Below are 115343 nucleotides of genomic sequence, written 5' to 3'. Positions count from 1 at the left end.
TCCAGCCTCAGCTCACGAGGCTCTCTCGGAACGTCCCCGAAATCAAACGCTGATCGGGGTCCAGGTGAACGCCTGACCCGTTCATGGGTCCGTTCATGCCGTCAATTTCGGAAATCGCGCCAACGACGGGTGATTCGACGCCGTAGCATCTTGCAGAACGTCTGGCTTGTTTGATAATAATTGTACCCGCTACAAGGCATGATCGCTCTCATCCCGGTCCTATCGAGGGCCAGCGGGAGGAGTGGCGAGACTGCTCGCGTTTCGACCTCGTCGCCCGCCCGCCATCGTACGCCGACCGCCTGGCGTCTCGGCAAGCCGCCGTTCGCCCCAGCCGTCGCTCCAACCTATTCTTCCCACCCACGTTCCGTTGAAGGAGACTCGCGTATGACGACTGGATGTCGAGGGCCGATGAGTCGTCGAGGCTTCCTCACGGTCGGCGCTCTCGGGATTGGGAGCCTGACGCTCGCCGACCTCCTGCGGAGCCAGGCCAGGGCCGATCTCAAGACGTATGAGGCGATCAAGCCGACGGCCGACTCGGTGATCCACATCTTCCTGCCCGGCGGCATCGCCCATCAGGAGACTTTCGATCCCAAGCCCTTCGCCCCCGTCGAGTACCGGGGCGACATGGGCTCGATCCCGACCAAGCTCGACGGCGAGCGGTTCAGCGAGACCCTCGTCCAGACCGCCCAGCTCGCCGACAAGCTGACGGTCATCCGCTCGATGACGCACGGCGAGGCCGCCCACGAGCGCGGCACGCACAATATGTTCACGGGCTATCGCCCCAGCCCGGCTCTCCAGTACCCCAGCTTCGGCAGCGTGATTTCGCACGAGTACGGCCCCAAGAACAACCTCCCGCCGTACGTCTGCATCCCCCGGATGCCCAACGTGTACGCCGGGACGGGTTACCTCAGCTCGGCCTTCTCGCCGTTCAGCCTGGGGAGCGAACCCTCGTCCAAGAAATTCCGGGTCCAGGACCTGAACCTGCCCAACGGCATCGACGACACCCGATTCACAGCGCGCCGCACCGTGCTCGACGCCGTGAACTCGTACTTCCACGAGCGTGAGAAGAGCGACAACATCACCGCGATGGACACCTTCTACGACCGGGCCTACAGCCTGATCAGCTCGCAGAAGGCCCGCGAGGCGTTCGACATCAACGCCGAGCCCGACGCGATCCGCGACGAATACGGCCGAAACCCCGCCGGCCAGCGGATGCTCTTGGCCCGGCGGCTGGTAGCCGCGGGCGTCCGGATGGTGAACCTCGAATATGGAAGCTGGGACCTCCACGCCCAGATCGTCCCGGGCATGAAGGGCCAGATGCCGGCCTTCGACCAGGCGTTCGCCGCCCTGATCCGCGACCTCGATCGTCAGGGCCTGCTCGCCCGGACCCTCGTCATGGTCTCCAGCGAGTTCGGCCGCACCCCCAAGATCAACAAGGACGGCGGTCGCGACCACTGGCCGAAGGTGTTCAGCGTGGTCCTCGCGGGCGGCGGCTCCAAGGCGGGCCAGATCTATGGCTCCTCGAACGCCACGGGCACGGAGCCCGAGAAGGACCCGATCGGCCCGGAAGACCTGGCGACGACGGTCTACCACATGATGGGGATCGTGGCCGACAAGGAACTCATGGCCCCCGGCGACCGCCCGATCGAGATCGTCGACGGCGGCAAGGTCGTCAAGGAACTCCTCGCCTGAAATCCTCCCGCGGGCGGGGAGTTCGACGTTGAATTCCCCGCCTCCGTGGAACGACCCTCCTGAAACGCTCCGCGTTCCACAGCTCGACCCCACCCCGAGAGCCCTGATCATGCGCCGAGCCCGCCTGAGCCCCTCCCTCCCGGCCGTCGTCCTGACGCTGATCGTCGCCTTCGCGACCACCGCGACGGCCTCATCGCCCAGCCTCACAGCCGTCCGGCCGATGGGCGGTCGGCGCGGAACCGAGGTGGAGGTCGTCTTCTCGGGGGCGCGATTGGGCGACGCCCAGGAAGTGCTCTTCTACCAGCCCGGCGTCGTCGCGACCGCGATCACCAAGGTCGACGACAACAGCTTCAAGGCCAAGGTCCAGATCGCCCCCGACTCGCCGCTCGGCTTCCACGACCTGCGCGTCCGCACGGCGACCGGCGTGAGCGAGCTGCGAGGATTCAGCGTCGGGGCCATGCCGGAGGTCGTCGAGGTCGAGCCCAACAACGCCTTCGAAGCCCCCCAGGCCATCCCGATGAACGTCGTGGTCAACGGCGTCGCCGAGAACGAGGACGTCGACTACTTCGTCGTGGAGGCGAAGAAGGGCGAGCGGGTCTCGGTCGAGGTCGAGGGGATGCGGCTGGGGATCATCCTCTTCGATCCATACGTCGCGATCCTCAACGCGAAGCGGTTCGAGCTGGCGTCGAGCGACGACGCCGCCCTGCTCTGGCAGGACGGCTTCGCCTCGATCCTCGCCCCCGAGGACGGGAAGTACATCGTCCAGGTCCGAGAGAGCGCCTACGCCGGCAACGGCTCCTGCCTCTACCGGCTGCACGTCGGCAATTTCCCCCGCTCGACCGGCGTCATGCCTCCCGGCGGCAAACCGGGGCAGACGGTCGCCGTCCGCTGGATCGGCGACCCGGCCGGAGAAGCGAAGTCGGACGTCGCCCTGCCGACCGAGGCTCGGCTGGGCTGGGGCGTCCAGCGACAGGACGAGAAGGGGCTCTCGCCCTACCCCAATGCGTTCCGGCTCGTGAACCTGGACAATGCGATGGAAGTCGAGCCCAACGACGACCAGGCCACGGCCACCCCCTTCACCGCCCCCGCCGCCCTCAACGGCGTGCTGGAGAAGGCGGGCGACGCCGATCATTACGTCTTCGCCGGCAAGAAAGGCCAGGTCTTCGACTTCAAGGTCTTCGGCCGGCAAATCCGTTCGCCGATCGACGCGGTCCTCTATCTCGCCAAGAAGGGGGGAGGCGCATTTGCCGGCAGCGACGACGCCGTGGGTCCCGACAGCTACTTCCGCCAGACGCTCCCCGAGGATGGCGAATACGTCGTCTCGATCGTCGACCAGCTCAAGAAGGGCGGACCCGACTACGTCTACCGGATCGAGATCTCCCCGCCCGAGCCCAAACTGACCGTGTCGACCCCCGCCGAGCAGATCATGCTCGGCACGGGCGTCATGGCCGTCAGCGTGCCCAAGGGAGGTCGCCAGGCGATCCTCATCCAGGGGAGCCGGGCCGACTTCGGCGGCGACGTGGTCTTCAACGCCGCCGGTCTGCCCCCGGGCGTGGAGATGGAAGCCCCGGCGCTGGCCGCCAGCCAGGCCCTCGTGCCGGTCCTCTTCAAGGCGAAGCCGGACGCCGCCCCCGCGGGCGCGCTCGTCGACGTTTCGGGCAAGGCGGCCGACCCCAAGGTGCCGGTCCGATCCGAGTTCAACACCCTTTCGGCCTTCGTTCTCGCCCCGAACAACAACGGCATCATCATGTGGTCGCGGAGCATCGACCGCCTGGCGGTGGCCGTGACCGAAGAAGCCCCCTACGCGATCGAGATCGTCCAGCCCAAGGTGCCCCTCGTGCGAAGCGGCCAGATGGGCCTGAAGGTCAAGGCGATCCGCAAGCCCGACTTCAAGGCGGCGATCGCCGTCTCCCTGCCCTGGAATCCCCCGGGCGTGGGCTCGGGCGGCGGCGTGGCGATTCCTGAAGGCCAGGACGAAGCCGTCATCCCAATGAACGCCGACGGCAACGCCGAGCTGCGAACTTGGAAGATCGTCGTCAACGGCTCGTCTTCCGGCCCCACGGGGCCGATCATGGTCTCCTCGCAGCTCGCCGACTTGACCGTCGCCGCGCCTTACCTGGGGCTGACCTTCCAGGCGGCGGGCGTCGAGCAGGGCAAGGAAGTCGACATGGCCGTGGCGGTCGCCAAGAACGTCGACTTCGCGGGCGAAGCGACCGTGATGCTCGTCGGCCTGCCCAACAAGGCGACGACCGACGTCAAGAAGATCACCAAGGACAGCACCGACCTGACGTACCACATCAAGACCGACCCCGCCTCGCCGGTCGGCAAGCACGCGAATCTGTTCTGCCAGGTCGTGGTCGTCCAGGACGGCGAACCGATCGTCCACAACATCGGGACCGGCACGCTCCAGATCGACGCCCCCCTGCCCCCCAAGCCGGCCCCGGCCGCCGCACCGGCCCCCGCGGCCGCCCCGGCCCCGGCCGCAGCGCCGCCGCCGGCCGAAGCCCCCGCCAAGCCGCTGAGCCGGCTGGAGAAGCTGCGGCTCGACGCCAAGCAGAAGCAGGCAGGCACCCCATGAGGTCCGCCCGAACCGACGCCCGGAACACCCGACGATCCAACCCGGACCTAGATAAGGACGCCTTCGTGATGATCCAGTCGACCGTCGCCCCGTCTCGGGCGTTGCGGAAGCATCTGGCGACTCTCGTCCTCTGCGGCTTGACGCTGAGCTTCGCGAGCGCCGGCGAGACGACGGCCCCGAAGCCCTCGGCGCTGGCCGCCTTGCCGGACGAGCCGTTCGCCCCCGAGCCGACGCCGACCGCCGGACTGGTCGAGATCCAGGTCTATCCGGCCGCGATCCAGCTCAACACGGCGCGCGACCAGCAGTCGCTCGTCGTCCAGGGCATGTACTCCGACGGCCTGACCCGCGACCTCACGCGCGACGCGACCTTCACCCCGGCCGACCCGACCCTGGTCGTCCGCGACGGTGCGACCTTCCGCCCCAAGGCCGACGGCGAGACGAGCCTGGCGGTCGCCTTCGGCGGCAAGTCGGCGACGATCCCGGTCAAGGTCGCCAAGGCGGCGGTCTCCGAGCCGCTCAGCTTCCGACTCGACGTCATGCCCGTCTTCATGCGCGCCGGGTGCAACACCGGCAGCTGCCACGGCGCGGCGAGGGGCAAGGACGGCTTCCGCATCTCCCTCTTCGGCTTCGATCCCGAGGGGGACTACTTCCGCCTCACCCGCGAGATGGTCGGCCGCCGCATCAACACGGCCCTACCCGCCGACAGCACCCTCCTCGAAAAGTCGGTCGGCTCCGTCCAGCACTCGGGCGGCAAGCGCTTCGAGGTCGACAGTGACCTGTATCGCACGGTCCACGAATGGATCACCGTCGGGGCCCCGAACGACGACGTCTCCAAGCTCCCCAAGGTCGTCGGCGTGGAGATCTATCCCAAGACCGGCGTGCTCGACGGCAAGGGGTCGATCCAGCAGTTGACCGTCCTGGCCAGGTATTCCGACGGCACCGACCGCGACGTGACGGGCCGGGCCGTCTTCCTGACGAACAACGACACCTCCGTCGCGGTCGGCCAGGACGGGCTCATCAAGGCAGGCGAACGCGGCGAAGCGTTCGTGATGGCGCGGTTCGAGACCTACACGGTCGGCTCCCAGTTCATCGTCCTGCCCAAGGGCCTGCAGTTCGCCTATCCGGACGAGTCGACCGGCAACTACATCGACGAGCTCGTGGCCGACAAGCTCCGCAAGCTCCGCATCGCCCCGTCCGAGATCTGCGACGACGGCACTTACGTCCGGCGGGTCTACCTCGACGTCGTCGGCGTCCCCCCCACGGTGCCGGAATTCGAGCGCTTCATGGCCTCGACCGACCCCGACAAGCGGGCCAAGGTGGTCGACGAGCTGCTCCAGCGCAAGGAGTTCTCGGAGATCTGGGTCAGCAAGTGGGCCGAGCTGCTCCAGATCCGGACCACGCTCACGGTCAGCTACAAATCGATGTTCCTGTATTACAACTGGCTCGTGGAGCAGCTCTCGAAGGACATGCCGATGGACCAGATGGTCCAGGAGCTGCTCGGGGCCAACGGCGGCACGTTCAAGAATCCCGCCACGAACTTCTACCAGACCACGACCGAGACCCTGCCGCTCACCGAGAACGTGGCCCAGGTCTTCATGGGCATGCGGATCCAGTGCGCCCAGTGCCACAACCACCCGTTCGATCGCTGGACGCAGGACGACTACTACAGCTTCGCGGCCTTCTTCTCGCAGATCGGTCGCAAGCAGGGCGAGGATTACCGCGAGCTGATCGTCTTCAACTCCGGCGGCGGCGAGATGAACCACCCCGTCGGCGGCCGCGTCATGCCGCCCAAGTTCCTGGGCGGCGAAGTCCCCGACGTGGCCGGCAAGGACCGCCGCGTGATCCTCGCGAAGTGGCTCGCCTCACCACAAAACCCCTGGTTCGCATCCTCGTTCGCGAACCGGGTCTGGGCCCATTTCATGGGCACCGGCGTGGTCGAGCCGGTCGACGACTTCCGCGTCAGCAACCCTGCGTCGAACCCCGAGCTTCTCGAAGCCCTCGGCAAGCGGTTCACCGAGAGCAAGTACAACCTGAAGACACTCGTCAAGGACATCTGCACCTCGCGGGCCTATCAGCGGTCGACCCATCGCAACGACAGCAACGCCGGCGACGAGCGCAATTTCGCCCACGCCCAAGTCCGCCGGATCAAGGCAGAGAACCTTCTCGACGCGATCAGCGCCGTGACCAACACGAAGGACAAGTTCCAGGGCCTTCCGGTCGGCGCCCGGGCCGTGCAGATCGCCGACGGCAACAGCTCGACCTATTTCCTGACCACCTTCGGCCGGGCGACTCGCGAGACCGCCTGCTCCTGCGAGGTCAAGATGGAGCCGACTCTCTCGCAGGCCCTGCACCTGCTCAACGGCGACACGGTCAACGCCAAGATCCAGCAGGGCGGCGTCATCGCCGAGCTGATGAAGGCGAAGCCCACCGCCGAGGAGCGGCTCGCCGACCTGTACCTCCGCTGCCTCTCGCGGAAGCCGTCCGCGGAGGAACTGGCCAAGTTGACCCCCGTCGTCGCCCAGGCCCCCGACCAGGCCCAGGCCCTCGGCGACGTGTTCTGGGCCCTGCTCAACAGTCGTGAATTCCTGTTCAACCATTGATCCGACAAGCCCCCGCGCTCGACGTCAAACGTCCGTCCCCCCGAGAGGCTCGACGCCATGCGACCCCGATCCACTATGATCCTGCTCCTCGCGACATCCGCCCTGGTCGTCACGGCCTCGCCGGCGCGGGCCGAGGACGGCGGGGCGAAGGTCACGTTCGCCGACAACGTCGCGGCGATCTTCCGGAACCGATGCGGCTCCTGCCACAACCCGGACAAGGCCAAGGGGGGCCTGAACCTGGAGACGTTCGGCGGGACCATGCAGGGGGGCGGCTCGGGCGCGGTCATCGAGCCCGGCGATCCCGATTCGAGCTCGCTGCTCGCGTCGATCCTCCAGACCGAAGAGCCCAAGATGCCCCCCAACGCGGGCAAGATCCCCGACGCCGAGATCGAGATCGTGCGCAAGTGGATCGAAGGGGGAGCGCTCGAGACGTCGGGGAGCAAGGTGGCGACCAAGGCCAAGCCGAAGATGGAGTTAAAGCTCGACCCCTCCGCCCTCGGAAAGCCGGCCGGCGAGCCGGCCATGCCCGTCGAACTGGCGACCGAGCCGTTCACCCCCGACGCCCGGCCGGGCGCGGTCGTCGCCCTGGCGGCCAGCCCCTGGGCTCCCCTGCTGGCGGTCGGCGGGCATAAGCAAGTCTTGCTTTACCGGACGACCGATCACCACCTGATGGGCGTCCTGCCGTTCCCGGAGGGGACGATCCACGTCCTGAAGTTCAGCCGCGGCGGAGACGTCCTGCTCGTCGGCGGCGGCCGGGGCGGACAGTCGGGGATCGCGGTCGGCTTCAACGTCAAGACGGGCGAGCGGGTCTTCGAGGTCGGCAAGGAGTACGACGCCGTGCTCGCGGCCGACGTCAGCCCGGACCAGAGCCAGGTCGCGCTGGGAGGGCCGGGCCGGATCGTCCGCGTCTACAGCACCGCCGACGGATCGCAGCAGTTCGAGATCAAGAAGCACACCGACTGGATCACCGCCCTGGAATTCAGCCCGGACGGCGTGCTGCTCGCGACCGGGGACCGCAACAGCGGCCTGTTCGTCTGGGAAGCCGCGACGGGTCGCGAATATCTCGAGCTTCGAGGCCACACGACGGCGATCACCGACGTCTCGTGGCGTCTCGACTCGAACGTCCTGGCGTCTTCCAGCGAGGACGGGACGGTCAAGCTCTGGGAGATGAACGAGGGCAAGGCGATCAAGAACATCGCCGCCCACCCGCCGGGCGTCGCCGCGGTCCAGTTCGCGAAGGACGGCCGCCTCGCCACCGCCGGGCGCGACCGCGTCGTCCGGATCTGGGACGCGAACGGCGGCAAGACGCTGGACCTGGAACCGTTCGGCGACCTGGCCCTGGCCGTCGCCCTGAGCCATGACGCGGGCGTGGTCGCCGGCTCCGACTGGTCTGGGGCGATTCGGCTGTGGGACGTCAAGGACGGTCATCGCCTGGCGACGTTGACCCCCAACCCCGCGCCGATCGCCGTCCGAATCGATCAGGCCCGTCAGCAGATGGCCGCATCCACGGCCGAGGCGGAAGCACTCGCGAAGGAACTCCCCTCCCTCCAAGCCGCCGTCGGCGGTGCCGCCGACATCCAGGCCAAGGCCCAGGCGGCGTTCACGGCCGCCGAGCAGGCCTCGGCCAAGCAGGCCGCCCTGGTCGCCGAGCGGGAGGCCGCCACGAACGCCAAGTCAGCCGCCGTTCAGGACGCCGCCCTCACGGCCCAGGGGGCCGAGCAGATCGCCGCCCAGGCCCGCGAGGGCCAGGCCGCGGCCGAGAAGGCGGTCGTCGACGCCGAGGCCGGCGAGAAAGCCGCGGCCGGGGCCATGGAGGCCTCCAAATCGGCCGTCGAAAAGGCCCTCGCGGAGAAGGCCGCGCACGACGTGGTGCTCGCCGCCGCGGCCGAGGCCCTCAAGAACGCAGCCGATCCCGATGCCGCGACCAAGGCCGCCGAGGAACTCGGTCGCCAGGCCCAGCGGGCCGGCGAGCTGATCCAGGCCCTCGCCGCCGCCGGCGCCGGACGCTCCGCCGCGGGGACGGCCGTGAAGCAGGCCGTCGCCGTCAAGGCCGCCGCGCCTCAGGGCGTCGCGCCGGCGCAGCTTCGAGCGAAGGCCGCCGCCTTCGGGCTCGCCGCAGCCGCGGACGCCGTCAAGCGGCTGGAAGCCGAGAAGGCCGAGACCGACAAGCTACTCGCCGAGGCCCGCGCCGGGGCCCAGGCGGCCACGGCGGTCGTCGCCGACCTGAAGGGCAAGCTCGATCAGGCCAATGCCGCTAAGGCCGGTGCGGACAAGGCTCTCGCCGACAAGGCGAATCCGGCCGCCGCCGCCCAGGCGAGGGCCGCGGCCCTCAAGGTCGAAATCGACCTCCTCTCCGCGGAGAAGAGTCGCAATCCTCAAGGCAAGGCCGGACTGGCCATCGCCACTCCCTGAGCGACATCGATCGGCGAACCAAGTTTCAAGGGCGTCTCGCCATGACGGCGACGACGCCCTTTTCCTTTTCTCGTCGGGCCCTTCCCGTCGCTCAATGCAGCCGCGGATCGGTCGCGGCGATGATGGCGCTGACGGCCTGTTGATTGAAGCCCTTGTAGCCTTCGCGACGCTGAAGGTTTTCCAGGTGGCTGCCGATCGTCCCGTCGCGGACGAACTTGTCGCGCTGCTCCTGCGTAATCCAGCCCGCGTCGAGGGCCCGATCGGCCCGGCGTGCCGAGACGGGCCAGCGTTCGCCGGCCGTGAACGCCTGGCGCAGGAACGGGAAGTCGGAGAAGGGCTTCATCGTCTCGATGCCCGCCTCCGCATTGAGGCCGTCGCGGAGGGCGTCGAACTCGAACTGGGCCTCCAGGTGGTGCATGCCGGCCTCGAGGATCGACTCCCCGTGGAGTGCGACCCAGAGGCCGACGGTCCCCGGCCTGGGGAGGTCGGGGAGCGACTGATGCGCGAAGTCCTGGGTCGCCTCTTCGGGGGCGAGGTCGAGGTCGGCGAAAATCACGATCCCGGTCATGGGATGCTCCAGGACCTGCGCCCCCCAGCCCGCATGTTCGCCGGCGTGGAAGCTCTCGCGGACGAAGAAGCCGAGCTTCGTAAACATGCGGATGAGGTCTGGGAAGAAACGCCGGGAGCTGCGGAACGTGTGGTGGTCGTGATTCGCCCAGCCGAGCCCGAATCGGTCCTGCCGGGCCTTCTGAACCTGCGCCGCGCGGTTGCGGGACTGCCAGTAGTCGCGTTCGACTTCGAAGATGAGATGACACGCCAGGTCGCGAGAGCCGGCCGTCTCGATCACCTGGTCGACGAGGGCCTCGGTCTCGGCGAACCCCTGAGCGTCGTCGTCGAAGCGGCGGCGGCGGGCGATCCAGAGGTCGCGGGCCGCGAGGGCCTCGCGTGCGGCGTGCGGCTTCATCCGGCCCTCTCGGGCGGCCTCGGTCGGGAAGTTCTCGAAGCCGATGTAGGCCCGACGCTCGACGACGACGAGATCGACGCGCTCGCCCGGCAATCGTGCGGTCCGGAGCGGGCCCATCGGATATCCCCGGACCGTCAGGCCGAGGTCGTTCGCCCCCGAAAAGGCGGCGACCGACTCGACCTTGATCCCGACGTCCCGTACGCCTTCCGCACCGCCCGCCGACCTGGGCGCGACCGCGATCCGGGGGAAGACGCCGCCCGGATGTGCATAGACCGGGACGCCGACGCCGTGCGTGTCGGCCGTCCGCTCGAAGCCGAGCGTCGTGAGCCGATTGGCGAACGAAGCCGGCGCGGCCACGACGAAATGGTCGAGCCAGTTCTGGAAGATGGTGCCCGTCTCGGGCATCAAGCGTTCGGCTAGCGCCCGAGCGAACGCATGGCCGTCCAGGGCCTGACGCGTCAGCTCATTGACGAGCGCCTCGGTGTCGGGCCAGCGCCGCCACTGGAACGGGGCGGCCTTCTCGGGCTCTGTCGCGAGCGACATGTCGATTCTCCTTCCGCGGATGGTTCAGAGCTGCGCCTTGTCGACGGATTGCACGTCGGCGAGGGCCGCCCCCACCAGGTCCAGGCCGATATCGACCTGCCGCCTTGAGAGGCACAAGGGGGGACAGAAACGTACCGTGCTGGGGCCGCAAGGAAGCAGCAGCAGGCCGCGGTAGAAGGCGCAGTCGATGATTTGATCGCGTAAGCCGGCGGCCGGCGAGCCCGACTCGTCCTGGATCTCCATGCCGATCATCAGGCCTTTGCCGCGGATCTCGCGGATCATGGGGTTCGCGACCGCCAGCGATTTGAGACCCGCTACGAGCTGGGCGCCCCGGACGACGGCGTTGCGGGCGTATTTCGCCTCGATGAGATCGATCGACGCCAGGGCCGCGGCGCAGGCGACGGGGTTGCCGCCGAACGTCGACGCGTGGCTGCCCGGGGGCCAGTCCATGACGTGGGCCTTGGCGACGATCGCGCCCAGAGGCAGGCCGTTGGCGATCCCCTTCGCGAGGCAGAGGATGTCGGGCTCGACGCCCCAGTGCTCGCACGCGAACATCTTGCCCGTCCGACCGAACCCGGACTGGATCTCGTCGACGACCAGTAGGATGCCGTGCTCGTCGCAGATCTTGCGGAGCCCCGGCAGGAAGCCTTCGTCGGGGACGATGTAACCGCCCTCGCCCTGGATCGGCTCGACGAAGATCGCGGCCGTCTCCTCGGCCGAGCAGACCGTCTTGAACAGTTGCTCGACGCTGGCCAGGTCGTTGTAGGTCGCGTGGTGGATGTCGGCGACCAGGGGCGCGAAGCCCTGGCGGTGGAGCGGCTTGGAGGCCGAGAGCGACATCGCCCCGTAAGTCCGGCCGTGAAATCCCCGGAGGAACGCGATCACGCGCGGGCGACGCGTATGCTTGCGCGACAGCTTCAGCGCGGCCTCGATCGATTCGGCCCCGCTGTTCGTGTAGAAGACCCGCTTGGCGGTGTTCCCGGGCGCGATGTCCGCCAGCCGCTCCGCCAGCTTGATCTGGGGGGCGTAGTAGAAGTCCGTGCCCGACATGTGGATCAGCCGCTTGCTCTGGCGGACGATCGCCTCGACGACCTTCGGATGGGAATGGCCGACGTTCGTCACCGCGATCCCGGCCGTGAAGTCGAGGAAGCGGTTGCCGTCCATGTCCTCGATCATCGCCCCCTTGGCGCGACGGACGACCAAGGGGTACGTGCGGGTGTAGGACGGGGACATGAAGCGGTCGTCGCGCTCAAGCCAGGCCTCGCTCTTGGGACCGGGCACGGGCCCGAGGATCCGGGGCTCGTCTCGATGCAGTGCGACCATCGCGTCTCCCTTTCCAGGTTCAAGACCCGACGATTCCTCGATCCTCCTGGCGGGATCGCCCGGATCGTCGGGCTCCGACGTCGACGGTGTCGAACCGGCGTCGGCGGCGTATCGAGCATGGCCCCGCAGGCGGATGGGATTCCGCGACCGACCGGGAGAGGCGTGCGGGGCGAAAGGGTATTATTCCGATTCGCGGCTCCGTGGTCAAATCAACCGCTCCCGATGTAGGAGACCGAACTGCCTGCGGAAAATGATCTCCGGCGACGCAGCAATGAATTTCCTCGGGGTTCGGCCGATCGTCGCGACCAGGGCTCGCGTCGTATCGCGGCGTCGGGAATACTAGAATCAGGGATCGCGTCGGGCGACGATCGCGCGACGGGTTTGCATCCTCCCCCGGGCCCGGCTTCATGAACACGGTGGTCGTCGGATACGGTATGGCGGGCCGTGAGCTGCACAGCCCGCTCATCCAGAGGCAGCCCGCGCTGAGGCTCTACGGCGTCGTCGCACGCAAACCCGAGGTCCGGGAGCGGGCCGAGGCCGAGCGCGGCGTGAAGACGTTCTCGGGCCTCGACGAGGCGCTGGACGATCCCGCGGTCGGGCTGCTCGTCCTGGCGACGCCACACGACGTCCACGCCGAGATGACGGTGAAGACGCTGGACGCGGGACGGCACTGCGTCGTCGACAAGGTCATGGCCTTGACGTCCGCCGACGCCGATCGGATGATCGCCGCCCGCGACCGTTCGGGTCGGATGCTCTCGGTTTTCCACAACCGGCGCTGGGACTGGGATTTCGCGACCATCCGGCGAATCCTCGACGAAGGAACCATCGGCCGGCCCTTGCTATTCGAGAGCGCGGTGTGCCGCTTCAAGGCCCCGCAAGGCTGGCGAGGCGAGCTGGGGGCGTCGGGGACGATCCTCCACGACTGGGGCGCGCACATGGTCGATCACGCGCTCCAGCTCGGGCTCGGTCCCTGTCGACGGCTGACGTCGTGGCTGTTCGAGAGCCCCTGGGACGGCGTCGACATCGGCGGACACGGCCGGATCATCCTGGAGTTCGACGGGGCGATCTTCCAGGCCGAGACGAGCCGCATCTGCCGCATCGACCGACCCCGGTGGTGGGTCGTGGGGACCGAAGGCGGATACGTCAAGTTCGGGGTCGATCCGCAGGAGGACGCGCTTCGCGGAGGCGACATCGATCGGGCGGACGAGTCCGAGAGCCAGCAAGGCCTGCTTTCCACGGCCGCCGACCCCGATCCGGCCACCCGCGATCCGAAGACGATCCGACGGCGGTTGCCCTCGGTGCGATCGCACTGGGACGGCTTCTATGCGAACATTGCGGCGCACCTGACTCGGGACGAGCCCCTGGCCGTGACCGCCGAGCAAGGGCGCGAAGTCGTGCGAGTCCTCGAGGCGGCCCTGGAATCCTCGCGGGAGCGTACTAGCGTCGAAGGCCCATGGGGATCGTGAGGCGACGCCGGAGGGCGTGCCGCGGAGGGTTCTTGCGTTGGTGATCCACTGCCCCTCGTGTCGTCATCCCATCCGCATCGTCGACGTCTCGCCCGGTCGCTTCACGCCGCGTTGCCCGAGCTGCCAGGCCGCGTTCGTCCTCGAGATTCCGGCGGGCGAGGCCGTCGCCCCCGTCGTAGCGGCGGCGTCTACAGCGAATCCCGATGCCACCTCCCCATCGCTCGAGGCGATCCCGACCACCCTCGAAGCCGACGAGCCGGAACCTGGGTACAGCCGCCTGCCGCGCGGCACGCCCCGGTTTTTCGGGCGCTGCTTCGTCTTGAAGCTCCTCGGGCATGGGCCACGAGGGAAATCGCTGCTCGCCCGCCCCCTCTCGCTCGCCGGCCGGGTCGTGCTCAAGTCCGTGGCGGCCGACCGCGGGCGCGACGCGATCTTCGTCGAACGCTTCCTGCGGGAGGCCCTGGCGACGTCCCAGGTCGCGAGCCCTCATTTGATCCCGATCGTCGACATCGACCGCGACGGGACCGCGACGTTCACGGCGATGGAATATGTGCCGGGGACCTCGCTCGCCGAGGAGCTGGCGCGGCGGGGGAAGGTGGATCCCGGCGCGGCCGCGGGGTGGATCCTCCAGGCGGCGCGCGGACTTGCGGTCGCCCACGCGCAGGGGATCTGGCACCGCGACGTGAAGCCCGAGAACCTGCGGCTCACACGCGACGGTCTCGTCGTCGTCGACGACCTGGGATTGGAGACGACCCCGTCGCTGGCCGCGGCCGAGAGCGCCCGCGACCAGGGCGGCTCGAAGGGACCGCGAGGTAAGGGACGAACCGCGGCCGAGGACGTCGCGGCGAAGGCCGCGATCGTTCAACGAGCCGCCGTCGGCACGCCGATCTACATGGCGCCCGAGCAGGCCCGCGACGCGCTCGTCATCGACGGGCGCGCCGACGTCTACGCGCTCGGCTGCACGTTCTACCAACTCGTCACGGGCCGGCCCCCGTACGCCAAGGCCACGGCTGCAGAACTGATCGCCAGCCATCAGAACGAGGCTCTCATCCCGCCCCAGGAGTTCGCCCCCGGCCTCCCCTCCTCGATCTCCGACGCCATCGTCACGATGACGCGCAAGACGCCCGAGGAACGCTATCCGAGCATGGACATCGTGATCGACGTCCTCGAGAACGCACTCGGCCTGCGGCAGGGTCGGACGGCGGCCGACGACGCGGCGTACCGCGCTGCCGTCCGGGAAGGGTCGGCGGTGATGAACGACGCTCCCGCCGCGCGCTTGCGCAGCCGGATCCTGATGGCCGCGGGGGGCGTGTGGCTGGCCTTCCTGCTGCTGCTGTTCGTCCTGGGCGCTTATCGTCCCATGTTCATCGTCGCGGGCTTCGGAATGCTGTCGGCGGCGGCCCTGGCCCTGGCGTCGAAGTCGCTCCGACCATTCGGGCTCCTCGACCTGCTGCGCGAGGTCTTCCTGGGCGACGGCATCGGCTCCTGGATCGCGACAGGTATCGGAGTCGTCGCCCTGCTCGGCCTGACGATCTACGGCGGCTACCTGTGCCCCATGCTCTTCCTCGCCGCGTGCGTCGGGGCCCTGGGCGGCGCCTTCCATTACTACGTGGAACGGCCGTATCTCGCCGAACGCGACGAGACGGTCCGGCGGGTGAAAACGCCGTTGCGACGCCTCCGCCAGGCCGGCGTCGACGAGCGGGGGCTGCGTGACGCCCTGATCAGCGCGGCGGGTCAAGGCTGGGAGTCGCTTTTCGCGTCGATCTTCGGCGAGCGTGCGCTGGGGGCCGAGCGGCTGCGGGCCTTGCACGACCCTTCGGCCCCGAGCGGCGAAGCCCGCCGTTGGTGGTCGGGCCGGCTCGAAAGGCTGCTTGCCGCGATGATCGAGATGCGCCGTGAGCGGCGCCTCCGGCGACTCTTTCAGGAGGTCGAGGAGGCCCGATTCGAGGCCGAGGGGTTGAACCTCCTGACCGCCCGGCGGCATTCCCGGCGCGTCTCCCGCGCCTTGATCGCCGCCGCCCGCGAATGGCGGGACGAACAGGCCGCCCTCACGGCCGGCCGACGCGCCCCCGGCGCGGCGGGGCCGACGATCTCGCAACATCTGCGCGACGCCATCGAGGATCCGGAGCGGATCCTCGCCGGCCGCGAGGCCGGCCCGGGGCCGCTGGCCCGCCGGGTCGACGCGCTCTCTTCTCGGACCCTCGGCCGCCTCCCTCGTCTCCTCCTGAGTGCGTTGCTCCTCGGCGTTTTCGCGTACTGGATGCACTCGCATCAAGTCGTGACCGCCGAGCAAGTCGGCCGGGCCGCCCAGGAGATCGGCCGGGCGGCGAAGGCGGCGGCCGAGAACGCGGATCCGAAGGCCCTGACTGACGTCCACGTCGACATCCCCGTCGAGCCGTCGCGATGGTTCCAGCCGCTCGGCGATCCCTGGATTCCGGGTCCCTGGCGATCCATCCTCGTCGCAAACGTCGGCACCGCGGGACTCTTGCTCGCCGTTTCCGCCCTCTTCCGTTCGCGGATCGTGGGCCTTTTCGCCTACCTCGCGGGCGGGCTCATCCTGTTCGGCCCGATCCTGGGCCTATCCCTTGGGTGGCTGGCCCCCACCTTCGACGCCCCGACTCAGGCGATGCTGTTCGGGGTCGTCGTCCTTGCGATCGGCATCGTTCTTTCGCGGCGATGGTGATCGTCGGTACGCTCCCCATCCCAATATCGCGAGGGCCAGCAAGAGGGAACCGGCGCTCAACATCGCCGTCGGGACAAGGTACGATGGTCGATAGGTGAACGTCACTCGATGGGTCCCAGCGCCGGGGACCTGGGCCGTCTGGACGAAGAAGGAGTTGCGGCTGACGGGCTCTTCGCGACCGTCGTCGATGGTGTAAGTCCAGCCGGGGTAGAACATCCGATTCAAGACGACCGCGCACGACCCGTCATGATCGACGATCGCGGTTCGGCCATCCCACGAAGTGACCTCGGAGCGAGTGGCGTCCGGGGGTGCAAAGGGATAGGCGAACTTCTGAGATCGGCCCTCAATTATTGGTGCAAAGGGGTCTCCCGCTCGCCCGACCGCGCGAGCGAAGGGTGCCGCGTCCTTGATCCGGTACAGTCGCCACGACGCATGAGCGGGCGCGCCGGCCGGCCGGTTGACGAGACGATCGAGAGTTTCGTCTCGCTGCTGCACGATCATCTCGACCGAGGGCGAATCCACCGGACCGTCCCACACGCCGTGCGTCGCTCCGTATCCTGAAAGCAAGTCGGTGTGTTGATAGAAGAAATAGCCCGGCGACGTCGCGGCCGTCAGCGGGCTGTTCATGGGTACGTTGCGCTGGGTGAAGGCGGAGAAATAGCGATGGGGAGGCGGGGCTGCAAAACCGGTATACGGGAAGAGCGGGGCCATCCCGAACCGCAAGGGGATGTCGCTGAGCAGGCCGGCGACCTTGCCGACGTCCTTCTCCGCGGCGAGCCGCTTCAGTATAGGGCTCGACCCCGGGACCGGCACGGCCCAGCCCCAATCCGTCGTCGAAGTGTAATAGAGCCCGCCCAGCTCGGCCGCGGTGGCGACGAGCAAGACCTGCGCGGGGACCCGCCCGCGTAGCCACGCCGCGGCCAGGATCGCCGCGATCAACCAGGCGCCCCCGGCCATCGCAAGCCGGATCAGGAGGCGGTCGCCCCCTAGTTCCCGCACGTGGTCCGGCCGCCACGACCAGGAGACGACCCACCAGGCACCAGTCGCGGCGAAGACCAGAGCGAGCGCCAGGCCCGTCCACGCCAGGACGCGACTCCCGCCACGATCGAGGCCATGCCCGGCGAATAGCGCCAGTCCCAGGCTCGTGAGCGCCAGGAACCGGCCCGGCGCCCGGAAGAGCCCCATCCCCGGGAGCGAGGCGACCCACTCGAAGCCCTGCAGCCAGACGCCGGGCAGGACGGCCAGGATGAAGGTCGCCAGCGTCACGCCGATCCAGAATCGCATGGCCGAGCCGCCCTTCGAGAGCAGGCCCACGAACGCGAAGATGAGCGGGATCGTGCCGATGTACAGGCAAGCTTCGTAGCCGGTCGTCCCCAGCGCGTACCAGTAATTCGCCTCGGGGCCGCCGGGTATGCCGCGCAGCCAGCTTGGGACCACGAGTTCGGCCCAGTGGGCCGGGGGAAATCCGAAGAAGGCCAGCTCCAGGAACGGCCGATCGTCGTAGCCGACGAACCGAGCCAGTTCCCAGCTCGAGCCGAGCTGGACCGCCGCGATCGCCGCCCCCCAGGCAAGTCCCGCGATGACTCCGAGCACCCGTAAGATATGTCGAGGAGACTCCAGCGTCCGCCAGATCCCCGTCGCCAGCACGAGCCCCGCCGTCCAGGACTGGACCTGGAAATGGCCGACCGTCAACTGGAGGCCGTAGGCCAGGCCCAGCCCGGCGACCGGGAGCACGCGGCCCTCGGCCATGATCCGCTCGGCCAACAGCAGGCAGAGCGGCAGGTACGGCAAGGCGTGGTACGACCACTCGTGGCTCGAATGGATCGACTGGAACCCGCAGAAGCTGAAGCTCAGCGCCGCCAGGCTCGCTCCGTAGGGAGTGAGTTTCAGGCGACGGGCGTAGGCGTAGGTTGCACCCGCCATGAAGAGGTAGTGCAGGAACATCGAAAGGCGATAGGCGAAGGGGACGGAGAGGAAACGGTAGAGCAGCAGGTTGGGCGGGTAGAACGCCGCCGCGTGGCTCTCGGCCACGAGCGGGAAGCCCAGCCCCACGCGGTCGGACCAGAACGGCAGCCTCGCCTCGGCCAGCGACCGCGCCAGCTCGGCCTTGATCGGCCGATACATGCGGTCGGGGTCGCCGCCCACCGGCTCGACGCCGACCAGAAGTCCCGAGAGCAGGGCCGCGGCGAGCGCCAAGGTCCAGAAGCAGGCGGTGTTGGGCGCATCGAGTCGGAATTTCTTCGTGTTCAACCTCGGCTCCGCCGTGCGGTGGATCGGGACGTCGCGCACGCGACGACGACGTCTTTAAGATTCAAGGAAACCTGAATATTTTGCTGGGAAGACACAACGGCCCCTGTAGCCCGTATCGTAATAAATGGGGACGCAACGCGAAATCCTCGAAGACGTTCGACGCTCGAAGGGAGAGGAGGACCGTCGTGGTTTCGATGCATTGCCCCTCGTGCGGCGCCGAAGGTCGTGTCCCCAAGGATAAGGTCGACACGCGCCTCCTGTGCAAGAAGTGCCTCAAGAGCTTCCACCTCACTTCCGCGGGGAAGATCGTAGCGGGGCCTCCCCCCGACCTCGCCAAGGGGGCGATGCACCATCCGGACCCGGTCCACGCCCTCGATCACGTCGAGGAAGAGGTGGATCATTGGGTCGCCCGATTGAAATCCATCGTGCCAAAGGTCGCCCTCGCCGCCGTCCTCGTGCTCCTGATCTGGGTCGCCCGTCCGCTCGTGCGCGGGCCTCGACCTTTGAGCCGCGACGATCAGGCGGTCAAGATCGCCCACGCGTTGGTCCGCAACGACGTGCCGACGCTTCGCAAGCTCTCTGTTTCGGGCACCGGCGACGCGGCCGCGGAACTCTCGGAGGCGATCCTGCCCGAGCTTCGGGAACACGGCGACCTGCAGTCGGCCACTCCAACTGTCGAGCTAACGGTCAAGCCCGAAGCCCCCGGCCCCGGACTTTCCGAGGTCGTGGCCTCGATCCGTCCCGATCAGCCGGTAGGCCGCCTGGGGTTCGCCGTCCCCGACGTCTCGACGAACATGAAAATCGGCGGCGCCGTGGAGGTCACGATGATCCTCTCGGGCGACGACCAGTCGGGATGGCGGCTCGACGGCGGCCGGACCTTAAAGGCCTTCCGCGACTCGCGCGTGGCCGATCTGGCGAAGGTGGCCAAACCTGGGACCGGCCCCCGATGAGCCGCGAGCCTCTCCTGGTTAGGGTTGAAGCGGGGCCCCTTCGACCGTCCTCGCCGCGCGCTTGACGGTCATACGCCTTAAGGCTACCATGCGCCCGATCATATTCGGGAGAGTTCGGTCGCCAGTTGGGGTTCGTCGCTTGCAGCATCCTTTCCAGGAATTCCGGGAGTTCGTCGCCGAGAACCAGCCGCTGGCCCCGCTGATCTGGTTCCGGCTCGGCGGACCCGCCGCTTATTTCGCCAAACCTCGCACTATCGAGGACTTGCGTGCCGTCCTGCGCCGCGCGAACGACGAAGGGATCGGCTTCCGACTCCTCGGGGGCGGGACGAACGTCCTGGTGCGCGACGAGGGAGTCGACGCACTCGTAGTCCACATGGAGAGCCCCTTCTTCTCCGACGTCGCGATCGTCGACGAACGGATCTCCGTCGGGGCCGCAGTGCCGCTCACGGCCCTGATCTCGCAGGCCGCCCGCGCCGGCCTGGCCGGCCTGGAGATTCTTACCGGCATTCCGGGGACCGTGGGCGGGGCGCTTCGCGGCAACGCCGGCAGTCGACAGGGGGCCATCGGACCGTACGTGAGTCGCGTCGCGGTTCTCGACTCCTCGTTCGAAGTCCAGGAGCGGGAGCGCGACGACCTCAGCTTCGTCGACCGGGAATCGAACCTCGACGAGCCGGTGATCCTGTCGGCGGAATTCGAGCTTTCCCGCGAGGACCCCGAGTCGGTCGTCCGGCGCATGCGGCGGATCTGGATCGTCAAGAAAGAGAACCAGCCCTACGGCCACCAGTCGGCGGGCTGCATCTTCAAGAACCCCTCCGCCGACATCTCCGCCGGGGCGCTCATCGATCAGGCGGGGATGAAGGGGACGCGTCACGGTGGGGCCGAGATCTCCGACCGGCACGCCAATTTCATCATCGCCCACCCCGGGGCGAAGTCGGACGACGTCCTCCACCTGATCGACCAGATCCAGCAGCGAGTCTGGCAGCAGTTCGGCTACGAATTGGAACTGCAACTCCAGATCTGGTAGCATGGGGACATTCGGGACGGGAGTGGGCGAGAGGGAGTTCGCCGGCCGTCCACCGCGGCCGGGTCGTCGCGCGCCGGCCGATCAGGGAGGAGCCGGGGATATGAACTACCGCGACATTCCCCGGATCGTCGCGTCGGACGGCGATGACGACGCCCCGGAGGTCCCCTCTCGCCCCCGCAGATTCGAATTCGTCCGGACCACCGGCCGGCTCGACGTCCGCAGACTCGCCACGGCCTGCGTGCTGACCGCCTGCATCCTGGCCGTCCTCGCCTATGCGGGCGGACACGCCGTGTCCTCCGCCGTGGCGTGGCTCCACAAGCAGCCTCGGTATCAGCTCCGTTTCGATCGGATCGAGCTGCCCGTCCCCCCCCCGTCGTGCTTCCGGGGCGGGGCTGCGACCTTCCTGGATCGGGTCCGCCGGAACGCCAACGAGCCCGAGGTCCTCCCCGTCCTGGACGTCGACCCGGATCGAATCGGCGACGTCTTCAAGCATTTCCCCTGGGTCGAGCGGGTCGAGTCGATCGCATTCCCACCTCGCGGACTGGTGGTGCGGTTGGCTTACCGCATCCCCGTCGCCAGGGTCCAGGTCACCGCCGCCGACCAGGTCGTTTTGGACCGCGAAGGCTGCATCCTGCCGCAGCAGGATATCGACACCGAACGGCTCGGTCGATTGATCTCCATCCAGGTCCACGGACTCACGCTCCCGGACAAGGATCGCGTCGGCAAGATCTGGAGGACAGAGACGGCGAAAACCCCCGAGCGAGCCGCCGTCGATCGCGGGATCGTCCAGGCGGCGAAGCTCGCCGGGTTCTTCCTGGAGCCTGGACGCGAGGCCGAGGCGGTCGCCGAGCCCTCGCTCCAGGTCCTGGCGATCCACGACGACCCGAAGCTGAATCGGGGATGGTTCGTCCAAACCACGCCGGGGGCCTTCATCCTGTGGGGCCGAGGGCCGGGCGACGAACAGCCGGGCGAACCGTCGGCCGCCGAGAAATGGGACATGCTGGCAAAGCGGGCGCAGGACGGCGGGCTCAAGCCGGAGCGCCCGCGCGACTACTGGACCTTCGGCCGATCCGGGCTGAGCTACATCCGGGCCGCCTCCGCCGCCAACCCGTGAGGGCGTCGCGCGTCGATCCCGGCGGATGGCGAGGATTTTCCTGGGAAGGCGTCGCCGTCGGACGTCCTATTCCTACGGCGGGATCCGTCCCGGCCCCGGGCGGGGCGTCGGACGCGGCGGACCTTCAGGTCGGAAATCCAGGCGAAGTCAGAGGAAGCACCATGGCAAGCCGACTCGGCGTGGGATGGATCAACCAGGTGTCCCGGCTCGCCGGGCCGACCACGGCCGGCCGATTCGCCTCGTACGCCGTGCAGGTCCAGCGCGTCAACGCGCTCGAGCCCGTCTTCGAACCGCTCACCGACGCCGAGCTTCGGGAGAAGGCCAACAACCTCCGCCTCCGTTCACGCCAGGGCGACTCCCTGAACGTCCTGCTCCCCGAGGCCTTCGCGCTCACCCGGGAGGCCGCGAAGCGAACGATCGGCCAGCGTCAGTTCGACGTCCAGGTCGTGGGCGGCGTGGCGATCCACAACAGTTGCATCGCCGAGCTGGAGACGGGCGAAGGCAAGACGCTCGTCGCCACCATGCCCGCGTTCCTGAACGCCCTGCCGGCCAAGGGCGTCTACGTCGTCACGGTCAACGATTACCTCGCCCGCCGCGATGCCGAGTGGATGGGCCAGGTCTACCGCCACCTGGGCATGACCGTGGGCTGCATCCAGACCGGTATGGCCGACCAGGAGCGTCGCAAGGCCTACAATTGCGACATCACCTACGGCACGAGCAAGGAGATGGGCTTCGATTTCCTCCGCGACGAGCTCAAGCGGCTCCAGCTCGGCGACACCCACCGCAAGTCGTTCGAGCAGGCCTTCCTCGGCCAGGGCAACCACCTCGAGGCCGAGACGCCGGTCCAGCGGACGCACAATTTCGCCGTCGTCGACGAGGCCGACAGCATCCTGATCGACGAGGCCCGGACGCCGCTCATCATCGGCGCCAACAACCAGCCGACCCAGGAAGAGGCCTCCGCCTACTACGGCGCGGACCAGTTGGCCGCGACGCTCGTACGTATCAAGGACTACAAGTACGACCCGATCGAGAAGAAGGCCGAGCTGAGCGCGGCCGGCCGCCGCAAGGTGCAATCGCGCGCGGCCCACCCGTCGTTCGTCATGCTGACGGTCGACACCCTTTACGAGTACGTCGAGCGGGCCCTTCGCGCCCAGATCGCCTACCTTCGCGACCGCGACTACGTGATCCATGAGGGCGAAATCGTCATCGTCGACGAGTTCACCGGCCGCATGATGCCCGGCCGCCAGTGGCAGGACGGCCTGCATCAGGCGATCCAGGCCAAGGAGAAGCTGGAGATCACGCTCGAGACGATCACCGCCGCGCGGGTCACCGTCCAGGACTTCTTCAAGCGTTTCAAGAAGCTCGCGGGCATGACCGGCACCGCGACCTCGGACGCGGCCGAGCTGCGGCGGATCTACAAGGTCGGCGTGATGAAGATCCCGACCAACCGCCATTGCGCCCGCATCTGGCTCCCCGACCGCGTCTACTCGAACGAGGTGGAGAAGTTCCAGGCGGTCGCCGATCAGATCGTGGAGTGGAACCGGATGGGTGCGCCCGTCCTGGTCGGCACCCGGTCGATCGAGAAGTCCGAGCACCTCAGCGCCCTGCTCGCCGAGGCGGGCATCGAGCACCAGGTGCTCAACGCCAAGAACCACGAGATCGAGGCCCAGATCGTCGCCCAGGCCGGCCAGAAGGGGCGGGTGACGGTGGCGACGAACATGGCCGGTCGCGGAACCGACATCAAGCTCGGCGAGGGCGTGGCGGACCTGGGCGGGCTGCACGTCATCGGCACCGAGCGCAACGAGTCGCGGCGGATCGACCGCCAGCTCGCCGGCCGCTCCGCCCGCCAGGGCGACCCGGGCCGATGCCAGTTCTTCGTCTGCCTGGAGGACGAGATCGTCGAATCCTTCGGCGAGAAGCCCGCCCGGCGCATCCGCGCCCGCCTCGCCGGCCGCGGCGAGCTGACCAACGCCCGCTGGCGCCGGTTCTTCGTCAACGCCCAGCAGCGCAAGGAGCGGCAGCACTTCCGGGACCGCAAGCTCCTCATGCACTACGAAAAGCAGCGGGCCGAGATGCGCACCAACATGGGTCTCAACCCCGTCCTGGGCTGAGTACTCGTCCGACGTCAGAGGCCGCGAACCAGATCCCGGCCTAGAGTCCGGAGCCGATCGTCGAGCGTCGCGATGGGCCCCAGATGCTTCTCAAGCATCGCGACGCGGCCGCCGCGTCCATTCGTCCGTAAGTCGGCCAGGTAGTCGACCACGTTCGGCCAGATCGAGCGGGATGAGAGCAAGTGGTACATCATCAGCCAGCTCTGTCCGTAGGCGAGCTGGGCCGTTTTGGGGTCGTCGAAGAGCGCGTCCTCGGTCATCAGGCTCTTCGTCGAGATCCACGGTTCGCCGGCCTTCAAGGCGTCGCGGATCGCGATCAGTCGGGGTTGATTGATTCGCCCGACCGGCGCCTTCGAGGCCAGCCGCCACATCTCGAAATAGGTGGCGAGGCCCTCCGTGATGCACTTCGCAGGCTCTGGGTCGGCCGCCAGCAGCCCGGTGTTGAAGGTGAGCAGGTGGGCGGTTTCGTGAACGAGCGTAAATGTATTAATCCGCTCCGCCGTGCCTCCGACGCCCTGATCGGGCCGGAAATCAAAGACGACCAGGCGGTCGGCGTCCAGGTCGAAGTGGCCGCCGACGTCCTTGCCCGGGGCCTCGCCCACGAGCGAGCCGTACGAGATCGCGTCCCGCAGGACCACGACCATCAGGCGTCGATCCGGGTAGACGACGCGGAATCCTCGGTCGCGTAGGTGCTTCAGGAAGACCCGGCCGAGGGCCTCGCAGATCTCCAGGGCCTGCTTGCGAAACGGGCCCGACGCGTTGCCGACGCCCAGGAAGTGGGTCGTCCTGGAGACCCCAATCGGTGTGACGCCCGCGTGCTTCGCCTGGGCCTCGATTTTGGCGATCCGTTCGGGCTCGCCGGCGGCCGGCGGCGGCTCCTCGGCGTTCGAGAGCCGGTCGCAAAGCGGCGGGACGCCGAGCGCCGAGAGACCTAATGTCGCCGTCGCACGATAAATCCAGTCCCGCCTTGAGCCGTTGCATTCGGCGAGATCCCGAGTCATGGAACAAGGCTCCGACGTGCGAAATCGGCCGCCGACAACTCGTCTCGGCGCGAGGGGACGACTCGATTATACTTCGCCGCGTCCAGAAAAGGGCGACCGGGTCCCGTCCGGGCCCGACAGGGATGGTTTTGGATCAAGACGCAACACCACGGCTCCCTCGCGTGACGAGCCCTCCTCCAAGGCGGCGGCTCCCCATGCCGGGACGCTTGCGAGGACGGACATGCCAGACCGCATCTTGCTGACCGGTGGAACCGGCTTCTTCGGACGACGCATCGCCGAGACGCTCCGCGAGCGCGGCCACACCGTCGTCACCCCCGGCCGCCCCGACTTCGACCTGATGGACCCCTCCTCGACGCGTCGGACCCTGGAGCAGGTCCGTCCCGACACGGTCGTCCATTCCGCCGCCCACTACGGCGGGCTGGGCATCTGCGTGGCCGAGCCGGTCCAGATCTTTCAGCGAAACGTCATCATGGGCGTCAACCTCCTCGACGCCGCGTCGAAGGTCGGCGTCAAGAAGTTTCTCACGATCGGCTCCGCCTGCGCCTACGCCGGCTCCGTCAACGGCGACATGAAGGAGAGCGACTTCTGGTCGGGCCCGCTCCATCCCTCGGTCGAGGCCTACGGCTTCACGAAGAAGGTGATGGAAGTCGGCATGCGGGCCTACAACCGCGGCACCGGCATGATCGGCCAGATGCCGATCGTCACCAACCTGTACGGCGAGCATGACGTCTTCGGCGAATACCGGTCGCACGTCGCGGCGGCTCTCATCAAGAAGTTCGCCGACGCGGTCATCGAGAAGAAGAAGCAGGTCGTCTGCTGGGGCACCGGCGCCCCGGTCCGCGAGTTCATCTATTCAGGCGATGCGGCCGAAGGTGTCGCGCTCCTGCTCGCCAGCGGCTATTCCGAGCCCCTCAACCTCGGCACCGGCATCGGCACGTCGATCAAGGAACTCTCGGAGATCGTCGCCCGCCTCACCCGCTTCGACGGCGAGATCGTCTGGGACCGCACCAAGCCCGACGGCGTCATGCGCAAGGTCCTCGACGTCTCCAAAATGAAGAGCGTCCTCGACTGGACCCCTCCCACAAGCCTCGAAGCCGGCCTCGCCAGGACCATCAAGTGGTACATGGCGCACAAGGCCGAGGCCGACGCCCGCGCCTGACGCGAGACTCGCGATACGCACGGAACGCCCCCGACGCCCGCCGGCGTCGGGGGCGTTTCCGCGCGCCGATCGACTCGCCGCCGAATTCCTGTCACCATATCACGTCGCGGTGCCACTCAGGGATGGAAGATCGATGGCCTCGGAAAATGGCCTCCGGTCGTGCCAGGCGGTACATCCCTGGAGACGGCGATGACGACGGAAATCGAAACGGCGACGGCGGACGCGGACCTCTGGCGGCAGGCCTGCGCCGGGAGCCGCGAGGCGTTCGAGCAGGTCGTGCTACGGCACCAATCGCTGGTCTCCGGCGTGGCGTTCAACGCGTGCGGAGATCTCGCGACCAGCGAGGATGTCGCCCAAGAGACGTTCTGGGCCGCCTGGCGCGGTCGTGATTCGCTTGCCGACCCTACCCGTCTGCGACCCTGGCTCTGCGGCATCGCGCGAAACCTGGGTGCGAACGCAGCCCGCCATGCGGCCGCGTCGCGGTCCTCGAAGCTTGGCAAGCTCGCCACGGACCGTGAAGCGCCGGGCCTCGATCCTGCGGAGGCGGCCCTGCGAGAGGAGGAGAAGGCCCTGATCTGGCGGACGCTGGGCGAGGTCCCGAGCCTCTACCGCGAACCGCTCATCCTCTACTACCGCCAGGACCAATCGGTCGCCGACGTCGCCGCGGCGCTGGACGTCTCCGTGGACGCCGTCAAACAGCGGCTCGCCCGAGGTCGGGCGTTGCTCCGCGACCGGCTCGCCGATCTTGTCGAGGACGGCCTGCGGCGCACGCGTCCCGGCCGTTCCTTCACGGCCGGCGTGATGGCGGGAATCGGCCTGGCCGGCACGAGCGCGAAGACCGCAGCCGCATTCGGCGGCACGATGATCCGGACGGCCGCCGTTCCCGTCGCGGCCTCGGGACTTCTCGGCGCCCTGGCCGGGCTGGCCGGAGGATGGCTCGGCGCCTGGCTGCCGGCGCAAGCCGCGCCCACCCTCCGCGAGCGCGATCTCTACCTCGGATTCGGTCGAAGGATGCTCTTCGTTTCGTTGGGCTTCCTGGCCTTCCTGCTCCTCTTCATCCAGATCGGCGGCGGCACTCGCTGGTATCTGCCGACCTGGCTCGCTGCGGTGGTCGCTTTCCAGGTCGCGGTCTTGCTGGACGTTTGGAGGCTGAGTCGCAGCATCCGATTGGTCCGTGAATCTCGAGTTCCGGTCGACGATGCCAATCGGAGCCCGATGCGGCGGGGCATGGCCTACATGGCACGGCGCGTCCAAGGCCGCGTCTACCGCAGCGACCTACAACTCCTCGGGTTGCCGCTGATCGACGTCCAGGTCGGCGACCCGCCCGCGTTCGACCGAGACGGCGTCGAGATCGAGCCGGCCGCTCCCAAACGCTCCGCAAGAGGCTGGATCGCCGTAGGCGACGAGGCCCTCGGGGTCGTGCTCGCCGTGGGGACGCGGGCCGTGGGCGGGGTGGCGATCGGTGGGACTGCGATCGGCGTCGCGAGTTTCGGCGGGGTCGCCGTTGGCATCGTCGGCTTCGGCGGACTGGCGAGCGGCCTGCTGGCCATCGGCGGCGCGGCTTTCGGCGGCATTGCAATGGGAGGCCTGGCGGTCGGCGAGTTGGCCGTGGGCGGGGCGGCCGTGGCCCGACGGGTGGCCCTCGGAGGCCTGGCCGTGGCCTGGGAGACAGCTCTCGGGGGGGCCGCGATCGCCCATCAGACCGCCGTGGCGCGCGACGTCGCCGCCGCCTGGCTCGCCGGCGGCCCGAGCGGCATGCCGGAGCTGGATCGTCCCATCGTTCAACTCCTGAGAGGGAGCCTGATTCACGCCCGGTCGGCCGGTTTGGTGCTGGGGGGGGCCGCCCTGGCGATCGAGTTGGCGAGGGCGACTCTGATGTACCGACGCAAGACCTCCGGTAAGTCGAGGCCGGTGCCCCTGCTTCTCTTCACGGGGCTCCTCGGACTCGCCGGTTGCACGAGCCATTCGCAGCCGCAGAGGACGACGCCCATCCGACTGGACAACGGCTTGAGAGTCCTGTTACGTCCCGTTTCCGGGGCTTCACAGGTCTCCGTCGTCATCCTCTATGACATCGGCGGCGACCATGATCCGGAAGGTCGATCAGGCCTGGCGCACCTCGTGGAACACGTTTACGTCACGGCCGCGGCGGGAGGGGCGCCCGTCCGGTCGGCCGAGGAATTCTTCCAGCGCTATCCCGCGGGATGCAACGCCCAGACGGGAGATCGCTACACGGCCTTCGCGACCGTCGCCCTGGCCTCCGATCTGGACGCCGAGCTTCGCGAGGCGGCGGCGCGAATGGGAGCGTTGACGATCACCGACGCGGATCTGGATCGCGAGCGCCCCCGACTCCTGCAAGAGGTCTCCGCCATGTTCGACCGCGTGCCCACTCTCGCGGCCGTGAATAATGCTCGCGAGATCGTCAGACCGAGTCCGAACGGCGGCCGCCGCGGCGGCCTTCCCGAGCATGTCGCCAGGATGACCGCCGACGAGGTCAGCGAGCGCTGGCGTCGCTACTACAAGCCCCGCAACGCGATCCTCGCGCTGGCCGGCGCCGTCGATCCGACGACGGCGAAGACCCTGATCGAACGTCATTTCGGTGCGATTCCAGCCGGTGATGAACTCCCTCGAGCGGGAGAGCCGGGCACGACGCCGACCAAACACGCGCAGATCGCGACGACGACCGGCGCAGGTCCGGCCATCTCCGCCGTGGCGGTCTCGGCCCCACAGCCCACGGACCCGCTCTACGCGGATTATGCCGTCCTGGGAGCCCGACTGATGACGGCCGGGATGGACCCGACGACCGCCGTCCAGGTCCATATGCCCCTGCTCGACGATCCCGCCGCGATGGTCGCGTCGAGCGTCGCGAGAGATGGGGAAGCGCCGGAAGACACGACGCGCCGGGTGGACGGCTGGATCTCCGGGCTGATCGGGAAAGAACTCGCGGCCGGTGAGACAACGCAGGTCGCCTCGATGTTCGGCTTCTTCCTGGGCGCGTCCGACCTGCCGGACGAGGCGCTCGGGGCCAACCTCTACGGCGTCGCCTTCGCGCTGGGGCGCCGCGAGCAGCTCGGGATCGATCCCGCCCGGATGAAGGCGGCTCTCGCAGGGGTCACGGCGTCGAGCCTTCGCCGCGCGGCCTCCGAGATTTTCGCCGATTCTCGACGCGCCGCGGTCGCGATCCTACCTGCGCCGGCGGCTCGGTGAGCGCCGGGATCTGACCTTGCCGAGGGGTGTCGTCCCGATTATCTTGTCGAGCCAACGGATTGCATCCGCGGCCGCAGGGTCGCGCACGAGTCGACATCATGGAGGGATGAACCGTGCTCCGCGCCTACACCGAGAATCTGTCCGCAGCGAAGCGCGCCCGCCTCTGGCTCAAATACGCGATGTTCCCCGGCACCAACTGGGTCAGCCGGGACAAGTCGAAGGTCTGTCGATTGTTCCTCACGGGCACGGCCGACGCGCCCGTCCGCACCCTCGACTGCGGCTGCGGCAACGCCTATTTCTCCCACCAGGCCGTGATACGGGGCGCGCAGTGCCTGGGCATCACGATCCACGACTGGGAGAAGCATCATTGCGAGGAGATGCGCAGCTTCCTCGGCCTGACCGAGGATCAGCTCTCCATCCGCCGCGCCAGCCTCGAGACGCTGACCGCCGATCCTTCGGAACACGGGCGGTTCGATCAGGTCCTCCTGCTCGACGTCATCGAACACATCCTCGATGCGCCCAAGGCGCTCCGGCAGATCCACGACCTGCTGGACGAGGACGGCCTCGTCTACATCACCACGCCCGACCGCGACTGGCAGGGCAACGCCGATCGCATCCGCGTCACTCGGTTCGAGGACGGCTGGCACGTCCGCAACGGGTTCACCTTCGAGCAGCTCGAGCGGGTCCTGGAGGAATCGGGCTTCGAGCCCGTCGACCGACTCCGATTCGGCACGTTGGGATCGACGGTCGTGACCTGGATTCAGCACCAGATCTTCCGCTCCAGGATCGACCCGCTGACGGTCGCCACCTTCCCGCTCCTCAAGCTGATCTCCTGGTGCCTCTCGCCCTGGAAGGACCCTCATACGATCTTCGTGCTGGCCCGCAAAAAACGGCCTGGTTGAGCGTTGCGGGACGGAAAACGAAGAATCTCGGTCGCTCGCCGCGGAGTTGACCGAGCGAAGGCCGCGTCGTAAGCTGAAATCCTCCGTCGAGGAGTCCGCGCGCCCCCGCCCGCCCGAAGCTTCCACTGAATAAAGGCTGAGTTTCATGAACGCGTTCGATCCCCGCCCGCCGTTCTACCTGGGCATCGACCTCGGGGGGACGAACATCAAGAGCGGGGTGGTCGAGGACACGGGGCGTCCGCTCTCGTCGGTCAGCATCGAGACCGAGGCCGACCGCGGACCCGAGGTCGGGATCGAGAATCTGGCGAAGGCCGGCCGCCTCGCCGTCGAGGCCAGCGGCCTGAGGTGGGACCAGATCTCGGGCGTCGGCCTGGGGTCGCCGGGCACGATGGACCTGTCGCGCGGCATGCTGCTGCAGCCGCCCAACCTGCCGGGATGGAACCAGCTGCCGATCCGCGACCTGCTGGCCGCGAAGCTCGACAAGCCGACGATCCTCCAGAACGACGCCAACGCCGCCGCCTACGGCGAGTATTGGGCCGGCGCGGGGCGGAACACCCGGAGCCTGGTGCTGTTCACGCTCGGCACCGGCGTCGGCTGCGGGATCATCACCGAGGGGCGGATCATCGAGGGCCGCCACAGCCACGGCGGCGAGTGCGGCCACATCATCGTCCAGATGGAAAACGGCCGGCGCTGCGGCTGTGGGGCGTACGGCCATCTGGAAGCCTACGCCTCCGCCACCGCCCTCGTGAAACGGGCCCACGACCTGCTGTCCGAAGGCTCGATGAAGAGCGTGCTCCGAGAAATCCCCCCCGACGACCTGACGAGTCGCGCGATCAGCGAGGCCGCCGACGCCGGCGACCCCGCCGCACGCCGGCTCATGAAGGAGACGGCGTTCTACCTGGCCGTCGGGACCGTGACGCTCCTGCACACGATCGACCCCGACATCGTCCTGTTCGGGGGGGGGATGATCGCCGCAGGCCAGGGCTTCCTGGAAGACATACGCCAGCACGTCCAGAAGATGGCCTTCCCAGCCGTCGCCAAGGGGACGCGGATCGACTACGCCGAGCTGGGCGGCGACGCCGGCTTCATCGGTGCGGCCGGCTGCGCCCGCGACGCCTTTGGACGTTGATCGACGATCTCGCCCGATCGAGCGGCCGGGAGGGCTCGGCACCTCCCGGCCCGCCTGAATTCGAAGGTCAGTTCGAGGCGTCGGGCTTGGCCGACTTCCGCCGGCCGCGGAGGGCCTTGAGGTCGGCCTTGTCCAGATAGCCGTTGTGATCGGCGTCGAGCCGTTCGAACGCGGCGGGCTTGCCCTGGAACTCGTCGCGGCTCAACCGGCCGTCCTTGTCGGCGTCCTGCGTCTTGAAACGCTCGGCGAGGCCCTTGAGCCGCTCGCCGCCTTTTGCAGCGCCCTTGGCCGAAGCCCCAACGGCCACGTCGCCCGCCTTGGCGTCGGCCTTCGCAGCCTTGACGCCCTTCGTCTTCGCTTCGCCTTTGCGTGCGGCGACGACCTTCTCGGCCAGCGCGTCGAACTCCTTGGAGTCGATCTTGCCGTCGTCGTTCGCGTCGCCCTTGGCGAGGATCTTCTGGAAGGCGGGCTTCGCGCTCGCGGCGACCTCGCCTTTATCGAGGACGCCGTCGTTGTCGACGTCGAGATCCGCGAAAAGCCCGGCCAGGCGCTTGCCCGCGCCGGTCTTGGGCTCATCACCGAACGTGGGGCCGACCAGCGTTAGACCGAGGGCCATGCCGAGTCCCGCCAAATTCGCGCATCGCGATCGCATCGAGAAGACTCCTTGGTTCCGACGCCGCCCGGCCCCCACGCCGCACCATGGCGATGGCGTCCGGCGTGGGCCGAGGTGGCTGATCATCTAACCCCGAAGTCGCCCCGCGGTGTCGCGGATCAGACGAGGGCCGCTGCGGCCTCGACGGGAAGCGGCGCCAGGCCCGAGACGACGAAGTCCTTGATCTCGAGCTGCACGCGACGATAGCCGTTCCACTCGTCGACGCAGGGGTGGAAGACGACGCTGCATTCGACGTCGTGGGCGAGGTCCTTGCCCTTGTCGGCCAGGTTCCAGGCGATCGCCTTGAAGACGGAAGCCCCCTGCCCGATCTTGAACTGGAGGTGCTTCTTCGTCTCTCCGACGGCCCTCGGCTCGCCGACGATCCGGGCCTGGCTGGCGAGGAACAGGGGGCGGGGGTTGCCCATCCCATGAGGCTCCAGCCGCTCCAGCTCCTGGACGACGTTCAGGTTGATCATCGAGAGCGGGACCTCAGCGTCGATGGTGAGCACGCGTTCGCGCAGCTCCGGCGTGAGGAGGGTCCGACAGCGTGAATCGAACCGCTCGGCGAAAGTGGGGAAATGCGCTTCCGCCATCCGCACGCCGGCCGCGGCGGAATGGCCGCCGAAGCCGATGAGGCCTTCGGCGCAGTCCTGGATCGCCTCGTAGATGTTGAAGCCGGGCACCGACCGCGCGGAGCCCTGGGCGAACTCCTCGCCGAAGGCCACGAGGATCGTGGGCCGGTGGTAGATCTCGACCAGCCGACTGGCGACGATCCCGATCACCCCCGGGTGCCATTCCTTGCGGCCCAGGACGATCGCCCCACGCTCCTTCAGGCCCCCCTCCGACCGTATCTGCTCCTGGGCCTGCTGGACGATCTCGCGCTCGACCTCCTGACGGCGCTGGTTGACGGCGTTCAGTTCGTCGGCGATCAGGTCGGCGAGCGCGTCGTCGTCGGTCGTCAGCATCTCGACGGCGCGCATGGCCCGTTCCAGCCGGCCGGCCGCATTGATCCGGGGCGCCAGGCTGAACCCCACCGTCCCGGCCGTGAGCTTCGAGCGGTTCAGGCAGTTCGCGACCCGCATCAAGGCGCGCATCCCCGTCGTCGGCGAACCCATGACCCCGGCGAGTCCGTGCCGCACCAGGATCCGATTCTCGTCCTTCAAGGGGACGACGTCGGCGACGGTCGCCATCGCCACCAGGCCGAGCGAGCGGACCAGGTAGTCGCGGAGGTGGGGCGAGGCCTTCTTGCCGTCGCCGAAGCTCTTGCAGATCTGCCAGGCGAGCTTGAAAGCCACCGCCGCGCCGCAGAGGTCGCCGAATGGATACGACCCCCCCGGCAGGCGGGGATGGACCAAGACGTCGGCCGAGGGAAGCTCCGCGCCGATCGTGTGGTGGTCGGTGATGATGAGTTCAAGCCCCAGCTCGCGGGCCAGATGGGCCTCGGCGACGGCCGAGATGCCGCAATCGACCGTTACGACCAGGGCACCCGGATGATCGGCGGCGATCCGCCGCAGGGCCTCGGCGTTGACGCCGTACCCTTCCTGGACCCGATGCGGGATGTAATAGTCGACCCGCTTCGAGCCCGCCAGCTTCAGGGCGGCCCAGAGGACGCTCACGCCGCAGACGCCGTCGACGTCGTAATCGCCGTAGATGACGATCGAGCGGTCCTCGCGAACGGCCTTCACCACGCGATCGGCCGCGGCCACGGCGCCCGGCAGGCTCTCGGGATCGTTCAGCCCGTTGAGGCGGGATTCGAGGAAGGCTCGGGCGCGTTCGGGATCGCGGACCCCGCGGTTGATCAGCACTTGAGCCACCAGCGGGGGGATGCCCGCGCCTCGGCTCAGCGCGGCGATCTGGTCGCGATCAAAGGGTTGGACTCGCCATCGGGTCGACATCCCTCACCCCTTCCGGACCTCGGAACGGCCCCCGAAGATCCTCCCGCGACGCCTCAACCGGCGTGGCGTCGCATGGAGCAAGTATACACCATGCCCGGCCGTCGCGAAGCGTCGACGCTCAGAACCACCGCCGGCGCCGCGCCAGGACGAGCATCACCACGGGCGAGAGCCCCATGATGGCGACCGTTCCGAAGAAGAGGGCGTATTTGGGGAGGGGGGTTTCGAAGGCGAGGGTGTCGCCGAAGAAATTCATGCCGAAGAAGCCCGTGAGGAACGACATGGGCATGAACATGACCGTGACCATCGTCAGCGTCTTCATGATCTCGTTGGTGCGGTTCGACGTCACCGAGAGATAGGTGTCGAGCGTGCCGGCGATGAGGTCGCGGAGGCTCTCCGAGATGTCGTGGATGCGGACGATGTGGTCGTAGACGTCGCGGAAGTAGACGCGGTGCTCTTCCCTCACGACGTTGTAGGGGTCGCGGGACAGCTTGTTCAGGACGTCGCGCTGGGGGCCGAAGGTCTTCTGGAGCTGGATCGCCGACCGCTTGATCCGAAAAATCTGGTGCAGGTTCGCCGGCCCGAGGTCCGCCATCACGGCGTCTTGCACCGCGTCGATCCGCTCGTCAAGGACCTCGATCGCCGCGAGCGACTGGTCGACCGAGCGATCAAGGAAACGGAAGAGCAAGTGGTCCGCACCGTGCTGCATGCGGTCGCGCGGGTCGCGCTCGATCGCGCGGCGGGCCTCCGTGAGGAACTCGAGCGGTTCCTCATGATAGGTCACCAGGTAATTCGGCCCGAGGAAGACGTCCAACTCCTGGAGGTACAGGTCGTCGGTCTTCGGGTCGATGCGGCTGGAGTGGAAGACCAGATAGAGGTAGCCGTCCCAGTCGTCGATCTTGGGGATGTGCGACTCGCGGAGGGCGTCCTCGACCGCCAGGGGGTGGAAATGGAAGACCTCCCGGAGCAGGTATTCGGCGAGCGGGTCGGGCTCGCCCGGCTGGTCTTCCATGTCGACCCAGACGGTGCCCCTTTCGTCGCCGATCGCCTCAGCCAGGCGATCGACGGGCCACTTCAGGTGCATTTCCCCCGCGCCGTCGCGATAGAGGATGCGAACCGCGCAGTTCGAGGAATCGACGTCCGGGCGGTCGGATGCGACGGGGACGGTCTTCATCGTGCGGGTTCCATCTTCTTGCGATGGCGGTAGAGCTCTTCCATGACGTCGATGGTCCTCGGCGACCCCGGCGCCGACTGCGTGTCGAGCCGGATCGGCGAACTGTTCCGGAAGAGCCAGATCGCGTACGGCAGGTCGATGGGGATGTTGAGCAAACGGACGACGAGTTTGCCGACGGGGGCGCGATCGATCCGAAACGTCCCATCAGGCCCCAGGCGGGCCGAGCCGGGATCGCCCAGGGAGCCGTCGAGGGGTTGGACCTCGATCCATCCCCGACCGAGCGGCTTGCCCGCCGCCACGACGACGCCGGAAATCGTCGTCGTCGGGATCCTCTCCGGCCCGAGTTCCTCGGAGCAGCCGGCGAAGATCAGCCCCAGGAGCGCGGCGGCCGATTCGATTCTCGGACGAAGCGATCGACGTCTCATCGCGTCAAGCCCCCGCCGCCGGACGGCTCGCGTGCCGATCGAGCAGCTCGAGGGCGTGCTTCAGGATCCGCTTGCCGGCGTGATCGATCGGATCGACTTCGTCGGCGAAACGCCAGCCTCCTCGGGAGTTCCAGCCCGAGTGCGGGCCGACTTCGGACGACGGCAGGAAGAGTCGGCCGCCCGACTGGCGTTCGCCGGCCAGGGGACCGACGCTTCCCCGGAGGACCATCGCGCCGCCGAGCATCCCCAGGCCCGCGCGGGGCCCGACCACGTCCGCGGCGATCAGCAGGCCACCGGCCTGACGGTAACCCAGGGCCGTTCCCGAAGGGCCGAGCAGGAGCAACACGCCCTGCCGAAGGCCGCCGCCGGCGCCGTCGGCCGAAGCCCCCCGACACACGATCCTCAGGCCCGGGGCGTCCAGGCCCGCCGCCAGTTCGGGCCCGGCGTCGCCGGCGATCTCGATCTCGGCTCGCCAGGGGCCCGTCAGCCCGGCCAGGAGCAAGCGATGCCCGGCGGGCCCTTCGAGACGTACGCGATCGGCCCCTCGATTGAGGCGGCGGACTACTTCGGCGTTGATCTGATGGTAGTCGCGAAGCTCGGGGACCGAGATCGGGGAGTCCGCCGCGGCCGACTCCCCGCCCCGATCCAGGCTCACGGGCGGGCCCCGGCGGGGCCGGGTTTGGGGGCGGCGGCGGCCTGCGGCGGAGCGGCCTCTCCGGCCGGGGCGGCGTAGGTGGGCCCGTTGGGGAAGAGGCTGAGTTCGGCCGGCGTGCTCTTGGCAAGGAACGCCTTGTAGGCGGCCACCTTCGCCTTCAAGTCCGTGGTGAGAGCGGCGATCTGGCCGGTCGGGGCCCCGATCAACGCCGAGGCGGCCTTGGCGACCGGCTTCAGGGCGTCGAAGTACTTCTGGATGTCGGCCTTGTTGGTGACCGCCGAGTTATTGAGCAGGCCGCTGTCCCGCACTCCCGCCTGGCCCTCGAACGCCTGGAAGACGGGACCGACCAGGACCGTCGTAAGCTGCTGGGCGCGGATCGGGTTCTCTGAGAAGCTGTTCACCATCTTATCGAGGATCGACGCCCCCAGCTGGGCCGTCGCGTACGCGACGATCTCGAAATTGTACTTGGGCACGGCCGAGGTGATCTGCATCGAGCCCAGGGCCAGGGCGGCCTGCGACCGGACCTCGGGGCGGAGCGCATCGTCGATCAGGTACTGGAACGCGACCGCCGCCATGTCGGCCGTCCGCGGCGAGGTCGGCAGGAATCCCTGTCGGAGCGCCGTGAGCGACTCAAGCGCCCGATACTGCACCCACGCGGGCCAGGCCTTGCCCTTGCCGAGTTGCTCCGCGATCGCCTTGGCCGCGTCGGCCTCCTGGGACGCGGAAAGCCGATTCGTCAGCAATTTGATGTTGGTGATCCCCCGAAACGCCCAGAGCTTCACCCAGACGGTCTGGGTCGGGCTCTTGATCTCGTCGAGGAGGACTTTCAGGGCGTCGGGGTTCGCACTCTGGGCCAGGATGATCATGGCCTGGATGCGCGGGATCAGGTGGTGCTTGAAGACCGGCGGCAGCTTCTGGAGCAGGATCTGGTTGTACCGCGTCTGGAAGGCGGCGTTCTTCGCGGACCGCGAGGTGAAGACCGGCTCCAGAAGATTCTGGGTGGCGGCCTGGACGGCCTGTACGGTCTTCAGGTTCTTCTCGGCCGTGGGGTCGAGGACCGCCTGGATGTTCCGCGTGTTGGTCATCTGGCCGATCATGCCGTTGACGACGTCGGTGATCGTGTTGGCGTCCGGGGCGACGAGCGGGCTGGCCGCCATCTGCTTGAGCTGGGCGATCTGTTCGTCCGTGGCAGCCTTCGGGGCGCGGATCTCGGGGAATTTCTTGGGATCGAGAAGCCCGTCGACGTTCGGGTCCTTGTAAATGTCGAGAGCCGCGGCCTTGTGGGAGGCGAACGGGTCGACCACCGGCTTGGCGTCGTCGTCGTCCGCCGCGTCCTTGGACGCATCTTTCGCGGGCGGCGCGTCGGCCTTCGCGGCGTCCTTGGCCGGGGGTGTTTCGCCCTTGGGGGCGTCGGCCGTCGAGCCGGCCTTCTTGGCGGTGGGCTCCTGGGCCGGGACCGGAGCCGGGACGATTGCCATCCACGCCCCCGCCAGCAGGGCGATCAGGCCGAACCGGACGCCTTCCCCGAGCGGCGCGACGCGCCCTACGGCGGTGAACACCTTGATCATTTCGGCAAACCTCGTGAAAAGCCCCTCGGACGCAGGCCCGGCCAGGGAACGCGATTGGAACCCCGCCCCGCAGGGCCCGCAAGCCCCTCGCCGCGACCGGACGCGCCGCGAAGTCGATCACGGCCGTCATGTCGGCCAGGATGGGGTTCAGGACGCGGGGAAAGGGATATCGGCGGCGCGGTGCACGCAAAGATCGGGTTCGCTCATCGCCCCATGAAGGGTTTCGCCGTCGTCAACTCATCTCGTCTCGATCACGGAAGTTCCAACGACTGAGCCTGAAATTCAACCTACCCCGCCCACAACCCGATGTCAAGTCGCCGCGCGGGCCGACGAGCCGCGACGCCTCGCCTCGCCGGGCTGAATTCCCCGACCGCCGTCCGACACCCCCAAACTCGCGCCGGGCCGGGTTGAGCCCGGGTCGCCTGGGCCTTAGAATCAAGGGCACGCCCATCGCCCGAGATCGAGGTGCCCGCCCTCGCGGGAGACCGAACCGATCCGCCCTCGCGGCCTCCCGAGACTGGATGCTTGACATGCCCGAGCGTCGCTACCTGTTCCCCAACGTCATCGAGATGAACTATCAGGCCCGTCGCAGGATGGGCGTGAACGTCTACCTCATCGACGGGGGCGACGAATACGTCCTCATCGACGTCGGCTTCCTGGAGGATACGGTCGACGTCCTCCAGCTCATCCGGGAGCTGGGTTACAGCTTCTCGGCGTGCAAGATGATCCTCGCCACCCACGCCGACGTCGACCACACCCAGGGCCTGGCCCGCGCCCGCGACGTACTCCGGTGCCCCATCGCCGCCCACCCCCGCAGCGTCGCGGCGATCGAGTCGGGCGACGAGCTGTTCACCTTCGCCCGCATCGACGCCCAGGGGATCAGCATCCCCATGCCGAAATGCAAGGTCGACGTCGAGATCGACGAAGGGTCGAAGATCCAGGTCGGCGACCGGACCCTCGAGGTCTGGAGCACCCCCGGCCACGCGGCGGGCCAGCTCGCCTTCCGCCTGGACGACCTGCTCTTCTCGGGCGACAACATCTTCCGCGACGGCTGCGTCGGAGCCATCGACGCCCACCACGGGTCGAACATCCCCGACTACATCGCCAGCCTGAAACGGATCCGCGACTCGCACGCCGAGTTCCTGCTGCCCTCGCACGGCCCCATCTTCCGCAAGGATGAAGCCCTCCTCAACGCAACCATCGCCCGCCTCGAGGGTTACTCGCACATGTCCGATTTCGGCACCTGCGCGGTCGATTGGCCGCTGATGGACGCGTGGGAGGATGAGTTGAGCCGCCCTAACATCGAGTTCTGACCTCGATCAAGTTCGGTAGGATCACGGGACCTCGGGATGAGATCCTCCCGCCGGTCGGCGCGGGAGGCTTAAAATCTTCAGACGTCGATGAGATCGCGATTGGCCGCGACCGGTGCGGCTGTTAAACTTTCGTGGAATCGACCGCCCGCACCGTCGCCCGCCGCCACGTCCAGCCAGCTCGGAGACGCCATGATTCGATCGATGGGGATCTCGCGCAGACTGGCCGCCCTCGCGATCTCGCTTGCACCCGCCTCGTCCACTGTCCTCGCCGATCCGCCCGAAGTCTCCAAGGACGCTCCCCCCGAGCCCGTCCGCAATCTCTTCGAGAAGTTCTGCCTGTCGTGCCATCAGGGCGAGAAGTCCGAGGGCGGGCTGGATCTCGTAAAGCTCATGGCCAAGGGCTCGCCCGCGGCGAGTCGCAAGCCCTGGAATCGCGTCAAGGAGAACGTCTCGGGAGGCGTCATGCCGCCCGAGGACAACCCCCAGCCGAGCGAGGGGGACGTCGCCTTGCTGGCCTCCTGGGTCGACGAGGAGATCAAGAAGATCGACTGCGGCGCGACCGTCGATCCGGGGCGGGTGACGATCCGCCGGCTTAATCGAGTCGAGTACGACAACACGATCCGCGACCTGACAGGCGTCGACTTCCAGCCGGCCGACGACTTCCCTTCGGACGACGTCGGCTACGGGTTCGACAACATCGGCGACGTCCTGAGCCTGCCGCCGATCCTGATGGAGAAATACCTGGCGGCGGCCGAGACCATCGCCAGCCGCGCGATCGTCGCCGGCGCCGCGGGACGGCCCCCGATCAAGACCTTCGAGGGCGTCGAGCTGGAGGCCGCCGGCGGGTCGACCCACAACGACGACGGCCGGATCCTGAGCACCGACGGCGAGATCGCCGTCGCCCACGCGTTCCCGCGCGACGCGACCTACACGGTCCGCGTCCAGGCCTACGGCCAGCAGGCGGGCGACGAGCCGGCCCGGATGATGATCAAGCTCGACGGAAAGCCGCTCCGGAGCTATGACGTGACCGCCATCGAAGGGACGGCCGGGACTTACGAGATCCAAGAGAAGCTGCCGGCGGGCCCGGCGCGGATCGCCGCGGCCTTCGTCAACGACTTCTGGGATCCCAACCATCCCGAACCCGCGAAACGCGACCGCAACCTCGTGGTCCAGGCGATCGAGATCGAAGGCCCGCTGAACGCCCGGGGCGACGAACCGCCGCTCAGCCAGAAGCTGATCATCTTTCAGACGCCTACGAAGCCCGTGGAGATCGGCGACTGCACCGTCGCGGTCCTGGAACGCTTCCTCCGCCGCGCCTACCGCCGCCCGGTGACCGGCGGCGAGGTCGCCAAGCTGGTCCGCCTGGCGGAACTGGCCCGGGAGAACGGCGAGAGCTACGAGCGCGGGATCCAGCTCGCCGTCCAGGCGGTGCTGGCGTCGCCGCAGTTTCTTTTTCGCGTCGAGCTCTATCGGCCCAAGCGCGACAGGAAGGGGAAAGTGATCGACGAACCCGGCGGCGTCCGGCTGAACGATTACGAGATCGCCTCGCGACTCTCCTACTTCCTGTGGAACAGCATGCCCGACGACGAGCTGTTCCAGCTCGCCTCGGAAGGCAGGCTCCACGAGGAGGCCGTCCTGGAGGCGCAGGTCCAGCGGCTGATCCGCGATCCCAAATCGGACGCCTTCGTCGAGAGCTTCGCCGGCCAGTGGCTCCAGCTTCGGAACCTCAAGACGGTCAACCCGGACCGGGGCCAGTTCCCGACGTTCGACGAGCCGCTCCGCGATGCGATGCAGCAGGAGAGCGAACGGTTCTTCGCCTCGCTCCTGCGCGACGACGGCAGCCTGCTCGACTTCATCGATTGCGATTACTCGTTCCTCAACGAGCGACTCGCGGCCCACTACGGCGTCCCCGGCGTCAAGGGGCCGGAGTTCCGCAAGGTGACGCTCGGCCCCGGCGGGCGCGGCGGGCTGATCACGCAGGCGAGCGTCTTGACGGTGACGTCGAACCCGTCGCGGACCTCGCCGGTGAAGCGTGGGAAGTGGGTGCTGGAGCAGATCCTCGGCAGCCCGCCGCCGCCGCCTCCGCCCGACGTCCCCCAGCTCGCCGACGACTCCAAGGGGCCGCTCGTGGGGACCCTCCGTCAGCGTATGGAGCAGCACCGCGCCAACCCGAGCTGCACGTCTTGCCATGCCCGGTTGGACCCGCCGGGCTTCGGCCTGGAAAACTACAACGCCATCGGCGCCTGGCGCGACATGGACGGCGACCTGCCGATCGACGCCGCGGCCAGGCTGCCGACGGGCGAATCGTTTCGAGGTCCGGCCGAGCTTAAGGCGATCCTCAAGACCCGCAAGGCCGAGTTCGTCCGCTGCCTCGGCGAGAAGATGCTCACCTACGCGCTCGGTCGCGGCCTCGAAGAGCCCGACGTGTGCGCGGTCGAGAAGATCGTCAAGAACGTGTCCGACGGCCAGTACCGTCTGTCGCGCATGGTGCTGGAAATCGTCAAGAGCGACCCTTTCCTGAAGCGAAAAGGCTGATCGGACCCTCGACCTCCGAACGCTTCGGCAACGAAGGAGCCGACCCATGAACCGATCCCGGATCTCTCGACGCGCCCTGCTGCGAGGCGCCGGCGCGGCCGTCGCGCTCCCCTGGATGGAGTCCATGGTCGCCGCGGGCGCCCCCGGCGGCTCGGCGACGACGGGGCCTCGCCGGATGGGCTTCTTCTACGTCCCCAACGGCGTGCACATGAAGGACTGGAGGCCCGAGGCGGAAGGTCGCGACTTCCAAATGCCCTGGATCCTCGAACCGCTGGCCCCGCTCAAGCAGGACTTGCTCGTCCTGACGGGGCTGGCCCAGGACAACGCCCGGGCGCACGGCGACGGGCCCGGCGACCACGCCCGTTCGCTCTCGTGCTTCCTGACCGGCGTCCATCCCGTGAAGACCGACGGCGCCAACATCCAGGTCGGCGTGTCGGTCGACCAGGTCGCCGCCCGCAAGCTCGGCGACGCCACGCGGCTCCCCTCGCTGGAGCTGGGCATCGAGCGCGGCGGGCAGTCGGGCAACTGCGATTCGGGATATAGCTGCGCCTATTCCTCCAACATCTCCTGGCGCTCGCCGACGACCCCGACGGCCAAGGAGATCAACCCGCGCCTCGTGTTCGACCGACTCTTCGGCAACCGCGGCGGGACGGGGACGGAGGCCGAGCGTCGCAAGCGCAGCCTCTACGACCGGAGCATCCTCGACTTCGTCCTCGAAGACGCCCAGTCGCTCCGCGGCCGGATCGGCCAGACCGATCGCCGCAAGCTCGACGAATATCTGACGGCCGTCCGCGAGATCGAGCAGCGCATCGCGCGGGCCGACGAGGCCGACGGCGGCAAGTCGGGCCTCGACGTCGGGGCCGCGCGGCCCGCGGGCGTCCCCAAGGAGTACGCCGAGCACGTCCGGCTGATGTTCGACCTGATCGTCCTGGCCTTCCAGACCGACACGACGCGGATCTGCACCTTCATGTTCGGCAACGAGGGGAGCACCCGCCCCTACCCGTTCCTGGAGGTTCCCGAAGGCCACCACGACCTCTCGCACCACGGCAAGGACCCCAAGAAGCTGGCCAAGATCCGCAAGATCAACCGCTTCCACATGGAAGAGTTCGCGAGGATGCTCGTTCGCCTCAAGGAGAGCCGCGAGGGCGAACGGTCGGTCCTCGACAACTCGATGATCGTTTACGGCAGCGGCATCTCCGACGGCGACCGCCACAACCACGACGACTTGCCCGTCCTGCTGGTCGGCAAGGGCGGTGGAAGCCTCGACACCGGCCGGCACGTCGTCTATTCGCCGCAGCCGCTCAACAACCTCTACCTCTCGATGCTCGACCGGATGGACGTCCCCTGCGAACGCCTCGGCGACAGCACGGGAAGGCTCGAAAAGCTGTCCTGAAGCGGGCGGGCTCGCCGCCGCGGGCGGGCGCTCAGACGTCCAGCCCGACCGCGCGCATGAGCGCCAGGGCGTTCGAGTGCTGCACGACGCCGGGGTGGATGCGGTAGTCGAACCGCATGACGCCGTCCTCGAAGTGGTCCTCGAAGTGCACGTTGAGCGTCCGCGGCCCCAGGCCGGCGACGATCTCGGCCAGGGCCAGGTCGTGGGTGGTGACGAGGCCGATCGCATGGCGGTCGAGCAGGCCGCGGATCACCGCCTCGGCCCCGACGCGGCGGTCGTGGGAGTTGGTGCCGCTGAACAGCTCGTCGAGCAGGAAGAGGAGCGGCAGCCGCCCGCACGAGACGTCGACGATCTGCCGCACGCGGGTGATCTCGGCGTAGAACCGCGAGCGGCCGGCCTGGAGCGAGTCCTGCACGCGCAGGGTCGCGCCGACGGCCAGCGGCGAGAGCCGTAGACGCGACGCCCGGACCGGGCCTCCCGCCAGGCTCATGACCGTCGCCACTCCGATCGCGCGCAGCAGCGTGCTCTTGCCCGACATGTTCGATCCGCTCACGACCAGGGCGGTCGTCTCAAGGCCGAGCGTCACGTCGTTCGTCACGCACTCGGCGCGGGCGATGAGCGGGTGCCCCAACCCTGCCGCGTCGAACAGGGCCGGGCCGGGGACGATCTCGGGGAAGACGTCGGAGGGGTTCTCGGCAGCATAGGCGGCGAGGGCCGACAGGGCCTCGAAGTCGCCCGTCGCCGCGAGCCAGCCCGCGACCTGCGGCCCGTTCGCCGCTCGCCAGGCGTCGATCTTCATCGCCAGCTGCGTCTTCCAGAGCAGGACCAGGGCGAACGGCATGAAGAACTGGTTGTCGCGACTGTCCAGCAGGTGGAGCAGATTCCCCAGCGATCGGATCCGCCGCGAGGCCGGGCTGCCCCCCGTCACCAGCGCCTCGCGGAGCGACCGCAGCAACGGGGCGTCCAGCGGCTCGCGCTCCAGGCGGTCGAGCAGCCCCGAGAGCAGCGTCAAGTCGTGGGCGCGCTCGTCGACCCCGGCCAGGACGCGGTCGACGCGTTTCGCGAGCCAGAGCGCGAAGACGCCCTCGATGAGCAGCATGAGGACGAAGAGAAGACTCGCTGGCGGATCTTGCTTGTAGATCAGATACGCGAGCGCCGAAGCGCCGAAGGTCGCCAGGAGCGCCGCGACGATCCGGATCGGTCGATTCGGGAAGACGCGGGGCGTCGTCCCCCACGAAGCGAGCGCAGCCGGGTCGATCCCGGCCCGGACGTCGGCGCCGAGCAATTCGAGATCCTCGCGGAGGTCGAGCCGGGGGCGAAGCTCGACGACCGCCGCGTGTCGGCGCGAGAGGACGTCAGGCGTCGAGGGAGCGAGCAGCCATGAAGCCAACGCCTCCTCCCCCGCCTTCGTGCGGGCCGTACACAGGCGCTCGAAGAGGGAGCCGGAGCCGAAGAGGTCGAGGTCGGCGGCATAGGGATGATCGAGGTTGAGGAAGTTCGAACCGGCCACTCCCGTCCCCGCCCAGCGATCCTCCATCCGTGCGAGGCCCCGCTTGTAGAACTCGATCGTCCGCACGGAGCGGACCGCGCGGCGATGGATCGGCTCGTGGGCGAGCAGCAGGCCGACGAAAGCCCCCGCGGGGACGGAGAGCCACCACCAGGACGGCTGACCATATGCGTAGGTGTAGCCGGCGAGCGCCGCCGCGAGCACGAACACGACCAGACGCAGGTCGGCGAGACGGGCGTCGACCTGGTCCCATCGCTTCCGAGCGTGCTCGTGGAGCGCCAGCCGGCGCGAGTACTCGGCGTGCAGATCGGGCGGGGGGGGTGCGGCGGCTCGAGGTGCGGTCATGATGGCCATCGTCGCGGCGGGTGGGGGGTCGGTCGAAGGTCCAACCGTAGCCGATCGACCCCGAAGCCTCAAGGCGTCGCCGACGCGGCGGGCCGCCGCCGTTTCGCCCGGGTGGGACATCCCCAATCGGCCGGGGATCGCTTAGAATGAGGGACGTCCCGTCGGCGAATCCGGTTCGGACTCGACCGCCTCGCGGGCAATCGGGCGATGGATCGTGCGAGTTCCGCCATGAGCAGCCAGGCCGAAGTCCATTCCGTCGAGGCCCTGCGGGATTTCCGCGTCGCCCTCGCCCTCTACGGCGAGGACGCGCTCGCGGCCCTGGGCGCGGCCGACGCCGAACTCCGCCGCACGGTCCAGTGGCTCCAGCAGGACCGGCCTTTCTACTGGCAGGAGCAGATCAAGCGGCGTCGCGAGCGGGTGGCGTCCGCCCGCGCCGACCTCTTCAAGCTGAAGCTCCAGAAGACCCCCGAGCATCACCCCTCGCTGTCGGAGCCCAAGGAACGCCTGCGGCAGGCCGAGGCGAGCCTCCAGGACGCCGAGCGACGGCTGACGCTCGTCCGGAAATGGCAGCCCGCGCTGCAGCAGGCCGCCATGGAGTACCACGGCAGCGTCCAGCGCCTCAAAGACCTGGCGGCCTCCGACGTCCCCCGCGCCATCGGCCTCCTGACGCGGATCGTCGAGGCGCTCGAAGCCTATCTGGACGTCACGGCCCCGGCAGGCGGGCTGGACGGCGCCGGGGCCGCATCGAGCATGGCTCGCGCGACCCCGGCGATGGAGGCCGTCGCCGCCGAGATCCTGGGGCGCGACGAGCCCGACGTCGCCTTTCCGGCCGTTTCTCCAGCCCCCGAGGAGGCCCCCTGACGTGGCGAACGCGAAAGTCCTCGCCGGATCGACGCGGCTGAAGCAGACGATCCGGATCCTCAACGACCACTGGCTCCTGACCGAGGCCACCTGGGGCGACTCCGTCCGTCGCAGCTTCGAAGAACGGCACCTCGCCCCGCTGACTCCGGCGGTCGACTCCGCGGTCATCGGCCTCCAGAAGCTCGCAGACGTCCTCGACCAGGTCCGCCGCGACTGCTCCGATGGGAGTGAATATTCGTGAGCCCCTCGACCTCGCCGAGCCTCCCCGGCGCCCCCGCCCTCGCCGCCGAGCCGGAGGCGAAGCCGGCCGGATCGAGCATCGAGCCCGATCCGCTCCGGGTGCAACGCGACGCGCTCAAGGCCCTCGTCGCCGCCGTCGCCGAGCGCGCCGAGGTCGAGGCGTCCATCAAGCGGGCGAGGCGATCCAAGGAGCAGGAGGCCGAACAGGACTACCGGGCCAAGAAGGCCGCCCTGGCCCAGCGCGTCGCGCAACTCGATCGCGAGGCGATCGCCGCCGACGAGAAACGGCGCCGCGATCTCGCCGAAGCGGCCTCCTCGGCCGAGGCCCAGGCCAAGAACGATTTCGCGATGGGCAGCCGCCGCATCGCCGCCGAGTTCGACGCGCTCCGCCAGTCGGCCAAGTCCAAACTGGCCCGCGACAAGTCTGATGCGATGGGCGGTCACGACTCGGGCCAGAAGGTCGCCGTCAAGGAACACGCGGTCGCCAACAAGCCGATCCAGGACGCGCTGGAGATTTTGGAATCGTACCGCAGACGCCTGGCCGCGCTCGCCGCCGATTACCGCAAATTCGGGCTCGACCCGGAGCCGCCGACCCCCTCGCGCGAATCCTACTCCAAATTCGCCGAGCCGGGCGACGAGCTGTTCGAGCGGCTCTCGCGGATGGGGCCGCCGCTCAAGCTTCTGGAACTCCTGATCATCCCTCGGTCCCTGAAGGGGATGAACGAGGCCTGGGTCTACATCTCGACGACCTTTGTGTTCGGATTCGTCGGGATCGCCCTCGGATTCGACGCCACCTCCACGGGGGTTTTAGCCGGCGTCGGCCTCGCGCTCGGGCTCGCGCTGCGCATGAAGCTGGTATCGCTCGCCAAGGAGCAGTTGGAACGGCTCTACAAGCCCTTGATGCAGTCGGCGTCCGACGACGGCGCGCTGGGCGACTACTGCAAGACCCAGATCGACGGCCGTTTCCAGGAGTCGCTCAAAGCCCTCGTCGCCCGCCGCGAGAAGGACCTGGAGCAGGCGAAAGAGACCCACACCCGGACGATCGCCCAGGGCGAGGACGACCGCGACGAGCGGCTCCGCCAAATCAACGAGGTCTATGGGCGGAAGCTACGCGAGAACCGCGAGGAGCAGGAGCGGCGCTCGAAGGAAGCCGAGGATACCCACAGGCGCAAGATCGCCGATCTCCGGACGAAGGGCGAGTCGGGGATGGTCAAACTCGAGGAAGGTTACAAGGCCCTCCAGGAGCAGGCCCGCGCCGTCTACGAGAGCGACCGTCGGGCGATGGCCTCGCGCTGGCGAGAGACCGCGGCCACCGCCTGCGGCCTGCTTGACGACGTCTCCCGCCGGGCCGAAGGCTTCGGGCTGGAATGGGCCTCCCCAGACTGGTCGGATCGGCCCTTGCCGAGGGCGATCCCCCCGGCGCTCCGTTTCGGGACGCTGGCCGTGGACCTCGCGTCGCTCCCGGGCGGGCTGCCGAGCGAGCCGGAGCTGCGAGAGGGCCTGCCCGATTCACTCCGCCTGCCCGCGCTCCGGCCCTTCCCGGCCTCGGCCAACCTGCTCGTCGAAACCCCCGCCGAGGGCCGCGCCGCGGCGTCGACGGCGATCCAGGCGGCGATGCTCCGGCTCCTCGCCGGCCTGCCGCCGGGCATGGTCCGTTTCACGATCGTCGACCCGATCGGCCTGGGACGCGGCTTCGGCGCCTTCATGCACCTGGCCGATTTCGACGAGGCCCTGGTCAACAACCAGGTCTGGACCGACGCGCGTCAGATCGAGGAGCGGCTGGCCGAGCTGGAAGCCCACATGGAACTCGTGACGCAGAAATACCTGCGGAACGAGTACCCGTCGATCGAGGCCTACAACGCCGCGGCCGGCGAGGTCGCCGAGCCCTACCGCGTGCTCGTGGTCGTCGACTACCCGACCAAGTTCGACGAGAAGGCCGCCTCGCGGCTGGCGTCGATCGTCGCCGGCGGTCCCCCCTGCGGCGTCCTGACGTTGATCGCGGTCGACGAGGGCCGCGAGTTCCCTACCGGCTGCCGGCTCGCCGACCTTCGCCCCTATTGCACACGGCTCATCTGGAAGGGCGACTCGCTGGCCTGGGACGACCCCGAGTTGGGCGGCTATCCCTTCACGGCCGACGCGCCTCCGGTCGGCGAGACGGCCACGCGGCTGATCCAGCGGATCGGCGAGGCCGCCCGCGCGGCGAAGCGGGTCGAGGTTCCGTTCGAGTTCATCGCCCCCGCCCCCGAGTCGTGGTGGACGTGCGACAGTCGCGCCGGCCTCGACGTCCCGCTGGGGAAGGCCGCCGCCTCCAAGCGCCAACACCTGGCGCTCGGCAAGGGGACGTCGCAGCACGTCCTGATCGCCGGCCGGACGGGCTCGGGCAAGTCGACCTTGATGCACGCCCTGATCGTCAACCTGTCGCTGGCGTACAGCCCCGACGAGATCGACCTGTACCTGATCGACTTCAAGAAGGGCGTCGAGTTCAAGGTCTATGCGGCGCACGGGCTGCCGCACGCGAGCGTCGTGGCCATCGAGAGCGAGCGCGAGTTCGGCGTGAGCGTGCTGAGCCGGCTCGACGCCGAGCTGAAGATCCGCGCCGACCGGTTTCGGGCCGCCGGCGTGCAGGACGTCCAGGGCTTCCGCAACGCGCCCGGGACGCCCCCCCTGCCCCGCATCCTGCTGGTCGTCGACGAGTTTCAGGAGTTCTTCGTCGAGGAGGACAAGCTGGCCCAGGAGGCCGCCGGCCTGCTCGACCGGCTGGTCCGCCAGGGTCGCGCGTTCGGCATCCACATCATCCTGGGCTCGCAGAGCCTGGGGGGCGCGTTCACCCTCGCCCGCAGCACCCTCGGCCAGATGGCCGTGCGCATCGCGCTCCAGTGCAGCGACATCGACTCGCACCTGATCCTCGCGGAGAACAACCCGGCGGCGAAGGCCCTCTCGCGCCCCGGCGAGGCGATCTACAACGACGCCAACGGCTCGCCCGAGGGCAACCACGTCTTCCAGGTCGTCTGGCTGGGCGAGGAGCGGAGGGAGGAATATCTCGATAAGATCCACGAGCTTCTCGACCGCCGGCCCCCCGCGTCGGCGCGCACGCCGATCGTCTTCGAGGGCGACGCCCAGGCCGATTTCGCCGGCAACCCCCTGTTCGTCGCGCGGCTGGAAGCCGACGCCTGGCCCGAATCCCCGCGCTCGGCGCAGGCCTGGCTCGGCGACCCGGTCGCGATCAAGGAGCCGACCTCGGCCCTCTTCCGCCGCCAGGGGGGGAACCACCTGCTCATCGTCGGCCAGAACGAGGAGGCCGCGATCGGCGTCGCCGCCTCGGCGCTGGCGAGCCTCGCGGTCCAGTATCCGCCGGCCCGCGACGACGGCACGCGCGAGGGCGCCCGGTTCTGGCTGCTCGACGGCACGCCCGAGGATTCCGAGCACGCCGAAACCCTGCGGAAAACGGCCGATGCGCTGCCTCACGGCGTCAAGGTCGGCGGCTGGCGCGAGGCCTCGGCGTTCGCGGCCGAGGTCGCCGACGAGCTGAGGCGCCGACGCGAGCCTGACGCTGGCGACGGCCCCGAGCTGTTCCTCTTCATCCACGACTTCCCCCGGTTCCGCGACCTCCGTCGCCGCGAGGACGATTTCCACTTCGGCGAGCGCGAGGAGCAGACGCCGGCCGACCTGATCGACCAGATCCTCCGCGAAGGGCCCGGCTTCGGGGTGCACCTGATCGCCTGGTGCGACACCGTGAACAACCTCAATCGCTGCGTCTCGCTCCAGCAGCTCCGCGAGTTCGGGATGAGAATCCTCTTCCAGATGAGCCCCACCGACTCCGGCCACCTCCTCGACAATCCCGCCGCCGCCAAGCTCGGGGCCAATCGCGCGCTCGCCTACAGCGAAGAGCACAATCGGATCGAGAAGTTCCGGCCTTACCGGCCCTTCGACGCCGCCCTCCTGGCCCGCATCCACGACCGCCTGCACGCGCGGAGACGATGAATCGCGGTCGCAACGCAGGTTCTGACGCCAACGTGGGTTTGGTTGTCCTCCCGAGGCGCGGCGGATACAATCCACGGTTCCTGTGGTGAAGTCATGAGCCTTACGGATACGCTCGGAGCGTCGTTGATGACCGACCCGACCCCGTTGCACACGCCCCTGTTCGACTGGCACCAGACCAACGGCGGCCGGATGGTGGACTTCGCGGGCTGGTCGATGCCCGTCCAGTACACGAGCATCGTCGAGGAGCATCAGGCGGTCCGCAGCGGCGTCGGCCTGTTCGACGTGAGCCACATGGGCCGGCTCGCCTTCGACGGCCCCAAGGCCCTGTCCTGGATCAACCTCGTCGCGACCAACGACGCGACCAAGCTGGAACCCGGCCGCATCCAGTACAGCCTGCTCGCCAACGACCTCGGCGGCCTGATCGACGACATCCTCGTCTACCGCCTCGACAAGTCGTACTACGTCGTCTGCAACGCCTCCAACCGCGACCGGGTCGTCGCCCAGTTCGGCGAGCATCAGGAGGGCTTCAAGGCCACGCTCACGGACAAGACCGTCGAGACGGCCATGATCGCCGTGCAGGGCCCGGCGGCCGCGGCGACGCTCCAGCCGCTCGTCGACAGGCCGCTCGACGGCCTGAAGTACTACCACGTCGCGACGGGAAAGCTGATGGGCGAGGTCGAGGCCCTGGTCAGCCGGACCGGCTACACGGGCGAGGACGGCTTCGAGCTGATCGTCCCGGGCCCCAGCGCGTCGCGGGTCTGGATCGCTCTGATGGAATCGGGGTCCGGTTTCGGCGTCGCTCCGATCGGCCTGGGGGCGCGGGACACCCTCCGCTTCGAAGCGGCGATGCCGCTCTACGGCCACGAGCTCTCCGACACGATCAACCCGTTCGCGGCCGGCGTCGGCTGGGCGGTCAAGATCGACAAGGGGGACTTCGTCGGCTCCGACGCGCTCAAGCAGCACAAGCAGAGCCCGGGATCGACCCGGGTCGGGCTCAAGCTCGACGGCAAGCGGATCGCCCGCCAGGGCTCGATGGTGACGGCCGACGACCGAACGCTGGGCTCCGTGACCTCGGGCACCTTCGCGCCGACGTTGCAGGCCAGCCTGGCGATGGCCCTGATCGACCCCGGATCCTCGGCCCCGGGGACCAAGGTCGTCGTCGACGTCCGCGGCAAGCCCGAGCCGGCCGAGGTCGTTCCCCTGCCCTTCTACAAACGGCCCAAGCCCTGACCGGGCGCGTCTCCCGCCGCCTCGCCGACGTTCGCTCGCGTGCGTTCCCTCGTAGGATCAAGGACCCGGACACATGGACCCCAAGAAGTTCCGCTACAGCCCGACCCACGAATGGGTGGACGTCGAGGGCGACACCGCCGTCGTGGGCCTGTCGAAATTCGCCGTCGACCAGCTCACCGACCTGCTCACGATCGAGTTGCCCAAGGTGGGCGCCCGGCTCACCGCCGGCAAGAGCTTCGGCGAGGTCGAGAGCGTCAAGTCGGTCAACGACCTGTACGCCCCGATCAGCGGCGAGGTCGTCGAGGTCAACCAGGCCCTCCTCGACGACGTCCAGGTCCTCTCGGAGGATCCCTACGTCAAGGGATGGCTCGTCAAGATCAAGGTCGACGACCCGGCCGAGGCCGGCAAGCTGCTCGACCACTCCGCCTACGAGATCAAGATCGCCGAAGACGAGCATTGATCGCGACCGGCCGGGGAAACGAGAAGGTCGCGACGCGTTATTCAATCTGGGAGCAACATGGCTTATATCGCTAATACGCCCGAGGACGTCCGCGTGATGCTGGACGCCATCGGGCTCGACTCGCTCGATGAACTCTTCGACATGGTCCCGGCCGAGTATCGGCTCAAGCGTCCTCTCTGCATCCCTCCCGCACTCACCGAGCTCGAACTGACCCGCGAGGTCGGGGCCCTGCTCGGCCGCAACCAGGGGGCCGACCGTCGCGTCTGCTTCCTCGGGGCGGGCAGCTACGACCACTTCATCCCGGCCGTCGTCGACAACCTGTCGTCGCGCGGCGAGTTCTACACGGCTTACACGCCGTATCAGCCCGAGGCCAGCCAGGGCACGCTCCAGGCGACCTTCGAGTACCAGACGCTCATCACCCAGCTGACGGGCATGGACGTCTCGAACGCGAGCCTCTACGACGGCGGATCCGCCGTCACCGAGGCCGTGATGATGGCGTTGGCGACGAACCGCCGGACCGGCCCGGTCGTCGTCGCGGGCTCCGTCCATCCCGAATACCGCCGCATCCTCCAGACCTATCTCGAACACCTCGACCCCCAGGTCGTCACCGTGCCGGCCGTCGGCGGGGGCGTCGATCCCAGGGCGTTCGCCGCGGCGATCACCCCCGAGACGGCGGCGGTGGTGATCCAGTACCCGAACTTCTTCGGCCGGCTGGAAGACGTCGAGGCGCTCGTCGAGGCCGCCCACGCGCACGGCGCGACGGCGATCGTCAGCGTCGACCCGATCTCGCTCGGCCTGCTGCGCCGCCCCGACGCCTACGGGGCCGACGTCGTGGTCGCCGAGGGCCAGGGCCTGGGGAACCCGATGACGTTCGGCGGGCCCTACCTGGGGATCCTCGCCTGCAAGCAGGAGTATCTCCGCAAGCTGCCGGGCCGGATCGTGGGCCAGACCACCGACCGCAACGGCAAGCGCTGCTGGGTGCTCACGCTCCAGACCCGCGAGCAGCACATCCGGCGCGAGAAGGCCACGTCCAACATCTGCACGAACCAGGGCCTGCTGGCGCTGCGGTCGAGCATCTACCTGGCCGCGATGGGACCCCGCGGCCTCCGCGACGCCGCCGAGCTGAGCACGCGGAAGGCCCACTACGCCGCCGAGGCCCTGGCGAAGGTCGACGGCCTCTCCCTGGCGTTCCCGGGGCCCTTCTTCAAGGAGTTCGTCGTCCGCTGCTCCAAGGATCCGGAGGCCGTGCTGAGGAAGGTCGGCGAGGCCGGCTATCACGGCGGCGTCCGGCTGGGCCGGTGGTATCCCGACCTGGCCGACCACATCCTCGTGGCCGTGACCGAGAAGCGCACCAAGGACGAGATCGACGGCCTGGCCGAGGCCTATCGCAACGCCCTCTCCTCCCTCTGAGATCGCGACCGCGGACCTGGCCCCACTTCGAACCTCATTCCCACGGCGATCATGTACAAGCTCGACCTGCAGCCCCTGCTCTTCGAATCGAGCCGTCCCGGACGGTTCACCGCGGTCCTCCCCACCTCCGACGTCCCGGCCGCCTCGCTCGACGACCTCATCCCGCCCGCCCACCTCCAGAAGTCGGCCCCCCCCCTGCCCGAGCTGAGCGAGCTCGACGTCGTGCGCCATTACACGAACCTCTCGGCGCTCAACATGTCGATCGACGGGAATTTCTACCCGCTCGGCTCGTGCACGATGAAGTACAACCCCAAGCGCAACGAGCGTCTGGCCGGCCTGCCGGGGCTCGGCGCCCAGCATCCCTACCAGGACGACTCGACGCTCCAGGGCCTGCTCGCCATCCTCTACGGGCTCCAGGACGACCTGGCCGAGGTCGCCGGGCTCGACGCCGTGAGCCTCCAACCCGCCGCCGGCGCGCAGGGCGAGCTGGCCGCGCTGTTCGTGGCCGCCGCCTATTTCCGCGACCAGGAGCCGGGCCGGAAACGGACCCAGGTCCTCATCCCCGACAGCGCCCACGGCACCAACCCGGCCTCGGCCCATCTCGCGGGCTTCGAGACCGTCACCGTCAAGAGCGACGGCCGGGGCCTCGTCGACCTGGAGGACTTCAAGTCGAAGCTCTCCGACGACGTCGCCGTGTTCATGATCACGAACCCGAACACGGTCGGGCTCTTCGACCCCCAGATCGGCGAGATCGCCAAGCTGCTGCACGAACGCGGGGCGCTGCTCTACCTCGACGGGGCCAACATGAACGCCATCCTCGGCGTCGTCCGGCCCGGCGACATGGGCGTCGACCTGATGCACTACAACCCGCACAAGACGTTCTCGGGCCCCCACGGCGGCGGCGGCCCCGGCGCTGGCCCCATCGCCGTCCGCAGTAAGCTCGCCCCGTATCTGCCCGCTCCGATCGTCGGTCGCAAGGACGACGGCACCTATTTCCTCGACGAGGACCGCCCCAAGTCGATCGGCCGGGTGCGGGCGTTCTTCGGCAACACCGGCGTGCTCTTCCGGGCCTACTGCTACATCCGCAGCCAGGGTCCCGACGGCCTCAAGCGGGTCGCACAGCACGCGGTCCTCAACGCCAACTACCTGCTCGGCCTCGTCCGCGACGTCTACCCGGTGCCCTGCGGGACGCGCTGCATGCACGAGTTCGTCGCGTCCTGCCGGTCGCTCGCCAAGGATCGCGGCATCCGCGCGATGGACGTCGGCAAGCGGCTCATCGACTACAACTTCCACGCGCCGACGGTGTACTTCCCGCTCATCGTCTCGGAAGCCCTGATGATCGAGCCGACCGAGACCGAGAGCCGCGACACGCTCGAAGCCTTCGCCGCCGCGCTCAAGGCGATCGCCCTGGAAGACCCCGAGTCGCTGCACGACGCCCCCGTCTCCACGCCGGTCAGCCGGCTTGACGAAGTCAAGGCCGCCAAGACGCCCGTCCTTCGCTGGACTCCTTGACCCGTCGGCAGTCACCCCGAGCCTCGGATCGCGGAGCCTCTCCATGAGTCACGACCCGGAAGACGTCGATCCGATCGAACCCAGGCGACCGCGACCCAAGCCCAAACCGGACGCCGACCCCGCCGGGCGGCCTCCCCGCAACCCTCCCCGGGCCGGCGCGGGCGACTCGGTCTTCCAGCCGACGCCCGGGCCTCCCAGGGCCCCGAAGGCCCGGCCGACCCGCAGGCAGGGCGATGATCCTCTGAAGATGGAGGTCGTCGAGCCGGGCCCGAAGTGGTACGAGCGGATCCTGTTCGGCCGCGTCAGCTCGGGGCAGCTCTCGCAGTTCTGCCGTCAGTTCGGCTCGTACCTCAACGCCGGCGTCGATTACGACCGGGCCCTCTCAAGCCTGGGACGCCAGTATCAGGGGACCGCACTGGGCCCCGTCGTCGAGCGGATGCGGACCCGGATCCGCGCCGGGGCGACGCTCGACGACGCGACGGCCCCCGAACGCGCCGCGTTCGGCCCCATGTTCCAGAGCATGATCCGGGTCGCCGAGGCCCGCGGCGGCGTCCCCGAGACCCTGAAGCTCCTGAGCCAGACGTTCGAGGCCCGCCAGCGCCTGATCCGCCAGGCGCGGTCGGCCATGATCTACCCCCTGATCGTCCTGGCCATGGCGACGACCATCGCCTGCCTGATGGCGGTCTACATCCTGCCGATGTTCGCGTCGCTGCTTTCGGACATCAGCAAGAAGGCCCAGCTACCCGCGGTCAGCCGAATCCTCATCGGCTTCAGCAAGTTCCTTGGAGCCGGCGGCTGGTGGCTCCTCCCCGTGCTCATCGTCGGCGTCCCGTTCGCTCTCCTGAAGTGGTACGGGACGTCTTCCGGCAAGAACATCCTGGACCGCGTCCTGCTGCGGATCCCGGTGCTGGGCTCCATCTTCCGCAAGCTCGACGTGAGCCGCTTCGCCCGGACCCTGGGCAGCCTGCTGGACGCCGGCGTCGACGTGGGCGGGTCGATGGACCTGACGGCCCAGGCCCTCTCGATGACCCCGATGCGACAGGCCGTGGAGGCCGCGAAACCGCTCGTGATGCAGGGCCGCGAGCTGAGCGTCGCCCTGGCGCCGAGCCGGCAGTTCGGGCCCGACGTCATCGCGATCCTCGAGTCGGGCGAGGAGACCGGGAAGCTCCCCGAGAGCCTGGCCCACCTGGCCGACGAGTACGAGGAGCAGGTGACCTACATGGTCAAGAACCTCGGCCAGCTGATCCAGCCTCTGCTGGTGCTGATCCTCGCCGGGTTCGTCCTGTTCATCATCCTTGCCGTCTTCCTGCCCTACATCCAGGTGATCACCTCGCTGGCGGGCGGCTGAGCCGACGCTTCGAAATGAGAAGAGGCCGGACCTTTCGGTCCGGCCTCTTTCCTGCGCTCAACGATCGGCGAGCTGGGTCGCTGGGCTTCAGCGGTTGCCGGCGAAGCGGGGCGGAGTCCGCTTGACCGTGGCCGTCCTCCCGGCGGGGGCGTGGGCGGCCGCACGGGCGGCTCGCTGTGCGGCCATCCGGGCCGCGGCGGCGGCGCGGGCCGCGGCCTGCTTGTTGACGGTGACCTTCGTGGGCGAGGTCGGGGCCGGAGCCGGAGCCGGGGCGGGTGCAGGAGCCGGGGCCGGGGCCGGTGCGGGAGCCGGCGTCGGAGCCGGGTCGGTGATCGTCGGCGTGACGGTCGTCGTGGTGGTCGTGGTCGACCCTCCGGTCACCCCGATCGACGGGTCGGTCGTGGTGTCGGACGTCGTCGCGGGGGCGACGGTGGGGGAGGTCGTGGTGGTCGTCGTGGTGGTCGTCCCGGTGGGGACGTACTCGAAGGCGCCGACGTCGCGGGGGCCGAAGCCCGGGAGCTTGAGGCCGCGGGTCGTGGGGTTGACGTTCTGGAAGTTCCCCACGAAGTCGGTCTGCGACGCGATCGAGGCCAGGGCGTTGTTGATGGCCGCCGAGTTCGCCTGGAGGCCGAAGTTGGCGCTCAGGTAGAAGGCCGCCGGTCCGTCCGAGCCGGGCCGGGGGTCGATCGGCGAGACGAACGACGGGAACCCGGTGAAGTTGCCGAGGTTGGCCTGGGCGTTCGTGGCGTTGGGCCCGAGCTTGGTCAGGTCGAAGCCGTTGCCGACGTTGTACGCGGCCCACCAGGGGAGCGTGTCGCTGAGGCCGTTGCCCGAGAACATGTTGTTGTTGAGGATCAGGTGGCTCGGGGTCGCCGAGAAGATCCCCAGCCCGGTCCGGCTGGCCGTCTGGTCGTGGTTCTGCCAGAAGATGTTGTTGGCGAGGTAGGCCTGGTTGGACCCGGTCGAGCCGGAGTTCTGAGCCCAGAACCCGTAGGTGTTGTAGGCGAACGTGTTGTTCACCCAGTACGAGGTGGCGTTCGTCGGCGTGCCGCCGGCGTCGTTGACGTAGGCGCCGATGATGTTGCCGATGAAGCCGTTGTTCACGAACGACGAGGTGCCGTACCCCGAGGACGACGTGGCGGCCGAGACGCCCACGCCCGAGTTGATGAAGTAGTTGCGGTCGACCAGCATCGTCGAGTTGACCAGCGACAGGCCGACCGAGTTGGCGTTGGTCGCCCCCAGGGCCGGGTCGCCGATGAGCGACGAGGCGATGGTGAAGCCGGCCAGCTCCGTCTGCAGGGCCGCCCCGGTGGTGGGGTCGAAGAAGGCCGTCAGCCCGGTGGCGACGACGCTCGCCGCGGTGGCGGCCGAGATCGGCCGGATGATCGTCGACAGGGCGTTCCCCGCCGACAGGGCGGTGTCGGTGCTGCCGGCGCCGGCCGAGACGACGCTGATCTGGTTCCGCATCACCACCGTCTCGGCGTAGATGCCGGGCAGGACCGCGACCTTGTCGCCGAAGCCGGCGGCGTTGACCGCGTCGGTGATGGTGGCGTACGGATTCGCCCGCGACCCGAGCGTCTGCGTGGTGTCGGTGGCGAAGTTGGCGCCGACGAAGACCAAGTGGGCGGTCGACGGGCTGAACACCGCGAAGGTGACGGTGAGGTCGGCCCCCGGCAGGTTGCCGGCGATGTCGCGGATGCCGTTGGCGCCCGTCCCCAAGACCGTCAGCTGATACAGGCCGTTCCCCAGCACGACGGACGGCTTGAAGGTGACCCGCTCGCGGCCCTTGCCGCCGCCGCCGCCCTGGGCCGTCGAGTCGAGGAAGAGCACCTGGATGCTCGCCGGGTCGATCGTGATCGTCGTGCCGCTGGCGAACGTGCCGTCGGCGCCGGCCCTCACGAGCTGGATCTGCGACGTCGTCAGGTGCGTCAGGTCGAGGTTCTTGTTGGTCGAGAGCTGGAACCCGAAGCTGGACGTCGGGTTCGAGATCACCGAGCCGGACGCCGGGCTGTCGATCGTGACCGCCAGCGGGGTGCCGGCGGTGGTCGCCGTCCCGGTGTCGACCACGAACGAGTCCTGGGCGTTGGGCAGCAGGTTGTTGGAGATGTTGCCGCTCTGGTCGACGATCCGGACGCGGGCGATGTAGTAGCCGCCCACGGTGCCCGGGATCGGGATCAGGTTGCCGCTCGACCCGACGTTGTACGGCGAGCTGAGCAGGCCGGCCGTCGTCGGCACGAATCCGGTCCCGGCCTGGTCCTGGCCGACCGTCACCGCGAAGGCGCCGGTGGCGTTGGTCAGGGCGGTCCCGGCGTTGGGCCGGACGAACGCGGCCAGGTTGGCCGGCGCCGAGGCCGTATCCCAGTAGGTCGTCACGTCGCCGTTGCCGGTCATCGAGACGACGCCGATGTCGATGATCGCCGTCTGGCCCCCGAGCGGCACGAGCGCGGTGTTGGTGTTGGCGATCTGGCCGACGAACGTCGGGTTGGTGACGTTGGTCACGCTGTCGCCCACGACGTTGCTGTCGCTGGCGGCGGCCAGGCCGAAGCTCCCCGTGACGATGGTCGAGGGGACCGTGTTGATGATGAAGCTGCTGAAGAAGTCGCCGCCCGGGAAGCCGTTGCCCGAGGGGAGCGGCTGCTGGACGCCCGTCTGCGGGTTGTTGTTGTTGCTGAGGTTCTCGCCGTCCAGGGCGATGCCCTGGGGGTTGGCGAGGACGTTGGCGCCGTCGCCGACCAGGACGAACCGGTAGGCGTCGGACTTCAGGCTGATGCCGCTCGCGCCCAGGCTGACGCGGGCGAACCGGCCTTCGACGTCGTAGGTCAGCAGGCCGGCGAGGCTGATGAACGTGCCGGGGACGTTGTTGCCGGTCACGCCCAGGGCCTGCAGCCGGATGGTGTCGGCGTTGACCGTGTTGGGGTCGATCGGGCTGCTGAAGCTGAACTGCACGTAGTCGGGCGTCTGGTTCGAGCCGGCGGTTCCGCCCACCGAGTAGAAGTTCCGCGTGGTGAACACCCCCGCGGCCCCCGCGTAGATCGCCGTGACGGCGGTGACGGCGGGCGGGTGCAGGTCGACGAACTCGTAGGCGCCGATGTCGGTGAACGGGTCGGAACCCGTGCCGGCGTCGGGCGTCGTCGGGTCGTCGGCCCGGATGAAGCCCGCGAAGTCGCGACGGCCTAGGAACTGCCCGCGAAGCGGGATGTAGTGGAACGACCCGTCGACGTACGAAGGGCCGTCGGTCGCGCCGGGAGCGGCCGTCAGCGACGGGATCCAGAGGTCGTTGAAGCTGAAGATCCCCGAACCCGGCAGCGTCAAGATCTGCCGAGGATCGCTGGCGAAGGAATTTCCGCCGAAGGTCCCCGAGGCACCGGGGAGCTGCGTCCCGGTCAGCGTGGCCGGATCGGTCCGCGGCCCGTAGAACTGGCCGCTGGCCGGCTGGGTGACCGTCGGATAGATCGCGTTGCCGGCCGGGTTGGGGCCGATTTCGCTCCGGCCCGAATCGATGGCCGCGGACCCGGCCTGCAGCGCGAAGTTCAGGTTGGCGGGGTCGACGAACTTGGGATCGCCGAACTTCGGGCTGATGTTGCCGGAGAACCCGGCGTTGTTGGTGAGGACGACGTTCTGGCCGTTTCCGAAGAACAGGTTGCTCTGGAGGTTGGTCCCCCACATGTTGCCCGTCAACGAGAGGGCGGCGTTCGAGGAATTGGCGAAGATGTTGTTCATCGCCATCACGTAGACCTGCGAGTTGCTGTTCTGCCCGTTGAACGTCTCCGCGGCCGTCGAGACGGCCGTCGCGTCGTTGTAGAACGTGTTGTTCAGCAGGATCAGCATCTGCGGCGACTGGCCGCCGTCGTTGTTGCCGGTCTGCGAGTTGGCCTGGATGCCGACCGGCGTGTTGGAGATCGTCGAGTTGTACATGTACAACGTGACGCCCTGGCCCGGGAAGCCGAATCGGGTGCCGTCCCGCTGGATCGCGTTGCCGGCCGAGTTGTGGACGAAGACGCCGGCGTCGGAGAACGAGTCGATGTGCGTGTCGGAGATCCGCACGGCCATCCGGGCGTTGAGCTGGGTCGAGGGGCCTTCGTAGCCGGTCTTGAAATCCCGGAAGGGGAAGGCCGTGATGTCGGACGGGGCGTCGACCATGCCGCCGCCCTGAATCTCGATCCGCCGCATGTACCTGATGTCGGCGTTGTCGATCAGGCTCCCCTGCCGCGGGTCGTTCAGGTCGAACGTCGTCGCGGAATTGGCCCCGATGTAGATGTAGCCGCCGTCGCCGGCCGCCGGGGTCGTCAGGCTCTGATTGGCGTACGGCGTGAACGGCCCGACCGGGTAGCTGTTCAGGATGGTGTTGTTGGCCACGCCCCGCGCCGTCGTGCCGACGGTGGTGTCGCGGAGCGAGGTGATGATCACCGGCACCCGCTTCTGCCCGGTGCTCTGGTTGCCCGGGACGCCGAGGATTCGGATCTGGCTCCAGACGCCCGCGTCGGGGTTGTTGCCGCCCGTCGGGTCGACGTTGTCGTCGACGCCGGCGATGAACCCGGCCCCGCCGTTCGTCGTGGCACCACCGCCCGTGGACCCCGCTCCCGCCAGGCTGCCCGACCCCTGGGTCGAGTTCTCGCTGAGCAGCTTGACCACGACCGAAGCGCCCGGGCTGGCGATCCGCGTGCCGTCGGCCAGCAGCGTGTTGGGCAGCGCGGCCTGGATGGTCAGCGAGATGTTGGGCGGCGGCGGCGTCGTGTAGGACGCCGCCGGGAGGGGCCGGCTGAATCCGCTGAGGATGATCGTCCCGCGGAGGACGTACGTGATGTCCGTCAGGTCCCACAACGAGTCGACGAACTGGTTGCCGGAGGTGAAGGTCCCGGCGGGGTCGTTCACCTCGATGGGCCCGATGACCGCGAAATTGGACGAGGCGTTGGTGAGATAGGCCCGGGTCGCGAGCACCGCGAGGCCGTCGATGCCGTTGCCCTGCATCACGTTGCCGCGGAGGAACGGGTGGCCTGAGAGGAGCGGACGGAGCGGGTCGCCGGCCAGCAGGCCGTCGGGCTCGACCTGCATGGCCGCGTCGAAGTTGTTGAAGAAGTTGTTGTTGGTGACGTAGACACGCGTGCCGGCGCCGAACTCGAAAGGCGTGTTTTCGAAGGTGGTCTGCCGGGTGATGAACGAGAGGACCGACTGGGTCGGGAGGGTGATGTCGGCCGTGTTCACCGCGCCGCCGCCGTAGCGGAAGGTCGCCGCGTTGATCACCGCCTGGGCGCCGCTCTGGATGCCGACGCTCCCCCACAACGCGGGTCCGAGCGAGACGGGCGAGGCGTTGCCGGTCACGTTGATCGGGGTCGGGACCAGGGTGGTCGTCGCCAGATTGTCGAAGAGCGAGGTGAACAGCACCTGCGGATCGTCGGCGCGGAGGGCCTGGAAGTTGGCGCTCTCGGGGCTGTAGTTGTTGTCGAGGTCGAACTTGCTGATGTAGTCGCGCGATCCGACGTTGAGGCCGGCCTCGGGGTTGAGGACGCTCAGCGAGGAGTTCGTGCCGAACCGGAGCATGGAGCCGGAGTCGATGTAGAGCCGGTTGGCGACCCACCGCGTGCTCCCGCCCGTGTTGACCGCGTACTGCTGGCCGACGATGAGCTGGGCGAGGATGACGATCGGCAGCGGCTGGAACAGCGAGTAATGGGCCGGCTCGACGGCGTCGTTGGAGTCGGCCAGCCGGGTGGCGTCGGTCGGCTCGATGAAGCCGTTGCTCTGGGAGAGCAGCCAGATGCCGTTGAGGCTGTTGTTCTGGACCGTCACCCTGCGGATGACCGGGCCGCGGGCGGCCACGTCGTCGGACAGGAACGAGTCCATGTCCGCGCCGATGGCGCCCTGGGTGCCGCCGGAGGTCCCGGTGTCGGTCACGCGGAAGTTGGAGACGACGGGCCGGGTGTTGTACAGCGTGATGCCGCTGTAGGTCGTGCCGGAGCTCCGGGGCACGGCGCCGCCGCCGTAGCGGACGTTGCCGAAGTTCAGCCGCGACATCAGCTCGTCGGCCCCGGCGAGGGCCGGGAGGGCGGCGGACGTCGTGGTGGTGCCCACCCCGAGCAGCGTCCCGTCGACCGGGAAGAGGACGTCGGAGGCGCGGGTGAAGGCCCTCTGGTTGTAGTTCCGGAAGACGATGCCGCCCCAGTCGCCCGCCCGGGGCGAGGTGTTGGGGTTCCCGTTCGTGGCCCCGCCGATCGACGCGTCGTTATACGACGTGAAGTTCACCTGCTGAGAGGTGATCGAGTTGCCCTGGATCTGGAGGGCCGAGCCCTGGTTCTGCACGAACAGCGAAGCATTCAGCGCCTTCAACGTCGTCCCGGGCGTGAAGACCAGGGTCGTGTTGAACGGCACCGAGGTGCTGGCGTCGTTGTACGAGTTCGGCCCGGCGGGCGCCTGGAGCACGAACGGCTGCTGCGTGACGACCCCGGTGATCGGGTTGCGCTGGGGCGTCCCCGGGATCGCGACGGCCACGACCGGGCCGGTGTAGGCGAGCTGCTGGGCCGCGTACAGCACCGAGCGGTCGAACCGGCCGTTGCCGTTGCGGTCGTAGTTGGGGTTGAAGCCCGACAGGAAGTTCGACGAGGCGTTGAGCCCGCCGTTGGGGTTCCGGAAGGGGTTCGCCGGCGAGGTGTTCGGGTCGCCTTCGGGAGCGATCGTCGCATAGGGCCGGGCCAGGCTGCCGTCGGGCGTGGTCGACGGGTCGAACGGATCTTCCTGGTAGTCGGGCCGGGTGTAGAGGATGTGGTCGGTCGTGGCGACCACGAAGCCGGCCATGAAGGCGCCGCCGCCGACGCCGTCGCCGGTCATGCGGCTGACCGGGGCGGGCGTCGGGTAGCCCGTCGTGAGCAGGTCTTCGTAGTTGTAGATCGCGCGGTCGCCGGGGAAGATCTTCGTGGGGTCGGACGTGAAGGGGTGGAACTGGTTGCTGACGGTGCTCGTCGGGTTGCCGAGGAACTCGCCGTCGAGCTGGTTGCCGTAGATGTCGAAGATCCGCGTGTCTTCGCCGGCCGCGTCGATCTGGTTGGGGATGTAGGTGCGGTAGTAGTCGGCCGTCGTGAGGCCCGCCGGGTCGACCATCACCAGGCGGGTGCCGTGGGGATGGCTGGCGTCGGCCATGACCCAGGTGCCGTTGGCCGGATTCTGCCAGTAGAGCGCGACGAGCGTGCCGCCGACCCGCGTGAAGCCGGTGCCCGAGTCGGCCAGGCCGTCCTGCCCGAGGTCCCCGAAGTTGCCGTCGGCGGGCGAGCCGACCGCGTCGGCCGACCGCACGAGGCGGATCAGGTTGGAGTAGTCGATGGCCAGCCCGTTGGCGTCGTTCAGGGGCAGGGGGTTCGAGAAGTCGAACATCCAGGACGTCGGGGGCACCTGGGCCCGCACGCCGTTCAGGTCGTAGTAGGAGCCAGGCCCGCCGAGGGCGTTGTAATTGAACTGGTTGGCCGTGTCGGTCATCACCATGTTGGTGATGTACGCCGGCGACCGCTGGAGCTGGAAGACCAGCGAGTAGCTCGGCGTGCTGTCGCCCGAATTGAGCAGCGGGTTGCCGGCCGCGTCGAGCAACCCCGAGTGGGAGACGCCGTCGACCGTCCCCTGGCTGAAGGCCCGCAGGCGGTAGAGGCCGGCGGGGAGCCCGGGCGCGAGGGTCAGGTCGACCCGGCCCTGGTAGGTGCCGATGAAGTTGCCGGAGGCGTCGAACGTCGGCGGCAGGGGGACGTAGTTCGCCCGGGTGATGAACTGCGAGACGTCGAGGACCGTCCCGTTCGCCATGACGACCTGGAGCTGGTAGTTGCTCAGGTTGACCGCCGTGCTCGGGTCGAGGGCCGGGAACACGACGTTGTTGGGCGTCGCCAGGTAGGCCGCGGCCTGCTGGGAGGGGTCGATCACGTAGAGCGAGAGGCCGGGCAGGTCGGAGACGTAGAACGGGAAGGGAGACTGATCGAGCTGGGCCGCGCCGGTGATCGTCGGCGACGTCAGGTCGACCCGGAAGGCGCGGTCGAGCTGCGAGGCGGCGCCGGGCAGCGGCGGCTGGTCGGCCTGGCCGACGACCACCACGCGGGCCCGCTGGAAGCCCTCGGGCAGGATGGTCGGGGCCGTGAATCGGAAGGCGCCGTTGGCGTCGGTCACGCCCTGGAAGTTGGGGTTGCCCGCGACGCCGCGGCCGCCGGCGCCCACGCTCAGGTCGAAGTTCCCGCCGTTCAGCGAGTTGAACTGGACGTAGTAGTTGAGGTTGGCGACCGTCCCCGGGAAGGTATTGAAGACCTGGCCGATGAACTGGGGCTGGGTCGCCCGCGTGTCGGAGTCGCCGGCGATCCCGGTGTCGTTGGTCGAGGCGGGGTCGAGCGCGAACGACGTGATGACCGGGGCCTGCACGAGCAGGAAGCCCAGGTCCTGGAGGAAGTTGCCGCCGGCGACGCCGTCGCCCGACGGGAACGACCCGTTGAAGTTGCCGTCCAGCTGGTTGCCGACCGCGTCGGTCACGCCGCCCGGCCCGCTGATCACGATGATGGCGTACTGGTCCGAAGGCAGGGCGGTCTGCGGGAGCGCCGAGAAGTCGAGCGTCGCCGTGTTGTTGGCGGCGTTGTAGTTGATCGTGACGCGGGGGTCGAGCGACAGGTTGACGACGCCGGGCGCGTTCCAGGCGCCGGCGCCGTTGCGCCGGGCGACGATGATGTTGTTCTTGGTGATCGTCGCCGGGTTCATCGGCTTCGAGAACTGGACCGACACCTGGCGTCCCAGGGTGCTGGTGGCGGCGACCGTGGGGGCCGTCACGTCCTGGAGCAGGAACGAGATCAGGCCCGACTGCTCGAGCTGCTTGCCGTCGGTCGACGTGACGGGGCCCGTGACGACGTAGGTGTAGACGCCGTTCGCCGTCGCGGTCACGCCGCTGTTGAACGTGAAGGTGTAGGGGAAGCGGACGACCGTAGGCGTGTTGGGGTCGTCGACCGGGATCGGGGCCCCGACCGAGACCGTGACGCCCGCCGGCGTCGTGATGAACTGGATGTCGCCGGCCGACAGGCTGGAGACCAGCACCGGCTTGCTGAAGACGACCTCGATGTAGCTCGGGGTCGTCGTGACGACGGTGCTGTTCGCCGGGGTGGTGGCCGCGACGGTCAGGACGTCGACCGCGGAGACGGCCGCGACGGCGTTGATCATGCCGTAGCCGCCCTGGGCGTTCCAGTTGCCCTGGCCGGCCCCGTTCAGGGACTGGGTGGACGAAATCAGTGCGGCCTTGATCTCGGCGACGGTCGAGTTGGGCGCCTTCTGGAGCATCAAGGCGGCGACGGCCGCGGCGTTGGGGGCCGCGGACGACGTCCCGAAGAAGCTCGGCAGGTTCTGCGACAGGTTCGTCGTCGTCGCCGGCTGGCCCGGGAACGGCGGGTTGTTCGTCTGGAAGATCTGCCCGAAGAACGTGGTGTTGCCGCCGTCGGGGGCCGAGATCACCGGGTTCAACACGGTCGTCGGCGACGAGAGCAGATTGCCGTTCACGTCGCGGGCGATGATCGTGGGCCCGAACGAGCTGAAGGGCTCGCTGGCCAGCGGCTGCTGGTTCAGGTACGGGGCCGTCGCCCACCAGGGCACGGCACCGACGCCGATCGTGTTGATCGTCGAGCTGTGGCCGAAGGTCGTGGGGTAGTACGTCCCCCCGGCGGAGCCGAACTGCTGCGAGACCACGATCGTCTGGTTGCCGCCGGCGACGAACTGGACGTGGCCCGGGTCGGCTCCCTTCACGACCTGGATCGCGATGGTGTACGTGCCGGGGTTGGCGATCACCACGCCCTGGATGGGGGCCTGGGTGGCCGTGTTGTCGTCGACCCCCTGCCCCGCCGGGTTCACGATCGCGCCGTTCGCGTCGAGGACGTAGAAGTTGAGCTGCGACGTCACCGTGTTCGTCGAGCCCGCGGGCTGCTGCGTGGCGTACGGCTGGTCGAACTGGAAGATGAGGGTCGAGTTGGCCGTCGTGGTCGTGATCGGCAGCTGGAAGACCGCCGCGCCCGAGCCGGGGTTGAAGTTCATGAACCGGCCGGCCCCGATGGAGCCCACGGTCCCCTGGGCGCCGCGGAAGCTCGACAGATAGCCGCTGTCCTGCGAGTTGCCGGCCGCACTGAAGTAAGGGATGTTCTGGGCGGTGACCGCGTTGACGGCCTGGGAGATGACGCCGTCCTGGAAGAACGGCTCGGTGGAGTAGCCGACGTCGTCGACGATGATGTCCGAGCCGGCGGCGGCCAGGGCCCTGATGTTGTTCGCGAAGCTGAGCTGGTCGATGAAGGCGGTGGCGAACTGGAGCGACGCGCCGGGGGCGATGTCGTAGATGTTCTGCGCCATCGCGCGGCCTTCGTCGGCCTCGCCCGCCAGGTCCTGGAGGATGTTGACGTTGCCGGGGAGGTCGCCGGTGGAGACGTCGGTCGCGTAGCCGCCGAGGGCGTTGAAACTGTCGCTGAGCACGCCGACGGTGGTGCCGGCGCCGGTGACGTTGAACCGGGTCGAGGCCGCGTCCGCGAGCAGGGCCGTCTGGGCCTGGTTGTTGGCGATGCCCTGGTAATGCACGAACGGCTTGAGTTCGGGCGAGCCCGCGACGAGGCTGGGGATCTGCGCCGTCGTGTAGAGCTGGTTGATGGGCATCCAGCCGTTGACCATGCCGTAGAGCGGGCTCGACGAGGTCACCTGCATGCCCAGGTTCGTGACCGTCGTACGGAACGTGTCGAAGTCGCCCCAGGTGGTGAGGCTGATCAGCACCGAGCCGTTCTTGATCTGCAGCAGCGGGAACGCGGCCGCGAGGGCGTTCGAGTCGCTCACGCCGCTCTGCTGCTTTTGGTACAGCGTGATCAGCTGGCCGCCCAGGGGGGCCATCGGGCCGTCCTGGATGTCGCCGATGTCGGCCGACGTGGCGTGCCAGACCGGATTGCCGCCCAAGAGGGCGTCGGTCGCCAGCAGGACGCGCCCCTCCAGAAATTCGAGCCGAGGGGAGCCCTGACGCTTTGCGTGATGCCGGCCGCGACGCCGATCGGGCCCCTTGTCACTCCCACCCGCCTTGAAGCTCCCCATCGACAGACTCCCCCGGTTTGCGTTGAAAGCCCCACCACAAGGCGAACGTCGCGTACCGTCGCGACGCGCCCGGGTCGGACCCTCTGCCGTCAAGGTGACCCCGACCGAACTCGCGATCCCGGCGTCGGCGAGGAAACCCTCGCACCCCGCCCGCCGGCCGCGCGGCACTCCGCGACCGGCCCTCGCGAGGCCGCCCGCTCCCGCCCCGGCATGTTCTTCGAAGGCCGCGAAGCGGCCCTCCCGACTGTCACGTCCACGACCCGGACCCGCCGCCCCGCCGCTCCGCCCCGCTACGGGGACGTCGCCGCGAGATCGCCGCGTCAGGCCCTCGATCCCTCGCCCGCCCGCCCCACGACCCGGCCGGACGGCACGGAGAAGTCGAGCGAGACGGCTGGCTCTCTAGTGATTGGCTCCATGCACGCAGTCAATGATGATCTTAAGGATTCCGTTCGTCAAGCCCCGGGTCGGAAAATTCGGTGGGATGTGGATCGACGGGGGCGTCATCAGGCGATTCGGGGCCGGCGCCATTTTGGGGATGGCGACTCATACGACAGTCTGGCCCATGGAATCCGGTTGTCAAAACGAGCGGGGGATCGAAGTGGCGGCGGGGGTGGAGCCTTCAGCGGTCGCCGGGAAGGGGGGGGTGGAGCGGCGATTCCGAGCCGCACGGGACGCGGCGGTCGCGACGGTTTCCTGCGCCGCGGGCCGCCGTTTTCGGGGATCCCGACTTCAGTTCCCGAGGCCTTCGGTCGAGATCGCGACGTCGAGGGCGAGTAGATCGCGCACGAGCCCGGCCGGGTCGCGATAGACGAGGCCCAGGAGCCCCGCGTCGCGCGCACCCTGCACGTTCTCCTCGACGTCGTCGATGAAGACGCAGGATCCGGCCGGCGCGCCGACCGCGGCGACGCAGGCGTCGAAGAAGGCCCGGCCGGGCTTCATGGCGAGGGCCTCGTGCGACAGCACGACGTGGTCGAAGTGGTCGATGGTCTCGCGGAATCGACGGCGGTAGAAGGCCGACTGGATCGCGTTGGTGTTGGATCCCAGCAACAGGGTGTAGCCTGCGGCCTTCAATTCGGCGACCAGCGCGGCGACCGGCTGGTTCAACTCGAAGATGTCCTCCCAGTCGGCGACGAATTCCTCGAACGGGATGTCGAGCCCGACGGCCTCCTGGACGCGGGCCGAGAATTCCTCCGGCGTCAGCCGACCGGCCTCGAACTCCGCCAGCAGCGCCTTCACGCCGCGCGCCTCGACCATCTCCTGGAACGCCCCGGCCGAGAGGCCCAGCCGCGCGCCGAACTTGCGGTAGATGATGCCGTAGTCGAAGAAGGCGAGGACGTTCCCGAAGTCGAACATCAGGGCCGGCAGGCGCATGGATCAGTTCCTGAGTGGGGACGAGGCTGGCGGTTGGGCGGGCTCGGGACCGACGGAACCGTAGGCCCGCCAGACCTCGGGGGCGACCGACGGCGTGACGACGCGGGCCGAGCCATCGAGCATCAAGAGATTCAGGCCCTGGACGTGCGCGCTCGACGCCGTGACGTCGGCCGAGCGGCCGTCCCGCGCTACCCGCGAAACGGGGAGCCAGGGCGGCGAGACGTGGTTGTACAGGGTGTAGCGGAAATCCGCGGGCTTCCATGTGGAACCGGCGTCGCCTTTCCAGGGACCGTCCGTCCAGACCTGGGCCCCATCCCCCGCGGCGGAGTTGGTGAGGTCGACGACCTGGTAGTTCGCCGGCGCCCGTTCGTCGCGGCCGTTTCCGACGAGTCGCTCGCAGAAGGCGGCGGTGAAGCTCAGGCCGTCTCGGCGTTCGACCTCGGCCAGGCGATACGACCGGCCGACGGCGAATGGGCCGTCGCTACCGCCCAGGTCCGAGCCGACGTTTGCGCGATAACTGACCGGCGATGGGAAACGGCCGGACATGACCTCGGAGTCGCTGGGGCAAAGGAAGCCGGCCACCGGAATCCCCTGGGGCGTCGGGCCGCGGAGGCCGGGGAGGTTGCTCCCCTCGCGGTCGACGCCGAGCAGGCTCGGCACCCCCAGGGCCTCGAGCATCGTCGCGAGCGGTCCCGGCGGGGCCTTGTCCATCGACTCGTCGATGCGGAGAGGGACTGCAACGGGGGGCAAGGAGCGGGAGGCTCCGTCGTAATAGGCGAGCGCCTGGCCGACCTGGGCCAGGTTGCGCTGGCACATGGACAACCGGGCCGATTCGCGGGCCCGCGTCAGCCCCATCAGGATGAAGAGGAAGACGACCCCGAGTACGAAGAGGCCGACCACGACGTCGGCCACGGAGAGTCCGGCGGGGGCGGCTGAACCGCCCCGACCGGCGCGAAACGTGGGTGACCGCGACACGTCGTCAATCCTTCACGGTCAAAAGGGCGTCGCCCGAGCCCACGTTGCCGGCGGCGTCGGTCGCGCGGATCATGAGCAGGTGGACGCCCGGCTTCAGGTCGGGGAGCGTAAGCGAGGCTTTCTCGGCAAGTCCGTCGAAGAGGCCGTCGTCGGGAAAGGTCGAGGCCCAGGAGCCGCCGTCGACGGCGTACTCGGCCTTCACCAGTCGAGTGAGGTCGTCGCTCAGGGTGACGGCCGCCTTGCGACCGTCGGGCGCGATCGCCACCTTGGGCGCGTCATGGTCGACGAGGAACGCCGCGCTCTCGCGTTCGCGCTTGAGGGCGTCCTCGGGGCTGTTCGAAGGCCGGTCGCTCGCCACCAGCCGGACCTGGTAGCGGCCCGACGGGAAGGCCGAGGTGTCCCACGAGTAGGACTTCTCGGCGATCGGGGCGTCGGTCAGGTTGATCCAGGTGGGCCAGCCCTCCTTGCGGGCCTGGACCAGGTAGTTCAGGTCGTCGTCGTTGGGGTCCGTCACCTCCCAGCGGATGTTCAGCTTGGCCTGCTTGGCCGCACCGTCGGCGACGGAGACGTCGGGCGTCTCCAGCTTGTTGATCTCGGGGTGGAGGTTCATCGAGCGGTAGGCGACGGCCACCGAACGAAGCTCCGGCGACCGCTTGGGGTCGCGGGTCGCAAGCTTGACGCGATACTGGACGAAGCGGCCGACCGGGGCCTGCGCCTGGGCGTTCTTCGAGTCGGACTGCTCCGCCGACCAGGCCGACCAGGTGGGGTCGGGCTCGCCGACGTTCCCGGTCCGAACTTGCAGCGCGATCGACGTCCCTGGGGGCGTCTCGCCCTGCCAGCTCAACGAGCCGAAGCGGCTCGGCAACTTGGCGTCGAACACATCGGAAACCAGCTCGCCGTGGTCCGTGACGTTCGCGGCCAGCCGGACGACCGCCCCGGGATCCCCCGCGCCGATCAGCAATTTCCCGCCGGGTTCGGCCAACAGGGCGAGGATCTGGCCGTTGTCCAGCTTGGCCAGGGGCGTATTCTCGGAATCGCCCTCGCGGACCTCGTACAGCACGCCGTCGGGGCCCGTGCCGACGAGCAGGCGATCGTCGATCCGGGCGAGCGCGAAGATCAACGCCTTGGCGCGGAAGACCTCGCGCACGACGCCCTCCTGGTCGATCCGGTAGACCGCGTTCTCGCCGGGAAGGGCCGGCTTGGGCGCGGCCGAGCCCCCCGCGGGGGCTGCCTTCGCCGAGGGTGCCGCGGCGGCGTCGACCGGCGGGACCTGGGCGACGGCCACGGCCTGCGACCTCGCCCCCGCCGCCTCGCCGCCCTTCTCCGGCTCCTGCATCGAGAAGAGGCCCAGGCCGGCCGTCTTCTGGCCGCCGCCGGCCTCGGCCGCCGTACCGGCGTAAAGCGCGCCGTCGGGGCCGACGAGGAGCGTGCGGACCTCGGATTGGGGGGCGTCGTACAGGACCGACGCCTTGCCGTCGGGCGCGACGCGGTAGATCAGCCCTTCGCCGTCACCGCCCGCGTAAATTGAACCGTCGGGACCCGTCGCGACGGAGAGCAGGTGGGCGGACTTGGCGTCGTAGGCCAGCGTCCAGGCCCCGTCCCCGCTGCGCTTCCAGAGCTGGCCGTTGGGCCCGGTCGCGGCGTAAAGGTTTCCCTTCGCATCGGCGGCGATGTCCCAGATGTAGAGCACGGCGGGATCGGGGCGCGACGACGGATGCTTCGGGTCGGTCAGCTCGACGACCTTGCCCGAGGGCCCCGTGCCGACGAACACCTTGCCGTCGGCGGTGGCCGCGAGGCTGAGAGCCTGGCCGTCGGGGTCGTCGAGGACCTGCTCCCAGGCCGCCGGCTCCTTGGGGGCGAGGCGGAAGACGCGGCCCGAATCGCCCGTCGCGGCGTAGACCGCGCCGTCGGCCGCGCGGGCGAGGTCCCACACGCGATCGGCGGCCAGAGGGGCCGTCGGCACGAGGGCTCGGCCCAGGCGGACGCGGCCCTGGTCCGAGACGACCACGCCCTCGCGGTGGTGCCTGGCGAAGGCCGAGGCCGATTCCTGCCGCCAGGTTTCCAGCTTGGCGTAAAGCCGGATCGCGCCGGCCGCGACGAGGGTCGTCGCGATCGACGCGATCATCAGGCACCGAGATAAAGGACGCCGACGCCGAAACTGGAGATCCGTCATGTCGATCCTCGTCGTTCGTGAAGTCGGGCGTCCGGCCCGATCACTTCAACGATAACGAGAGCCCGGCGTCCTTGGCCACCGTGAACTGCAGCGTCTGGTTGCCTTCGACGACCCAGGGGGTGGCCGCGGCCTGGATCAGGTCCGAGCGGATGGCCGACGCAGGCGCCTGCCGTTTCGAGCCGAACGCCGCCCGGGCGCTGGCGGGTAGGTTGGGCAGCGACTCGCCGTTCACGGCCAGCCCGCGGTCGGGCGTCTGGACGTGCAGGTAGACCTCGGTCCGCTTGGGCTCGGTCTGCATCTTGAGCGAGGCCAGGATCGCCTGCAGGTCGCGGGGCTCGTTCAGGACCGGATCGTTGCGGAACCGCCGCCGGGCGCTGCCGGACAGGTCGCAGACGACGGCCTCGTGATTGCCCTCGGGGAAGTCGCCGGGGATCTTCACCGCCGCCTCGACGACCTCGCGCTCGCCCTTGTAGGGCTTCAGCGTGACGAACGCCCGCAAGGTCTGGCCGGGCTCGACGGTCACCGACTGGAGCCGGACGGACTCGATCGTCGCCACCCTGCGGCCGTCCTCGATCTCGACGTCGCAGTCGATCGACTCGATCCGGACCGGGGCCATCGGGTTCTTGACGAGGATGTTCACGATCGACGAGAGCGGCCCGAACAGGGCCGAGGCCCCCATCTGGCCGGTGTAGCGGGGGCCGCTGAACGTGTCCTGCATCACGATCGTCTCGCGGTCGTGGAGGTGGACCTCGGCCTTGAGGCGGGCGGTGAGTTCCTCGGGCAGGTTGCCCTCGGTGTCGATCGCGCTGGTGAGGACCGACATCATCAGCGACGAGGTCAGCGACGGCTCGCGGACCATCTGGACCTTGTACGTGTGGGCGTCGGCGTACTTGCCGGTCTTGACCCGCACGGTCATCGGCAGCATGTCGGGCTTCGCCCCGACCCGTCCCGCGACGCCCGTGCTGACGTCGGCGTCGACCACGCCCACCACCTTGAGCGGCGAGCCCATCTTCATGCTCACGCTGGCGCGGGGGTACACGGTATGGATGTAGCCGGTCATCATCGGGAACTCGCAGTTCCCCAGGCTGAACATCGGGTGGCCGAAGCCGTAGACCCGGTCGCCCTCGACGTGCGTCACCGTGCCGATGCCCGAGAGGTCGAAGTCGCCCATCACCATGGCGATGCTGAGCGGCGAGCCGGGCGCGAGCGGCTTGTCCCCCTCTCCGCGGACGATCTCGTCGCCCGCGCGACCGCCCGACATCGGCGCCATGCCCAGGGGCCGCAGCTTGTCGTCGAGCATCGCCAACGCCCGCGGGCTGAACCCCGAGGCCGCCAGCGGCGTGGCGATCGGGATCATCCCCGCGCCGCCGCCCGAGACCCGCAGCGGCATGGCCGACCGATTCGCGGCCGGTTCGTCCCCGATCGGCCCGTCGACGTCCATCAGGTACGACACGGAGGCCTGGATCGGCGTGTTCACGTCCTTGTCGCGCGCCTCGGCGGCGACCTTGCGGTCGCTGGCGCGGACGTATTGCACCATCTGCTGGAAGGGGGTCACGCCGGCGATCGGGTCCTTCGCGAACTCCCAGGCGAAGGCCACGGCCCCGACGAGCTTGCCGTCGATGTAGATCGGGCTGCCGCTCATCCCCTGGATGATGCCGGCGTGCTCCAGGTTGCAGCCGGTCAGGCGGCAGAGGACCATGTCGCGGCCGGGGGAGACGTCCCTCATGACGCCCAGGACCTCGGCCCCGAACTCCTCGAGCTTCGTCCCCACCATCACGGTCTGGCCGACGCCCTTCATCCCCGGTCGCAGGTCCTTCACGTCCCAGTACGTCTTGGCGTCGGGCTCGCCGGCGAGCGCCGCGGTCGACGCCCCCAGCAGGGCCAGGGCCCAACCCATCCCCAGCACGACTCCACCTCGCCGGACCGTCATGGATCGCATGGCACGGGATCTCCCTGGAACAGGGGCGGCCGAAGGGTCACATGGTCACGGGATCGAGCAAGGAGAGGGGAGGACTCGAACCCCGGCGCGTCCTGGCGCGTTGCGGACGTCGTTGCGGCGAGGGCCGGATCGACCCATTGCCGCAGCCCGACGATCGACGTCGGGAGGCACGACGCTCACCGGTGTGCAAGTCCGCAGAATTGCTCCATCCTGGATGCTCTCATCTGAACTTTACAACTCCCTCATCATCGCGTCAACGAATACTTCGCGTTTCCTATCATCGGATTTTCCGATCATCCACTTCATAGCCATCTGATGTCGCAGGGCAACGTCGGTCGATCCGAAGGCGCGATCCTCATCGTCGCCGGACGACCAGGGGATTGCATAATGTTGAAACAAGGTTAAACTCCCGGAGATCGAAGGTCCGCGTTGCGACCATTGCGACAGCCAGGGAGCCACCCATGTTGAACCTCTCGGGAACGACTGGCGGACGTGACGCGGGCATGACCCGGCGAACGCTCATTCGCGCCGGCACGCTCGGCCTGTCGGGGATGACCCTCGCCGACCTGCTTCGGGCGAGGGCCGCCGGCGGGGTGGCGAAGCGAGGGGCCGACGACCCTTCCGTCATCCTCATCTGGTTGGACGGCGGGCCGCCCCAGCATGAGACCTACGATCCCAAGCCCGACGCCGCCGCCGAGGTGCGCGGCCCGATCGGCTCGATCGCGACGGCGGTCCCCGGGATCCGGATCTCGGAACTGCTCCCGCGGCACGCGGCGATGATGGACAAGGTCTCGCTGCTCCGCTCGGTGCACCACGACAACGACGACCATTTCACGGCCGCCCACTGGATGCTGACCGGCTACTCGGGCCCCAACGGCATCAACCAGACGCCCGTCAACCCGTCGTTCGGCTCGGTCCTCTCGCGCGTCAAGGGGGGCAAGAAGGCCGGCATCCCGGCCTACGTGGGCCTCCCGAACACCCACACCGTGGGGCTGCCGATCGGATACCACGGCGCGGCCTACCTGGGACGCAGTTTCGACCCGTTCAACGCCGACGGCGACCCCAACACCGACGCGTATCACGCCACCAGCCTCGATCTGCCGGCGGGGGTGGACGTCGGTCGCCTCGGGTCGCGTCGCGAGTTGCTTTCCCGCTTCGACGCCGCCCGCGAGCGGATCGACCGCTTCGCCGGGGCTTCGGACGTCGACCGCTTCCAGGACGCGGCGTTGGCGATGATCAGCGGCCCGGAGGCCCGCGCGGCGTTCGACCTTGGCCGCGAACCCGCCCACCTCCGCGACCGCTACGGCCGCCACACCTGGGGCCAGAGCGCCCTGCTCGCCCGCCGCCTGGTCGAGGCCGGGGTCCGGTTCGTGACCCTGACCTTCGGCGGCTGGGACTGGCACGCGAGCATCGAGAAGGGGATGCACAACGTGCTCCCCGTGCTCGACGCCGCGGTGGCCGGCCTGATCGAAGACCTCAACCAGCGCGGGCTGCTGGAGTCGACGATCGTCCTCGTGATGGGCGAGTTCGGCCGGTCGCCCCGGCTCAACAACGGCCTGCCGCAGGATCCGATCCCGGGCCGCGACCACAACGGCCGGGTCATGAGCGTGCTCGTCGCCGGCGGCGGCTTCGCGGGCGGCCAGACCATCGGCGCATCCGACCCGCGCGGGGGCTCGCCGGCCGATCGTCCCGTCCGGCCGCAAGACATCATCGTCACGCTCTACGACCGCCTCGGCGTCGATCCCGAGACGACGTTCCAGGACCGCACCGGCCGACCGATCACCGTCGGGTCGACCGGGATGATCATCCCCGAGCTGTCGGGGTCGACCGGCCGGGCCTGATTCAGGCCTCGGTCGAGGGGTTGTCCTTCGGCTCCGCCTCTCGCTCGCTTCGGGCCGCCTCGGCGACGACCCGGAGCTGGCGGCGAAGGTCGTCGACATGGTCGCGGACCATCGCGCGACGCTTCTCGCGAGCGTACAGCCAGGTGGCGACCCAGTCCCAAAGCGCTACCAGGAGTGTGACGACGATCAGCACCAGCACGACCAGCCAGAGGACGACGAAGGCGACGTTCCCCTTCCCTTCAACCTTCGGCTCGATCCACGACCCGGCGTAGACCACGACCGCCACGCTCGCCAGCACGAAAACGCCCAACCAGCGGCGGACGTCCTGGCGGCGGTAAAACGCGCCGTCGAGTTCCGACAGGTCCCACCGCGCCCGGTGCTCGTACCATTGCCGGAGCCCGAGGAAGAGGGAGATCAACGAGACGCCGATGGCGAGCCCCTGACTCGCCGACTGCAAGTCGGTCGCGACGGCCATGGCGCGGGCTCCTGGTGCTGAGGGGCTCGGTGCGGGATCGAGGAAGAGGGATCGAGGTCGGCCCGTCGCGTCGTCAGTAGAGGTCGAGCCGGGTCATCCGGGCCTCGATCCGGTCGGCGTTGTGGGCGATCTCCAGGATCGCGTCGCGGAGGTCGCTCACCCGCATCCGATCGCGGACGAACGTCCGCGACATCACGAGCATCGGCGAGCCCAGTACGTAGCGGATCGAGAGGCCGCCGAAGGTCAGCCGGCTGTTCAGGGCCAGGGCGTATCCATAATAGGAAGGCTCCGCCGGCCCGCATACCGAGAAGACCGAGAGGTAACGCTCGTCCTTCCCTTCCTCGCCGTCGTTGACCTCGATCATGACCTCCTGGAGCCGGTCGCCCGGCTGCGGGAGCAGGACGCGGAACGTGTCGCGCGTGCCCTGGATGAACGAGTCGACGCCTTGCAGGCTCTCGCGCAGGATGCCCTCGGTGTCGCGAAGCTGATGCATCAGCATCTGGAGCTGGTCGCTCAGCTCCTCGGCCGTGGCGAATCGGTCGCCGGGCGACTTCGCCAGGCAGCGCTCGATCAGCTCGACCAGACGCGGGTGGACGCCCGGCAGGATCTTCCTCAGGTCGGGGACGGCCTCGCTCTGGTGGAGGTTGATCAGGCTGGCGATCCGATCGGAGGTGAACGGCAGCCGACCCGTCAGCAGGTAGTAGAACATCACGCCGACGGAGTAGATGTCGGACTGGGGGCTTGCCGGGGTGCCGGTGAACAGCTCGGGCGCCATGAAGGTCGGCGTGCCGGCCAGGGGGAGGTTGGCCCCCGTGAGCTTCGCCCGCGTCTGGGCCAGCCCGAAGTCGGCGAGCTTGGCGTTGCCGTCGGCCGTGAGGAGCACGTTGGCCGGCTTCACGTCGCGATGGATGATCCCCGACTCGTGAGCCGCGCCGAGCGCGAGCAAGACCTGCCGGACCAGCCGCGCGGCCCGCTGGGCCTCGAAGGGGCCGTCCTTGACGAGCGAGTCGCGCAGGCTGACGCTGCCCGGGACATACTCCATCTCGATGAAGTTGTAGCCCGAGTCGGAGCCCAGGTTGTGGATCGTGACGACCTGCGGGTGCACCAGGTTGGCCGCCGCACGGGCCTCCGCCCAGAACTGGTCGCGGAGGATGGGGCGGCGGGCCACCAGGGTCGGGTCGATGATCTTGAGGGCGCAGGTTCGTTCGAGCCCCAGGTGCCAGGCCTTGAAGACCCGGGCCATCGACCCCCGTCCCAGGTCCTCGAGGATCCGGTACTGGGACAGCTTGCGGCCGATGAGGTCGTCGTTCCAGACCGGTTCGGCCGGGGTCTCGGCGGGGGGACCGGGGGGCTGCGTGCGAGTTCTGGGCGATTGGCGGGCGACGTGCAGGCGTGTGGCCTCCAGGTCGAGTGGGGGCCGGTTCGAGGGGGGGGCGGATGGTGCGTTCGACGACGAAGCGCCCTGGACCGCGGCGTCGGCGACGGCCGACGCGGCGTGCAGGCGGTCGTCCATGACCGGGACGGAGGTCACCGCTTGGGGACCTTGTTTCATAAAACCAATCAACCTATGTAATCGATTCGAGGGCCCTGCGTCGACGGGCGGACAGGGCGGAACGGCCTGATGTAAAGATAGTCGCGTTTTCCCATCGGGGACCGACGGGATCGTCCGACAGCGGGGGCCGTGCTTGACGCGGCCGCATCCTGATGATGCGTTCTACGTTCGCCGCATGGAGTTGTGTCGCTTATCGCGTTCCATGGGCACATCGCCATTCTATAGGCGAATCGGCGTTTATTCCAGGCCGCATGAGGAAACGCGCGGAATTCCCGCGATCGCCGGCAGGATCGATCCTCGCCGGCGACCGGGTTTCCCTTGATCTCTCATCTTTCAGAACGCCCGGACTCGACCGATCGTCGCTCGTGATCCCGCGTCTCAGGCATTATACGTCGTCGAGGCGGTGGTCCCGCCGCGGCCGGTCCAGTTGGTGTGAAAATACTGGCCGCGGGGCTTGTCGGTACGTTCGTAGGTGTGGGCGCCGAAGAAGTCGCGCTGGGCCTGGAGCAGGTTGGCCGGGAGCTGGGCCGTGCGGTAGCCGTCGAAGTAGGAGAGCGCCGAGGTCATCGCCGGGACCGGGATCCCGTGGGTGATCGCCGCGGCGCAGACACGTCGCCAGCCCTCCTCGGCGCGGCCGATCTCCTGGGCGAAGAAGGGGTCGATCAGCAGGTTGGTGAGGTTCGGGTCGCGGTCGAAGGCTTCCTTGATCCGCCCCAGGAAGGCGCTCCGGATGATGCAACCGCCCCGCCACATCATGGCGACGGCCCCGTTGTTGATCTCCCAGCCCGACTCCTTGGCCATCCCCCGCATCAGGGCGAATCCCTGGGCGTAGGAGATGATCTTGCTGGCGTAGAGCGCCCGCTCGACGTCGTCGACCATCGCCTGGCGGTTGCCGTTGAACGACGTGGGGTGGACCTTGAGGATCTTGGACGCCGCCACTCGCTCATCCTTCTGGGAGGAGAGCGTCCGCGCGAAGACGGCCTCGGAGATCAAGGTGAGCGGCACGCCCAGGTCGCACGCCGAGATGACCGTCCACTTGCCCGTCCCCTTCTGGCCGGCGGTGTCGAGGATCACGTCGATCATCGGCTTGCCGGTCTCGTCGTCCTTCTGGGCGAGGATGTCGCGGGTGATCTCGACCAGATAGCTGTCGAGCGGCCCCTGGTTCCATCGGTCGAAGACGTCGTGGAGGGCTGCGGGCTCCATGCCCAGCAGCTTCCGCATGACGAAATAGGCTTCGCAGATGAGCTGCATGTCGCCGTATTCGATGCCGTTGTGCACCATCTTGACGTAGTGCCCGGACCCCTCGGGGCCGACCCAGTCGCAGCACGGGGTGCCGTCGGGGGCGCGGGCGGCGATCGCCTGGAAGATCGGCTTGACCAGGGGCCAGGCGTCGGGGTTGCCGCCGGGCATGATCGAGGGCCCCTTGAGGGCCCCCTCCTCGCCACCGGAGACGCCGGTGCCGACGTACAGGATCCCCTTCTCCTTGAGGGCGCGGGTCCGTCGCGTCGAATCGGGGAAGTGCGAGTTGCCGCCGTCGATCAGGACGTCGCCCGGCTCCAGCAGCGGGACCAGCTCGTCGATCACCTGGTCCACCGGCGCGCCGGCCTTGACCATGATCATGATCTTGCGGGGCCGCTTGAGGTTGGCGACCAGTTCCTCGACGGAGTGCGCGCCGAGGATGGGCTTGTCCTTGGCCCGATCGGCGAGGAAGGCGTCGACCTTCGACGTGGTCCGGTTGAAGACGGCCACCGTGTACCCGTGGTTGGCCATGTTCAGCACGAGGTTCTCGCCCATCACGGCGAGGCCCACGAGCCCGATGTCGGCGGTCGGTTGGATGGCGGCCATGTGCGTCGATTCCCAAAAAGTCAGGCGTGCGGCCTTCCGGCCGGGCGTTCGGTCTCACGGGTCACGGACGTGATTCTATACCCGAGGCGCGGGCGAATCCATCCGACGGCCCGGCCGCCGGCCTCGCGACGCCTCGGCGATCACTTGCGATACGTCTGCGGCGTGTACGACGCGAGCTTCTTGGGGGCGAAGACCGGGGCGATCCGGGCGAACCGCGGCAGGCCGCCCACCGTGGGCACGCTCACCCAGTCCTCGCCGATCAGCGGACGCGCGTACTCGACGAAGTCGTCGGTCACGTCGATCCGGTTGGGGGCGATCCACTCCTTGGGGAAGAACCGCTCGGAGTTGGCGACCTGCTCCAGCGGGGCCTTGTCGTAATGGACGTTGTAGGCCGAGCCCGATCGGTCGCGGAGGATCGTGGCCATCCAGCCGTTCCCCTCCTTGAGCGCGATCTCGACGGCGTGGCAGCCGACGCCGTAGGCCTCGTCGAGATCGACCACGCTGGCGTAGGCGATCGCGTTGCGCTGGTCGGTCCCCGGGACCTGCCCGCGGGCCTTGCCGGGGACCGGGAATTTGAGCGTGTTCAGGTAATTGACCACGACCTGCGCCACGGTCTGCTGGCTGGAGCTGAACTGCACATGCCCGAAGTTGTCGCGGATCGACCCCACCTCGCCGACGTCGAAGCCCTCGCTGACCACGACGATGCACCGACCGTCCGATTCGAGCTGGCGGACGACGTTCTCGCCGAGTTGTTGGAGCGTCAGGCCCGACTCGGTCAGGTAGATCTGGATCGGCAGCTTGCGCTCGGGGTCGGCCAGCCTTGCGGCGGCGGGGATGAAGCCGATCTTCCGGCCCATCGCCTGGATCACCAGCACCGGGTCGGCCGGCGACGACCCGGCGTTCTCCTCGTTGGCCTGACTGACGTAGTGCGCGTAGTAACGCGCCACCGAGCCGTAGCCCGGCGAGTGGTCGAGAAGCTCGAAACCGGCGTCGCCCAGGTCGTTGTCGATCGTCTTGGGGACCCCCACCGCGACGAGGTCCAGGCCGGCGTCGCGGGCGAGGACGCTGATTTTATGGGCCGTGTCCTGCGAGTCGTTGCCGCCGATGTAGAAGAAGGTGCCGACGTCGTGCGCCTTGAAGACCTCGACGACGCGGGCGAAGTCCTCGTCGAGCCCCTTCTTGAGCTTGTAGCGGCAGGTGCCGATCGAGCCGGCGGCCGGCGAGGTCCGCAACAGGGCGATCTCCTCGGCCGAAGTCGCCGACAGGTCGATCAACTCCTCCTTGAGCACCCCCTCGATCCCGAATCGGCCGCCGTAGACCTTGCCGAAGGCCCCGGGGTGACGCCGGCAGGTCTCGACGATCCCTCGCAGCGAGTTGTTGATGACGCAGGTCGGCCCGCCGGACTGGGCCACGACGACGTTGCGGGGAGGCATGACGCGTTCGATCCTCTCTCCCGACGACGGCCTCCGGGCCCCTGCCCCGACCCGCCCGCCGGCCGATTTCCCCTCGATTGCAACACGCGGCCCCGCCGTCGACAAGGGCCCGGCGTGGCGGCCCGTCGCAGGATCGTGAGGGCCTCCCCTGATTTCTTACGAACGAACCCAGGATGCGCCCGCGCTGCGTCGACTCAGGACGTCTTCCAGGGCGGCGTGCTCGGCAGGAGGGCCTGGAACCGCGCGATCTGAGCCTGCATGTAGGGGCCGGCGAATTCGCCGTTGAGGAATTTGGGGAGCGATTCCTCGAAGAAGCGCTGCCACGACTCGTCCTCATGGCCGGGGTCGATGGGGTAGAAGAGCACGCCGTTGTCGAGGGCGGCTTTCATGTCGCCGGGGGCGTCGCCGATCATGAGGATCTTGTCGGCGTCATACTTGCCGACGGCCGCGAGCGCCAGGTGCTCCTTCTTGCTCCCCAGCTCCTGGCCGGCGATCAGGCCGACGTGCCGCTTGATCCCGTTCTCCTCCCACTCGCGATCGAGGGCCTCGCCGGGGGTGGCCGAGACGACCATGACGTCGGCCTTGTCGCCCAGGCATTCGAGCGACTCGCGGACGTACGGGAAGGGGGGGACGTCGTGCACCATCTCGCCGATCGTCCGATTGACCGCCTCGCTCCATTCGTACGCCAGGGCCAGGTCGGCGTCCTGCGTCGCCTCGACTTCCACCTTGAGCGTCGGGTTCGAGAGCTTGGTCTCACGCTTGACCCAGGCGCGGACGCCGTCGAGGGCGGGGAGCCGGAACCGCCGGGCGACGATCTCGGGACGGTTCATGACGAGGTCGAACGCCATGACCAGGGCCGGAAAGCGGTTGATGCCCCGCCAGTGGGAATACAGGTTCACGAATTCGGCGGCCTCGCGTACGTACTTCGAGACCGCCGCGAGGTCGTAGGAGTTGATGATGTTGGGGATGAAGCACTCCTTGTGCTTCACCTCCATCGTGTCGAAGGCGCAGCCGTCGCTGTCGATCCCGACGAAGAAGTCGTGCCGCCTGGGAAACTGGCGCAAGGCAAGCTGGGGGTCGCTCGGCGCCGCCATGTCCGCAAATCCTTCCGTCGCTGGTGTCACTGAATCGCCCAGGTCTCGCGTCGGGCCCGAAGGCCCAGGATCAAATCCCACTCATTCCGGCTTCTCGCCCAGCGCAAGAGCGAGCGAAGCTGTCCTCACCGAGCCACTTATGGCCTTCTAGGGATGGTAGCCCCTGCGGGAACGACCGTCCAGGGGAGCACGCCGGCTCGCCCGGGCTTTCGCGACGCCGCCCGCAGGCGGTCGCTCCGGGGTCGTCCGGCGATTGAGCGACTGGTGCACTTTTGATACCTTGTTAGCGGCGTCCCGCGCACGCGCCTCCTGGCTCGCGTGCGTCGGCCCATCGAGTCGGACTCCGGGCGGGATGATCCACGGGGAGCGGACGTTGGCGATGGCGAGCCCCGACAAGTCGAGATCGGACGAGCGGACGCCGGCGGACCTGCTGCCGGTGCTCCAAAGCTCGGGCATCCTCAGCGAGCGGATGTTCGACGAGATCCGCAGCCGCGTCGAGCACGGCGAGTATCCGTCCGACCCGACGACGCTGGCCGAACGGCTGATGCGCGACCAGCTCGTCACCCCGTACCAGGCCCGCCGGCTGCTCGCCAACAAGGCGTACGGCCTGCTCGTCGGCCGGTACGTCATCCTCGACCGGATCGGCTCGGGGTCGATGGGGCGGGTGTACAAGGCCCACCATCAGATGATGGACCGGGTGGTCGCCCTCAAGATCATCGCCCCCGAGATCGCCGCCAACGAGCGCGTGGTCGCCCGATTCCAGCGCGAAATGAAGCTGGTCGGCCGCCTCGACCACCCCAACGTCGTCCGCGCATTCGACGCCGATCGCGCCAACCGCGTGCTCTACATCGTCATGGAGTACGTCAACGGCGAGAGCCTCGGCGACCGCCTCCGCCGCGGGCCGATCCCCGCCCCGGAGATGATCGACTACGCCGCCCAGGCCGCCCTCGGCCTGGCCCACGCGCATTCCCAGGGCATGGTCCACCGCGACATCAAGCCGTCGAACATCCTCCTGAGCGAGGACAAGAAGGTCAAAATCCTGGACCTGGGCCTGGGCGTCCTGATGGAAGCCGACGACGGGGCGACGTTCGCCACCGCCGACGGGATCGCCGTCGGTACCGTCGACTACATGTCGCCGGAGCAGGCGCTCGGCAAGGACGTCGACGGCCGCAGCGACCTGTTCAGCCTGGGCTGCGCGATGTACCACCTCATGACCGGCAAGCTCGCCTTCCCCGGCGAGTCGCCGATCGACCGCCTGGGACGGCGGATCAACAACCGCCACGTCCCCATCTCCGAACACCTGCCGGACCTTCCCGCCAGCGCCCAGCGGGTCATCGACAAGCTCATGGCCTTCAAGCCCCAGGACCGCTACGAGAACGCCACCGAGGCCGCCGAGGCGCTCCAGGCCCTCATCCGCCCCAGGAACCGAAAGCCTGCCCCCGCCCCGATCCCCGCCCCCACCCCCAACGTCAAGGCCCCCGAAGCGGCCGCCGTCGACGTCGCCCCTCGGTCGCTCAAGGCGTCCCCGCCGCCCCAGCCCCTATACCCATCCTGGTTTTCCCCGCTCGCCAGGGCTGCCGCCTCCAGGCCTAACGTCCTCCTGACGCTCGGAATCGCGGCACTCGCACTGACGTTCGCGGCGGGTGTCTTCGTCGGCTATCTGTTGAAGTGACCGGCTGCGAGCGCCACACCCACGTTTTCGCGTTCGCAACCCGCGATTCGGTTGTACATTCTCGATGAGGCTCGTTCGGAAAAAGCGAGCTGGGAGTGGACGGTCAGTGGGTGGGCAGCGCGTTGCCATGAGGTCGAAATTTGCATCGCACGCCGGGCCTAACGAAGCCAAAAAGTTTGACATAAAATCTTGCTTTGATTCAATTTATGGAAATCTTGATTTAGCCAACGAAGCCGAAAGAAGCCAAGTCGAAGCCGACGCCCGGTCGTCATTCAGCGTGAGCCGATCGCGGTGGCATCGTGGTCGCGAACCGCCGTCGTCGCGGGCCCAAAAACGTCCGCGAGCGCCTCGGCCAGGTCGGGGTGTCGAAAGACGTATCCCAGGTTCATGGCCTTGCGAGGCAGGACTTTCTGTCCCCTGGTGATCGCATCGGCGACCTCGCCCAGGATCAGGCGGAGGACGAGATCGGGCGGGCCGAAGGGCAGGAAGACCCGCCAGGGTGCGTACGGCTTCCAGAGGATCCCTGAAAGGGTGCGGGCGAACTCGGCGTTCCGCACGGGGTGAGGCCCGACGCCGTTGATCGGGCCCGTCGCCTCGGGATTCTGGAGGGCCAGCAGCAGGATCCCGACGATGTCGTCGATGTGGATCCAGCTCATCCACTGGCGGCCTCGCGCCGGGGCGAGTCCGCCGCTTCCTCCGACGGGCACGCCCGGACCGAGCTTGAAGAGGGGCGTCATGATCTTCAAGGCCCCCTCGCCGGGAGCCAGGACGACGCCGATCCGGACCACGGCCCGGCGCACGCCGAGGGCCTCGACGCCCGCCGACGCGTCCTCCCACTCGCGGCAGACGACGGCCAGGAAGTCCGAGCCGGAGGGGGCCGATTCATCCAGTTCCTCGTCATCGCGAGGGCCGTAATAGCCGACGGCCGATCCTTGCACCAGCACCCGGGGACGAGCCTTAGCCGCCGAGATCGCGGCCACGACGTTCTCCGTCCCGTACACGCGGCTGTCGCGGATCTTCCGCTTCATCTCGGAAGTCCAGCGCTCGGCGAAGAGGTTGTGGCCGACGAGGTTGACCACGGCGTCGCAGCCGTCGACCGCGTCCTGCCAGCGTCCCGCTTCCGTGGGGTCGCCCTGCACGACCTCGTAGTCCCGCGTCTCACGCTCACGCCGCAGGACGTCGGCGCGTCGAGAGACGACGACGGGGCGTCCCCCCTCCTCCAGGATCCGCCGAACCAGCCGACGGCCGATGAGGCCCGAACCCCCCGTGACCAAGACTCGCATAGATGGATCTCGAAATGACTGGCTCGCGATCGATCGCCCCGGCGAACCGTCCATCGTCCGGGGGGGCCGACCGCCCCGTCAAGCAGCCCGAACGACGCCCGGGGATTTGGATCGATGAGGATCGTGCGAAATCGCCGCGAGCCGCGCCCTGTCCGTGTTGGCCCGGCCCGGCGTTCATGATAGGTTCGACGCAGGAAACGCCGACGGACTTCGTGGAGCCCGACCCCGCCATGCCCTCCCGCGTTCTCGACTGGATCGACCTGCCCCGCACGCTCTCCCGGCGAATGCTTCGCACGCCCCTGATCCTGGTGAACGGGCTGGCGGAGCAGTCGGAAAGCTGGTTCGCCAACGAACGCCACCTCGCGCGACGGTTCGACCTGCGGCTGCCCGAGGTCCTCGATTACGACGGCGAGGCGCTCCACCGCTGGATCGACGCCGGCCACGACGTCACCATCGACTTCCTCGCCCGCCGGCTGGAAGCCTACCTCGACGAGAGCGTCCAGCGCCCCCCCTGTCACCTGGCGGCGTCGAGCCTGGGGTGTCAGGTCGCGCTCACCTACGCGGCGGCGAATCCCGCGAAGGTCGACCGACTCGTCCTGATCTGCCCTTCGGGCCTCCACGGCGGAGAGAACCTGCCGATGATCGACGGCGTCCGCCGCAGCCGCTACGACGACCTCGTCGCGTCGGTCTTCCACGAATCGGGGTCCGCCCACGGACGGCTCGTCGGGGCGTTCGAGCGCAAGTTCCAGAATCGCCGTTGGAAGAAAGGCGTCTTGAAGACCCTGCGGGGCACGGTCGGGCATTCCGTGGGCCACCTCCTCGATCGGGTCGATCGCCCCACGCTCGTGATCTGGGGTGCGGACGACCAGATCCTCTCCGACGTCCCCGGCTCGATCCGCGCCGCGTCGCGGATCCCCGGCGTGCGCCAGGTCGTCGTCCCCCGCTGCGGGCATGCACCTCAGATCGAGAAATCGCGGCTCGTGAATCGGCTGATCGACCGCTTCCTCAAGGATCGTCTCGGGCGGACCCCGAAGTCGATGGACCCGGCCCGGTTCCTGGAGTCCGCAGCTCGCCGCGACGCGACCTCTCGACACTCGTCGTCGACTCCCCTCTTGTCCCCCTCGTCCTGACCGTGGCGGCCGTGAGCGACCTCACCCTCTTCCTCGGCAAGTTCTTGCGGCACGGGACGGCCATCGCGAGCCTCGCCCCCAGCAGCCGCTGGCTGGCCCGCGCGACCGTCTCCAACATCGACTGGAACCGCCCCAACGTCGTCGTCGAGCTGGGCGCCGGCACGGGCCCGATCACGAGGATCCTGGCGGAGCGGGCCGGACCTCACTCGCGAGTCCTGGTCGTCGAGCGCGACCCCGATTTCGCCGCGATCCTCCGCGACCGCTTTCGCGACCAACCAGCCCTGGAGCTGATCGAAGGCGACGCTCGCGACCTGTCCGCCATGCTCCGCGATCGGGGGATCGCCCGGGTGGACCACGTGATCTCCGGGTTGCCCACCCCTTCCCTGCCCCGGGACGTCCGCCGCGACATGATCCGGACCGTCGGCGAGGTCCTCAAGCCCGAGGGGACCTTCAACCAGATCACGGAGATGCCCTGGGTCTATCGCGGACTCTACCGGCGGCTCTTCGACGACGTCCGCTTCCACTTCGAACCTCGAAACCTCCCTCCCGGCGGGGTCTATTTCTGTCGAGGCGTGAAGCTCCCGGTCGCCTCCTCATGAACGCCTCCGCGGCCCTGGCCGCCCTGTCAGGATCCCGCGCGGTGCGGCGGATCGTCAACGAAGCCTTCCATGTGCATGCGAGGGCCCGGATGCGGCGACTCGCCGCCATCGACCCGTTCGCGGAACAGCGGCGCACGCTGCGCCGGCTCCTCGCCTACGCGCGGGGCACCCGCTTCGGCCGCGACCACGGCTTCGCCGAGATCCGCTCCATCGAGGCGTATCAGCGGCGGGTGCCGATCCGGACTTATGAAGATCTGTGGAAAGACTACCTCTGCGAGAACTATCCCCTCCTCGAGGACCTGACCTGGCCGGGCCGCATCCCCTACCTGGCCCTGACGAGCGGGACGACGCAGGGGGCGACGAAGTACATCCCCGTCTCGCGCCAGATGGTGCGCTCGAACCGCAAGGCCGCGCAGACGGTGACGGCCGCGCACATGACGGCGCGCCCCGATTCGCGGCTGTTCGAGGGCCGCATCTTCTTCCTGGGCGGGACGACCCGGCTGGAGGAGCCCGCCCCGGGGGTCCGGCAGGGGGACCTCAGCGGCGTGGCGGCCCTGGAAGTGGCCCCGGCGCTCCGCCCCTTCACGTTCCCGCCGATCGACCTCGCCCTGGAGTCCGACTGGGACCGGAAGCTCACCCGGCTCGCGGAGCACAGCCTGGGCGAGCGGATCACGCTCGTGAGCGGCGTGCCGAGCTGGCTCCTGATGCTCTTCCATCAGGTCCTCGCGCGGAGCGGCCGGTCGACGATCGCCGAGGTCTGGCCGAACCTCGAGATGGTCGTGCACGGCGGGGTGAAATTCGACCCTTACGAACGGGCCATCCGGACGATCGTCGGCTCCGACGCCGTTCGATTGCAGGAGACCTACCCCTGTTCCGAGGGGTTCATCGCCTTCGGGGATCCGGCGACGGGGCTGCTGCGGCTGCTCGTCGATCACGGGATCTTTTATGAGTTCATCCCCGTCGACGAGTACCGCGAGGGGCGCGTTCCGGGGACGCGGCTCTGGCTGGGGGACGTCGTAACGGGCGTGGACTACGTCCTCGTCGTCTCGACCTGCGCGGGGATGTGGGCGCACGTGATCGGCGACACGATCCGGTTCGAGTCGCTCGACCCTCCCCTGCTCCGATTCACCGGCCGGACCCGGTACACGCTCTCGGCGTTCGGGGAGCACCTGGACCACGAGGAGGTCGAGGCCGCGCTCGGCGAAACCTCGGCCGCGACGGGGACGATGGTCCACGAATGGCACGTCGGTCCGGTCTTCGCCGACGCGTCCGGATTCCATCAATATGTGATCGAGTTCGGCGAGACGCCCCGCCGAATCGATGCGTTTCGCGCAAGTCTCGACGAGGAGCTTCGCCGCCGCAACGACGACTATCGCGCCCATCGCGCGCCGGGCTCGGGCATCCCCGCCCCGGCGCTGATCGCGACCCGACCGGGGGCCTTCGAATCCTGGATGCGGAGTCGCGGCAAGCTCGGCGGCCAAAACAAGGTCCCGCGCATGGACGGGGGGGGAGCCTTGACCCGCGACCTCGTCGACCACGTCCGGGGCGCGGACCTGGTCGAGTCGGAGCTGGGCCCGGGCGATCCCCCCTGATCGTCGTCCGGCTCAGGCGGCGTGCTTCTTCTCGGAGATCAGCTCGGCGATCTGCTTGATGGAGTCGAGGTGCTCGACGCCCGCCTCGTGGGCCTCGACGACGATGTCGAACCGCTCTTCCAGATAGACGACCAGCTTGAGCGTCGTGATCGAGTCGAGGATGCCGCCGGTGATCAGCGGCGTCGACTCGGTCAGCTCGGAGGGGTCTTCGCCGGGCAGGAACTCGTTCAGGATGAACGAGTGGACGTCCTTCTGGATGTCTTCCATATCAACCTCGTCTTGAGTCGTGAGGATCAGGGGACGGAAAGGCCATGGGTCGTCGTCAGGGGCCGTCGACGGCCGCCGCGACGACTTCGTCGTAACTTCGGGTCGGTATGGCGGCGGAGGCCGGCGGCTCGGATCGGTGGACGTCCAGGGGCTCGTCGAACGCCTCGTGGAGGACCCGGCCCTCCATGAAAGGAGGGACGTCGAGGCCCAGCAAGGCCAGCGACGTCGGGGCCAGGTCTTGCAGCCGCGCGTCGAGGCGGTGGCCGGGCCGGACGCCAGGCCCATCGATCGCGACGACGCCGTCGACCCAGTGGGTAGCCGGCAGTCCGGGGTCGGGCCGGAGGATCGCGTTGCGGTGGCGTTCGGACCATTTGGCCTGGGCCTGGTAGCCGTCGGCGGAGAGGGCGAAGACGTCGGGCATCCCTTCCTTCGCTGGATCGACGCCGAAGCGGCGGGCCGTCGCGTAGACGTCGGCGAAGAGCCGGTCCCCGCGGTCCGGGTCGCGGGCGTCCTTCAGCATCGCCACGATCTCGTCGAGCGCCCGATCGGCCGCGGCGCCTGAGACGGCCTCGCGGTTGAGGAAGACGTTGCCGCAGAGCTGGCCGAAGGGCGCGAAGGCGAGCGTCCGGCTCCAGTCGCACGACATCTGGCCGTCGATCGGCCGGGCCTTCGCCGGGGCCGCGGCGCCCGGCTCGCGGAGGGCCCGCCAGCGCCGGAAGCGCTCGAGCAGGCGAATGGCCCGGTAACGGAAACGCGTACCGTAGACCCGGGTCCGCTGGAGGCCCGCGGCCCGGAGCATGCCGTTGACGTTGACCAGCGATCGGCAGGGGCCGAAGCCGTGGTCCGAGACCACGACGACCGCCGCGTCGCGGTCGGCCGCCAGATCCAGTAGGCGGCCGATGGAGTCGTCGAGCGCCCGGATCGATCGCTCGACGGCGTCGGTGAAGCCGGCCCCGCGGACGCCGGTCTCGTCCACGTCGAAGTAGGGCCACATGCGATGTTGGAGGCTGTCCAGGTTGTGATAGTGGACCATCATCGCGGTCCAGTCGACCCGGTCGTCGGCCTTCCAGGCGGCTTCGGCCTGCGCCCGGAAGATCGCGGCGCAGCGGTCGGCCTGATCGAGCGCCTCCTCGGGCGTGCGGGGGCGGCGCTTCCAGACGAGCTTGTTCGTGTAGTCGGGGACCTCGTCCCGGAGGAGCCGGCCGAAGTCGGGGCACTGGGCGAACGCATGCTCCGTGTCCGGCGCGTCGGCCCCGGCGACGAAGAGGCCGCGGACCGGCGGCGCGGGGTACGTCAGAGGCAGCCCCAGGCTGACGACCGACCCGCCCAGGCGGCTCACGATCTCCCAGAGAGTTGGCGTGCGGACGGTCGCGGCGTCGTGCTCGCGGATGGTCTGGTCGGCGTGGTCGAGGTAGTTGAAGTCGTGGACGCCGTGGGTCAGCGGCGTGCAGCCCGTGGAGAACGAGGTCCAGGCGACGGGCGTGACCATGGGGTCGGTCGACCGCAGCCGGCCCACCGCGGAGCGTTTCCACAGGCCGGCGAGGTTCGGCGCCCAGCCGCGGTCGAAGGCGGGATCGAGGATGGCGCGTGTGCCTCCGTCGAGTCCCACGAAGAGCACGCGCGATGGATTCGGTGGCATGGGCAGGCGCCTTTGCTCCCTCGAGGACCCGGCCGGCTCGGTCGCGCGGGATCCGCCGAAGTCGCCGTCCTTGCCGATTCGACGGGCCGGATTCCAGTTTCGAGGCGCCGGGACACTAGCTTTTGGGGAATCTTTGGTCAATCTCGACTTTCCTTCGAGGCCCGCGTCCTTTTCTGCCGATTCCGAAAGCTAGTGTCGTTCGGCGGCACGGACCGTCGCCCCTGCGCCGGTGGGCAGGGCCGATCTTCTCCGAGTCCCAGAGGTGTCAGGCTCATGACTGCAAGGACGCCGACAGCCTTCTCCTGCTTGCGCAGGATGCTGATCCTCGCGGGGCTGGCGTCGGCCCTCCTGACGTTCACGCCCGGATGCGCGGGGCGGCGGCTCCGCAAGGAGGCCGACCAGGTCCCCTACCGCGGCGTCGTCGACGTCGACCAGGCCCGGGAGCTGGACAAGACGACGATGCCCAAGTACGTCGTCGAGCCCCCCGACGAGCTGGACATCGCGGTCAAGCCGACGCCCCCCGACTGGTCGCCCTCATCGACCGTCGTGCAGGCCGACGGCGTCATCGACCTAGGCCTCTACGGCGACGTCTACGTCGTCGGCCTGACCCTCGACCAGGTCGAGGAGAAGGTCGCCCAGCAGCTCACGCTCGACGCCCTGAAGCGGGGCCAGAAGCCGACCGAGCCCTACCGCGTCTCGGCCCGGCTCAGCAACTCGCAGAGCAAGTTCTTCTACGTCCTGGGGACCGTCGCCACCGAGGGCAAGTTCCCCATCCGCGGCAACGAGACGGCCCTCGACGCGATCGTGCAGGCGGGGCTCAAGTCGAACAGCCTCCCCGAGAAGGCGTACCTCGTGCGGCCCCACCCGGCCGGCGGCTGCGACCAGGTCCTCCGGATCGACTATGAGGCGATCAAGGAGCGAGGCGACACGATCACCAACTACCAGATCTTCCCCGGCGACCGCATCGTCGTCCCCGGCACCCGGCCCCCGAGCCTCATCGCGACCCTCCTCGGGCGCTGAGCGCATGCGAAAGGGCCGAGGCGGATCGCCCCGGCCCTTCGTGGTTCGGCAGGTCGTTCGCGGTCAGACGTCGATCCGCTGCGGCATGTCGAGGACGGCCGTCTTGAGGCCCAGCTGGTAGAGCAGGCCGTAGAGGACGAAGCCGACGACGTACGCGGCGACGGGCGCGGCGGGGATGGACGGGATCGCGGGGACGACCTCGTGCAGCGCGGGCATGACGCCCACGAAGAAGCCGACCGCCCAGGCGATCCAGCCGGCGGGGTTGAACCCGGCGCGGGGGCCGCTCCAGCGGTTGCCGTTGAGCAGGTAGTCGGCCGTCATCGCCCCGCAGATCGGCCCGAACGAGGCGCCGATGATCCCGAAGACCCCGGCCAGGTTGCCGGCGATCCCGGTCACGGCGAGGATGATGCTGACGAGCGTCCCCACGCCCACCGAGACGATCGGGTTGATCTTCGGCATGACCGTCTTGAAGCTGTTGGCCGCGATGAACGACGAGAAGCAGGCGCCCGGGAACGAGGCCAGGGTCAGGCCGATCATCACGACCTTGTAGAAGCTGTCCGAGAGCTTGACCTTCAAGGCCGCGGTCATCAGGTTTTCGGTCTCGGGAATCGCGCCCGAGGCGCGGGCGCCGGCGACCACGATCAGCGAGATCCCGGCCGTCACGACGATGGCGATGATGACGCCGACGATGCCGCCCATCTTGACGTCGCGGGCGTCGCGGCTGTTCGTGCCGAAGTCGACGCCCGCCGCCCCGGCGGTCCCGAAGAAGCCGACGATGAAGGCGATGATCGTGAAGATCGACGTCAGCGACCCGTTCGCCCCCTCGACCACGACCCCGGGCTTGTAATCGAAGGCCGAGCCGCCGTACAGGGCCAGGCCGATGATCAGCACCGCCAGCGGGATCACGGGGAGGAAGGTCGCCACCTTGGCGACGTACTGGATGCCCTTGAGCCCGACGAAGGCCGCCAGCACCGCCCAGACCACGGCCAGGGCGTAGAACATGTTCTGGTCGCCGCCGAAGCCCTGGCGGAGGGCGTCGGCCGAGCCGTAGGCGTTCACCCCGAGCCAGCCGAACTGGAGGGCCCCCATCAGGAACCCCGGCATGATGAGGCCGCCGATGGCGCCGAAGGTGGACGTCCCCACCACGTAGAGCGGCAGGCCGGTCTTCATGCCCAGCAGGCCGGGGGCCAGGTAGAACAGGAAGTGGCAGATCAGGGCCCCGATCACGACGCCGACCAGGCTCGACAGCAGGCCGCCCACGCTCAGTCCGCTGCCCGAGATCGAGTTCCAGAACACGAACCAGAGGAAGACCCCCGCGAAGGTCGGCGCGGTGTTCGTGTACCAGGGCGCCCGATTCGCCGGAGGGTTGGGCGTCGCGCTGGCGAGATAGTCGGGGAGCGGGCTCGATGTCGGGATCGTTTGTGTGCTCATGTCGGTATTTCGGATCGTCTTGGCGTGGGGAGGCGGGTCGAATTGAGACGATGGTGCAGTAGACGACGCGCGCAGGGCGCTGTCAAGGGACTACCCGACCCCGGCCGGATCACGAAAAAACCCGGGCGATCAGGAAGGCCGCGGCGGCCGCCGCACCCCCGATCAGGGCCGTCTGCAAGGCCCCCCGGACGGGCTTCGTCCCCGTGAAGCGACCCTTGACGTACCCGAACGCCAGCAGCGCCAGCAGCGTCGCGACCACCGACGTCGCCAGCGCCCGGCTCGTCGATGCGATGACCATGTACGGGGCCAGCGGGATCAGGCCGCCGACGATGTACGACCCGGCGATCGTCGCCGCGCTGGCGAAGGCGCGGCGAGGGTCGGGCTCCTCCAGGCCCAGCTCGAACTTCATCATGAAGTCGACCCAGGCGGCGTGGTCCTTCCGGAAGGCGGCGAGGATCGGCTCGAGCTGTTCGGGATGCAGGCCGTAGCCCTCGAAGATCTGGACGATCTCCGCCTCCTCGAGCTCGGGCGAGTCCTCGACCTCGCGTTCCTCGCGACGACGTTCGAGCTCGTACGATTCGGCGTCGCTGCGGGCCGCGAGGTAGCCGCCCAGGCCCATGGCGATCGACCCGGCGGCGACCTCGGCGAGGCCGGCGGTCACGATGAGGCTGTTCCCCGTCGCGGCCCCCGTCAGGCCGGCCGCCAGCGCGAACGGGACCGTCAAGCCGTCGGCCATGCCGATCACCACGTCCCGGACCGTCTCGCTCGCCCGGAAGTGGCGCTCGGGGTGGACCGATTCGCCGGCCGACGCCGGCACCGGCGCGGCCACGGAAGTCGGCGGATCGAGCCCCGGGCCTTCCTCCTGGCCGCTCCGGATCCGGGCGTCTCGCTCGAACCAGTTGTCGTGGTAATAGTGCCCCCCGCCCTTCATGGCGAGGACGCTGGCGGCGAGGTACGCCGGCAGGAACGCGATCCCCCAGCGTTCGGCCTGTCGCACGTGGACCTGCTCGTGGGGCCGAAGCTCGTCGAGCCACCAGGCGTCGTAGCCGAGGATGACGTGCCCGAGGGTCATCGCCCCGAAACCGACGGCCCGGGCCATCCAGGTCGCGAAGCCGCCGTAGAATTCCAGGGCCCCCTCGCGGACCCGCACCCGGCCCCCCGTCGCCAGCGTGAGGGCCCCGGCGACGAGGCCCACCATCGTCGTCGGAGCCGTCCAGAGGTAGACGGCGATCCGGGATGACAGGCTGCGGCTTCGACTCATCTCCATCCTCCGGAGGCGTTCGCGAACATGGTAGACTATCCCCTTTCGTCAGCGACGCCTCAAGGCCGAGCACGCCTACGGATTGCGAATCACCGTGACCTCTCCCCATCCGATCGACGCCGCCGCCCTCGAACTCCCGCCCGTCGTCCGCGACATGCTCGACGCGCCGCTGCCGCGTCCCCACGGCTGGGCGGCGACGATCGCGCCGGCCTACCTGGGCGTCCTCGCCTGGTTCCCCCTGCTCGACGCCCTGGGCACCGCGGGCGGCGACGCCGCCGACGTCTCCGGCCGCTACCTGAGCGCGAGCCTGGCCCTGGTCGCCGTTCACGCGCTCGTCTACCTGCCCCTCGCCATGGTGGGCCTGCGCGTACGGCGACGCCTCCCCGTCGTGGCGGCGTCCGCCTTCGGGACGCAAGGCGCCGAGTGGATCGCGGGCGTGCTGTACGGGCTGTTCGCGGCCCTCTGGTGCTCGACGGCGATCTGGTACTCCGTCCGGCTGACGCTCGCGGGGCTGGTCTCGTGGAAGCTCCTCGACGCCGGGTTCCTCGACCCGTGGGTCGTGGCCGGTATTCGGCTCGAAAGCCCGCTCGTCCTGACGGCACTAGCCTTCTGGACGTTCATCATCGCCTCGGCCAACGGCCTGGGCCTGATGGGCGCCATCGCGGCGATGATGCGGGTGTATTCGCCGTTCGCCGCCTTGCTGCTCGTCGCGGCGGCGACATGGAGCTGCTGGATCCGCGCCCAGGCTCTCACGTTCCCGGCCGAGGCCGTGACCCGACCATCCTGGTCGGGAGGTTTACCCGAACCGAGGGTCTTCCAGCTCGTCTTCGGGGCGTTCGCCTTCGCGGGCCTGATGGCCGTCGAGTGGGGGGGAGCGGTCCGCGAGCGGCGGGATGTCCGGCTGGGCGGATGGGTGGGAATCCTGGCCGCGGGCGCCGTGACGTTCCTCGCGGCCCTCGTCCTGGCCGCGGGCGGGTCCGACGGGTCGATCCAGTCGGCCCTTAGATTTGAAGGCCCCGGATCGATGGGCCCGTGGGTTTCCGGAGCCCTCCTCCTGCTCTTCGGACTCGCCTCGCTCGCGCCGGCGTGCTATGCCTCGGCCCTGTTCACCCGCCGCTGCCGGGGGCACTGGCCGACGCTCCGGCGGTGGAAGGGGGTCTTCCTGGGCTTCGCCCTGTTCTTCGTCCCTGGGGCCACGTTGCTGGCGGGTCGGATTGAGACGATCGCCTCGCTCGCCGGGGCCCTCTTCGCACCGCTCGCGGGCGTCCTGGCGGCGGAATTGCTGCGGACTCGCGGACGATGGGCCGGGATGCGGCCCGGCTGGCAGGTGCCGGGAGTCGCCGCTTGGGCCTTCGGAGTCGTGATCGGGCTCGTCCCGGTGGTCGGCGAAATCGCTGAAACGCCCTGGCTGCGCTCGTTTCAGCCGGCGGCCCTTTTCGCCTATTTGGGGGCGGGCGCCGCCTACCTCATCCTGGCGGTGTTGGTGCCGACTCCTGCGATCGCGGTCGACCCGACCGCCGCGGCCGAGGGCTCGCCATGAGCGCCGAGACCTCGCCGACGGATTCCGCCGCTCCCCCCCGGCGCAGCACGTTCGAGTCCCTGGCGATCAAGAATTACCGCCTCTACTTCGTCGGCCAGGGGGTGAGCCTGATCGGGACGTGGTTGCAGGCCGCCGCGGTGCGCTGGCTCGTGTACGAGCAGACGGGCTCGGCGGATCGTCTGGGCGTGATCGAGACCGCCAACCTGCTGCCCGGCCTCGTCGTGGGCCTGTTCGCCGGCGCGATCTCCGACCGCGTCGCGCCCCGGGCGATGATCCTGGCGATGGAGCTGGGCCAGATGGTCTGCGCCTTCACGCTGGCCGGCCTGGTGAGCCTGGGGACCATCACCTTCTGGCAGATGGCGGCGATCCTGGCGACGGCGCGGATCTGCGTCTCGTTCGAACTCCCGAGTCGACACGTCTTCCTCTACGACCTGGTCGGTCCCAGGAGCCTCACGAATGCCATCGCCCTGAACGCGGGTCTTTTCAACGCCACGCGCGTGATCGGCCCCGCGCTCGCGGGGGTGAGCTTCGCCATCCTGGGGGCCGCGGGCTGCTTCACCCTGAACGCGCTGAGCTACCTGGCGGCCATCGCGTCGGTGCTGGCGATCCGGATCGCCCCGCGACCGCCCCGCGAGAGGGTCGCCCGAGGCGCCGCGATGAGCGACGTGATCGCCGGCCTGGCGTACCTTCGCGGCGAGCCCCGGGTCTCGGGACACCTCGCCCTGATGGGTTTCTTCGGGCTGGCGGGCATGGGCTACGAGGCGATGATGCCGGTCTTCTCGCGGACGATCCTCGGCTTCGACATCGGGGGTTATACCGTCCTGCTCGCCAGCGGCGGGGCCGGGGCGACGCTCGGCGCGTTGACGGTGGCCCGGATGGGGGACGGCGTCCGCAAGGAGCGCATGGTGGCTTACGGCATCCTCTGCTTCGCCAGCTTCCTGCTCGCGGCGTCGTTCCTGCCCTACTGGTCCCCAAGGGGCTGGCCGCCGCTGATTCGTCTGGGCTGCGGGGTCGTCTGCCTGTTCGGCGCCTGGTTCGGCGCGGCCTTCTTCTACTCGTCGACCCAAACTCTGATCCAGCTCGCAATCCCGGCCGCCTTACGCGGGCGGATCATGGGCGTCTGGATGGTCGTCTTCTCGGGCTCCGTGCCGTTGGGCGCGCTCTGGACGGGCCGGGCCGCGAGCCTCTGGGGCATTTGCCCGGTCATGACGTTCTCCGCACTGGTCTGCCTGGCGACCGGGGTCGGGCTGCTGGTCGTCCAGCGGTGGCGAGGCGACCTGAGCCGTCGCAGCCCAGGTTTGCCAGTCGTCGCGCCGGCTCCCGATGCATCCGGATGAGCGGGGCCGTCGGTCCGCGTCGGGTCGTAGGCCTTGGTCGATTTTCACGGTCGGCGCATGAAGAAACCCGGAGGGCGGCTCCGGGTTTCCTGGACGATCGCGATGCGACGAGGGGGGATGCCTGTTAGGTCCGCTTGCGGCTCTTGTCGCAGGTCTCGGCCTCCATGGCGTCCTTCTTCTCGTTGATGTTGGGGCTCTGCTTCGACATGTCGGCGTTGAGCGCGGTGAACTCTTTCCACTCTTCCGGGAGGTTGTCCTCGTGGAAGATGGCCTCGACCGGACACTCGGGTACGCAGGCCTCGCAGTCGATGCATTCGTCGGGCTGGATATAGAGCATCTGGGCGCCCTCGTAGAAGCAATCCACGGGGCAGACCACGACGCAGTCCGTATATTTGCAATCGAAGCAGGGCTCTGCGACGACGTGAGCCATGACCAGGCACCTCCAAGACGCGGCCGATTCGAACCGGAGAGGGGGTCGCCGACACGATGGTCGCGACCCCCGAAGAGTGCAATCTTAAAGTCGAGGGCGCCGAGGGTCAAGGGAAGCCGCGGTCGACTCGATCGTCGCCGTCTCGCGCCCCGGACCGTTCCGGCGCGATCGTCACTTCTTCACGCGCTTGGCGCTCGTGATGTAGACCGGCTTGACCGGGACGTTCTCCATCCCGCCGCGATCGGTGACCGGCGACTTGGCGATGGCGTCGACCACGTCGAGGCCCTCGACCACCTTGCCGAAGACCGTGTAGCCGCCGCCGTAGGTGTCGAGGGGCAGGTTGTCGGCGTGGTTGATGAAGAACTGGCAAGACGCCGAGTTGGGGTCGTTCTTGCGGGCCATCGCGATCGTCCCGCGCTTGTTCGACAGGCCGTTGCTCGACTCGTTCTTGATGGTCCCGCGGACGCCGTCGGTCTTCTCCTTCAGCTTGTCGTCGTGGCCGCCGCCCTGGATCATGAACCCCGAGATCACCCGGTGGAAGATCAGGTTGTCGTAGAAGCCGGCGTCGACGTACTTGAGGAAGTTCTCGACCGTGATCGGGGCCTTCTTGGCGTCGAGTTCCACGACGATCTTGCCCGCGGAGGTGTTCAGCTCCACCTGGGGCTTGTCGTCGTCCGATTGAGCGGCGACCGGAGAGCCGAGGGCCAGACAGGCTCCAAGTCCGAGGATGATGCCGCGAAGCAAGGTCCCGGGTGTCAACTTGCGTCCTGACGTCGTCACGTCGCATTCTCCCTGGATGCGTAGATCAAAGCGCCGCCGGCGGCCGGGCGAGGGCTCGTTCCCGCGGCGAAAGAGACTCCATCTCGACACCGTAACACGGCTCCCCGTCGCTGTCGAGCGAACGGAATCCCGCCCCACAGGCGCGACGGCGCGGGAGTCCTTCACTCAGGCCGGCTCGACGCGTTCGACGTCGCAAGGTGAGAAACCGGACCTTGGCCTCCGGTATCAGAAAGCCAATCGAAATGCCGATTTAGGCACAGAACCTCGGGAGATCGAGAACTTCCCTGCCTCTGTCCCCCGCCGGATGGAAACCCTGGTGGGCTTGATCAGGCTGTCTCGCTGCGAAATCGATCGAATTGCGCTTAACCGATGGAATCGAGCGTCGCACGGGCCGCGCGGGTGTCTCGTACGAGCTGTTTCGCAACCTGAACCGCCCGACCTGAGGCGATCAAGGAATGGAAAACCGACGACTCAAGTCGATAACGGGTCGTTCATCGCGACGTGAATGTCGTGTTTTGCTCCCGATTTATGGAGGGAAATTCTGATTTCCGCGCGTCGATCGGCCGATTGAGCCATGTAGGATTTCGCTCGAAGAGTGTCGCGAAGGATTCATGACCATGCTCTTCAATACCTATCAATTTGCATATTTTTTTCTGTTGCTCTTCCCCGCCTACTGGTCTCTTCGACGATTCCCTCGACTTCAGAACGGCCTCCTGCTCGCGGCCGGTTATTACTTTTACGCCTGCTGGAACCCGAAATTCCTGGCGTTGCTGCTGCTGTCCACGGTGATGGACTACGCCTGCGGAATCTGGGTCGACCGCGCCGAGGATCCGAGACGCCGCAAGGTGGTCGTCGGGCTGAGCATGGCCCTGAACCTCGGATTGCTCGGATACTTCAAGTATTACAACTTCTTCGCGGAGAGCCTGCAGGCGGCGCTGGCGAAGCTGGACGTCTCCGTCTCGTTGACCCAGCTGAACGTGGTGCTTCCGATCGGCATCTCGTTCTACACGTTCCAGTCGATGAGCTACGTGATCGACGTCTACCGCCGCGACCTCAAGCCGACGCGCGACTTCATCCAGTTCGCGACGTTCGTGTCGTTCTTCCCCCACCTGGTCGCCGGGCCGATCATGCGTCCGACCTCGCTCCTGCCGCAGGTGGCTTCCCCCCGGCGCTTCCATCTCACGCAGTTCTACGAGGGCGTGTACCTGATCTTCTGGGGCCTCGTCAAGAAGATCGTAGTCGCCGACAATCTGGCCGTGTTGGTGGACTCGCTCTTCGGCCGCTGGCAGACCCTCGACGGGGGAACCACCCTACTCGCCGTCTATGCGTTCGCCTTCCAGATCTACGGCGACTTCTCAGGCTATACGGACATCGCCCGGGGCGTGGCCAAGTGCCTCGGCTTCGAGCTGGCCCTGAATTTCAACCTCCCCTACTTCGCCACCAGCCCGAAAGACTTCTGGAACCGCTGGCACATCAGCCTGTCGCACTGGCTCCGCGACTACCTCTACTTCCCGCTGGGGGGGGGTCGCGGGACCAAGATCATGGTCTACCGCAACCTGATGATCACCATGATCCTCGGCGGCCTGTGGCACGGGGCGGCCTGGACTTATGTGTTCTGGGGCGTTTATCAGGGGCTCTTGCTCGTCGGCCACCGGATCGCGACCCCGTGGCTCGAGCGAATTCAGCCCACCGATCCCGTCGATGCTCGATGCTGGAAGGCCCTGCGGATCGTCGTCACCTTCCACCTGGTCTGCGTCGGCTGGCTGATCTTCCGCGCCGATTCGATGGAGCAGGTCCTGGGCATGCTTTCGGCCGTCGCGTCTCGGCCGGCCATCCCCGCGGCGGCCTCGCTCGTCCCCGTCCTCGTGATCGTCCTCCCCCTGATGCTGGTCCAATCGTGCCAGTATCTCTCGAAAGAACTCGCATTCATCGCGCGGACTCCCTGGTATGTCCGCAGCGGTTTCTACACGGCGTGCTTCTATGCTCTCGTGCTCGGGGGAGCCTTCGGCGGCGGCAAGCAGTTCATCTACTTCCAGTTCTAGCCGCGGGTCCGGTCGTCACGGTCAGCGTGGTCGATCGACGATCGCATTTCAGCGGATGAAATCGCCGCGCGAAGGTCCGCTTGACGGACGGTGGCGGAGTCGGCGGACGGCCGATTCGAAGATGCCTTAGGACGAGGGGTGGCGTATGAACGAGTCAGTCGTCAAGGAGCTTTTCGGGAGGCTTCCCTGGGGTTTCCTCGGGATGATCGCGATGGTCTTCGCGATCGAACGATTCGCGATTCGCGACATCCCCCTTTACCCGGAACCCGGCGGGCGAAGCTGGAACCACAGCTCGACCGGGATCGCGCGAAAGACGGCGGGGCGCGACGTCGTCTACTTCGGCGACAGCCTGGTGAAGAACGAGGTCCTACCCAAGATCGTCGAGGAGCAGTCGGGTAAGAGCGGATACAATCTGGCCCTCCACAGCGGCTCGGCTCCGTCGAGCTACTACCTCCTGCGCCGGATGGTCGATAGCGGCGTACGGCCCTCGTCGGTGCTCGTCGACTTCGAAAAATCCATGCTGGAGATCGGCCCGGCCTCGCCGACGAGGCCCTTCCCCTGGTCGGAGCTTCTCACCCCGAGCGAAGCGTTCCAGCTCGCCTGGCAGGCCGGAGACCCCGCCCTGTTCGCGGACATCCTCGTGAAACGAACCCTGCGCTCGGCGCGGATCCGGCTCGAAATCCGCAACAGCATCATGTTCGCGCTGGGAGGAGAGGTCGATCGGGAGCGAGAGATCACCTACGCGAACTGGAGGAATTTCAACCGGAACGAGGGCGCGTTCGTCCTCGACAAGAACCCTGCGTATCAGGATACGCCCATCCTCTCGGGTTTCGCAGAAACGCCCGCCAAGTGGAACTGCGACCCTGTCAACGCGGTCTATGTCAGGAAATTCCTCCGCCTCGCCGCCCAGATCGAGGCCCGCGTCTACCTGCTGCTCCCGCCGATCAGCCCGGGATCTCAGTCGATCCACGACCATTGGGGTCTGGAGCCGCCCTACGTCGAGTTCGTCCGCGGGCTCCAGGATCATTATCCCAACGTCGTCGTGCTGGACGCTCGGCGTATGGGGTTCAAGTCGGACGTCTTCTACGACTGGTGTCATCTCGACCGCGACGGGGTCGTCGTCTTGAGCGAACGCATCGGCGCGGCCATCCGAGAAACCTGGGATCAGAAGACCGCGTCCCGATGGATCGCGCTTCGCCCCTTCGGTCCCCGCACCGGGAACGCTCCGTACGAGGTCATCACCGATACGTTCGCCAAACTTCGCGCGGACAGGGCCGTGACCTTCACGAGGTGAGACGACTTCGAAAGAGTCCGAGCCTCCTTGCATGAGAAACCATGCAAGGAGGCTCGGCGTGGAAAGACGTCTAGACCGTCGGATCGGTCGGGACGTCGCACCGTGAATTCCGATCTCAACGCCCTTCGACGTCGATCTGGTTGACGAGGCGGACGGCCTCCTCGGCCATGACCGGGCTGAGCTGGTCCTTGGCGGCGATGGCCTTCGACAGGTGGTCCTTGGCGCGGTCGCCTCGGGCCTTGTCCGAGGCGATCAGCCTGCCGTAATGGTAGTGGAGCACCGCCAGGTCGGGCGACCGTTTGAGGCCTTCCAGGTACGACTGCTCGGCGTCGGAGGTCCGGCCCACCGACTCCTGGATCGCCCCCACCGTGTCGAAGAACTCGCCCGGGAGCGCGGCGGGATTGACCCGAGGCAGGATGGCCTGGACCAGTTCCAGGGCCTCCTGGCTCCGGCCCAGCGAGCTGTGCAGGACCCAGGCCTTGTTATTGACGGCCTCGATCGAACCGGGCTGGATCTTCAGGACCCGGTCGTACTCCTCGACGGCCCGCTCGAAGTAGGGACGGCCCTTGGCCGGGTCGGGCTGACTCTCCGCCATCGACAGCAACAGGTCGCCGAGGTTCAGGTGCGCGACCGGAGAGTCGAGCAGAGAGGCGGCCTTTTCGGACGCGGGAAGCGCCAGCTCGAGGCGGCGGGCCTTGTGGAAACCGACCGCGACGGCGAGCAGCAGATCGCCCTTCTGATCGGTCTTGGCGATCTCGGCGGCGAGACGCTTGGCCTCGTCCAGGCCGGCGGGGCGGGCGGCCGGGCTGGCGGGGTCGGGCTCGGAGAGGAGCTGGACGTACTGCGCGAGGGCCGTGCCGTCGGCGGGGTCGGCGGCCAGGGCCCGCTTCAGGGCGTTGATCGCGGCCGGACGGCGGTGCCGTTTCAGCTCGATTTCGGCGATGGTCTGCAAGGCGTCGACGAACTTGGGGTCGGCCGCGACGGCCGCTTCGAGCTGCGTGACGGCGCTCGAGCGGGCGGCCTCGCGCTGGGCGTCGCTGAGCCCGGAGGCGTCGAGCGCCCTGGCCTGCAGCAGCAAACCCTCGCGGTCAGCCTTTTCGACGTCCAGGACGTATTTCGCCTGCTGGAGGGCGTCGTCGACGTTGCCGAGCTTGAGCGACGCCTTGCCGAACGCGACCCGGACGTCGAGCCGCCGAGGCTCGCGCTCGACGGCCTCGGCGTACGCCCTGGCGACGTCGGCCGGGCGGTTCTGCGAGGCGAAGAGCCGGGCCCGCAGCAGCGGGCCGACCGACGAGTTCTTGGCGACCTTGTCGATCTCCTCGGTGATCCCCACGGCCTGCGTGAAATCGCCCCGACGCGCCGCCTGGTCGCACTCGGCCTGGAGGATGGCGAGGTTCGTGGGGAACTTCGCCCGACACTCGCGGATCAGGCCCGCCGCCTTCTCGTCGAGCGTGCGGAGCTTGTCGGCGTCGCCGGCGGCGAGGGCGTCGGCCGCAGCCAGCGAGACGACCTCGACGAGGCCGGCCGCGAGGTTGCCGTCGGAGGGCGTCTCGGCGACCAGCCCGCGGAGGATCTTCTCGGCCCCCTCGTAGTTCTTCTGGTGACGGTAGACGTCGACCAGCATGCGGCGGTAGACGCCCTTGGAGTCGTGCTCGGCCTTCGACGCCACGAACTCGACGGCACGGGCGGGGTCGCCCTGCTTGGCCAGGATCAGGTACTTCGCCTGGACGAGCGGGATCGAGTCGGGCTGCGCGGCCAGCCCCTCCTCGACGACCTTGATCGTCCTCTCGGGCGAGGTCGCCAGGGGCGGCGTCTCGTTCTCGACGGCGGCGAGCATGAGGAAGAAGACCTCGGGCGCCTTCCCGCCCCCCTGATTCAGCTTCTCTACGGCCTTGGAGAGCAGCGCCGTCGCCTGGGCGTGTTGCTTCTGACGCATGAAAAGGTAGGCGCGGGTCACGACCGCCGAGGCGTTGGTCGGGTTGTCCTTGAGGACGCCGTCGAGCTGGGCGATCGCCGCGGGCTCCTCGCCGTGCTCGCGGTAGAGGTTGGCGGCGCGGACCCGCTCGTCGGGGTTCGGCGGGTTCTTGGGGTCGTTGAGCATCGCGGCCAGCTCGGCCTTGGCGACGGGCCACTGCTTCCGGGCGACGTGGGCCGTGACGAGCTGCCAGCGGTCGGTCCGCGTCAGCGCGCCGGCCTCGTTGTTCCGCTTCAACTCCTCGAAACGGCGGATGGCGTCGTCGACGTTGCCGTTCTGGAGCGAGAGGTTGGCCAGCGCCGACTGGGCGGCCGAGAGGAGCGTGACCCCGGTCTCGACCTCCTTGCTGGGTCGGTCGCGGACGATGTCTTCGAGGGCCTTGGTCGCCTCGGCGTAGGCTCCGGAGCGGCCGTCGAGCTGGGCCTTCCAGAAGGCGACGATCTTGTTCTCGGGGTCCTTCTTGAGGGCCTCGTCGAAGTGGGCGATCGCCGCCGGGACCTCGTTCCGCTTGAGCGCGAGCTGCCCTTCCAGGATGTCGCCGGCGGCCCCTTCCTTCCAGCGGGAGCGGATCTTGGCGATCACGGCCGCGGCGGCGTCGAGGTTGTCGCAGGCCATCTCCATTTGCGCGAGCTGGAGCCACGGCGCCGAGGTGCTGGAGCGTTCGCCGATCTCCGAGAGGAGCTTGCGGGCGTCGTCGGGACGCTTGAGCGAATCGTTGAGGATCTGGGCCCGCATCATCGTGAGGGTGAGGTTGTCGGGATCCTGGACGAGGAACTCCGCGAGGGCCTTGTCGGCCTCCTCAGGCTTGCGGTCGTTGGCCTTGAGCGCCGCGTAGAGGCCGGCGATCTCGGAGGACCTGGGGAACTTGGTCCGGGCTTCCTCCAGACGCTTACGGGCCTCGTCCTTCTTCCCTTGCTCCTCCAGGATCAGGACGGCCAGATTCTCGGCCGCGGGAGGCTCCTGGCCGGACTTGCGCAACCCTTCGATCCGGGCCATGGCCTCGTCCAGCCGTTTCCGCTGGACGTCGATCTGGGCCAGGCGAAGCGTGGCGCCGCCGTCGGACTTGTCGCCGAGTTTGGCGACCTTCTCGAACTCCACGGCCGCACGGTCGAGATCGCCGGGGCCTCGTCGCGCCTGGTAGAGTTCGCCGCTGAGCTGGTGCACGACGACCTTCATCTCGGGCGGCACGGAGCCCTGGGCGAGCTGCCTCGTGAGCGAATCGACGATCGGGATCGCCTCTTCAGGATAGCCCGCCTGCAGGATGGTCCAGGCGGCCCAGAACTCGTACTGGGGGTCGAGAGCGGACATCTTGAGGGCGTTCTGCAGGTACTGCCGTCCCAGGCCTTGCTCCTGGTTCAGGACCAGGGCCACGCCGTATCGAGCCTGCGCCTCGGCGACGTCGGGGAGTTGCTGCGCGGCGGCCTTCAGGTGCGTCAGGGCGCTCGCCCTGAGCTTAGGCTGGGCCTTGACGGGGGCCTGATCGGGCTTCTTCGTGGCCGACGCGACGACGCCCGATTCCTCAAGTTCCACGGCTCCCTGGAACAGGTGCCCCAGGCCCTGGTAGCGGGGCTCGGTGGCGGCCAGCAACGCCTGGATATGGGGGGCGGCCTTGGGCAGCCGAGCCGAGTCGTCGGTCTGGATGAGGGCCATCTCGGCACCGACCGTGTGCAGGCCGAGGACGATCAGCGACGAGCTGGGCCGGGCGGCCAGCGGCGAGCCCAGGGCCTCGTTGACGACCTGCAGGCAGCGGTCGCGCTGGCGACGGAAGCGGAGGTGGTCGGCGTAGGTCAGATAGATCTGATAGTCGACGTGGTCGCCGGCCTGCCGGCTCTTCTCGAACAGGCTGGCGAGCTGGTTTTCGATGGTCGCGATGAGGGCGTCGATCGCGGAATCGCCCTTGGCCTGGGACTGCTGGACGAGCGAGCGCTGCGACTGCTCCAGCAGGTAGCTCAGCCGGGTCACCCGCTGCGAGCCGGGCTCGGCGGAGGCCAAAACGCGGTCGGAGAGGGCGACCATCCCCTTGACGATCTCGCCCTGCACGGCCGGGTCGGCCTCGTTCTGGACGTCGAGGGCGTCGAGGCGGAGCTTGGCCATCAGCTCGGTCGGCCCGGCGTCGTCGGCCACGGCCAGCTTGCGTCCGGCGGCGAGCGCGGCGGCCCGCCCGGCGTCGTCGTTGGTGGCGGCCGCGAGACGAGCCTGGATCAGGAGCCGACGGACTTCGGGCGCCTGTCCCGCCGCCAGGCGATCGTAAAGCTTGCGAACTTCGGCCAGGTTCGGGGTGCGGGAGTCGAGCGCCTCCGAGGCCAGGACGAAGGCGACGTCGAGGTTCTCGGGATCGAGCGTCGCCAGCTCGCGGGCCCAGTAGACGGCGTCGTGGGCGACGTCGTCGGCCATGGCGTCCTGGAGGAGCCGGAGCCGAGGCCCCTTGAGATTCTTGTCGAACCGGACCGACTTGATGAGGTGGTCGGCCCGCTCGGTGCGAAGGGCGTCGCGGCGGTCGGCGGGCGCGGCCTTGATCATGTCGTCGTACAGCCCGGCGAACTCCTCGTGGACGGCGGCGTTCCGGCCGTCGGACTGGAGGGCCTGCTTGTAATAGATCTCGGCGTCGGCCAGCCGCCCGGCGTCGCGGGCCGATCGCGCCCGCTTGAGGACGCTCTGGGCCGTGGGGGGCGCCAGGGTGGACGAGATCGCGATCACGCCGACGACGGCGACCGCGACGAAGAGTCCGGAGAGGATCAGCAGGGGCTTCCAGCGGACGGTCATCGGGCTAGTCTCCTTCAGCTCGAAGAATCCGGGCCGAGCCGCGGGCTTCGTCCACGACGCGGAACCTTCCGGGTTCGCGCGTGGCGCCGTGCGGGACGGGCGTTGTGTGTCAGAGGAGATCGAGATCGGCGTCGATTGAGCGACGCGAGATCCGCCGGGAGGCGGGAAGGTGGGCGTGGTGCGCAGCGATGCCGAGCGAGTGGGGAATGGCGAAGCCGTCCGCCCTGCTAGACCTCAAAGTCGCAATCCATTGCCGCAGCATCCCGAATCGAGGCAGCGTCAAAATAGGGCTTCGCCACGTCGAGTTCAAGCCGACTTTCTCCAAGCCGAGCACTCATGAACCCGCGTCGACCTCGCCCTCCGTCGCCGGCGCGGTCGGAGCCGGCGGCTTTTCGGTTCCGGGCGGGGCGGGATCGGGTTCGGTCGGGTAGGTCGTGAAGACCGGCGAGCGCATCCGGCCGCGAGGATCCTTCAGGGGGCCCTGCTTGAAGAAGGCTTCCAGATAGCCCGCCGCGCGGGCCCGGGTGGCGGGATTCTCGGTGCGCTCGCCGTAATCCTTGCCATATGGCGACGCGTCCTCGATCACCTTGTTGAACTCGGCCGCCGCCAGCAGTTCCACGCTGCAGAGCCAGATCCAGCTCATCAGGACGACCAGCCCGGCGAGCGAACCATAGGTCGCGCCGTAGTCCCCCCAGCGCTGGACGTAGAAGCGGAAGAGGTAGCTCACGAAGACGAGCAGGAGCGACCCAAGGAGGCTCCCGGGCGTGATCCACTCCCACCGCTGCTCGGCGTCGGGCGCGAAGTACATCGCCACCGCGAAGCTGACGAGGACCAAGATGAGAACCGAGAGCCCGTGCACCACCGTCAGGAGGGAGGCGGAAACGGCGTCGAGCTTCAGGAATCCCAGGATCTGCGGCCAGAGCAAGGTGCTCGCGAGGACCAAGATCAGCAGGACGGCCTCCAAAATCGCCATGAAGACCGCCACCAGGCGCTGCTTCCAGTAGGGTCGGCGTTCCTCGACGCCCATGATTCGATTGGCGGCGTCCATCACGGCGACGAACAGGCTGGAATTCAGCCACAGGAGGGCGACCGTCCCGAACGAGACGAGCCCCGCGTTGGGACGGCTTCGCATGTCCTCGAGCTGACCGGCGAGAAGCTTCGCGGCCTCGGCGGGGAGGATTCCGTTCAGGAAGTCCGACGGATCGAGATTCTTGTCGCGGGAGACCCAGGGCAGGACGTGGGCGGCGATCAAGGCCACGAGGCCGAGGAACGGGACGAGCGAGGCGACCGCGTAGAAGGTGATCGCGGCCGCGCGGGTCATCAATTCATGTTCATTGAGCTTGACCCAGGTCCTTCGCAGGGACTCCCTGAGGGTCAAGCCGCCCAGATCCATCGCCGATCGAAATCGTCGCTTCGACGCGTCCATACTTCGCCAGCCCCGGGGCTTCCCACTTCGGATCGACACACCGCTCGACCTAGCAAACGCGGCGCCGCGTCCGGGCTCGGTGGGCGGCGTTCAACGTCGGATGGTGCTGGAAGGGGCCAGCGACATGAACGCGCTGCGGTGATCCTCGTCGGGGAACCAGTAACGACGCCCCCCCTGGGTCAGGCTGAAGCGAGGGTCGCCGGGCACGGCTTGCCCGCCCTGGGCGAGGCAGTGGGGGCAGTTTCCGCCCTCCTCGACGCCGACCGTTGCGAAACGGTCGGGCTCCTGGAGGAAACGGACCCTGTCGTCCTTCGAGGCGCACAGATAGAGTCGCCCCTTGTAGAGCGCCCCGAAGCGCGGGTCTCCGGAGGCGTTCCGACCGTTTTCGAGCTTCTCGACCGGGCACAGGCCGTCGTTGGCGGGCACGTAGCGTTCGGGGTCGCGACGGAAGAGGTTGAACGTCACGAGGTTCGCGAATCGGTAGATCCGCCCTTCGTGAGATACGGCGTACTCCGCCTGCCCCGGGATCAGACGCTTGTCGGAGACGAGGCTCACCGGGCAGTACCCGGACAGGGCGGCGTGCTCCTCCTTCTTGAGGGGTTTTGAGACGGCCATGGTGCGGAGGACCTCGGGCGCGGGAGGTCCGACCAGTTCCAACGCCAGGCGAGGGGCGTCGGCCAAGTCCTCGGGGTTGTGCCGGGGCGCGCGACTCGCCGCGGCGCGGCCCAGCAGGCCGTCAAGGTCGTCGGGTCCAAGGTAGCCCTGATGGACCGCGAGGACGTTGAGCGAAGGATCGACGATCACGCTCGCCGGAAGGCCCGTCAGGTTGAAGCCCATCGCCAGCTCCTCGTTCGCGTCGGCGTGGAGCTTGACCGCGACGAACTCCGAACGCGTCCGAGCCACGACGGCCGGATTGGAGAAGCTGTCCTGCTCCATCCGCCGACAATTCGGGCACCAACTGCCCGTGAACTGGACCCACAGCAGGCGGTTCGCGGCCCGGGCTTCTTCCAGGGCTGCGCCGTATTCCGCACGCCACGAGAGAGGGGCTTCGGCCGGAGGTTCGTCACCGCGCGAGTTCGGGTCGGGGAACGCCACCGCGAGCGCGAGCAGCGCGGCGAGGCGCATGGCGGATCGTTGGGGAGTCATCGCATCTCCTCATCGACGGGCGATTCGCTATGGTGTGCTGATTGAGTGCACGTCCGAGAATCGGACGCACCCCATCCATGGAGATGCCGCTCTACCGTGTCGAGAGGCGCCAGGCCGTCGGCGGCGGATCCGGAGTCTTTCCGAGTCCAGGGTCGTTATCGACGCGTCGTCAGACGGGCTGGAGCGATTTCCCGCCGGAGAATGGTCGCGAAACGACATCTGCCTGCGCGACGATCAAGGCCGGCGGATCGCGCGAAATTCGCGCGATCGCGCCGACCCCGAAGGTTTGACGACAACCGAGGGTTCAGCGGATCCGGTGCGAGCGTCGCATGCTGACGGGCGGGCCGAGGAGTTCGTTGAGCAACGCCATTTCGCGGAGCCGGCCGCGGTCGGTGATCATCTTGCTCACCTGGAGGGCCGAGAGCGAGGGGGGGGCGTCGTTCGAAGTCACGGTCGCGGCGGCCGACATGGCGTTTCCGAGGGATGGGCTCGTCAACGAGGTGAGCCCGGATGTCAGGGGGGATAGGCTCATCGGCACCCCCCGATTCTCGGCCATCGATTGGCTCACCTGTTCGGAGAGCACTCGTTGGGTCTCCGGCTCGCTGCGACGGCCGCGGTCGGCCGGCGATTCCGGTCGGCGCGACCGGCTCGGTTTGCGGGCCACCGCCGGGCGAGGACTTGGGCGCTGCCCGGAGGTGCCGGTCGGCAGCGGGGTCGAGCCGATCTGACGACGCGTGACGGGATCGACGAACACCAGCTCGTCGTCGATCACGAACACGTCCGGGTCGCGCGTCTTCCCGCCCCCCGTCCGGCCTTGCGCCGGGCGGACCGGAGCCCGGGCGGGCCGCTCGGCGGTCCGAGGATCGTTCGGGTCGATGCCCGGTCGCCTCGGAGACGACGGGGGCGCGGCGGAGGATGGGGAGCCTTCGCTCCGGACGTCGGTCGAGAAGGAGCCGCCGTGCATCCCGGCCGCCGCCCCGCCGGGTCCCGGGTCAGGCCGCGGGCCCGGCCGGACAGGACGCTGCGGGAGCGGCTGCGCGTCGCGATTCAGGAGGGATGTCAGCGCCCAGATCGCCAGGAACATCAGCGGCACGATGAACTGAGACAACGCTTCGAGTCTCATGGGCGGCTCCCGAGGTTCCGAGGGCGAAGGCGGTCGCAGACTTCGCGAGGCCGGATCAGGGCTGCGTCCCGGCCGGCTGGCGTGAATTGCCGCCGGTCCCGGCGATGGCCGTCCGCATCTCGGTGTCGGCTTGGACGTTCTTCAGGTTGTAGTATTCGCCGACGCCGAGATGACCCTGCCGAAAGGCCTCGGCGATCGCCATGGGGATCTCGGCCTCGGCCTCGACGACCTTGGCCCGGTTTTCCTGGACGGCCGCCTGCATCTCCTGCTCCTTCGCGACGGCGAAGGCCCGCCGCTCCTCGGCCTTGGCCCGGGCCACGCGCATGTCGGCCTCGGCCTGCAGGGCCTGCAGGTTGGCGCCGATGTTGTCGCCGACGTCGATGTCGGCGATGTCGATCGACAGGATTTCGTACGCCGTGCCGGCGTCGAGCCCCTTCTCCAGGACGCGCTTCGAGATCGAATCGGGCCTCTCCAGGACGAGAAGGTGGGTGTCGGCCGAGCCGATGGCGTTGACGATGCCCTCGCCGACGCGGGCGATGATGGTCTCGTCGGTGGCGCCGCCGACGAGGCGGTCGAGATTGGTCCGGACCGTCACCTTCGCCTTGACCTTGAGCTGGATGCCGTTGCGGGCGACGCCGTCGATGGTGCTCCGGCCTTGGCTGGGATCCGGGCACGGGATGACCTTCGGGTTGACGCTCGTCTGCACGGCCTCCAGGACGTTCCGCCCGGCGAGGTCGATGGCGGTCGCCTGCTTGTACGACAGCGGGATGTCGGCGCGGTTGGCGGCGATGAGGGCGCGGATGACGTTGGGCACGTTGCCGCCGGCGAGGTAGTGCGACTCCAGCGCCCGAGTCGAGAGCCCGTCCTTCTCCGTCAGGCCGGCCTGGTACGCCATGATCTTGGAGCGGACGATGATGTTCGGGTTCACCTTCCGGAACGACATCCCGACCAGGTCGACGATGCTCACGTTGGCGTGCGTGAGGAAGGCCTGGATCCACAGGTTGAAGTACTTGGTGATGAAGAGGCCGCCGAGCAGGGCGATCACGCCCAGCGTGACGACGCCCAGCCAGAATAGGGCGGGGATGGGCATCCCCGGGGGATTCGCCTGAGCGAGAATCATGGCGGTCATGGTGCAGCCTCGGGAGTGGTTGAAGATTCTCAGTCCTCGAGCGGACCTAAGCCTCGGCGCCGAGGTCGACGGGGGTCGAAAACGGGTCGTCGGCGAGCGAAGGCCGCTCCGCCGTCGCGGGGACGTCCAGCGTCCGGACCACGACCTGATTCGACCGGATGCGGACCACGCGGACCCGCGACCCTTCGGAGATCAGGCCGGCCTCGGCCATCCCGTCGTAGCGACGGCCGCGGATCTCGACGTGCCCGCACGGATGCAGCGGCGTGAGCGCCCGACCGTCGACGCCGACCAGGTCGTGGACGCGGCGATCGGCGTGCGAGACGTCGACCTCGTCCAGCTCGGGCGGGGTCAGCGCGAATCGCCGACCCAACGGAGAACGGGCCCAGAGACGGAACGCCCCGACGGCCGTCGTCGGCACGGCGATGAAGTCGACCAGCACGAAGATCATCCCCAGCCGTTGCGACGACTGGAAGGCGTGCCACACGCCCAGGCCCAGGCAGACGAGCGCGCTGAAGCCGATGAACCCGCCCGAGGGGACGAACAGTTCGAGGACCAGCAGCAGCAGGCCGACCGCCAGGAAGACGATCGGCCAGAACAGTTCGCTCACGATCCTCCTCCTTCGCGTCCGTCCCCGTTTCCGCGCGCGTCGCCCGACGAGACCTCTCGACTTTTCGGCGATTCTACCATGCGGGTATTGTACGCGAACGGGGTCGCGAAACCGCAAGGATCCGAAATCGGCCCCTCCCGCCGCCCGGCCGCCCCGGTGTGCTAGGCTAATGGGGCCGCCGCCGCGGACGCCCCCCTCGCGCGTCCCGATCGAGCCGGGCGGCGGGAGTTCCTCTTGGCCGACTCGCTCCACGCACCAGACGTCTCGTCCGCCACGGTGCGCAGCCGCATGCCCGCGATCCGCCGGATGACCCTGCTTCGCGTGCAGGTGCCGCTCAAGAAGCCCGTGAAGCACGCCTCGCACGAGCGGACCGCGAGCGAGAACCTCGTCGTCCGGATCGAGCTGGATGATGGGACGACCGGCTACGGAGAGGGCGTGCCCCGGACCTACGTGACCGGCGAGTCGATCGGATCGACGTTCCGGGCCCTCGAAAGATCCGACTGGCCCCGCTCGATCGGCCGCCCGGGCTCGTTCGCCGAGGTCGTGGCGAAGCTCGAAGGCCTGAGCCTCGCCGAGATCGACGGAGATTCGCGCGGGATGGGCGGCAACGCCGCCCGTTGCGCGCTCGAACTGGCCGTGCTCGACGCTTACGGGCGCTATTTCCAGACCTCGATCGGCGAGGCCGTCCGGCTGGCGAAGGTCGAGGGCCTGGAGCGTCATGCCCGGCCCCGAGCCGTCCGCTACAGCGCGGCGATCACGGCCGAGTCGCGCCGGAAGGAGATCGTCTCGGCGGTGAAGTTCCGGATCTACGGCTTCCGCGACGTGAAGGCGAAGGTGGGCGTGGCCGGCCAGGACGACCCTCGGCGGCTTGAGACGCTCAGACGCATCCTGGGCCGAAGGATGGACATCCGCATCGACGCAAACGAGGCGTGGCGGGCCGACGTCCTGATCGAGCGGGTGGCCCCCCTGCTCCGCTTCCGACCGTCACTGCTCGAACAGCCCGTCCCTCACGCCCAGGTCGACGCCCTGGCGGAACTGCGTCTCCGGCTCGGCGTCCCGGTGATGCTCGACGAGTCCCTGTGCGGCTGGCCCGACGGCGTCGCCGCGATCGAGCGCAAGACCGCCGATTACTTCAACGTCCGGCTCTCCAAGTGCGGCGGCCTGTTGCCGTCGCTGCGGCTCATCGGGCTCGCGAGGCGGAACGGGCTGGGGGTCCAGCTCGGCTGTCATCCCGGGGAGACGGCGATCCTCTCGGCGGCCGGTCGCCACGTCGCCGGCCGGGTCGCGGGCATCCGCTATCTGGAAGGCTCTTACGACCGGCACATCCTCAAGGCCAATCTGACCGCGGCCGACCTGACGTTCGGCTACGGAGGCCGCGCCCGGCCCATCGACGGCCACGGGCTGGGGATCGAAGTCGACCCCGCGTTGCTCGCCGCGATGACGACGGAGACGAAGGTGATCGACTATGCCTGAGGTCCTACGCGAGGAACTCGCGTTCCCGGCGTCCGACGGGTACTCCTTCCAGGTCGAACGTTGGCGGGCCGTCGCCGAGCCTCGGGGTCACGTCGTCGTGCTGCACGGCGTCCAGAGCCATTCGGGCTGGTATGCGGGCCTGGGGACCCGGCTGGCCGAGGCGGGCTACGAGGCGTCCTTCCCGAACCGCCGGGGTTCCGGGCCGAATCAGGCGGACCGGGGCCACGCTCCCTCGGCGCGCCGGCTGGTCGAGGACGTCGCCGAGTGGATCTCTCGGATCCGGTCCGAGGCCCCAGGGCTGCCCGTCGGGCTGGCGGGGATCAGCTGGGGAGGCAAGATCGCGGTGCTGACGGCCGTCCGCCGTCCCGACCTGGTCGACGCCCTGGCGTTGATCTGCCCGGGCTTGGAGCCCCAGGTGGGCGTCACCTTCGCCGAGAAGCTCCGGATCGCCAAGGCGGTCTTCACCAACCGCCGCAAGACCTTTCCAATCCCGCTGGCCGACCCCGCCCTCTTCACCGACAACGTCGAAAAGCAGGAGTTCATCCGGAACGACCCGCTCGGCCTCCGCAAGGCGACCGCCGGCCTCCTGCTCGCGAGCTTCCTGATCGATCGCATGATCCGACGGGCTCCGGGGAAGCTCCATCAGCCCTGTTTGCTGATGCTCGGCGGTCGCGACCGGATCGTCGACAACGCCCGGACCCGGCGGTACTTCGGCCGCGTCGCCGCCGTCGACCGACGGATCATCGAGTACCCCGAAGGCGGCCACACCCTGGAATTCGATCCGGACCCGGGCCAGTACGTACGCGACCTCGTCGCATGGCTCGAACCGCGATTCGACTCGAAGCGGCGACAGTCCGTCTGATCACGACGCGGCGGGAGCCTTCGGCTTCGAACCGTCCACGGGCGGGGCCGTCGACTCGGGGGCTTCCGGCCGGGCGTCGCGGCTGGAAGGGGTCCTGCGACGGTTGGTGGCCTTCCGGGTCGGCACCGCCGGACGTACCGGTTCGGAATCGAGCTTGATCGCCAGAGAGTTGATGCAGTAGCGGAGTCCCGTCGGCGCGGGGCCGTCGGAGAAAACGTGGCCGAGGTGGGCGCCGCAGCGGGCGCAGGTGACTTCGATCCGGGGCTCGGCCTCGCTGCGATCCAGGGCCTCGTCGAGCGCCTTCGGGACGAAAGGCCGCCAGAAGCTCGGCCAACCGGTGCCGGAGTCGAACTTGTGGCGGGAGTCGAAGAGCTTCGCGCCGCAGCAGACGCAGAGGAACGTCCCCTTGAAGTTGCCGTGCGCGTAGCGCCCCGTGAACGCCGGCTCGGTCATCTTCATCCGGGTGACCAAGTACTGGTCGTACGTCAGGATCCGCCGCCATTCCTCGTCGGACTTGAAGACCCGTTCCGACTCTTTCTCGGGCGCATCTTTTGCCGCCGGGTCTCGGACGTCCGATTTCGCGGCGGGCTTGGCCGTGTCGTCGACCGGCTTCGACGCGGACGCCTCGTCCGAGGTCGTGGACGGGCGCGACCTGGCGTCCTGGGCCTGCGTCGAGGAGGCGATGACGGCGACGGCCAAGGCCCCCGCCAGGAGGCGGGCGATCTCGCGAGGGTGCGGGGCGGTGGACATGGGTCGGCCGTCCTTGCTGGGAGTCAGGTTCGGCGCGGGCGTCGCCACGTGGAGACGCCAGAAACATATAACCTCGACTCCATTCTACCGGCCGGTCTAGTGCTGGGGAGCCTCGGCCGCCTCGAGCGTGCGCGGAATCGGCTTCATTTCGGACTTTTCGGCCTTGAATGCGGCCTCCAAAAGGGCGCCCGAGACGAGCCCCGAGAAGCCCTCGACGACGGCCACGTCGGCCCCGCGTCGCTCGACGATCCGACAGACGCCGTCGGTGCAACGCCAGAGGGAATCGGGGACGTTCAGCGGCTGAAACTTGGAATCACCCATCCGCGAGGTCTGGTAGCGGACGTACGCCTGGGCGAACTCGCGGGCGTCGTCCTCGCCGTCCCAGGTGGTCATCCAGACGAGACCCAGCTTCTTGTCGGGCCCCTCGAAGACGGCGTAGCGGTCGCCGTCCCAGCCGGCGGCGGCGGCCGGGCCGCCGTTGCGGCGGAGGAGCACGGACGTCTGCATCTCGCCCAGGACGTTGCGGCCGAGTTCCTTCCAGCCGTCGCCGGGGTTGAGAGTCCCCAGCTCGATCAGCGTCGGATGGTCGGGCTTGGCGTGGTACTTCGCCGGGTGGAGGATCTGCTCGGTCGAGAGAGGAGGCTCGCGGTAAGCGGCGTCGATCCCCTTCCAGCCGTCGTCGTTGGCGAGTTTGGCGCAGAACACCATACCCCGCAAATAAGGGAACAGCATCGAGTCGGCGATGATCGGCGGGGCGTTCTTGAGGGTCTTACCGCCGCCCAGGGCCGTCATGAACGGGGCCATCAGTTCGAGGCCTCGGCCCAGCGCCTCGGCGGGGGTCTTGATGAGCTGCGCCCCTTCCCAGTCCTCCTGCCCCGCGGCCATCATCGCCAGGGTGGCCTCGCCCTCGATCAGGGCGGAGACGGCCATCGACTGGTCGTCGTTCTTCTTGGAAGCCGCGTGCAGGCCGTCCAGGTCGTAATGCTGGTCGGAAAGGGCGTGGGTCATCTCGTGGGCGATGACCGTCTTGTTCTCGTCCTTGTCGAACCCGCCGGTCTTGCCGAGGAACCGCTCGAGGAACGTCGGCGGCTTGTCCTTCTTGGACTCGGGCTCCTCGATCATGTACATGGTCTTCGTCCGAGGGTCGTAGTAGGCGGCGATCTCCTCCGAATAGACGTCGACGAGCAGCTTCTTGAGGTCCAGGTCGGCCGGCAGCAGGCCGAAGGCCTTGAACGCCTTCTCCTCGGCCTCGAATTCGCCGGGGGTCATGTCCGCCTCGAACTCCTTGAGGAGCATCTCCTGGAGCTTCTCGCGCTTGGTGACGTCGCGCTTGACCTCGTGCCGGAAGGGGATGCCGCGGAGCCGCGGCAGGATCTTCTCGAATGCTTCCTTGTAGCGGATCTGGGCGTCGTTGGG

The 115343-nt window shown here is 68.6% G+C and carries 74 protein-coding genes (2 of these 74 cut by a window edge); 38 read left to right on the top strand and 36 right to left on the bottom strand.

All coding sequences use genetic code 11. The annotated features are described in order from the left end of the window. The 5 genes from PZE19_RS04715 to PZE19_RS04695 all read left to right on the top strand — a co-directional run. A protein-coding gene (locus PZE19_RS04715) for a glucoamylase family protein (RefSeq protein ID WP_277859418.1) crosses the window boundary here: on the top strand, positions 1-53 show its end. The gene continues 1378 nt to the left of window position 1, outside the view; the window shows 53 of its 1431 coding nt (coding positions 1379-1431); the start codon falls outside the window, past its left edge; the stop codon is at positions 51-53. Positions 54-408: 355 nt separating this feature from the next. Then, positions 409-1692: a DUF1501 domain-containing protein gene (locus PZE19_RS04710; protein WP_277859417.1), complete on the top strand. Its 1284-nt coding sequence runs from the start codon at positions 409-411 to the stop codon at positions 1690-1692. Between the two features lie 109 nt (positions 1693-1801). Next, positions 1802-4270, top strand: a complete 2469-nt coding sequence (locus PZE19_RS04705) for a PPC domain-containing protein (protein WP_277859416.1) — start codon at positions 1802-1804, stop codon at positions 4268-4270. Positions 4271-4338: 68 nt separating this feature from the next. Further along, the gene (locus PZE19_RS04700; RefSeq protein WP_277859415.1) at positions 4339-6870 is read left to right on the top strand and encodes a DUF1549 and DUF1553 domain-containing protein; all 2532 of its coding nucleotides are present in this window, start codon (positions 4339-4341) and stop codon (positions 6868-6870) included. Between the two features lie 57 nt (positions 6871-6927). Then, positions 6928-9282: a c-type cytochrome domain-containing protein gene (locus PZE19_RS04695; protein ID WP_277859414.1), complete on the top strand. Its 2355-nt coding sequence runs from the start codon at positions 6928-6930 to the stop codon at positions 9280-9282. A gap of 91 nt (positions 9283-9373) precedes the next feature. Here PZE19_RS04695 and PZE19_RS04690 read toward each other — a convergent pair whose 3' ends face one another. Next, a complete protein-coding gene (locus tag PZE19_RS04690; protein WP_277859413.1) occupies positions 9374-10789 on the bottom strand; it encodes a hypothetical protein in 1416 nt (471 codons plus the stop codon). A gap of 24 nt (positions 10790-10813) precedes the next feature. Then, on the bottom strand, positions 10814-12112 hold the full coding sequence (locus tag PZE19_RS04685; RefSeq protein WP_277859412.1) for an acetyl ornithine aminotransferase family protein: 1299 nt from the start codon (positions 12110-12112) through the stop codon (positions 10814-10816). A gap of 407 nt (positions 12113-12519) precedes the next feature. Here PZE19_RS04685 and PZE19_RS04680 point away from each other — a divergent pair, with 407 nt between their 5' ends. Both PZE19_RS04680 and PZE19_RS04675 read left to right on the top strand, forming a co-directional pair. Further along, positions 12520-13578: a Gfo/Idh/MocA family oxidoreductase gene (locus PZE19_RS04680; RefSeq protein WP_277859411.1), complete on the top strand. Its 1059-nt coding sequence runs from the start codon at positions 12520-12522 to the stop codon at positions 13576-13578. 40 nt (positions 13579-13618) lie between these two features. After that, a complete protein-coding gene (locus tag PZE19_RS04675; RefSeq protein WP_277859410.1) occupies positions 13619-16261 on the top strand; it encodes a serine/threonine-protein kinase in 2643 nt (880 codons plus the stop codon). Here PZE19_RS04675 and PZE19_RS04670 read toward each other — a convergent pair. Next, positions 16157-18511 (bottom strand): hypothetical protein, encoded by a 2355-nt coding sequence (locus tag PZE19_RS04670; RefSeq protein ID WP_277859409.1) that lies wholly within the window; start codon positions 18509-18511, stop codon positions 16157-16159. The genes PZE19_RS04675 and PZE19_RS04670 overlap by 105 nt on opposite strands. A gap of 185 nt (positions 18512-18696) precedes the next feature. On the opposite strand from PZE19_RS04670, the gene PZE19_RS04665 reads away from it, so the two are divergent. The 4 genes from PZE19_RS04665 to PZE19_RS04650 all read left to right on the top strand — a co-directional run bounded on the left by PZE19_RS04665 (position 18697) and on the right by PZE19_RS04650 (position 23710). Then, positions 18697-19461, top strand: a complete 765-nt coding sequence (locus PZE19_RS04665) for a hypothetical protein (protein WP_277859408.1) — start codon at positions 18697-18699, stop codon at positions 19459-19461. A 139-nt stretch (positions 19462-19600) separates the two neighbouring features. Then, positions 19601-20485 carry a UDP-N-acetylmuramate dehydrogenase gene (gene murB, locus PZE19_RS04660; RefSeq protein ID WP_277859407.1) on the top strand — a complete coding sequence of 295 codons (885 nt, stop codon included), beginning with the start codon at positions 19601-19603 and terminating at the stop codon, positions 20483-20485. Positions 20486-20585: 100 nt separating this feature from the next. Next, the gene (locus PZE19_RS04655; RefSeq protein WP_277859406.1) at positions 20586-21599 is read left to right on the top strand and encodes a cell division protein FtsQ/DivIB; all 1014 of its coding nucleotides are present in this window, start codon (positions 20586-20588) and stop codon (positions 21597-21599) included. Between the two features lie 161 nt (positions 21600-21760). Next, positions 21761-23710 (top strand): preprotein translocase subunit SecA, encoded by a 1950-nt coding sequence (locus PZE19_RS04650; RefSeq protein ID WP_277859405.1) that lies wholly within the window; start codon positions 21761-21763, stop codon positions 23708-23710. Positions 23711-23724: 14 nt separating this feature from the next. Here the strand turns inward: PZE19_RS04650 and PZE19_RS04645 are convergent, their stop codons facing one another. Beyond that, on the bottom strand, positions 23725-24711 hold the full coding sequence (locus PZE19_RS04645; RefSeq protein WP_277859404.1) for a DUF1570 domain-containing protein: 987 nt from the start codon (positions 24709-24711) through the stop codon (positions 23725-23727). A gap of 220 nt (positions 24712-24931) precedes the next feature. Here PZE19_RS04645 and PZE19_RS04640 point away from each other — a divergent pair, with 220 nt between their 5' ends. The 4 genes from PZE19_RS04640 (at position 24932) to PZE19_RS04625 (ending at position 31105) form a co-directional block, all read left to right on the top strand. Next, on the top strand, positions 24932-25870 hold the full coding sequence (locus tag PZE19_RS04640) for an NAD-dependent epimerase/dehydratase family protein (RefSeq protein ID WP_277859403.1): 939 nt from the start codon (positions 24932-24934) through the stop codon (positions 25868-25870). A gap of 189 nt (positions 25871-26059) precedes the next feature. Then, complete coding sequence (locus PZE19_RS04635; RefSeq protein ID WP_277859402.1) at positions 26060-29074, top strand: sigma-70 family RNA polymerase sigma factor; 3015 nt, start codon at positions 26060-26062, stop codon at positions 29072-29074. 113 nt (positions 29075-29187) lie between these two features. Next, positions 29188-29976, top strand: a complete 789-nt coding sequence (locus PZE19_RS04630; RefSeq protein ID WP_277859401.1) for a class I SAM-dependent methyltransferase — start codon at positions 29188-29190, stop codon at positions 29974-29976. Positions 29977-30121: 145 nt separating this feature from the next. Further along, a complete protein-coding gene (locus tag PZE19_RS04625; RefSeq protein ID WP_277859400.1) occupies positions 30122-31105 on the top strand; it encodes an ROK family protein in 984 nt (327 codons plus the stop codon). A gap of 67 nt (positions 31106-31172) precedes the next feature. Here PZE19_RS04625 and PZE19_RS04620 read toward each other — a convergent pair whose 3' ends face one another. From PZE19_RS04620 to PZE19_RS04595, 6 genes are all read right to left on the bottom strand, one after another. Further along, entirely contained in the window at positions 31173-31757 is a 585-nt protein-coding gene (locus tag PZE19_RS04620; protein ID WP_277859399.1) for an EF-hand domain-containing protein, read from the bottom strand. Positions 31758-31876: 119 nt separating this feature from the next. After that, positions 31877-33652 carry a single-stranded-DNA-specific exonuclease RecJ gene (recJ, locus tag PZE19_RS04615; protein WP_277859398.1) on the bottom strand — a complete coding sequence of 592 codons (1776 nt, stop codon included), beginning with the start codon at positions 33650-33652 and terminating at the stop codon, positions 31877-31879. Between the two features lie 118 nt (positions 33653-33770). Next, complete coding sequence (corA, locus tag PZE19_RS04610; protein WP_277859397.1) at positions 33771-34823, bottom strand: magnesium/cobalt transporter CorA; 1053 nt, start codon at positions 34821-34823, stop codon at positions 33771-33773. After that, positions 34820-35248: a hypothetical protein gene (locus PZE19_RS04605; protein WP_277859396.1), complete on the bottom strand. Its 429-nt coding sequence runs from the start codon at positions 35246-35248 to the stop codon at positions 34820-34822. Before PZE19_RS04605 ends, corA begins: the two co-directional genes overlap by 4 nt. Positions 35249-35252: 4 nt before the next feature. Further along, on the bottom strand, positions 35253-35903 hold the full coding sequence (locus tag PZE19_RS04600; protein WP_277859395.1) for a glutamate synthase: 651 nt from the start codon (positions 35901-35903) through the stop codon (positions 35253-35255). Further along, on the bottom strand, positions 35900-37471 hold the full coding sequence (locus PZE19_RS04595) for a hypothetical protein (protein ID WP_277859394.1): 1572 nt from the start codon (positions 37469-37471) through the stop codon (positions 35900-35902). Before PZE19_RS04595 ends, PZE19_RS04600 begins: the two co-directional genes overlap by 4 nt. Positions 37472-38001: 530 nt before the next feature. Between PZE19_RS04595 and PZE19_RS04590 the strand changes: the two genes are divergently transcribed. From PZE19_RS04590 to PZE19_RS04580, 3 genes are all read left to right on the top strand, one after another. Beyond that, the gene (locus tag PZE19_RS04590; RefSeq protein ID WP_277859393.1) at positions 38002-38784 is read left to right on the top strand and encodes an MBL fold metallo-hydrolase; all 783 of its coding nucleotides are present in this window, start codon (positions 38002-38004) and stop codon (positions 38782-38784) included. 189 nt (positions 38785-38973) lie between these two features. Next, a complete protein-coding gene (locus PZE19_RS04585) occupies positions 38974-41319 on the top strand; it encodes a DUF1592 domain-containing protein (RefSeq protein WP_277859392.1) in 2346 nt (781 codons plus the stop codon). A 46-nt stretch (positions 41320-41365) separates the two neighbouring features. Beyond that, on the top strand, positions 41366-42712 hold the full coding sequence (locus PZE19_RS04580; RefSeq protein WP_277859391.1) for a DUF1552 domain-containing protein: 1347 nt from the start codon (positions 41366-41368) through the stop codon (positions 42710-42712). A gap of 31 nt (positions 42713-42743) precedes the next feature. On the opposite strand, the gene PZE19_RS04575 is transcribed toward PZE19_RS04580, so the two are convergent. Continuing rightward, entirely contained in the window at positions 42744-44564 is a 1821-nt protein-coding gene (locus PZE19_RS04575) for a MutS-related protein (protein WP_277859390.1), read from the bottom strand. 228 nt (positions 44565-44792) lie between these two features. On the opposite strand from PZE19_RS04575, the gene PZE19_RS04570 reads away from it, so the two are divergent. From PZE19_RS04570 to PZE19_RS04535, 8 genes are all read left to right on the top strand, one after another. Next, entirely contained in the window at positions 44793-45425 is a 633-nt protein-coding gene (locus PZE19_RS04570; RefSeq protein WP_277859389.1) for a hypothetical protein, read from the top strand. Position 45426: 1 nt separating this feature from the next. Next, positions 45427-45666 carry a hypothetical protein gene (locus PZE19_RS04565; protein WP_277859388.1) on the top strand — a complete coding sequence of 80 codons (240 nt, stop codon included), beginning with the start codon at positions 45427-45429 and terminating at the stop codon, positions 45664-45666. Further along, positions 45663-49646, top strand: a complete 3984-nt coding sequence (locus PZE19_RS04560; protein ID WP_277859387.1) for an FtsK/SpoIIIE domain-containing protein — start codon at positions 45663-45665, stop codon at positions 49644-49646. The genes PZE19_RS04565 and PZE19_RS04560 overlap by 4 nt, the downstream gene beginning before the upstream one ends. 126 nt (positions 49647-49772) lie before the next feature. After that, positions 49773-50876 carry a glycine cleavage system aminomethyltransferase GcvT gene (gcvT, locus tag PZE19_RS04555; protein WP_277859386.1) on the top strand — a complete coding sequence of 368 codons (1104 nt, stop codon included), beginning with the start codon at positions 49773-49775 and terminating at the stop codon, positions 50874-50876. Positions 50877-50949: 73 nt separating this feature from the next. Beyond that, the gene (gene gcvH / locus PZE19_RS04550) at positions 50950-51336 is read left to right on the top strand and encodes a glycine cleavage system protein GcvH (protein ID WP_277859385.1); all 387 of its coding nucleotides are present in this window, start codon (positions 50950-50952) and stop codon (positions 51334-51336) included. Between the two features lie 57 nt (positions 51337-51393). After that, entirely contained in the window at positions 51394-52746 is a 1353-nt protein-coding gene (gene gcvPA / locus PZE19_RS04545; protein WP_277859384.1) for an aminomethyl-transferring glycine dehydrogenase subunit GcvPA, read from the top strand. 51 nt (positions 52747-52797) lie between these two features. Beyond that, complete coding sequence (gene gcvPB / locus PZE19_RS04540) at positions 52798-54258, top strand: aminomethyl-transferring glycine dehydrogenase subunit GcvPB (RefSeq protein WP_277859383.1); 1461 nt, start codon at positions 52798-52800, stop codon at positions 54256-54258. A 43-nt stretch (positions 54259-54301) separates the two neighbouring features. Further along, positions 54302-55606 carry a type II secretion system F family protein gene (locus PZE19_RS04535; protein ID WP_277859382.1) on the top strand — a complete coding sequence of 435 codons (1305 nt, stop codon included), beginning with the start codon at positions 54302-54304 and terminating at the stop codon, positions 55604-55606. Between the two features lie 87 nt (positions 55607-55693). On the opposite strand, the gene PZE19_RS04530 is transcribed toward PZE19_RS04535, so the two are convergent. The 5 genes from PZE19_RS04530 to PZE19_RS04510 form a co-directional block, all read right to left on the bottom strand. Beyond that, positions 55694-66658 carry an Ig-like domain-containing protein gene (locus PZE19_RS04530; RefSeq protein ID WP_277859381.1) on the bottom strand — a complete coding sequence of 3655 codons (10965 nt, stop codon included), beginning with the start codon at positions 66656-66658 and terminating at the stop codon, positions 55694-55696. 729 nt (positions 66659-67387) lie between these two features. After that, positions 67388-68029, bottom strand: coding sequence for an HAD family hydrolase (locus tag PZE19_RS04525; RefSeq protein ID WP_277859380.1), 642 nt, complete (start codon positions 68027-68029; stop codon positions 67388-67390). Positions 68030-68032: 3 nt separating this feature from the next. Then, positions 68033-69004, bottom strand: coding sequence for a DUF1559 family PulG-like putative transporter (locus tag PZE19_RS04520; protein ID WP_277859379.1), 972 nt, complete (start codon positions 69002-69004; stop codon positions 68033-68035). A gap of 4 nt (positions 69005-69008) precedes the next feature. Continuing rightward, a complete protein-coding gene (locus PZE19_RS04515) occupies positions 69009-71129 on the bottom strand; it encodes a hypothetical protein (protein WP_277859378.1) in 2121 nt (706 codons plus the stop codon). Between the two features lie 88 nt (positions 71130-71217). Further along, a complete protein-coding gene (locus PZE19_RS04510) occupies positions 71218-73116 on the bottom strand; it encodes a SpoIVB peptidase S55 domain-containing protein (protein ID WP_277859377.1) in 1899 nt (632 codons plus the stop codon). Between the two features lie 503 nt (positions 73117-73619). Between PZE19_RS04510 and PZE19_RS04505 the strand changes: the two genes are divergently transcribed. After that, positions 73620-74957, top strand: coding sequence for a DUF1501 domain-containing protein (locus PZE19_RS04505; RefSeq protein WP_277859376.1), 1338 nt, complete (start codon positions 73620-73622; stop codon positions 74955-74957). Position 74958: 1 nt separating this feature from the next. Here PZE19_RS04505 and PZE19_RS04500 read toward each other — a convergent pair whose 3' ends face one another. The 5 genes from PZE19_RS04500 to PZE19_RS04480 all read right to left on the bottom strand — a co-directional run bounded on the left by PZE19_RS04500 (position 74959) and on the right by PZE19_RS04480 (position 81356). Further along, complete coding sequence (locus PZE19_RS04500) at positions 74959-75432, bottom strand: hypothetical protein (protein ID WP_277859375.1); 474 nt, start codon at positions 75430-75432, stop codon at positions 74959-74961. Between the two features lie 73 nt (positions 75433-75505). Next, the gene (locus PZE19_RS04495; protein ID WP_277859374.1) at positions 75506-76963 is read right to left on the bottom strand and encodes a serine/threonine-protein kinase; all 1458 of its coding nucleotides are present in this window, start codon (positions 76961-76963) and stop codon (positions 75506-75508) included. 399 nt (positions 76964-77362) lie between these two features. Continuing rightward, positions 77363-78829 (bottom strand): decarboxylating NADP(+)-dependent phosphogluconate dehydrogenase, encoded by a 1467-nt coding sequence (gene gnd / locus PZE19_RS04490; protein ID WP_277859373.1) that lies wholly within the window; start codon positions 78827-78829, stop codon positions 77363-77365. Between the two features lie 140 nt (positions 78830-78969). Beyond that, positions 78970-80262, bottom strand: a complete 1293-nt coding sequence (locus PZE19_RS04485) for a diphosphate--fructose-6-phosphate 1-phosphotransferase (protein ID WP_277859372.1) — start codon at positions 80260-80262, stop codon at positions 78970-78972. Positions 80263-80456: 194 nt separating this feature from the next. Beyond that, positions 80457-81356: an HAD family hydrolase gene (locus PZE19_RS04480; RefSeq protein WP_277859371.1), complete on the bottom strand. Its 900-nt coding sequence runs from the start codon at positions 81354-81356 to the stop codon at positions 80457-80459. 379 nt (positions 81357-81735) lie between these two features. Between PZE19_RS04480 and PZE19_RS04475 the strand changes: the two genes are divergently transcribed. Further along, positions 81736-83028: a serine/threonine-protein kinase gene (locus PZE19_RS04475; protein WP_277859370.1), complete on the top strand. Its 1293-nt coding sequence runs from the start codon at positions 81736-81738 to the stop codon at positions 83026-83028. A 272-nt stretch (positions 83029-83300) separates the two neighbouring features. Here the strand turns inward: PZE19_RS04475 and PZE19_RS04470 are convergent, their stop codons facing one another. Next, a complete protein-coding gene (locus tag PZE19_RS04470; RefSeq protein ID WP_277859369.1) occupies positions 83301-84311 on the bottom strand; it encodes a TIGR01777 family oxidoreductase in 1011 nt (336 codons plus the stop codon). A gap of 230 nt (positions 84312-84541) precedes the next feature. On the opposite strand from PZE19_RS04470, the gene olsI reads away from it, so the two are divergent. The 3 genes from olsI to olsH are packed head-to-tail and all read left to right on the top strand — an operon-like array spanning position 84542 to position 87632. Beyond that, positions 84542-85441, top strand: coding sequence for an ornithine lipid biosynthesis O-acyltransferase OlsI (olsI, locus tag PZE19_RS04465; RefSeq protein ID WP_277859368.1), 900 nt, complete (start codon positions 84542-84544; stop codon positions 85439-85441). Positions 85442-85452: 11 nt separating this feature from the next. Then, positions 85453-86040 (top strand): ornithine lipid N-methyltransferase, encoded by a 588-nt coding sequence (gene olsG / locus PZE19_RS04460; RefSeq protein WP_277859367.1) that lies wholly within the window; start codon positions 85453-85455, stop codon positions 86038-86040. Continuing rightward, a complete protein-coding gene (gene olsH / locus PZE19_RS04455; RefSeq protein WP_277859366.1) occupies positions 86037-87632 on the top strand; it encodes a lyso-ornithine lipid synthetase OlsH in 1596 nt (531 codons plus the stop codon). The genes olsG and olsH overlap by 4 nt, the downstream gene beginning before the upstream one ends. Before the next feature lie 12 nt (positions 87633-87644). Here the strand turns inward: olsH and PZE19_RS04450 are convergent, their stop codons facing one another. After that, on the bottom strand, positions 87645-87899 hold the full coding sequence (locus PZE19_RS04450; protein WP_277859365.1) for an ornithine lipid biosynthesis acyl carrier protein: 255 nt from the start codon (positions 87897-87899) through the stop codon (positions 87645-87647). Positions 87900-87954: 55 nt separating this feature from the next. After that, positions 87955-89538 (bottom strand): alkaline phosphatase family protein, encoded by a 1584-nt coding sequence (locus PZE19_RS04445; RefSeq protein ID WP_277859364.1) that lies wholly within the window; start codon positions 89536-89538, stop codon positions 87955-87957. Between the two features lie 273 nt (positions 89539-89811). Between PZE19_RS04445 and PZE19_RS04440 the strand changes: the two genes are divergently transcribed. Next, on the top strand, positions 89812-90558 hold the full coding sequence (locus PZE19_RS04440) for a polysaccharide biosynthesis/export family protein (protein WP_277859363.1): 747 nt from the start codon (positions 89812-89814) through the stop codon (positions 90556-90558). A 63-nt stretch (positions 90559-90621) separates the two neighbouring features. Here the strand turns inward: PZE19_RS04440 and PZE19_RS04435 are convergent, their stop codons facing one another. Together PZE19_RS04435 and PZE19_RS04430 are read right to left on the bottom strand one after the other, a co-directional pair. Then, positions 90622-91989 carry a purine-cytosine permease family protein gene (locus PZE19_RS04435; RefSeq protein ID WP_277859362.1) on the bottom strand — a complete coding sequence of 456 codons (1368 nt, stop codon included), beginning with the start codon at positions 91987-91989 and terminating at the stop codon, positions 90622-90624. Between the two features lie 109 nt (positions 91990-92098). Then, entirely contained in the window at positions 92099-93250 is a 1152-nt protein-coding gene (locus PZE19_RS04430) for a VIT1/CCC1 transporter family protein (RefSeq protein WP_277859361.1), read from the bottom strand. A gap of 94 nt (positions 93251-93344) precedes the next feature. Here PZE19_RS04430 and PZE19_RS04425 point away from each other — a divergent pair, with 94 nt between their 5' ends. Continuing rightward, the gene (locus PZE19_RS04425; RefSeq protein ID WP_277859360.1) at positions 93345-94790 is read left to right on the top strand and encodes a purine-cytosine permease family protein; all 1446 of its coding nucleotides are present in this window, start codon (positions 93345-93347) and stop codon (positions 94788-94790) included. After that, the gene (locus PZE19_RS04420; protein ID WP_277859359.1) at positions 94787-96127 is read left to right on the top strand and encodes an MFS transporter; all 1341 of its coding nucleotides are present in this window, start codon (positions 94787-94789) and stop codon (positions 96125-96127) included. Before PZE19_RS04425 ends, PZE19_RS04420 begins: the two co-directional genes overlap by 4 nt. A gap of 124 nt (positions 96128-96251) precedes the next feature. Here PZE19_RS04420 and PZE19_RS04415 read toward each other — a convergent pair whose 3' ends face one another. Both PZE19_RS04415 and PZE19_RS04410 read right to left on the bottom strand, forming a co-directional pair. Continuing rightward, positions 96252-96557, bottom strand: a complete 306-nt coding sequence (locus PZE19_RS04415; RefSeq protein ID WP_277859358.1) for a ferredoxin family protein — start codon at positions 96555-96557, stop codon at positions 96252-96254. A gap of 171 nt (positions 96558-96728) precedes the next feature. Next, positions 96729-97301 carry a peptidylprolyl isomerase gene (locus PZE19_RS04410; RefSeq protein WP_303652496.1) on the bottom strand — a complete coding sequence of 191 codons (573 nt, stop codon included), beginning with the start codon at positions 97299-97301 and terminating at the stop codon, positions 96729-96731. A 653-nt stretch (positions 97302-97954) separates the two neighbouring features. On the opposite strand from PZE19_RS04410, the gene PZE19_RS04405 reads away from it, so the two are divergent. Both PZE19_RS04405 and PZE19_RS04400 read left to right on the top strand, forming a co-directional pair. Then, positions 97955-99379, top strand: a complete 1425-nt coding sequence (locus PZE19_RS04405; protein WP_277859357.1) for an MBOAT family O-acyltransferase — start codon at positions 97955-97957, stop codon at positions 99377-99379. 145 nt (positions 99380-99524) lie between these two features. Further along, the gene (locus PZE19_RS04400) at positions 99525-100673 is read left to right on the top strand and encodes a hypothetical protein (RefSeq protein WP_277859356.1); all 1149 of its coding nucleotides are present in this window, start codon (positions 99525-99527) and stop codon (positions 100671-100673) included. A gap of 115 nt (positions 100674-100788) precedes the next feature. Here the strand turns inward: PZE19_RS04400 and PZE19_RS04395 are convergent, their stop codons facing one another. The 6 genes from PZE19_RS04395 to PZE19_RS04370 all read right to left on the bottom strand — a co-directional run bounded on the left by PZE19_RS04395 (position 100789) and on the right by PZE19_RS04370 (position 110842). Further along, complete coding sequence (locus PZE19_RS04395; RefSeq protein ID WP_277859355.1) at positions 100789-105411, bottom strand: tetratricopeptide repeat protein; 4623 nt, start codon at positions 105409-105411, stop codon at positions 100789-100791. Positions 105412-105745: 334 nt separating this feature from the next. Beyond that, complete coding sequence (locus PZE19_RS04390; RefSeq protein ID WP_277859354.1) at positions 105746-106804, bottom strand: YihY/virulence factor BrkB family protein; 1059 nt, start codon at positions 106802-106804, stop codon at positions 105746-105748. A 123-nt stretch (positions 106805-106927) separates the two neighbouring features. Further along, positions 106928-107983, bottom strand: coding sequence for a thioredoxin family protein (locus PZE19_RS04385; protein ID WP_277859353.1), 1056 nt, complete (start codon positions 107981-107983; stop codon positions 106928-106930). A 304-nt stretch (positions 107984-108287) separates the two neighbouring features. Next, entirely contained in the window at positions 108288-109106 is an 819-nt protein-coding gene (locus PZE19_RS04380; RefSeq protein WP_277859352.1) for a hypothetical protein, read from the bottom strand. A 55-nt stretch (positions 109107-109161) separates the two neighbouring features. After that, positions 109162-110235 carry a flotillin-like protein FloA gene (gene floA, locus PZE19_RS04375; protein ID WP_277859351.1) on the bottom strand — a complete coding sequence of 358 codons (1074 nt, stop codon included), beginning with the start codon at positions 110233-110235 and terminating at the stop codon, positions 109162-109164. 46 nt (positions 110236-110281) lie between these two features. Next, a complete protein-coding gene (locus PZE19_RS04370; RefSeq protein WP_277859350.1) occupies positions 110282-110842 on the bottom strand; it encodes an NfeD family protein in 561 nt (186 codons plus the stop codon). Positions 110843-111076: 234 nt separating this feature from the next. On the opposite strand from PZE19_RS04370, the gene PZE19_RS04365 reads away from it, so the two are divergent. Next, positions 111077-112315: an enolase C-terminal domain-like protein gene (locus tag PZE19_RS04365; protein ID WP_277859349.1), complete on the top strand. Its 1239-nt coding sequence runs from the start codon at positions 111077-111079 to the stop codon at positions 112313-112315. Continuing rightward, positions 112308-113177 carry an alpha/beta fold hydrolase gene (locus tag PZE19_RS04360; RefSeq protein WP_277859348.1) on the top strand — a complete coding sequence of 290 codons (870 nt, stop codon included), beginning with the start codon at positions 112308-112310 and terminating at the stop codon, positions 113175-113177. Before PZE19_RS04365 ends, PZE19_RS04360 begins: the two co-directional genes overlap by 8 nt. Here the strand turns inward: PZE19_RS04360 and msrB are convergent, their stop codons facing one another. Next, complete coding sequence (gene msrB / locus PZE19_RS04355; protein ID WP_277859347.1) at positions 113178-113927, bottom strand: peptide-methionine (R)-S-oxide reductase MsrB; 750 nt, start codon at positions 113925-113927, stop codon at positions 113178-113180. Between the two features lie 96 nt (positions 113928-114023). Continuing rightward, on the bottom strand, positions 114024-115343 hold the 3' portion of the coding sequence (locus PZE19_RS04350; protein WP_277859346.1) for a hypothetical protein. Its footprint extends 144 nt past the window's final position; the window shows 1320 of its 1464 coding nt (coding positions 145-1464); its start codon lies beyond the right edge, outside the window; it ends in the stop codon at positions 114024-114026.

This window comes from Paludisphaera mucosa (assembly GCF_029589435.1).
In the GTDB taxonomy this organism is placed as follows: domain Bacteria; phylum Planctomycetota; class Planctomycetia; order Isosphaerales; family Isosphaeraceae; genus Paludisphaera; species Paludisphaera mucosa.
This window is presented reverse-complemented; position numbering and strand designations above follow the sequence as displayed.

Excerpts from the sequence above, each read along its gene's own strand:
- PZE19_RS04710 (WP_277859417.1), top strand. The coding sequence starts at position 409 with ATGAGTCGTCGAGGCTTCCTCACGGTCGGCGCTCTCGGGATTGGGAGC.
- PZE19_RS04705 (WP_277859416.1), top strand. The coding sequence starts at position 1,802 with ATGCGCCGAGCCCGCCTGAGCCCCTCCCTCCCGGCCGTCGTCCTGACG.
- PZE19_RS04700 (WP_277859415.1), top strand. The coding sequence starts at position 4,339 with ATGATCCAGTCGACCGTCGCCCCGTCTCGGGCGTTGCGGAAGCATCTG.
- PZE19_RS04695 (WP_277859414.1), top strand. The coding sequence starts at position 6,928 with ATGCGACCCCGATCCACTATGATCCTGCTCCTCGCGACATCCGCCCTG.
- PZE19_RS04690 (WP_277859413.1), bottom strand. The coding sequence starts at position 10,789 with ATGTCGCTCGCGACAGAGCCCGAGAAGGCCGCCCCGTTCCAGTGGCGG.
- PZE19_RS04685 (WP_277859412.1), bottom strand. The coding sequence starts at position 12,112 with ATGGTCGCACTGCATCGAGACGAGCCCCGGATCCTCGGGCCCGTGCCC.
- PZE19_RS04680 (WP_277859411.1), top strand. The coding sequence starts at position 12,520 with ATGAACACGGTGGTCGTCGGATACGGTATGGCGGGCCGTGAGCTGCAC.
- PZE19_RS04655 (WP_277859406.1), top strand. The coding sequence starts at position 20,586 with ATGAACTACCGCGACATTCCCCGGATCGTCGCGTCGGACGGCGATGAC.
- PZE19_RS04650 (WP_277859405.1), top strand. The coding sequence starts at position 21,761 with ATGGCAAGCCGACTCGGCGTGGGATGGATCAACCAGGTGTCCCGGCTC.
- PZE19_RS04645 (WP_277859404.1), bottom strand. The coding sequence starts at position 24,711 with ATGACTCGGGATCTCGCCGAATGCAACGGCTCAAGGCGGGACTGGATT.
- PZE19_RS04640 (WP_277859403.1), top strand. The coding sequence starts at position 24,932 with ATGCCAGACCGCATCTTGCTGACCGGTGGAACCGGCTTCTTCGGACGA.
- PZE19_RS04635 (WP_277859402.1), top strand. The coding sequence starts at position 26,060 with ATGACGACGGAAATCGAAACGGCGACGGCGGACGCGGACCTCTGGCGG.
- PZE19_RS04625 (WP_277859400.1), top strand. The coding sequence starts at position 30,122 with ATGAACGCGTTCGATCCCCGCCCGCCGTTCTACCTGGGCATCGACCTC.
- PZE19_RS04620 (WP_277859399.1), bottom strand. The coding sequence starts at position 31,757 with ATGCGATCGCGATGCGCGAATTTGGCGGGACTCGGCATGGCCCTCGGT.
- recJ (WP_277859398.1), bottom strand. The coding sequence starts at position 33,652 with ATGTCGACCCGATGGCGAGTCCAACCCTTTGATCGCGACCAGATCGCC.
- corA (WP_277859397.1), bottom strand. The coding sequence starts at position 34,823 with ATGAAGACCGTCCCCGTCGCATCCGACCGCCCGGACGTCGATTCCTCG.
- PZE19_RS04605 (WP_277859396.1), bottom strand. The coding sequence starts at position 35,248 with ATGAGACGTCGATCGCTTCGTCCGAGAATCGAATCGGCCGCCGCGCTC.
- PZE19_RS04595 (WP_277859394.1), bottom strand. The coding sequence starts at position 37,471 with ATGATCAAGGTGTTCACCGCCGTAGGGCGCGTCGCGCCGCTCGGGGAA.
- PZE19_RS04590 (WP_277859393.1), top strand. The coding sequence starts at position 38,002 with ATGCCCGAGCGTCGCTACCTGTTCCCCAACGTCATCGAGATGAACTAT.
- PZE19_RS04585 (WP_277859392.1), top strand. The coding sequence starts at position 38,974 with ATGATTCGATCGATGGGGATCTCGCGCAGACTGGCCGCCCTCGCGATC.
- PZE19_RS04580 (WP_277859391.1), top strand. The coding sequence starts at position 41,366 with ATGAACCGATCCCGGATCTCTCGACGCGCCCTGCTGCGAGGCGCCGGC.
- PZE19_RS04575 (WP_277859390.1), bottom strand. The coding sequence starts at position 44,564 with ATGACCGCACCTCGAGCCGCCGCACCCCCCCCGCCCGATCTGCACGCC.
- PZE19_RS04570 (WP_277859389.1), top strand. The coding sequence starts at position 44,793 with ATGAGCAGCCAGGCCGAAGTCCATTCCGTCGAGGCCCTGCGGGATTTC.
- gcvT (WP_277859386.1), top strand. The coding sequence starts at position 49,773 with ATGACCGACCCGACCCCGTTGCACACGCCCCTGTTCGACTGGCACCAG.
- gcvH (WP_277859385.1), top strand. The coding sequence starts at position 50,950 with ATGGACCCCAAGAAGTTCCGCTACAGCCCGACCCACGAATGGGTGGAC.
- gcvPA (WP_277859384.1), top strand. The coding sequence starts at position 51,394 with ATGGCTTATATCGCTAATACGCCCGAGGACGTCCGCGTGATGCTGGAC.
- gcvPB (WP_277859383.1), top strand. The coding sequence starts at position 52,798 with ATGTACAAGCTCGACCTGCAGCCCCTGCTCTTCGAATCGAGCCGTCCC.
- PZE19_RS04535 (WP_277859382.1), top strand. The coding sequence starts at position 54,302 with ATGAGTCACGACCCGGAAGACGTCGATCCGATCGAACCCAGGCGACCG.
- PZE19_RS04530 (WP_277859381.1), bottom strand. The coding sequence starts at position 66,658 with ATGGGGAGCTTCAAGGCGGGTGGGAGTGACAAGGGGCCCGATCGGCGT.
- PZE19_RS04525 (WP_277859380.1), bottom strand. The coding sequence starts at position 68,029 with ATGCGCCTGCCGGCCCTGATGTTCGACTTCGGGAACGTCCTCGCCTTC.
- PZE19_RS04515 (WP_277859378.1), bottom strand. The coding sequence starts at position 71,129 with ATGATCGCGTCGATCGCGACGACCCTCGTCGCGGCCGGCGCGATCCGG.
- PZE19_RS04510 (WP_277859377.1), bottom strand. The coding sequence starts at position 73,116 with ATGCGATCCATGACGGTCCGGCGAGGTGGAGTCGTGCTGGGGATGGGT.
- PZE19_RS04505 (WP_277859376.1), top strand. The coding sequence starts at position 73,620 with ATGACCCGGCGAACGCTCATTCGCGCCGGCACGCTCGGCCTGTCGGGG.
- PZE19_RS04500 (WP_277859375.1), bottom strand. The coding sequence starts at position 75,432 with ATGGCCGTCGCGACCGACTTGCAGTCGGCGAGTCAGGGGCTCGCCATC.
- gnd (WP_277859373.1), bottom strand. The coding sequence starts at position 78,829 with ATGGCCGCCATCCAACCGACCGCCGACATCGGGCTCGTGGGCCTCGCC.
- PZE19_RS04485 (WP_277859372.1), bottom strand. The coding sequence starts at position 80,262 with ATGCCTCCCCGCAACGTCGTCGTGGCCCAGTCCGGCGGGCCGACCTGC.
- PZE19_RS04480 (WP_277859371.1), bottom strand. The coding sequence starts at position 81,356 with ATGGCGGCGCCGAGCGACCCCCAGCTTGCCTTGCGCCAGTTTCCCAGG.
- PZE19_RS04475 (WP_277859370.1), top strand. The coding sequence starts at position 81,736 with ATGGCGAGCCCCGACAAGTCGAGATCGGACGAGCGGACGCCGGCGGAC.
- PZE19_RS04470 (WP_277859369.1), bottom strand. The coding sequence starts at position 84,311 with ATGCGAGTCTTGGTCACGGGGGGTTCGGGCCTCATCGGCCGTCGGCTG.
- olsI (WP_277859368.1), top strand. The coding sequence starts at position 84,542 with ATGCCCTCCCGCGTTCTCGACTGGATCGACCTGCCCCGCACGCTCTCC.
- olsH (WP_277859366.1), top strand. The coding sequence starts at position 86,037 with ATGAACGCCTCCGCGGCCCTGGCCGCCCTGTCAGGATCCCGCGCGGTG.
- PZE19_RS04450 (WP_277859365.1), bottom strand. The coding sequence starts at position 87,899 with ATGGAAGACATCCAGAAGGACGTCCACTCGTTCATCCTGAACGAGTTC.
- PZE19_RS04445 (WP_277859364.1), bottom strand. The coding sequence starts at position 89,538 with ATGCCACCGAATCCATCGCGCGTGCTCTTCGTGGGACTCGACGGAGGC.
- PZE19_RS04440 (WP_277859363.1), top strand. The coding sequence starts at position 89,812 with ATGACTGCAAGGACGCCGACAGCCTTCTCCTGCTTGCGCAGGATGCTG.
- PZE19_RS04435 (WP_277859362.1), bottom strand. The coding sequence starts at position 91,989 with ATGAGCACACAAACGATCCCGACATCGAGCCCGCTCCCCGACTATCTC.
- PZE19_RS04430 (WP_277859361.1), bottom strand. The coding sequence starts at position 93,250 with ATGAGTCGAAGCCGCAGCCTGTCATCCCGGATCGCCGTCTACCTCTGG.
- PZE19_RS04420 (WP_277859359.1), top strand. The coding sequence starts at position 94,787 with ATGAGCGCCGAGACCTCGCCGACGGATTCCGCCGCTCCCCCCCGGCGC.
- PZE19_RS04415 (WP_277859358.1), bottom strand. The coding sequence starts at position 96,557 with ATGGCTCACGTCGTCGCAGAGCCCTGCTTCGATTGCAAATATACGGAC.
- PZE19_RS04405 (WP_277859357.1), top strand. The coding sequence starts at position 97,955 with ATGCTCTTCAATACCTATCAATTTGCATATTTTTTTCTGTTGCTCTTC.
- PZE19_RS04400 (WP_277859356.1), top strand. The coding sequence starts at position 99,525 with ATGAACGAGTCAGTCGTCAAGGAGCTTTTCGGGAGGCTTCCCTGGGGT.
- PZE19_RS04395 (WP_277859355.1), bottom strand. The coding sequence starts at position 105,411 with ATGACCGTCCGCTGGAAGCCCCTGCTGATCCTCTCCGGACTCTTCGTC.
- PZE19_RS04390 (WP_277859354.1), bottom strand. The coding sequence starts at position 106,804 with ATGGATCTGGGCGGCTTGACCCTCAGGGAGTCCCTGCGAAGGACCTGG.
- PZE19_RS04385 (WP_277859353.1), bottom strand. The coding sequence starts at position 107,983 with ATGACTCCCCAACGATCCGCCATGCGCCTCGCCGCGCTGCTCGCGCTC.
- PZE19_RS04380 (WP_277859352.1), bottom strand. The coding sequence starts at position 109,106 with ATGAGACTCGAAGCGTTGTCTCAGTTCATCGTGCCGCTGATGTTCCTG.
- floA (WP_277859351.1), bottom strand. The coding sequence starts at position 110,235 with ATGACCGCCATGATTCTCGCTCAGGCGAATCCCCCGGGGATGCCCATC.
- PZE19_RS04360 (WP_277859348.1), top strand. The coding sequence starts at position 112,308 with ATGCCTGAGGTCCTACGCGAGGAACTCGCGTTCCCGGCGTCCGACGGG.
- msrB (WP_277859347.1), bottom strand. The coding sequence starts at position 113,927 with ATGTCCACCGCCCCGCACCCTCGCGAGATCGCCCGCCTCCTGGCGGGG.